Annotated in this window: 108 protein-coding genes and 1 riboswitch (1 of these 109 only partly in view); of the genes, 82 read left to right on the forward strand and 26 right to left on the reverse strand. The window is 74.3% G+C overall.

Annotated elements, in window-relative coordinates; translation table 11 throughout:
* Positions 1–78: 78 nt before the first annotated feature.
* On the reverse strand, positions 79–480 hold the full coding sequence (locus ASG49_RS00595; RefSeq protein WP_056535722.1) for a VOC family protein: 402 nt from the start codon (positions 478–480) through the stop codon (positions 79–81).
* A gap of 145 nt (positions 481–625) precedes the next feature.
* Between ASG49_RS00595 and ASG49_RS00600 the strand changes: the two genes are divergently transcribed.
* The 3 genes from ASG49_RS00600 to ASG49_RS00610 all read left to right on the forward strand — a co-directional run bounded on the left by ASG49_RS00600 (position 626) and on the right by ASG49_RS00610 (position 3,526).
* Complete coding sequence (locus tag ASG49_RS00600) at positions 626–2,101, forward strand: amidase (protein ID WP_056535725.1); 1,476 nt, start codon at positions 626–628, stop codon at positions 2,099–2,101.
* Between the two features lie 13 nt (positions 2,102–2,114).
* A complete protein-coding gene (locus ASG49_RS00605; protein WP_056535728.1) occupies positions 2,115–2,756 on the forward strand; it encodes a hypothetical protein in 642 nt (213 codons plus the stop codon).
* Between the two features lie 116 nt (positions 2,757–2,872).
* On the forward strand, positions 2,873–3,526 hold the full coding sequence (locus tag ASG49_RS00610) for a hypothetical protein (protein WP_056535731.1): 654 nt from the start codon (positions 2,873–2,875) through the stop codon (positions 3,524–3,526).
* Positions 3,527–3,597: 71 nt separating this feature from the next.
* Here the strand turns inward: ASG49_RS00610 and ASG49_RS00615 are convergent, their stop codons facing one another.
* Positions 3,598–4,740, reverse strand: coding sequence for an FAD-dependent oxidoreductase (locus ASG49_RS00615; protein ID WP_056535734.1), 1,143 nt, complete (start codon positions 4,738–4,740; stop codon positions 3,598–3,600).
* Positions 4,741–4,789: 49 nt separating this feature from the next.
* On the opposite strand from ASG49_RS00615, the gene ASG49_RS00620 reads away from it, so the two are divergent.
* The 10 genes from ASG49_RS00620 to ASG49_RS18450 all read left to right on the forward strand — a co-directional run bounded on the left by ASG49_RS00620 (position 4,790) and on the right by ASG49_RS18450 (position 13,068).
* Positions 4,790–6,148: a sodium:proton antiporter gene (locus ASG49_RS00620; RefSeq protein ID WP_056535737.1), complete on the forward strand. Its 1,359-nt coding sequence runs from the start codon at positions 4,790–4,792 to the stop codon at positions 6,146–6,148.
* Positions 6,149–6,200: 52 nt separating this feature from the next.
* Complete coding sequence (gene paaK / locus ASG49_RS00625) at positions 6,201–7,511, forward strand: phenylacetate--CoA ligase PaaK (RefSeq protein WP_056535740.1); 1,311 nt, start codon at positions 6,201–6,203, stop codon at positions 7,509–7,511.
* Between the two features lie 61 nt (positions 7,512–7,572).
* Positions 7,573–8,559, forward strand: a complete 987-nt coding sequence (gene paaA, locus ASG49_RS00630; RefSeq protein ID WP_056535743.1) for a 1,2-phenylacetyl-CoA epoxidase subunit PaaA — start codon at positions 7,573–7,575, stop codon at positions 8,557–8,559.
* 92 nt (positions 8,560–8,651) lie between these two features.
* On the forward strand, positions 8,652–8,948 hold the full coding sequence (gene paaB / locus ASG49_RS00635; RefSeq protein ID WP_056539449.1) for a 1,2-phenylacetyl-CoA epoxidase subunit PaaB: 297 nt from the start codon (positions 8,652–8,654) through the stop codon (positions 8,946–8,948).
* Positions 8,949–8,961: 13 nt separating this feature from the next.
* Positions 8,962–9,879 carry a 1,2-phenylacetyl-CoA epoxidase subunit PaaC gene (gene paaC / locus ASG49_RS00640; RefSeq protein ID WP_056535746.1) on the forward strand — a complete coding sequence of 306 codons (918 nt, stop codon included), beginning with the start codon at positions 8,962–8,964 and terminating at the stop codon, positions 9,877–9,879.
* A complete protein-coding gene (gene paaD, locus ASG49_RS00645; RefSeq protein ID WP_235561844.1) occupies positions 9,876–10,445 on the forward strand; it encodes a 1,2-phenylacetyl-CoA epoxidase subunit PaaD in 570 nt (189 codons plus the stop codon). Before paaC ends, paaD begins: the two co-directional genes overlap by 4 nt.
* Before the next feature lies 1 nt (position 10,446).
* Positions 10,447–11,523, forward strand: a complete 1,077-nt coding sequence (gene paaE / locus ASG49_RS00650) for a 1,2-phenylacetyl-CoA epoxidase subunit PaaE (protein WP_056535749.1) — start codon at positions 10,447–10,449, stop codon at positions 11,521–11,523.
* Between the two features lie 7 nt (positions 11,524–11,530).
* Positions 11,531–12,010: a hydroxyphenylacetyl-CoA thioesterase PaaI gene (gene paaI / locus ASG49_RS00655; protein WP_200936169.1), complete on the forward strand. Its 480-nt coding sequence runs from the start codon at positions 11,531–11,533 to the stop codon at positions 12,008–12,010.
* A gap of 32 nt (positions 12,011–12,042) precedes the next feature.
* Entirely contained in the window at positions 12,043–12,810 is a 768-nt protein-coding gene (locus tag ASG49_RS00660; RefSeq protein ID WP_156384135.1) for a triacylglycerol lipase, read from the forward strand.
* Positions 12,811–12,891: 81 nt separating this feature from the next.
* Positions 12,892–13,068 (forward strand): hypothetical protein, encoded by a 177-nt coding sequence (locus ASG49_RS18450; RefSeq protein WP_156384136.1) that lies wholly within the window; start codon positions 12,892–12,894, stop codon positions 13,066–13,068.
* Here ASG49_RS18450 and ASG49_RS00665 read toward each other — a convergent pair.
* Positions 13,065–14,195 carry an ArsO family NAD(P)H-dependent flavin-containing monooxygenase gene (locus ASG49_RS00665; RefSeq protein WP_056535755.1) on the reverse strand — a complete coding sequence of 377 codons (1,131 nt, stop codon included), beginning with the start codon at positions 14,193–14,195 and terminating at the stop codon, positions 13,065–13,067. The genes ASG49_RS18450 and ASG49_RS00665 overlap by 4 nt on opposite strands.
* Between ASG49_RS00665 and ASG49_RS00670 the strand changes: the two genes are divergently transcribed.
* Genes ASG49_RS00670 through ASG49_RS00695 form a run of 6 tightly spaced genes read left to right on the forward strand, consistent with a single transcriptional unit; the run spans position 14,175 to position 19,706 of the window.
* Positions 14,175–14,690 carry an ArsR/SmtB family transcription factor gene (locus ASG49_RS00670; RefSeq protein WP_369814193.1) on the forward strand — a complete coding sequence of 172 codons (516 nt, stop codon included), beginning with the start codon at positions 14,175–14,177 and terminating at the stop codon, positions 14,688–14,690. The genes ASG49_RS00665 and ASG49_RS00670 overlap by 21 nt on opposite strands.
* On the forward strand, positions 14,687–15,781 hold the full coding sequence (gene arsB, locus ASG49_RS00675; RefSeq protein ID WP_056535758.1) for an ACR3 family arsenite efflux transporter: 1,095 nt from the start codon (positions 14,687–14,689) through the stop codon (positions 15,779–15,781). The genes ASG49_RS00670 and arsB overlap by 4 nt, the downstream gene beginning before the upstream one ends.
* Positions 15,778–16,224 (forward strand): low molecular weight phosphatase family protein, encoded by a 447-nt coding sequence (locus ASG49_RS00680; RefSeq protein WP_056535761.1) that lies wholly within the window; start codon positions 15,778–15,780, stop codon positions 16,222–16,224. Before arsB ends, ASG49_RS00680 begins: the two co-directional genes overlap by 4 nt.
* Before the next feature lie 28 nt (positions 16,225–16,252).
* Positions 16,253–17,158 carry an NAD(P)-dependent oxidoreductase gene (locus tag ASG49_RS19500; RefSeq protein ID WP_056535763.1) on the forward strand — a complete coding sequence of 302 codons (906 nt, stop codon included), beginning with the start codon at positions 16,253–16,255 and terminating at the stop codon, positions 17,156–17,158.
* Positions 17,159–17,205: 47 nt separating this feature from the next.
* Complete coding sequence (locus tag ASG49_RS00690; protein WP_056535766.1) at positions 17,206–18,117, forward strand: ABC transporter ATP-binding protein; 912 nt, start codon at positions 17,206–17,208, stop codon at positions 18,115–18,117.
* Positions 18,114–19,706: an ABC transporter permease gene (locus ASG49_RS00695; protein ID WP_056535769.1), complete on the forward strand. Its 1,593-nt coding sequence runs from the start codon at positions 18,114–18,116 to the stop codon at positions 19,704–19,706. The genes ASG49_RS00690 and ASG49_RS00695 overlap by 4 nt, the downstream gene beginning before the upstream one ends.
* Before the next feature lie 10 nt (positions 19,707–19,716).
* Here ASG49_RS00695 and ASG49_RS00700 read toward each other — a convergent pair whose 3' ends face one another.
* Positions 19,717–20,436 carry a GAF and ANTAR domain-containing protein gene (locus ASG49_RS00700; protein ID WP_056535772.1) on the reverse strand — a complete coding sequence of 240 codons (720 nt, stop codon included), beginning with the start codon at positions 20,434–20,436 and terminating at the stop codon, positions 19,717–19,719.
* A gap of 186 nt (positions 20,437–20,622) precedes the next feature.
* A complete protein-coding gene (locus tag ASG49_RS00705) occupies positions 20,623–21,978 on the reverse strand; it encodes a cytochrome P450 (RefSeq protein WP_056535775.1) in 1,356 nt (451 codons plus the stop codon).
* Positions 21,979–22,044: 66 nt separating this feature from the next.
* Here ASG49_RS00705 and ASG49_RS00710 point away from each other — a divergent pair, with 66 nt between their 5' ends.
* Positions 22,045–22,659: a TetR/AcrR family transcriptional regulator gene (locus ASG49_RS00710; protein ID WP_056535779.1), complete on the forward strand. Its 615-nt coding sequence runs from the start codon at positions 22,045–22,047 to the stop codon at positions 22,657–22,659.
* Positions 22,660–22,702: 43 nt separating this feature from the next.
* Entirely contained in the window at positions 22,703–23,188 is a 486-nt protein-coding gene (locus ASG49_RS00715) for a MarR family winged helix-turn-helix transcriptional regulator (RefSeq protein WP_056535782.1), read from the forward strand.
* A 10-nt stretch (positions 23,189–23,198) separates the two neighbouring features.
* On the opposite strand, the gene ASG49_RS00720 is transcribed toward ASG49_RS00715, so the two are convergent.
* Both ASG49_RS00720 and ASG49_RS00725 read right to left on the reverse strand, forming a co-directional pair.
* Positions 23,199–23,510 carry an AzlD domain-containing protein gene (locus ASG49_RS00720; RefSeq protein WP_056535784.1) on the reverse strand — a complete coding sequence of 104 codons (312 nt, stop codon included), beginning with the start codon at positions 23,508–23,510 and terminating at the stop codon, positions 23,199–23,201.
* Positions 23,507–24,199: an AzlC family ABC transporter permease gene (locus ASG49_RS00725; protein ID WP_056535787.1), complete on the reverse strand. Its 693-nt coding sequence runs from the start codon at positions 24,197–24,199 to the stop codon at positions 23,507–23,509. Before ASG49_RS00725 ends, ASG49_RS00720 begins: the two co-directional genes overlap by 4 nt.
* An 80-nt stretch (positions 24,200–24,279) precedes the next feature.
* Here ASG49_RS00725 and ASG49_RS00730 point away from each other — a divergent pair, with 80 nt between their 5' ends.
* Complete coding sequence (locus ASG49_RS00730; protein ID WP_082533686.1) at positions 24,280–25,323, forward strand: YihY/virulence factor BrkB family protein; 1,044 nt, start codon at positions 24,280–24,282, stop codon at positions 25,321–25,323.
* A gap of 117 nt (positions 25,324–25,440) precedes the next feature.
* On the opposite strand, the gene ASG49_RS00735 is transcribed toward ASG49_RS00730, so the two are convergent.
* Positions 25,441–26,451, reverse strand: a complete 1,011-nt coding sequence (locus tag ASG49_RS00735) for a LacI family DNA-binding transcriptional regulator (RefSeq protein ID WP_056535790.1) — start codon at positions 26,449–26,451, stop codon at positions 25,441–25,443.
* Positions 26,452–26,593: 142 nt separating this feature from the next.
* Between ASG49_RS00735 and ASG49_RS00740 the strand changes: the two genes are divergently transcribed.
* The 13 genes from ASG49_RS00740 (at position 26,594) to ASG49_RS00800 (ending at position 42,940) form a co-directional block, all read left to right on the forward strand.
* On the forward strand, positions 26,594–27,964 hold the full coding sequence (locus ASG49_RS00740; protein WP_056535793.1) for an MFS transporter: 1,371 nt from the start codon (positions 26,594–26,596) through the stop codon (positions 27,962–27,964).
* Positions 27,961–28,821, forward strand: a complete 861-nt coding sequence (locus ASG49_RS00745; protein WP_056535796.1) for a shikimate dehydrogenase — start codon at positions 27,961–27,963, stop codon at positions 28,819–28,821. Before ASG49_RS00740 ends, ASG49_RS00745 begins: the two co-directional genes overlap by 4 nt.
* Positions 28,821–30,647 (forward strand): bifunctional sugar phosphate isomerase/epimerase/4-hydroxyphenylpyruvate dioxygenase family protein, encoded by a 1,827-nt coding sequence (locus tag ASG49_RS19505; protein WP_056535799.1) that lies wholly within the window; start codon positions 28,821–28,823, stop codon positions 30,645–30,647. Before ASG49_RS00745 ends, ASG49_RS19505 begins: the two co-directional genes overlap by 1 nt.
* A gap of 123 nt (positions 30,648–30,770) precedes the next feature.
* A complete protein-coding gene (locus ASG49_RS00755; RefSeq protein WP_056535802.1) occupies positions 30,771–31,802 on the forward strand; it encodes a B12-binding domain-containing protein in 1,032 nt (343 codons plus the stop codon).
* Entirely contained in the window at positions 31,792–32,559 is a 768-nt protein-coding gene (locus ASG49_RS00760; RefSeq protein WP_056535806.1) for a sensor histidine kinase KdpD, read from the forward strand. Before ASG49_RS00755 ends, ASG49_RS00760 begins: the two co-directional genes overlap by 11 nt.
* Positions 32,552–33,622, forward strand: coding sequence for an MBL fold metallo-hydrolase (locus ASG49_RS00765; protein WP_235561845.1), 1,071 nt, complete (start codon positions 32,552–32,554; stop codon positions 33,620–33,622). The genes ASG49_RS00760 and ASG49_RS00765 overlap by 8 nt, the downstream gene beginning before the upstream one ends.
* Positions 33,623–33,629: 7 nt before the next feature.
* A riboswitch (TPP riboswitch) is annotated at positions 33,630–33,747 on the forward strand.
* The gene (locus ASG49_RS00770) at positions 33,748–34,806 is read left to right on the forward strand and encodes a thiamine ABC transporter substrate binding subunit (protein ID WP_056535808.1); all 1,059 of its coding nucleotides are present in this window, start codon (positions 33,748–33,750) and stop codon (positions 34,804–34,806) included.
* The gene (locus ASG49_RS00775; protein ID WP_056535811.1) at positions 34,782–36,407 is read left to right on the forward strand and encodes an iron ABC transporter permease; all 1,626 of its coding nucleotides are present in this window, start codon (positions 34,782–34,784) and stop codon (positions 36,405–36,407) included. The genes ASG49_RS00770 and ASG49_RS00775 overlap by 25 nt, the downstream gene beginning before the upstream one ends.
* A complete protein-coding gene (locus ASG49_RS00780) occupies positions 36,404–37,420 on the forward strand; it encodes an ABC transporter ATP-binding protein (protein WP_235561846.1) in 1,017 nt (338 codons plus the stop codon). The genes ASG49_RS00775 and ASG49_RS00780 overlap by 4 nt, the downstream gene beginning before the upstream one ends.
* Positions 37,421–37,430: 10 nt before the next feature.
* Complete coding sequence (locus ASG49_RS00785; protein ID WP_235561847.1) at positions 37,431–38,483, forward strand: phosphatase PAP2 family protein; 1,053 nt, start codon at positions 37,431–37,433, stop codon at positions 38,481–38,483.
* Between the two features lie 309 nt (positions 38,484–38,792).
* A complete protein-coding gene (locus tag ASG49_RS00790) occupies positions 38,793–40,235 on the forward strand; it encodes a C40 family peptidase (protein ID WP_156384137.1) in 1,443 nt (480 codons plus the stop codon).
* Between the two features lie 69 nt (positions 40,236–40,304).
* Entirely contained in the window at positions 40,305–42,245 is a 1,941-nt protein-coding gene (locus ASG49_RS00795) for an acyl-CoA dehydrogenase (RefSeq protein WP_056535817.1), read from the forward strand.
* Entirely contained in the window at positions 42,245–42,940 is a 696-nt protein-coding gene (locus tag ASG49_RS00800) for a class I SAM-dependent methyltransferase (RefSeq protein WP_056535820.1), read from the forward strand. The genes ASG49_RS00795 and ASG49_RS00800 overlap by 1 nt, the downstream gene beginning before the upstream one ends.
* A 12-nt stretch (positions 42,941–42,952) precedes the next feature.
* Here the strand turns inward: ASG49_RS00800 and ASG49_RS00805 are convergent, their stop codons facing one another.
* Complete coding sequence (locus tag ASG49_RS00805) at positions 42,953–43,495, reverse strand: inorganic diphosphatase (RefSeq protein WP_056535823.1); 543 nt, start codon at positions 43,493–43,495, stop codon at positions 42,953–42,955.
* Positions 43,496–43,597: 102 nt separating this feature from the next.
* On the opposite strand from ASG49_RS00805, the gene dacB reads away from it, so the two are divergent.
* From dacB to ASG49_RS00825, 4 genes are all read left to right on the forward strand, one after another.
* A complete protein-coding gene (gene dacB / locus ASG49_RS00810; RefSeq protein ID WP_056535828.1) occupies positions 43,598–45,064 on the forward strand; it encodes a D-alanyl-D-alanine carboxypeptidase/D-alanyl-D-alanine-endopeptidase in 1,467 nt (488 codons plus the stop codon).
* Positions 45,061–46,125, forward strand: a complete 1,065-nt coding sequence (locus ASG49_RS00815; protein ID WP_235561848.1) for a zinc-dependent metalloprotease — start codon at positions 45,061–45,063, stop codon at positions 46,123–46,125. The genes dacB and ASG49_RS00815 overlap by 4 nt, the downstream gene beginning before the upstream one ends.
* Positions 46,126–46,134: 9 nt before the next feature.
* Entirely contained in the window at positions 46,135–47,115 is a 981-nt protein-coding gene (gene tilS, locus ASG49_RS00820; protein WP_056535834.1) for a tRNA lysidine(34) synthetase TilS, read from the forward strand.
* Between the two features lie 166 nt (positions 47,116–47,281).
* Positions 47,282–48,250, forward strand: a complete 969-nt coding sequence (locus ASG49_RS00825) for a hypothetical protein (RefSeq protein WP_056535837.1) — start codon at positions 47,282–47,284, stop codon at positions 48,248–48,250.
* 80 nt (positions 48,251–48,330) lie between these two features.
* On the opposite strand, the gene ASG49_RS00830 is transcribed toward ASG49_RS00825, so the two are convergent.
* Positions 48,331–49,368 (reverse strand): LLM class flavin-dependent oxidoreductase, encoded by a 1,038-nt coding sequence (locus ASG49_RS00830; protein ID WP_056535839.1) that lies wholly within the window; start codon positions 49,366–49,368, stop codon positions 48,331–48,333.
* Positions 49,369–49,446: 78 nt separating this feature from the next.
* On the opposite strand from ASG49_RS00830, the gene hpt reads away from it, so the two are divergent.
* The 9 genes from hpt to ASG49_RS00875 all read left to right on the forward strand — a co-directional run bounded on the left by hpt (position 49,447) and on the right by ASG49_RS00875 (position 56,833).
* Positions 49,447–49,998 carry a hypoxanthine phosphoribosyltransferase gene (hpt, locus tag ASG49_RS00835; protein WP_056539472.1) on the forward strand — a complete coding sequence of 184 codons (552 nt, stop codon included), beginning with the start codon at positions 49,447–49,449 and terminating at the stop codon, positions 49,996–49,998.
* 54 nt (positions 49,999–50,052) lie between these two features.
* Positions 50,053–52,098, forward strand: coding sequence for an ATP-dependent zinc metalloprotease FtsH (gene ftsH / locus ASG49_RS00840; RefSeq protein ID WP_056535842.1), 2,046 nt, complete (start codon positions 50,053–50,055; stop codon positions 52,096–52,098).
* A 4-nt stretch (positions 52,099–52,102) separates the two neighbouring features.
* A complete protein-coding gene (gene folE / locus ASG49_RS00845; protein ID WP_056535844.1) occupies positions 52,103–52,711 on the forward strand; it encodes a GTP cyclohydrolase I FolE in 609 nt (202 codons plus the stop codon).
* Between the two features lie 82 nt (positions 52,712–52,793).
* Positions 52,794–53,609 carry a dihydropteroate synthase gene (folP, locus tag ASG49_RS00850; RefSeq protein WP_056539474.1) on the forward strand — a complete coding sequence of 272 codons (816 nt, stop codon included), beginning with the start codon at positions 52,794–52,796 and terminating at the stop codon, positions 53,607–53,609.
* Positions 53,606–54,043 carry a dihydroneopterin aldolase gene (gene folB, locus ASG49_RS00855; RefSeq protein WP_082533688.1) on the forward strand — a complete coding sequence of 146 codons (438 nt, stop codon included), beginning with the start codon at positions 53,606–53,608 and terminating at the stop codon, positions 54,041–54,043. The genes folP and folB overlap by 4 nt, the downstream gene beginning before the upstream one ends.
* Complete coding sequence (folK, locus tag ASG49_RS00860; RefSeq protein ID WP_056535847.1) at positions 54,040–54,609, forward strand: 2-amino-4-hydroxy-6-hydroxymethyldihydropteridine diphosphokinase; 570 nt, start codon at positions 54,040–54,042, stop codon at positions 54,607–54,609. Before folB ends, folK begins: the two co-directional genes overlap by 4 nt.
* Before the next feature lie 3 nt (positions 54,610–54,612).
* Complete coding sequence (locus ASG49_RS00865; RefSeq protein ID WP_056535851.1) at positions 54,613–55,122, forward strand: DUF3180 domain-containing protein; 510 nt, start codon at positions 54,613–54,615, stop codon at positions 55,120–55,122.
* Positions 55,123–55,217: 95 nt separating this feature from the next.
* The gene (locus tag ASG49_RS00870; RefSeq protein WP_056535854.1) at positions 55,218–55,811 is read left to right on the forward strand and encodes a hypothetical protein; all 594 of its coding nucleotides are present in this window, start codon (positions 55,218–55,220) and stop codon (positions 55,809–55,811) included.
* A gap of 41 nt (positions 55,812–55,852) precedes the next feature.
* Positions 55,853–56,833, forward strand: a complete 981-nt coding sequence (locus tag ASG49_RS00875; protein ID WP_056535857.1) for a glycine betaine ABC transporter substrate-binding protein — start codon at positions 55,853–55,855, stop codon at positions 56,831–56,833.
* A gap of 14 nt (positions 56,834–56,847) precedes the next feature.
* Here ASG49_RS00875 and ASG49_RS00880 read toward each other — a convergent pair whose 3' ends face one another.
* Positions 56,848–58,290, reverse strand: a complete 1,443-nt coding sequence (locus tag ASG49_RS00880; protein WP_056535860.1) for an aromatic amino acid lyase — start codon at positions 58,288–58,290, stop codon at positions 56,848–56,850.
* Between the two features lie 236 nt (positions 58,291–58,526).
* Between ASG49_RS00880 and ASG49_RS00885 the strand changes: the two genes are divergently transcribed.
* The 8 genes from ASG49_RS00885 to ASG49_RS00920 all read left to right on the forward strand — a co-directional run bounded on the left by ASG49_RS00885 (position 58,527) and on the right by ASG49_RS00920 (position 69,430).
* Positions 58,527–59,606, forward strand: a complete 1,080-nt coding sequence (locus tag ASG49_RS00885; RefSeq protein ID WP_056535863.1) for an ABC transporter ATP-binding protein — start codon at positions 58,527–58,529, stop codon at positions 59,604–59,606.
* On the forward strand, positions 59,603–60,337 hold the full coding sequence (locus ASG49_RS00890; protein ID WP_235561849.1) for an ABC transporter permease: 735 nt from the start codon (positions 59,603–59,605) through the stop codon (positions 60,335–60,337). Before ASG49_RS00885 ends, ASG49_RS00890 begins: the two co-directional genes overlap by 4 nt.
* The gene (locus ASG49_RS00895) at positions 60,334–61,113 is read left to right on the forward strand and encodes an ABC transporter permease (protein ID WP_056535866.1); all 780 of its coding nucleotides are present in this window, start codon (positions 60,334–60,336) and stop codon (positions 61,111–61,113) included. The genes ASG49_RS00890 and ASG49_RS00895 overlap by 4 nt, the downstream gene beginning before the upstream one ends.
* Positions 61,114–61,174: 61 nt before the next feature.
* Positions 61,175–62,125 carry a glycine betaine ABC transporter substrate-binding protein gene (locus tag ASG49_RS19015; protein ID WP_056535868.1) on the forward strand — a complete coding sequence of 317 codons (951 nt, stop codon included), beginning with the start codon at positions 61,175–61,177 and terminating at the stop codon, positions 62,123–62,125.
* 43 nt (positions 62,126–62,168) lie between these two features.
* Positions 62,169–64,811: a CDP-glycerol glycerophosphotransferase family protein gene (locus ASG49_RS00905; protein ID WP_056535870.1), complete on the forward strand. Its 2,643-nt coding sequence runs from the start codon at positions 62,169–62,171 to the stop codon at positions 64,809–64,811.
* Positions 64,812–64,859: 48 nt separating this feature from the next.
* Complete coding sequence (locus tag ASG49_RS00910) at positions 64,860–66,587, forward strand: DUF563 domain-containing protein (RefSeq protein ID WP_156384139.1); 1,728 nt, start codon at positions 64,860–64,862, stop codon at positions 66,585–66,587.
* Positions 66,584–67,891 carry a hypothetical protein gene (locus ASG49_RS00915; protein ID WP_056535876.1) on the forward strand — a complete coding sequence of 436 codons (1,308 nt, stop codon included), beginning with the start codon at positions 66,584–66,586 and terminating at the stop codon, positions 67,889–67,891. The genes ASG49_RS00910 and ASG49_RS00915 overlap by 4 nt, the downstream gene beginning before the upstream one ends.
* Positions 67,892–68,023: 132 nt before the next feature.
* Positions 68,024–69,430 carry a hypothetical protein gene (locus ASG49_RS00920; RefSeq protein WP_056535880.1) on the forward strand — a complete coding sequence of 469 codons (1,407 nt, stop codon included), beginning with the start codon at positions 68,024–68,026 and terminating at the stop codon, positions 69,428–69,430.
* A 54-nt stretch (positions 69,431–69,484) separates the two neighbouring features.
* Here the strand turns inward: ASG49_RS00920 and ASG49_RS00925 are convergent, their stop codons facing one another.
* Positions 69,485–70,234, reverse strand: coding sequence for a class I SAM-dependent methyltransferase (locus tag ASG49_RS00925; RefSeq protein WP_056535883.1), 750 nt, complete (start codon positions 70,232–70,234; stop codon positions 69,485–69,487).
* A 10-nt stretch (positions 70,235–70,244) separates the two neighbouring features.
* Positions 70,245–73,757 carry a bifunctional glycosyltransferase family 2 protein/CDP-glycerol:glycerophosphate glycerophosphotransferase gene (locus ASG49_RS00930; protein ID WP_056535886.1) on the reverse strand — a complete coding sequence of 1,171 codons (3,513 nt, stop codon included), beginning with the start codon at positions 73,755–73,757 and terminating at the stop codon, positions 70,245–70,247.
* A gap of 157 nt (positions 73,758–73,914) precedes the next feature.
* On the opposite strand from ASG49_RS00930, the gene ASG49_RS00935 reads away from it, so the two are divergent.
* Positions 73,915–75,078, forward strand: a complete 1,164-nt coding sequence (locus ASG49_RS00935) for a glycosyltransferase (protein WP_082533873.1) — start codon at positions 73,915–73,917, stop codon at positions 75,076–75,078.
* Here the strand turns inward: ASG49_RS00935 and galE are convergent.
* Together galE and ASG49_RS00945 are read right to left on the reverse strand one after the other, a co-directional pair.
* A complete protein-coding gene (gene galE / locus ASG49_RS00940) occupies positions 75,069–76,070 on the reverse strand; it encodes a UDP-glucose 4-epimerase GalE (RefSeq protein WP_056535892.1) in 1,002 nt (333 codons plus the stop codon). The genes ASG49_RS00935 and galE overlap by 10 nt on opposite strands.
* Before the next feature lie 50 nt (positions 76,071–76,120).
* A complete protein-coding gene (locus ASG49_RS00945; RefSeq protein ID WP_056535895.1) occupies positions 76,121–77,593 on the reverse strand; it encodes an endonuclease/exonuclease/phosphatase family protein in 1,473 nt (490 codons plus the stop codon).
* A 251-nt stretch (positions 77,594–77,844) separates the two neighbouring features.
* On the opposite strand from ASG49_RS00945, the gene ASG49_RS00950 reads away from it, so the two are divergent.
* Genes ASG49_RS00950 through ASG49_RS00965 form a run of 4 tightly spaced genes read left to right on the forward strand, consistent with a single transcriptional unit; the run spans position 77,845 to position 80,843 of the window.
* Positions 77,845–78,747, forward strand: a complete 903-nt coding sequence (locus ASG49_RS00950) for a Rossmann-like and DUF2520 domain-containing protein (protein WP_056535898.1) — start codon at positions 77,845–77,847, stop codon at positions 78,745–78,747.
* Complete coding sequence (gene panC, locus ASG49_RS00955; protein ID WP_235561850.1) at positions 78,744–79,628, forward strand: pantoate--beta-alanine ligase; 885 nt, start codon at positions 78,744–78,746, stop codon at positions 79,626–79,628. Before ASG49_RS00950 ends, panC begins: the two co-directional genes overlap by 4 nt.
* Entirely contained in the window at positions 79,628–80,047 is a 420-nt protein-coding gene (gene panD / locus ASG49_RS00960; RefSeq protein WP_056535902.1) for an aspartate 1-decarboxylase, read from the forward strand. Before panC ends, panD begins: the two co-directional genes overlap by 1 nt.
* Positions 80,048–80,051: 4 nt before the next feature.
* A complete protein-coding gene (locus tag ASG49_RS00965) occupies positions 80,052–80,843 on the forward strand; it encodes a type III pantothenate kinase (protein ID WP_056535905.1) in 792 nt (263 codons plus the stop codon).
* A gap of 112 nt (positions 80,844–80,955) precedes the next feature.
* Here ASG49_RS00965 and ASG49_RS00970 read toward each other — a convergent pair whose 3' ends face one another.
* Positions 80,956–81,903, reverse strand: coding sequence for a DUF808 domain-containing protein (locus ASG49_RS00970; RefSeq protein ID WP_056535906.1), 948 nt, complete (start codon positions 81,901–81,903; stop codon positions 80,956–80,958).
* 108 nt (positions 81,904–82,011) lie between these two features.
* Between ASG49_RS00970 and lysS the strand changes: the two genes are divergently transcribed.
* The 5 genes from lysS (at position 82,012) to ASG49_RS00995 (ending at position 88,151) form a co-directional block, all read left to right on the forward strand.
* Entirely contained in the window at positions 82,012–83,538 is a 1,527-nt protein-coding gene (lysS, locus tag ASG49_RS00975) for a lysine--tRNA ligase (RefSeq protein ID WP_056535909.1), read from the forward strand.
* Between the two features lie 86 nt (positions 83,539–83,624).
* Entirely contained in the window at positions 83,625–83,966 is a 342-nt protein-coding gene (locus ASG49_RS00980; RefSeq protein ID WP_056535913.1) for an Lsr2 family protein, read from the forward strand.
* Between the two features lie 113 nt (positions 83,967–84,079).
* Positions 84,080–84,691 (forward strand): flavin reductase family protein, encoded by a 612-nt coding sequence (locus ASG49_RS00985; RefSeq protein WP_056535916.1) that lies wholly within the window; start codon positions 84,080–84,082, stop codon positions 84,689–84,691.
* A gap of 89 nt (positions 84,692–84,780) precedes the next feature.
* Positions 84,781–85,461, forward strand: a complete 681-nt coding sequence (locus ASG49_RS00990) for a YqjF family protein (RefSeq protein ID WP_056535919.1) — start codon at positions 84,781–84,783, stop codon at positions 85,459–85,461.
* 143 nt (positions 85,462–85,604) lie between these two features.
* A complete protein-coding gene (locus ASG49_RS00995) occupies positions 85,605–88,151 on the forward strand; it encodes an ATP-dependent Clp protease ATP-binding subunit (protein ID WP_056535922.1) in 2,547 nt (848 codons plus the stop codon).
* Positions 88,152–88,226: 75 nt separating this feature from the next.
* Here ASG49_RS00995 and ASG49_RS01000 read toward each other — a convergent pair whose 3' ends face one another.
* Positions 88,227–89,090, reverse strand: coding sequence for an A/G-specific adenine glycosylase (locus ASG49_RS01000; RefSeq protein ID WP_056535925.1), 864 nt, complete (start codon positions 89,088–89,090; stop codon positions 88,227–88,229).
* A 109-nt stretch (positions 89,091–89,199) separates the two neighbouring features.
* On the opposite strand from ASG49_RS01000, the gene ASG49_RS01005 reads away from it, so the two are divergent.
* Positions 89,200–89,973, forward strand: coding sequence for a hypothetical protein (locus tag ASG49_RS01005; protein WP_156384140.1), 774 nt, complete (start codon positions 89,200–89,202; stop codon positions 89,971–89,973).
* Between the two features lie 35 nt (positions 89,974–90,008).
* On the opposite strand, the gene disA is transcribed toward ASG49_RS01005, so the two are convergent.
* Positions 90,009–91,103 carry a DNA integrity scanning diadenylate cyclase DisA gene (disA, locus tag ASG49_RS01010; protein WP_056535931.1) on the reverse strand — a complete coding sequence of 365 codons (1,095 nt, stop codon included), beginning with the start codon at positions 91,101–91,103 and terminating at the stop codon, positions 90,009–90,011.
* Between the two features lie 10 nt (positions 91,104–91,113).
* Positions 91,114–92,595 (reverse strand): DNA repair protein RadA, encoded by a 1,482-nt coding sequence (radA, locus tag ASG49_RS01015; RefSeq protein WP_056535934.1) that lies wholly within the window; start codon positions 92,593–92,595, stop codon positions 91,114–91,116.
* A gap of 109 nt (positions 92,596–92,704) precedes the next feature.
* Here radA and ASG49_RS01020 point away from each other — a divergent pair, with 109 nt between their 5' ends.
* On the forward strand, positions 92,705–93,781 hold the full coding sequence (locus ASG49_RS01020; RefSeq protein WP_056535937.1) for a LacI family DNA-binding transcriptional regulator: 1,077 nt from the start codon (positions 92,705–92,707) through the stop codon (positions 93,779–93,781).
* Between the two features lie 3 nt (positions 93,782–93,784).
* On the opposite strand, the gene ASG49_RS01025 is transcribed toward ASG49_RS01020, so the two are convergent.
* The 3 genes from ASG49_RS01025 to ASG49_RS01035 all read right to left on the reverse strand — a co-directional run bounded on the left by ASG49_RS01025 (position 93,785) and on the right by ASG49_RS01035 (position 96,033).
* Complete coding sequence (locus tag ASG49_RS01025) at positions 93,785–94,489, reverse strand: class I SAM-dependent methyltransferase (RefSeq protein WP_056535940.1); 705 nt, start codon at positions 94,487–94,489, stop codon at positions 93,785–93,787.
* 14 nt (positions 94,490–94,503) lie between these two features.
* Positions 94,504–95,142, reverse strand: coding sequence for a VOC family protein (locus ASG49_RS01030; RefSeq protein ID WP_056535943.1), 639 nt, complete (start codon positions 95,140–95,142; stop codon positions 94,504–94,506).
* Positions 95,143–95,265: 123 nt separating this feature from the next.
* Positions 95,266–96,033: a hypothetical protein gene (locus ASG49_RS01035; protein ID WP_056535946.1), complete on the reverse strand. Its 768-nt coding sequence runs from the start codon at positions 96,031–96,033 to the stop codon at positions 95,266–95,268.
* A gap of 67 nt (positions 96,034–96,100) precedes the next feature.
* On the opposite strand from ASG49_RS01035, the gene ASG49_RS01040 reads away from it, so the two are divergent.
* Genes ASG49_RS01040 through ASG49_RS01050 form a run of 3 tightly spaced genes read left to right on the forward strand, consistent with a single transcriptional unit; the run spans position 96,101 to position 99,580 of the window.
* The gene (locus ASG49_RS01040) at positions 96,101–97,036 is read left to right on the forward strand and encodes a Ppx/GppA phosphatase family protein (protein ID WP_056535950.1); all 936 of its coding nucleotides are present in this window, start codon (positions 96,101–96,103) and stop codon (positions 97,034–97,036) included.
* A 6-nt stretch (positions 97,037–97,042) separates the two neighbouring features.
* On the forward strand, positions 97,043–97,846 hold the full coding sequence (locus ASG49_RS01045) for a sugar phosphate isomerase/epimerase (protein WP_056535952.1): 804 nt from the start codon (positions 97,043–97,045) through the stop codon (positions 97,844–97,846).
* Positions 97,847–97,855: 9 nt separating this feature from the next.
* Positions 97,856–99,580, forward strand: coding sequence for a dihydroxyacetone kinase family protein (locus tag ASG49_RS01050; RefSeq protein ID WP_056535955.1), 1,725 nt, complete (start codon positions 97,856–97,858; stop codon positions 99,578–99,580).
* Positions 99,581–99,599: 19 nt separating this feature from the next.
* On the opposite strand, the gene ASG49_RS01055 is transcribed toward ASG49_RS01050, so the two are convergent.
* Positions 99,600–100,532, reverse strand: a complete 933-nt coding sequence (locus tag ASG49_RS01055) for an aldo/keto reductase (protein ID WP_056535957.1) — start codon at positions 100,530–100,532, stop codon at positions 99,600–99,602.
* Between the two features lie 116 nt (positions 100,533–100,648).
* On the opposite strand from ASG49_RS01055, the gene ASG49_RS01060 reads away from it, so the two are divergent.
* The 7 genes from ASG49_RS01060 to ASG49_RS01085 all read left to right on the forward strand — a co-directional run bounded on the left by ASG49_RS01060 (position 100,649) and on the right by ASG49_RS01085 (position 106,541).
* Positions 100,649–101,578 (forward strand): proline dehydrogenase family protein, encoded by a 930-nt coding sequence (locus ASG49_RS01060; RefSeq protein WP_056535961.1) that lies wholly within the window; start codon positions 100,649–100,651, stop codon positions 101,576–101,578.
* Positions 101,575–102,429, forward strand: a complete 855-nt coding sequence (proC, locus tag ASG49_RS01065) for a pyrroline-5-carboxylate reductase (protein ID WP_255355067.1) — start codon at positions 101,575–101,577, stop codon at positions 102,427–102,429. Before ASG49_RS01060 ends, proC begins: the two co-directional genes overlap by 4 nt.
* Before the next feature lie 7 nt (positions 102,430–102,436).
* The gene (locus tag ASG49_RS01070) at positions 102,437–103,624 is read left to right on the forward strand and encodes an acetoin utilization protein AcuC (RefSeq protein WP_056535963.1); all 1,188 of its coding nucleotides are present in this window, start codon (positions 102,437–102,439) and stop codon (positions 103,622–103,624) included.
* Positions 103,625–103,807: 183 nt separating this feature from the next.
* Positions 103,808–104,014 (forward strand): helix-turn-helix domain-containing protein, encoded by a 207-nt coding sequence (locus ASG49_RS01075; RefSeq protein ID WP_056539489.1) that lies wholly within the window; start codon positions 103,808–103,810, stop codon positions 104,012–104,014.
* Positions 104,015–104,155: 141 nt separating this feature from the next.
* Complete coding sequence (locus ASG49_RS18105) at positions 104,156–104,257, forward strand: 30S ribosomal protein bS22 (protein WP_081683056.1); 102 nt, start codon at positions 104,156–104,158, stop codon at positions 104,255–104,257.
* A 15-nt stretch (positions 104,258–104,272) separates the two neighbouring features.
* Positions 104,273–105,361, forward strand: coding sequence for an NAD-dependent epimerase/dehydratase family protein (locus ASG49_RS01080; protein WP_056535966.1), 1,089 nt, complete (start codon positions 104,273–104,275; stop codon positions 105,359–105,361).
* Positions 105,354–106,541, forward strand: a complete 1,188-nt coding sequence (locus ASG49_RS01085) for a lysophospholipid acyltransferase family protein (RefSeq protein ID WP_056535969.1) — start codon at positions 105,354–105,356, stop codon at positions 106,539–106,541. Before ASG49_RS01080 ends, ASG49_RS01085 begins: the two co-directional genes overlap by 8 nt.
* 43 nt (positions 106,542–106,584) lie before the next feature.
* Here ASG49_RS01085 and ASG49_RS01090 read toward each other — a convergent pair whose 3' ends face one another.
* The 3 genes from ASG49_RS01090 to ASG49_RS01100 all read right to left on the reverse strand — a co-directional run bounded on the left by ASG49_RS01090 (position 106,585) and on the right by ASG49_RS01100 (position 109,706).
* Entirely contained in the window at positions 106,585–107,778 is a 1,194-nt protein-coding gene (locus tag ASG49_RS01090) for a DUF5667 domain-containing protein (protein ID WP_156384141.1), read from the reverse strand.
* 193 nt (positions 107,779–107,971) lie between these two features.
* Positions 107,972–108,754 (reverse strand): sigma-70 family RNA polymerase sigma factor, encoded by a 783-nt coding sequence (locus ASG49_RS01095; protein WP_056535975.1) that lies wholly within the window; start codon positions 108,752–108,754, stop codon positions 107,972–107,974.
* 103 nt (positions 108,755–108,857) lie between these two features.
* Positions 108,858–109,706, reverse strand: a complete 849-nt coding sequence (locus ASG49_RS01100; protein ID WP_056539492.1) for an HAD family phosphatase — start codon at positions 109,704–109,706, stop codon at positions 108,858–108,860.
* A gap of 134 nt (positions 109,707–109,840) precedes the next feature.
* On the opposite strand from ASG49_RS01100, the gene ASG49_RS01105 reads away from it, so the two are divergent.
* From ASG49_RS01105 to ASG49_RS01120, 4 genes are all read left to right on the forward strand, one after another.
* Positions 109,841–111,421, forward strand: coding sequence for an AMP-binding protein (locus ASG49_RS01105; RefSeq protein WP_056535978.1), 1,581 nt, complete (start codon positions 109,841–109,843; stop codon positions 111,419–111,421).
* The gene (locus ASG49_RS01110) at positions 111,418–111,666 is read left to right on the forward strand and encodes a glutaredoxin family protein (RefSeq protein ID WP_056535982.1); all 249 of its coding nucleotides are present in this window, start codon (positions 111,418–111,420) and stop codon (positions 111,664–111,666) included. The genes ASG49_RS01105 and ASG49_RS01110 overlap by 4 nt, the downstream gene beginning before the upstream one ends.
* Before the next feature lie 209 nt (positions 111,667–111,875).
* Positions 111,876–112,571: a redox-sensing transcriptional repressor Rex gene (locus ASG49_RS01115; protein WP_235561851.1), complete on the forward strand. Its 696-nt coding sequence runs from the start codon at positions 111,876–111,878 to the stop codon at positions 112,569–112,571.
* Positions 112,568–113,622, forward strand: the 5' portion of a protein-coding gene (locus tag ASG49_RS01120) for a glutamyl-tRNA reductase (protein WP_056535989.1). It continues 244 nt past the right edge of the window; 1,055 of the gene's 1,299 nt are visible here — the first part of the coding sequence; the start codon lies at positions 112,568–112,570; its stop codon lies beyond the right edge, outside the window. The genes ASG49_RS01115 and ASG49_RS01120 overlap by 4 nt, the downstream gene beginning before the upstream one ends.

The raw sequence follows: 113,622 nt of genomic DNA on the forward strand, positions 1-113,622 counted from the left end.
CCGGCTCGACCAGCGACCGGCTCGACCGACGACCGGCTCGACCGACGACCGCCTCGACCGACGACCGCCTCGAGCGGGTCAGGACGGAGGGGCGAACAGCTCCAGGGCGATGCCGTCGGGGTCGCGGAAGGACAGCCCCGAGCCGTACGCCGCGTCCACGACGCCGCCGTGCGCGATGCCGAGGTCGTCGAGGCGGGTGACCCACTGCTCGAGCTCGGCGCGGTCGGCACAGCCGAAGGCGACGTGATCGAGGCCGGTACGCCGCTCGTCGAAGTCGCTCGCGGCCGGGTGGTCGACGTGGGCGTGCAGGCCGAAGAGCTGGCCGGAGGCGAGCGCGAACACCGCGTGGTGGAAGGTGCCCTGCTGCTCGAGCTCGTCGAGGACCGGGTCGGCGCCGAAGAGGGCGGCGTACCAGCGGCGGCTGGCCTCCAGGTCGGAGACCGTCACGGCGACGTGGGCCAGGGCGGGGAACTCGGACATGCGCACTCCTGCTCGACTGCTCGGCGGTGGCCGACGCGGTCGCCGGCCCGGTCCTCGTCACGCTAGGTGCCGCCCCGCCGCGGCGGACCTGCCCGATCGGGCTGCATCGGTCCCCTCCGCGGAGCGACGTGGCTACAGTCCGGAGGTGCAGACCTACCGTGACCACGACGCCGTCGGACTCGCCGCCCTGGTGCGGTCGGGCGAGACGACTCCTGCGGATTTGCTCGCCGCCGCCCGCGCCCGCGCCGCCGAGGTGAACCCCCGGATCAACGCGATCGTCCGAGACGTCGTCCCGCCCGCGCCGGAGGGTCCGGAGCCCGAGGGGGGCCGCCCCTTCGCCGGGGTGCCGTTCCTGCTCAAGGACCTCCACCAGGACCTCGCCGGGATCCCCACCAGCGGCGGGAGCCGGGCGCGGGAGCAGGTGCCCGCGGCCGAGACCGCCGAGGTCGTACGCCGCTGGGTCGAGGCCGGCCTGGTCGTGTTCGGCAAGACCAACAGCCCGGAGTTCGGCGCCAAGGGCGTCACCGAGCCCCACGTCTTCGGACCGACCCGCAACCCGTGGGACACCGACCACACCCCGGGCGGCTCGTCCGGTGGGTCCGCGGCGGCGGTCGCGGCCGGCATCGTGCCCTGCGCCGCGGCGAGCGACGGCGGCGGCTCGATCCGGATCCCCGCCTCGGCGTGCGGGCTGTTCGGCCTCAAGGCCAGCCGTGGGCTGCTGCCCTCCGGGCCGGTGTCCGGCGAGCCGCTGGGCGGCACCGCCACCGACGGCGTGGTCTCGCGCAGCGTCCGCGACAGCGCCGCGATGCTCGACGTGCTGGCCGGGCCGACCGAGGTCTCGGCGTACCTCCCCGGCGGGCTGCCGGCCGACGGCTTCGCCGCCGAGGTCGGCCGTGACCCGGGGCGGCTGCGGATCGGCGTGACCACCGCCAGCAGCATCGCGGGCGAGCCCCACCCCGAGGCCGCCGCTGCCGTACGCCGGGCCGCGGACCTGCTCGCCGAGCTCGGTCACGAGGTCGTCGAGGTGCCGATGCCGGTCGACGACGCGCAGCTGGCGCGCGACTTCCTCACCACCTGGTTCGTCCACTGCGCGGTCTCGCTGGAGCAGGCCCGCGCGGCCGGCGGCGTCGGTGAGGACGCCTTCGAGCCCGACACCCGGGTGATGGCCGCCCTGGGCCGGGCGACCAGCGCGACCGACTACGTCAAGGCCGTCGAGAGCCGGCACACGCACGTGCGACGGCTCGCGGCCTTCCACGCCGACCACGACCTGCTGCTCACCCCCACGACCGCCACCCCGCCGCCGCGGGTCGGGGCCTTCGACCTCCCGGCGCCGCTGGTGCTGGCGCAGAAGGCGCTGCTGCGCGCCCGGTCCAGCGGCCTGCTGCGGTTCACCCCGCTGGTCGAGCAGATGATCGACGACAACCTCGGCTGGGTGCCCTACACCCAGCTGGCCAACCTGACCGGCCGCCCGGCGATGAGCGTGCCGCTGCACTGGACGCCCGAGGGCCTGCCGATCGGCGCGCAGCTCGTCGGCCGCCTCGGTGCCGACGGCACGCTGCTGCGGGTCGCGGCCCAGCTCGAGCAGGCCGCGCCGTGGTGGGACCGGGTGGCCCCGCTGTGACCGCCCAGCGCTGATGGCCCTGGTCGACCGCGGATCCGGGCTCGTCCTCACCGCCGCGCCGGGGACGGGCAGCACCGCGCTGCGCGAGGCGTTCCTGACCCGTCCCGGGGTGGTCGAGGTGCCCGCGAAGGGGGCCGAGCTCCGCACCGCTCGCGAGGCCGGGGTCGACGCCAAGCACGGCACGGTCCGCGAGCTGGTCGGGTGTGGCCTGCTGACCGCCGACCACGGGCTCCGGGTGGTCACGACGACCCGCAACCCCTTCGACTTCTACGTCGCGGAGTACGAGCGCACCCGCACGCGCTGGGTGCTCGAGCTGCGTGACCCCGACTCGTGGGTGCACACCACCCCGGGCGCGCTGGACGGCATCGTCGCCGCACTCACCCTCGACTTCCCGGTCTGGCTGGCCCGGGCGGTCGGCGACCCCGACGGGTCGCGCCGGATCAACCGCGGCCACGTCGAGGAGGCCGACGTGGTGCTGCGGATGGAGCACCTCGAGGACGACGTACGCCGCCTGCTCGGCCTCGACCTCCCGGTGCCCGCGACCAACGTGACCGAGCGCGAGCGTGCCTACTGGCGGCTCTACACCGTCGAGGGCCGGCGCCTGGTCGAGCGAACCCACGCCGCCGACCTGGAGCGCTTCGGCTACCGCTTCTGACCGGTGCCTGAGCCAGCGGCGCGGCCAGAAGTCGTTTCACTCTCAACTTTCCGGGGAACTCCCTGGTCAGACCGCCGGACGACGACGTCCGCGGCGCCACTTCCCCGAGGAGAACCATGAGCACGCACGAGCAGGCCCCCGCGGGCCGCCCCACCGACCCCGCCACCAGCCACGCCGCCGACCACGCGACGGACCGGCCGCTGGGCCGCAAGGACGTCGTCGCCCGCGAGAAGCAGCGCTACGGCGGCGTCAAGGTCGTCTGCGCGTTCTTCGGCTGGCTGACCGCCACGGGCATGACCGTGCTGCTGACGGCCCTCCTCGCCGCGATCGGCGCCGGCGTCGGACTGGTCTCCAGCGCCTCCGACGTGGCGGGTGCCGCCTCCGACCGCGGCATCTCGACCGAGGAGATCGGCTGGGCCGGGGTCGTCCTGGTGCTCGTCGTCGTCTTCGTCTCCTACTACAGCGGCGGCTACGTCGCCGGTCGGATGGCGCGCTTCGACGGCGCCCGCCAGGGTGCGGCCGTCTTCGCCTGGGCCGTGGTCGCGGCGATCGTGGTGGCCGTGCTCGGCGCCATCGGCGGCGCGCAGTTCGACGTGCTCGACCAGCTCAACAGCTTCCCCCGCATCCCCGGCAGCCTCTCCGACCTGAGCCTGGCGGCCGTGGTCGCCCTCGTCGGCGTCGTCGTGGCCAGCCTCGTCGGCGCGGTCCTCGGCGGGCTCGCGGGCATGCACTTCCACCGCAAGGTCGACCGCACCGGCCTGGGTCGCTGACCCGGCTCACCACTGCAGCACCACGAGGGCGTCCCCGGTCGGGGGCGCCCTCGTCGCGCGTCCGGACCGGGTCAGCCCACGTGGAAGCGGGCGGGCACGAGGCGTCGGGCGGCGTCGGGGTCCGTGGCGGCGGCGGCGTCGGCGACCATCGCGCCCAGGAGCGGGGCGAACTTGGCGCCGTGCCCCGAGCACGCCGAGACCAGGGTCAGGCCCTCGCAGCGGTCGAGCACGAAGTCCTCGGTGGGGGTGCTGGTGAACAGGCAGGTGGTCTCGGCGTACGGCTCCGGCACGAGGCCCGGGAGCGTACGACGCACGTGCTCGACGATCCGCTCGCGGTGCGCCGGGTCGACCTGCCCGTCCTGGTGCTCCGCCGTGCCGATCGCCCGGCCGCCGCAGAACTGCGCCACCTTCTGGCCGCGGTGCCCGGCGTCGCGCCCGCCCGGAAGGCTGTAGGTCAGCATCTCCCCGGTGCCGTGGATGGTGGTCGGCCACGGGTCGTGGCCGTCGCGGTGGGGGAAGTGGAACGCCTCCTCCTGCCAGACCTCGAGGTGCGGCACGGCGTCGCGGAAGCCGGACGGGAGCCCGAGCCGGTCCAGCAGGCCGGGCAACCAGCCGCCTGCCGCCACCACGACGTGGCCCGCGTCGAGACCACGACCGTCGGTGGCGGTGACGCGGTGGCCACTCCCGGTGGCCGCGACCTCCTGGACGGCCCAGCCGGTGAGGACCCGGGCGCCGTGGGACCGGGCCAGGTCGAGCATCGCGTGGACCGCGCGCTCGGCGTCGATGACGCCGGCACCGGGGTGCCACAGCACCTCGCTGTCGACGTCGATCCCCTCGAACCGCGCCCGCGCCTCGGAGGCACCGAGCAGCTCGTGCTCCACCCCGACCGCCTCCAGCGCCCTCGCCAGCCCCGCCGGGTCGCGTTCGGCGCCGTGGTCCAGGGCTCCGGTCGGTCGCACCAGCTCGCTGCCGTGGGCGGTCTCGAGGTCGTCCCAGGCCAGCCGGGCCTGCCGCACGAGGTCGACGTAGAACGGGTCGGCGTAGGCGTAGCGGAAGATCCGCGCCGAGCCGTGCGAGCTGCCGCCGGGGTCCGCCGGGACCCCGCGCTCGAGGACGACGACGTCGTGGCCCCGGGCCGCCAGCTGCCAGGCCGTGGCCGCGCCCACCAGGCCGGCGCCCACCACCGCGTACGCCGCGGTCCCGTTCGTCGTCATGGCTCCATGATCGCCGACCGCGCGGGCGCGGGTTGGGTACCGGTGGCGGGTGACCGCCGACCTCGTCTACCTCGTCGCGGGCGGTGCCCTCCTGCTGGCCGTCGTCCTGCCCCAGCTGCTGCGCCACTGGGCGATCTCCGCCCCGATGGTGCTGGTGGTGGTCGGGATGCTGATCGGGCTCACCCCGCTGCCCGACGGCATGCCGCTGGACCCGCAGGACAACCGCGCCACGATCGAGCACGTCACCGAGCTGACCGTGCTGATCGCGCTGATGGGCGTGGGGCTGGCCATCGACCGACCGCTCAACCTGCTGCGCCGGTCGTCGTGGGGCGGGTGGTCGCCGACCTGGCGGCTGCTCGTGGTCGCGATGCCGCTCACCGTCGGTGCGGTCGCGCTGCTGGGCTGGTGGGTCGCCGGGCTCGCGCCCGCCGTGGCGCTGCTGCTCGGCGCCGTGCTGTCGCCCACCGACCCGGTGCTGGCCTCCGACGTGCAGGTGGCCGGGCCCCGCACCGGTGACGACCACGAGGTCGACGGCGACGACGAGGTGCGGTTCGGCCTGACCTCGGAGGCCGGGCTCAACGACGGCCTGGCGTTCCCGTTCGTCTACGCCGCGATCCTGCTCGCGACCGAGGGCGCCGTCGGCGGGTGGGCCTGGGAGTGGGTCGGCTTCTACCTCGTCGGCAAGGTGGTGATCGGGGTCCTCGTCGGGCTCGCCGTCGGCTGGGCACTGGCCCGGGTGGCCTTCCGTGGCCGGCGCACGACCGAGGCGCCGAGCGTGGCCGAGCGGGGCGAGTCGCTGCTCGTGCTGGCGGCCCTGGTCTCGGCGTACGGCGTGGGGGAGGTGGTGGGCGGCTACGGCTTCCTCTCGGTCTTCGTCTGCGCCATGACGCTGCGCTCGGCCGAGCGCGGCCACGAGTACCACAAGGCGATGCACGAGGTCGTGGAGCGGCTGGAGCGGCTGTTCACGCTGTTCGTGCTGCTCGTCCTCGGCATCGCGCTCACCCGCGGGCTGCTCGCGACCCTCGACTGGCGGGGCGTGCTGGTGGGCGTCTCGCTGGTCCTCGTCGTCCGGCCCCTGGCGGGGTACGTCGCCCTGGCGCCGTGGGCGCGCCACCCCGACGAGGTCGGCGGGATGACCACGCCCGAGCGCTGGGCGGTGTCGTTCTTCGGCGTCCGCGGCGTCGGCTCCCTGTTCTACCTGGCGTACGCCGCGGGCGAGTCCGGCGACCTGGGCGCCGACTGGCTGTGGTCGACGGTCGCCTTCACCATCGTGCTCTCGGTGATGCTCCACGGGGTGCTGGCCACCCCGGTGATGAAGCGCCTCGACCACGCCCGTGGCCGCGCGGCCGACTCCGACCGGGACGTGGGCGACGCCCCGGGACGGTCGGCCTCACCCCTCGCTTCCTGACCGATCGGTCCGTAACCTCGCGGGCACGCCGAAGCGAGCCGAGGAGTGCACCGTGGACGACCTGAGCCCCCGACCGGGTGACCTGGAGCCGATCGAGACCGCGTCGCTCGACGAGCTGCGCGCGCTGCAGACCGAGCGGCTGGTCTGGTCGGTGCGCCACGCCTACGACCACGTGCCGCACTACCGGGCCGCCCTCGACGCGGCCGGGGTCCACCCCGACGACGTGACCGGCCTCGACGACCTGGCGCGGCTGCCGTTCACCACCAAGGCCGACCTGCGCGAGAACTACCCGTTCGGGATGTTCGCGGTGCCGCGCGAGCAGGTGGTGCGGATCCACGCGTCGTCCGGCACGACCGGCAAGCCGACCGTCGTGGGCTACACCCGCGAGGACGTCGAGACCTGGGCGACGGTGGTGGCGCGCAGCATCCGCGCCGCCGGCGGCCGGGCCGGCCACGTGCTGCACAACGCCTACGGCTACGGCCTGTTCACCGGCGGCCTCGGGGCGCACTACGGCGCCGAGAAGCTGGGCTGCACCGTGGTGCCGGTCAGCGGCGGCATGACCGAGCGGCAGGTGCAGCTGATCCAGGACTTCCGTCCCGACGTGATCATGGTGACGCCGTCCTACATGCTCGCGCTGGTCGACGAGATGGAGCGGCAGGGGGTCGACCCGCGCTCGACCTCGCTCAAGGTCGGCATCTTCGGCGCCGAGCCGTGGACCAACGACATGCGCCGCGAGGTCGAGGGCCGGCTCGACATGCACGCCGTCGACATCTACGGGCTCTCGGAGGTGATCGGCCCCGGCGTCGCCAGCGAGTGTGTGGAGACCAAGGACGGGCTGCACGTGTGGGAGGACCACTTCTACCCCGAGGTGATCGACCCGGTCACCGGCGAGGTGCTGCCCGACGGCGAGGAGGGCGAGCTGGTGCTGACCTCGCTGACCAAGCAGGCCATGCCGGTGCTGCGCTACCGCACCCGCGACCTGACCCGGCTGCTGCCCGGCACCGCGCGGACGATGCGGCGGATGGAGAAGATCACCGGTCGCACCGACGACATGATCATCCTGCGCGGGGTCAACCTGTTCCCGACCCAGGTCGAGGAGCTGATCCTCTCGGCCACCACCGAGCTGTCGCCGCACTTCCAGTGCGTGCTCGAGCGCGAGGGCCACCTCGACTCCATGACCGTGGTGGTGGAGCGGCGCGAGACCGCCGGCGACGAGGCGGCGCAGGCGGCCGGCGTACGCCTGCAGCAGCTGGTGAAGAGCTCGATCGGCGTCTCGGTCGGGGTCCACGTCGTCGACCCCGGGACGATCGAGCGCTCGGTCGGCAAGATGAAGCGCATCGTCGACGCCCGCGCGCCACGCTGAGACCCTTTACTGACCGACCGGTCAGGAATACACTCGGTCCCGTCACCGCCTGGAGGTCCGCATGAGCACCACCGCACCCGACGAGATCGCGCCCGACGAGGCGGCGCTCCTCGCACAGTTCGAGCAGGTCCTCGCCCGTCACGACCGCATCGAGCCGCGCGACTGGATGCCGGAGAAGTACCGCGCCACCCTGGTGCGCCAGATCGCCCAGCACGCGCACTCCGAGATCATCGGGATGCAGCCCGAGGGCAACTGGATCACCCGGGCGCCCTCGCTGCGGCGCAAGGCGATCCTGCTGGCCAAGGTGCAGGACGAGGCCGGCCACGGGCTCTACCTCTACTCGGCGTGCGAGACGCTCGGCGTCTCTCGCCAGGAGCTGACCGAGAAGCTGATCTCGGGGAGGCAGAAGTACTCCTCGATCTTCAACTACCCGACCCTGTCGTACGCCGACGTCGGCACCATCGGCTGGCTCGTCGACGGCGCGGCCATCGCCAACCAGGTGCCGCTGTGCCGCACGTCCTACGGCCCCTACGGCCGGTCGATGATCCGGATCTGCAAGGAGGAGTCCTTCCACCAGCGGCAGGGCTACGAGCTGCTGATGACGATGATGCGCGGCACCGACGCCCAGCGCGCGATGGTGCAGGAGTCGGTCGACCGGTTCTGGTGGCCGGCGCTGATGATGTTCGGCCCGCCCGACGACGACTCGCCCAACACCGCCCAGTCGATGGCGTGGGGGATCAAGCGCGACACCAACGACGAGCTGCGCCAGAAGTTCGTCGACATGAGCGTCCCGCAGGCCGAGCGCCTCGGCGTCACCCTGCCCGACCCCGACCTGGTCTGGAACGCCGAGCGCGGCCACCACGACTTCGGCCAGCCCGACTGGGAGGAGTTCCACGCCGTGGTGAAGGGCTCCGGTCCCTGCAACGCCCAGCGGGTCGCCCACCGCCGCCGCGCCCACGAGGACGGCGCCTGGGTCCGCGATGCCGCCACCGCGTTCGCCGCCCGTTCGTCGGTCGAATCCGTCGAGACCCAGGAGGCCCGCGCATGACCGGCCCGCGCACGACCGGCCCGGGCGAGGGGGGCGACTTCGCCGCCGACGGCGGCCACGGCGCGGTGCCGCTCGAGGGAGTGCCGACCGCGCTGGGGGAGACCCCGCGCGGCGAGTGGCCGCTGTACGAGGTGTTCGTGCGCGGCAAGCGCGGCCTCAACCACGTCCACGTCGGGTCGCTGCACGCCGCCGACGACGAGATGGCGCTGCGGCACGCGCGCGACGTCTACACCCGCCGCAACGAGGGCGTCAGCATCTGGGCGGTCCGCGCCGACCTGGTCGCGGCGTCGAGCCCGGACGAGAAGGACCCGCTCTTCGCTCCTGCCGGCGACAAGGTCTACCGGCACCCGACCTTCTACGCCATCCCCGACGACGTCCCCCACATGTGAGCGGGCGGCGACGATGAGCGACGACCACGAGAGCGTGTACGACGGCCTGCTGGGCGGCGACGACACGCAGTGGGCCTTCGGCACCTCCTTCGAGGACCCCCTCGCCGGGGTCGACACCACCGTCCCCGAAGGCGTCGACGCGGGCGCGCTCGCGGCGTACTGCCTGATGCTCGGCGACGACGCCCTGGTGCACTCGCACCGGCTCTCGCAGTGGGCCAGCAACGCGCCCGACCTCGAGGAGGACATCGCGCTGGCCAACGTCGCGCTCGACCTGCTGGGCCAGGCGCGGCTGCTGCTGGCCCGTGCCGCCGCGGCCGACCCCGGCCTGGTGCCCGCCCTGCCGGAGGGATCGCCGGTGCCGTCCGAGGACGCCCTGGCGTTCTTCCGCGACGAGGCAGCGTTCCGCAACGTGCGGCTGGCCGAGCAGGAGAACGGCGACTTCGCGGCGACCGTGGTGCGGCTGCTGCTGCTCTCCACCCACCGGCTCGCGCTGCTGCAGCGGCTTGCGGCCAGCACCGACCAAGTGCTCGCGGCGATCGCGGCCAAGGGCGTCAAGGAGCTCACCTACCACCGCGACCACGCCGCGCGCTGGTTCCTCACCCTGGCGCAGGGGACCGAGGAGTCGCGTCGCCGGCTGCTCGCCGGGCTCGCACTGGTGTGGCCGCTGCGGGCCGAGCTGGCGCGCACCCACCCCGTCGAGCGCCTCGTCGCCGAGCAGGGCGTCGGCGTCGACCCGGCGACCGTGACCGACGAGGTCGACGTGCTGCTCGAGCAGGTGTTCTCGGTCAGCGGCGTCGAGCGGCCCGGGCTGCCGGCCACCGGCACCGTCGCCGGCGGCGCCGGCCGGGAGGGCCGCCACAGCGAGGCCATGGGGCGGCTGCTCGCCGAGATGCAGGTCGTCGCCCGCGCCCACCCGACGGGGCTGTGGTGAGCGCGCCGACGGCGACCGGGTCCGACGTCCGGGCCCTGGCCGCGTCCGTGACCGACCCTTCGACGGGCTCAGGACAGGCCCGGGTCCGTGCCCTCGCGAGCTCGGTCACGGACCCGGAGATGCCGATGCTCACCCTGGAGGACCTCGGGGTGCTCCGCGACGTCGCCGTCGAGGACGACGGGCGGGTGGTCGTCACCATCACGCCGACGTACTCCGGGTGCCCGGCCATGGCCACGATGCGCGACGACCTCGTGCACGCGCTCCACGACGCCGGCCACGCCCGCGTCGAGGTGCGGGTCAGCCTGCACCCGGCGTGGTCGAGCGACTGGATCACCGAGCGCGGCCGGCAGGCGCTGCGCGACCACGGCCTCTCGGTGCCCGGCCCCGCGCCGCGCCACGACGGACCGGTGCCGCTCACGCTGCTGCCGGTGCGCCGGGACCTGACCTGCCCGCGCTGCGGCTCCGACGCGGTCGCGCTGACCTCGGAGTTCGGCGCCACGGCCTGCAAGGCGATGTATCGCTGCACCGCCTGCGCGGAGCCCTTCGAGCACGTCAAGGAGATCTGAGGTGACCTCCACCGAGCCCCGCGTCCGGGCCCAGTTCCACGAGCTCCGCGTGGCCGCCGTCGAGCACCTCACCGACGACGCGGCCGCGATCACCTTCGACGTGCCGGAGGACCTGCGCGCGGCGTACTCCTTCCAGGCCGGCCAGTCGCTCACGCTGCGGCGCACGGTCGACGGCCAGGAGCACCGACGGTCCTACTCCATCTGCGCCCCCGCGGGCGCCCGGCCGCGCGTGGGGGTGCGCGAGATCCCCGGCGGGCTGTTCTCCAGGTGGCTGGTCCGCGACCTCCGGGTCGGCGACGTGGTCGAGGTGCAGACGCCGACGGGGAGCTTCCGGGCCGACCCCGCCACCCCCGGTCGCCACCTGTGCATCGCCGCGGGCTCGGGCATCACGCCGATGCTGTCGATCGCCAGCTCGGTGCTGGCGCACCCCGAGAGCCGGGTGACCCTGCTCTACGGCAACCGCACCACCGGCTCGGTGATGTTCGCCGAGGAGCTGGCCGACCTGAAGGACCGCCACGGCGCCCGGCTCGACCTCGTCCACGTCCTCTCCCGCGAGCCCCGCGACGTGGAGCTGTTCTCGGGCCGGCTCGACGCCGAGCGGCTGCGCGCGCTGCTGACCGTGCTGGTGCCCGTCGACGGCCTCGACCACGTCTGGCTGTGCGGACCGTTCGGGATGATCGCCGACGCGCGGGCCGTGCTGGACGAGCTCGGCGTGCCTGCCGACCGGGTGCACTTCGAGCTCTTCTTCGTCGACGAGCCGCCCCCCGAGCTGGAGCGCCCCGACGCCGTCGTGGAGGGGGAGACCAGCGAGGTCACCGTCGTGCTCGACGGCCGCTCGACGACCGCCCCGATGAGCACGGGCGCGAGCGTGCTCGACGGCGCCGCCGCCAGCCGCCACGACCTGCCCTTCGCCTGCAAGGGGGGCGTCTGCGGCACCTGCCGCGCGCGCGTCACCGCAGGCGAGGTCGACATGCGCCGCAACTACGCCCTCGACGACGACGAGGTCGAGCGGGGGTTCGTGCTGACCTGCCAGTCCTTCCCGGTCGGCGACGCCGTCACCGTCGACTTCGACGCGTGAGCCCGCGGTGACCCCCGACGAGGTCGCCCGGCTCGGCGCCGAGGAGATGTGGCGCGGCGACGCCGCCAGCCGGATGCTCGGCATGGAGCTGGTCTCGGTGGCGCCCGGCACGGCCGTGGTCTCGATGCGGGTGCGCGAGGACATGGTCAACGGCTGGGACCTGTGCCACGGCGGGCTGGTCGCCTCGCTGGCCGACTCCGCCTTCGCGGCCGCCTGCAACTCCCGCGGCACGGTCACCGTCGCGGCGGGCTTCGACGTGACCTTCCTCGAGCCGGGCCGGCTGGGCGACCTGCTCGTGGCCACGGCCACCGAGACCGCGCTCCGCGGCCGCTCGGGGGTGTACGACGTGACGGTGGCCCGTGCAGCCGACGACGCCGACGAGGAGCCCGCCGACGGGGTCGTCGTCGCGGTGTTCCGCGGGCGCAGCCGCAGCCTGGGTCGACCCAACCCGGCCGTCCGCGCCGTGGACGGCGACGGACCGTGCTGAGCACCCCGCGCCCGCGTGGGTACGTCGGGACGGTGACCACCTCGACGAAGGCCCGCCCGGCCACCGGCACCCCCGACGCCGACCGCGCCCACGCGCCCCGCCCCCACCTGTGGCTCCGCGAGGGGCTGACCGGGCTCGAGCTGGCCCACTCCGCGGCCTCGCGGCGCTACCTCGCCGGCCTGCCGAGCGGCGACGGCCACCCCGTGCTCGTGCTGCCGGGCTTCCTCGCCGGCGCCAGCTCGACCGGCTTCCTGCGCGGGTTCCTGCGCAGCAAGGGCTACCGCGTCTACGACTGGGGCCAGGGCCGCAACATGGGCGTCCGGCAGGGTCTGCGCGGCCGGCTCAGCGAGCGCCTCGACCACATCTCGCAGCGCACCGGCCAGCCGATGAGCATCGTCGGCTGGAGCGCGGGCGGCATCTACGCCCGCGAGATCGCCCGCGAGAACCCCGACCGGGTCCGCTCGGTGATCACGATGGGCACCCCGATGCGCGGCAACCTCCGGGCGACGTCGGCCTGGCCGGCGTACACGCTGCTCAACCGGGGGCGCAACGCCGTCGACCTCACCCCCGAGGTGCTGGGCAGCCGGGCGGCGCCGCTGAGCGTGCCCACCACCTGCATCTACAGCCGCTACGACGGCATCGTCGCCTGGGAGCTGTGCACCAGCCTGCCCGCGCCGACCACCGAGAACGTCGAGGTGCGCTCGACCCACCTCGGCTTCGGGCACCACCGTGCCACCCTCGCCGTCGTGGCCGACCGGCTCGCGCAGCCGGTGGGCACGTGGCGGCCCTGGGCGGGATAGTCCGCCCACCAGGACCCGTGACGTGACCTCGGGACGCTCGTAGCATCGAGGGGCGCCGAGCCCGCCGACCCGGGAGGACCCATGGACAACCTCAAGCGGTTCACCGTCTGCAAGGTGATCAACCACCGGTGGGTCAAGGTCGCCTACCCCGTCGGGTCCGACGGGGAGGGCGGAGGCACCTTCCTGCGCTGCGAGCGGTGCGGCAAGGAGGACCACGACGCCGGGACGGTCGCCCGCGGTGTCGGCGGGGCCTTCTAGGCGTCCTGGGTCGACCCGACCCGCCCGACGACCTCCGCCACCGTCGCCCGGGCGGTGCGCCCGACGCCGATGAGCGTCGCGGAGGCGGGTCCGGTCCAGTCGCCGTACCCCACGAGGTGGACGCGGTGGTCACGCTCGGCGCGGGTGCCCGACGTGCCGCCCACGGCGACGTGGCCGTCCGCGTCGCGCAGCCGCAGCGGTGCGAGGTGGCGCAGGGCGGGCCGGAACCCGGTGCACCACAGCACCACGTCGGCCTGCTGGGCGGTGCCGTCGGCCCAGGCGACCCCGTCACGGGTGAGCCGCGCGAACATCGGCCGCGCGTGGAGCACCCCGCGAGCGCGGGCCTCGCGCACCTCGGGGACGACCACGACGTCGCCCAGCCCGCCGACCCCGGCGTGCGGCGTACCCCTCTCGCGGGCGCGGACCCGCGCGGTGGCCGCGTCGAAGAGGACGCGCCCGTCCACGTCGTCGGGCAGGAAACGCGGCGGCCGCGTCGCGACCCAGGTGGTCTCGGCGACGCGTGAGACCAGGGCCAGCAGCTGGGCCGCGGAGTTGCCGCCGCCGACCACCACGACCCGCTGCCCCGCGAGCTCGGCGGCCGAGCGCAGGTCGGCGGCGTGCAGCTGGCGCCCGGCGTACTGCCCGCTCCCGGGGTACGCCGGCCGGAACGGGCGGTCCCACGTGCCGGTCGCGGACACCACCACGCGGGTCTCCACCTCCAGCCCCGGGGCGCGCACGAGCAGCGGCCCGTCGGGGGCGTCGTCGGCCGGGACCACCTCGGTCACCCGGTGGGGGCGCAGCGGCGCCAGGCCGTAGCGCTGCTCGTACGCCGCCAGGTAGGCCACCACGTGCTCGCGCGGCGGGAAGCCGTCGTGGACGCCGGTCGGGTCCCGCCACGGCGGCATCATCCACCCGGGCAACGAGGAGTACGCCGGGGGCGAGAACAGGTGGAGGCCGTCCCACGTCCGCGGCCAGGCGCCACCCGGACGGTCGGCGGCGTCGACGAGGACGAAGTCCTGCTGAGGCACCCGGCCGAGCCGCTGCAGGTGGTAGCCCACGGCCAGGCCCGCCTGCCCGGCCCCGACGACCACGACGGGGACCTCGAGGTGCTGCGTCCGCCCCGTCACCGGGCCAGGCTACGGCGCTCCGACGTCCTCGATGCGGCGACGCGAGCCGTAGACATCGAGACGTGTCAATATAGGCGGGGGTCGAACTCCTGCGAGCCCCCGGACGACCTGAGCGACCTCGACGACCTCGGCGACCTCGACGACCTGGACGGGACGCTCGCCTACTGCTCCCCGCTGGCCCGCGAGCCCCTGGGGGCCGAGGCGGCCGACCGGGTGGTGCCGATGCTGAAGGCGGTCGCCGACCCGACCCGGCTGCGGCTGCTCTCCCTGGTGCTCTCGCACGAGGGCGCCGAGGCGTGCGTCTGCGACCTGCTGCCCCACTTCGAGCTCTCGCAGCCCACGATCAGCCACCACCTCAAGGTGCTCCACGAGGCGGGGCTGCTGGAGCGCGAGAAGCGCGGCACCTGGGTCTTCTACCTCGCCCGGCCGGCGGCCGTCGCCGCGCTGGCCCAGCTGTTCGTCCCGGCCGACGCGACCGCGGGAGCACCGGCATGAGCGACACCGTGCACGAGACCCGGCGTACGGGCGCGCCCGAGGGCGAGGTGCTGCAGCAGCTCTCGACCCTCGACCGGTTCCTGCCGGTGTGGATCGGCGTCGCGATGGTCGCCGGCCTGCTGCTGGGCCGCCTCGTGCCCGGTCTGGACGACGCCCTGGCGGCGGTCGAGGTGGGGTCGGTCTCGCTGCCGATAGCGGTCGGGCTGCTGGTGATGATGTACCCCGTCCTGGCCAGGGTGAGGTACGACGAGCTGGGCCACGTCACCCGCGACACCCGGCTCCTCGCCACCTCGGTGCTGCTCAACTGGGTGCTCGGGCCGGCGCTGATGTTCGCCCTGGCCTGGCTGCTGCTGCCCGACCTGCCGGAGTACCGCACCGGCCTGATCATCGTCGGGCTGGCCCGCTGCATCGCCATGGTGCTGATCTGGAACGACCTCGCCTGCGGCGACCGCGAGGCCGCGGCGATCCTGGTCGCGATCAACGCGGTCTTCCAGATCCTCGCCTTCGCCGTCCTGGGCTGGTTCTACCTGCAGGTGCTCCCGGGCTGGCTCGGTCTGGAGCAGGCCGCGCTCGACGTGTCGGTCTGGGCCATCGCCAAGGCCGTGCTGGTCTTCCTCGGGGTCCCGCTGCTCGCCGGCTACCTCACCCGCACGCTGGGCGAGCGCGCGAGGGGCCGTGACTGGTACGAGTCCCGGTTCCTGCCGCGGATCGGTCCGGCCGCCCTCCACGGCCTGCTGTTCACGATCGTGGTGCTGTTCGCGCTGCAGGGCGGCACGATCACCAGCGAACCGCTCGACGTCGCGCGCATCGCGCTCCCGCTGCTCGTCTACTTCCTGCTGATGTGGGGCGGCTCGATGCTGCTGACGCGGGCGCTCGGCTTCGACTACCGGCGTGCCACCGCGGTCTCGTTCACCGCCGCGGGCAACAACTTCGAGCTCGCGATCGCCGTGGCCATCGGCGTCTTCGGGGTCACCTCGGGCCAGGCCCTGGCCGGCGTCGTGGGGCCGCTCATCGAGGTCCCGGTGCTCGTCGGCCTGGTCTACGTCAGCCTCTGGGCGCGCCGCTTCTTCCCCGGGGCGGCGGCCCGGTGAGCGGCGCGAGCGGCGTGCCCCAGGTCGTCTTCGCGTGCGTCCGCAACGGCGGCCGCTCGGTGATCAGCCGGGTGCTTTCCGAGCACTACGCGCAGGGCCGGGTCGTGGCGCTCTCGGCCGGCACCCAGCCCGGGGAGCGGATCCATCCCGAGGTCGCCGAGGTGCTCGAGCGGCTCGGCCTGGACACCTCCGCCGAGCGGCCCGAGCTGCTCACCCGCGAGACCGTCGCCGCCAGCACGGTGGCGATCACCCTGGGCTGCGGCGAGGAGTGCCCCTGGGTCCCCGGGGTGCGCTACGTCGACTGGCCGGTCGCCGACCCGGGCGGCCAGGACGAGGCCGGCGTACGCGCCGTGGTGGCCGACCTCGACGTCCGCGTCCGCGCCCTGCTCGTCGAGCTGGTGCCCGACCTGGTGCTGCCGCCGTCGGTGCTGGACCGCGCCTGAGCCCCCTCCACCTGGGTACGACGGGCCCATGCGCATCTTCTTCACCGGCGGCAGCGGCAAGGCCGGCCGGCACGTGGCCCCGTTCCTCGCCGACCAGGGCCACCAGGTCACCAACGCCGACCTCGTCCCGCTCGACCACCCCGGGGTCGCCGACCTGCGGGTCGACCTGACCGACGCGGGGGAGACCTGGTCGGCCCTCGCCGGCATGGCGACCTTCGAGGAGCTCGAGCACACCGAGGAGCTGCGCTACGACGCGGTCGTGCACTTCGCCGCGGTGCCGCGGATCCTGCTCACCAGCGACGCAGCGACGTACGCCGCCAACGTGCTCAGCACCTACCACGTCCTCGAGGCCGCCACCCGGCTCGGCATCCCCAAGATCGTCTTCGCCTCCTCCGAGACGACCTACGGCATCTGCTTCGCCCGCGGCGAGCGCAAGCCGCTCTACGTGCCCGTCGACGAGGAGCACCCGACGGTGCCCGAGGACGCCTACGCGATGTCCAAGGTCGCCGGCGAGGTCACCGCGCGGTCCTTCCAGGCCCGCACCGGCACCGACGTCTACGGCCTGCGGATCAACAACGTCATCGAGCCCCACGAGTACGCCGAGATGTTCCCGCCCTTCCTCACCGACCCCGGCCGCCGGCGCCGCAACGTCTTCGCCTACATCGACACCCGCGACCTGGGCCAGATGGTGCAGCGCTGCCTGGAGACCGACGGCCTCGGCTACCAGGTCTTCAACGTCGCCAACGCCGACATGTCCACCGCCGCCACCACCGACCAGGTCCGCGAGCAGTTCTACGACGGCGTCGAGCTGCGCCGCGAGCTGGGCCGCGACGAGACCTTCTACGCCATCGACAAGGCCCGTGAGCTGCTCGGCTTCGAGCCACAGCACTCCTGGCGCGACGTGCTGGACGACCCGGGCGCGCGCGAGGGCTGACCGGATCGCCCGGCGGGCGTAGCGTGCCCGGCAGAGGGGGACGACCGATGCCGGGGACCCACGCGATCCGCACCCACGGGCTGGTCAAGCGGTTCGGCCGCGCGACCGCCCTCGACGGGCTCGACCTCGAGGTCGCGCACGGGGAGGTGCACGGCTTCCTGGGCCCCAACGGCGCCGGCAAGTCGACCGCGCTCAGGGTCCTGCTCGGGCTGCTCCGCGCCGACGCCGGCACCGCCGAGCTCCTGGGCGGCGACCCGTGGCGCGACGTGGTCGAGCTGCACCGTCGGCTCGCCTACGTGCCCGGCGACGTGGTGCTGTGGCCCTCGCTGACCGGCGGCGAGGCGATCGACCTGATCGGCAACCTGCGCGGCGGGCTGGACCGGACGCGTCGCGACGCCCTGGTCGAGCGCTTCGAGCTCGACCCGACCAAGCGGGGCCGGCAGTACTCCAAGGGCAACCGCCAGAAGGTCGCGATCGTCGCGGCGCTGGCCGCCGACGTCGAGCTGCTCGTGCTCGACGAGCCCACCTCCGGCCTGGACCCGCTGATGGAGGCGGCCTTCCAGGACGAGGTGACCCGGATGCGCGACGAGGGCCGCACCGTGCTGCTGTCCAGCCACATCCTCAGCGAGGTGCAGGCGCTCGCCGACCGGGTGAGCATCATCCGGCGCGGCCGGGTCGTGCAGACCGGCACGCTCGACGACCTGCGCGGTCAGACCCGGCTGGGCGTCGAGGCGGTGCTCGCCCGGCCGCCGGCCGACCCGCGGAGCCTGCCCGCGCTGGAGGACGTGGTGGTCGACGACCGCGGCCGGCTGCGCGCCACCGTCGCCCCCGGCGAGGTCGACCGAGCCATGACCGCGCTGGTGGCGTGCGGCCTGCTCTCGCTCACCGTCTCGCCGGCCTCGCTGGAGGACCTCTTCCTCCGGCAGTACGGCGACGCGCAGGCCGGCGCCGGGGCGTGAGCGCCCGCCTGGCCGGGGTGGGCCCGCTGCTGCGGGTCTCGCTGCGCCAGGACGCCCTCCGCACGGTGCCCTGGGTGCTGCTGGTCTGCCTGCTGCCGGTCTCCTCGGTGGTGGCCTACGACCTGCTCTTCCCCGGGGCGGGCGACCGGGCCGCCCTGGCCGCCAGCATGGGCAGCAACCCGGCGCTGTCGCTGCTGCTCGGTCCGGCCCGCGACCTGTCCACGCCCGACGGCTTCGCCGGCTGGCGCTCGGGCCAGCTGGGTGCCCTGGTCGCGGGGCTGATGACGGTCCTGGTCGTGGTGCGCCACACCCGCGCGCAGGAGGACTCCGGGCAGGCCGAGCTGCTGGCGTCCGGCGCGGTGGCGCGCGGGGCACGGCTCGCCACCGCCCTCCTCGTCGCGGGGCTCGCCGCCGGCGTGGTGGGCGTGACCTGCGCGGTGGCGACCGTCGCCGCCGGGGGCGACGCGGCGTCGTCGTGGCTGCTCGCCGCGACCTTCACCGCGTCCGGGCTGGTGTTCGCCGGCGTCGCCGCCGTCACGGCCCAGGTGGCCTCCGACGCCCGCACCGCCACCGGTCTCGCGGTCGCCGTCCTGGGGCTGTCCTACGTGCTGCGCGGCTACCTCGACTCCTCGGGCGCCCCCGCCTGGACCACCTGGGTGACGCCGCTGGGCTGGCTGGAGGCGACGCGGCCGGGGGCCGGCGACCGCCCGGCGCCGCTGCTGGTCGCCCTGGCCGCCGCGGCGGTGCTGGCCGGTGCCGCCTTCGCGCTGCAGGGCCGCCGCGACTTCGGGCAGGGGTTGCTCGCCGCGCGCACCGGGCCGGCCGAGGCCGGGCTGGTGGGCTCGCCCTGGGGCCTGGCCGTCCGGCTGCACCGCGGCCCGGTGCTGGCGTGGGTGCTCGCCGTGGCCGGGCTCGGGCTCCTCTTCGGCAGCCTCACCGGGTCGGTGGGGGACCTCGTCGCCGAGAACCCCGCCATGGCGGCGCTGCTGGCCTCGGGAGCCGTCAGCGCCGGCGGGCTCGCCTTCGCCTTCGTGGTCACGATCCTGCAGGTGCTCGCGCTGCTGGCGGCCGTGGTCGGTGTCCAGGTCGCCCTGCGCGCGCACGCAGAGGAGGCCGCCCACCGGCTGGAGCCGCTGCTGGCGGCCGGCCTGCGCCGGCGTACGCACCTGGCCACGCACGCCGTGGTCGCCCTCGGCGCCCCCACGCTCGCCCTGCTGCTCGGGAGCGCGACGCTGGGGCTGGTCGCCCACCGCCAGGAGCCGGGTGTCGCGACGGGTGACGTGGTGCGGCAGGCCGCGGCGATGCTGCCGGCGGTGTGGCTGCTCGTCGGGCTCGCCCTCGCGGCGGTCGGCGCCGCCCCGCGACTGCGCCCGGTCGGCTGGCTGGGGGTGGTGGGGACCTTCGTCCTCACCGTCCTGGGCCCGACGCTCGACCTGCCCGGGTGGGTCCTCGACCTGAGCCCGCTGCGCCACGTGCCCGACGTGTCCGCGGCGAGCACCGCGTGGGGCGGGCCGGCATCCCTCGCCGCGGTCGCGGCGGTGCTCGTCGTGACGGCGTTCGTCGGGCTCGAGCGGCGCGACGTCGGCTGAGGGGGCGGCCTCAGGCGGGTGGGGCGATCCCCTGGCGGTGCTGCTCGATGACGTCGGCGGCGAGCTGGGAGAGCTTGACGTTCATCTGCTGGGAGAGCCGCGAGAGCACCCCGAACGCCTCGGCGTCGTCGAGGTCGTGGGTCTGCATCAGCAGGCCCAGCGCGGTGCCGATGGTGCGGTTGCTCTGCAGCCCGGCGCGCATCGTCTCGGCCTCCTCGCCCCGCTGCGCGGCCGTGACCGCGACCGACGCGAACGCCGCCAGCACCGCGGCCTGGGCCATCGCCTCCCCGTCGAGCGCGCCCGGGGTGCTGCTGAAGAGGTTGAGCGCCCCCACGTGCCGTCCACCCGTGCGGAGCCGGAAGCCGCCCATCCCGCGCACGGGCGTCTCGGCCACCAGGCGGCTCGCCAGGGCCGGCCACCGGTTGGGCGCCGTGAGGTCGGCGCACAGGTGCAGGTCGGGCTCGTCGTCACGCAGCACGTCGAGGCACGGCCCGTCGCCGAGCTCGAGCTCGATGGCGTCGCCGCGACGGGCGACGTCGTCGGAGGCGGCGGCGGTGCGGCCGCGCCCGTCGGAGAGCAGCATCAGCGACGCGTGGTCGCAGCCGTCGACGACCTCGACGGCACCGCGGCAGAGCACCTCGTAGGTGTCGGCGACCGTGGCGGCCCGACCGACGGCCTCGGCGAGGCGCGTGAAGGAGTCGACCAGCTCCGGGGGGTAGTCGACGGTCACGCGCACTCCTCTCGCGTCGCCCGGGCACCCCGGGCGACACCGGATCTTGTCACACCACGGCGTGGCGGACCGTCCGACCGGGTGTGAACGTGCCTGGAGTGGGCACCCGCTAGGTGGGCACAGATCGAGGTCTTCCTCGTCCCGAACCCCGACGCCTCCGTGGTGAAGCAGTCCGCCGCGGAGGCGTCACCCCGCCGTGACGTGCTGCGTCTGCAGCCGCGCGGGCAAGGCGCCCCACCCGCGCAGGATCCGGGTCGGCCGCCGCCGGGCCCCGGGCTCGAGCGCCAGGTCGGGGAAGCGGTCGAAGACCGCGCGCAGCCCGACCTCGCCCTCCATCCGCGCCAGCGCCGCCCCGAGGCAGTAGTGGCGGCCCGACGAGAACGACACGTGGTCGCCCGCGTTGGGCCGTGCGACGTCGAACACGTCGGGGTCGGTGAAGACCTCCGGGTCGCGGTTGGCCCCGGCCAGCAACGTGGTCACGACCGCGCCGCGGGGCACCCTCGTCCCGGCCAGCTCGGTGTCGCGCACGACCGTCCGGCCGGTCAGCAGCACCGGGGGGTCGTGCCGCAGCACCTCGTCGACGGCGTTGGACCACAGCGCGGGGTCGTCGCGGAGGGCCTGGAGCTGCTCGGGGTGCTCGTGCAGCAGCCAGATGCCGTTGCCGAGCAGGTTGACCGTGGTCTCGAAGCCGGCCGCCAGGACCAGCCCAGCGGTGGCCTTGAGCTCCGCGTCGTCGAGCCCCCGGCCCTCCTCGTCCCGCGCGGTGACGAGCTGGCTGAGGAGGTCGGCGCCGGGCGAGCGGCGTACGTCCTCGAGGTGGGTGTGCAGCCACCGCTCGAACTCTGTCAGCGAGGCCTCGACCTCGCGGAAGTGTCGCCACCCCAGGCCCAGGTCGAGGCTGGGGGCGGCGCCCTCGCCGAAGCGCAGCACCCGGTCGCGGTCGGCCGCCGGCACCCCGAGGATCTCGGCGATGACCGTCACCGGCAGCAGCGCGCAGTAGCGCTGCACCAGGTCGACGTGGTGGCCGGCGCGGGCGTCGGCCTCGAGCTCGTCGAGCAGCTCGGTGGCGATCTGCTCGGTGCGCTCGCGCAGCTGCTGCACCGCGCGGGCGCTGAAGACCCGGGTGACCAGCTTGCGGTAGCGGGTGTGGTCGGGCGGCTCGGTCACCAGCAGCGACGGCGGGGTCAGCGGGCCGATGGGCGCCCGACGGCCGGCCCACGTCGACAGCCGGCCGAGCGGGCCGGGGGCGGAGCCGATGTCGACGCCGGCGCGGACGTCGTTGCTGGTGAGCACCTCCTTCACCGTGGGCAGCGAGGCGGTGACGTAGGCGAACTGCGAGCGGTGCAGCGGGCCGTCGGCGCGCACCTCCTCGAACAGCTCGAGCGGAGCGGCGTCGCTGGAGGCCGTCGCCTCGATGAGCCGGCCGTGCAGGTCGCCCCGCCTGGCCGACCCGCGGATCGCCCAGCGGGGGAGCGCGTGGCCCAGGCCCCACCGCAGCGTGGAGGCGACCTGTCCCTCGAGTCCTGCTCGTACGCCGCTCATGTCGGGTCCCGTCCTCGTCTGCTCGATACCGCTCGGTATCCAATACCTTCCGGTATCGTGCCGCCCGTGTCAACCGTCGGTCCAGGTCGTCGCCCTCCCCGGGAGGAGGTACGCCGCGCGCTGCTCGACGCCGCCGCGCAGGTCTTCGCCCGGCAGGGGGTCGACGGGGCCAGCGTCGGCGACGTCGCCGCCGCCGCGGGCTTCACCAAGGGCGCCGTCTACTCCAACTTCGGCAGCAAGGACGACCTGGTCGCCGCGCTCGTCGAGGACAAGGTCTCGGCCTACCTCGAGCTCGGCCTGGCTGCGGTCAGCGACACCGACGCCTCGCTCGGCGACAAGGCCCGCGCGCTCGGCGACCGCCTCACCCGCGCCGCCGACGAGCAGCGCGACTGGCAGCTGCTCTTCCTCGAGCTGTGGCAGCGGGCGGTGCGCAGCGGGGCGACCGGCGGTGCCTTCGTCGACCGTCGCCGCGAGCTGCACGCCGCGGTCACCGACGCCGTGACCGCCCACCTCGACCGGGCCGGGGTGGCTCCGCCGCTCCCGGCGGCCGAGCTGGCCACGCTGCTGATGGCGCTGTCCAACGGGTTGGCGCTGGAGCGGCAGATCGACCCTGCCGGCGTCCCCGACGACCTGTTCGGGCGGGTGCTCGCGCTCGTGGTGGGCGACCCGGGCGCCTCGTGAGCCTTCACATTTGAAGTTTCAACCGATGCGTTAGGATGGCGCCATGGCTGGACCGCGGTGGCTCGACGACGAGCAGCAGGCCGCCTGGCGCGCCTACCTGTTCGCGACCCAGGCGATGCAGTCGTCCTTCGATCGCCAGCTGACGCGCGACGCCGGCATGCCGCACAGCGTCTACCTCGTGCTGGCGATGCTGAGCGAGGCGCCCGACCGCACCCTGTCGATGGGCGTGCTGGCCGAGATGGTGCGGTCCTCGCCGAGCCGCCTCTCCCACGCCGTGGCCAAGCTGGAGTCGCAGGGCTGGGTGACCCGGGCCCGGCGCCCCGACAACGCCCGCGTCGTCGTCGCCACGCTCACCGACGCCGGCTTCGCCCGGGTCGAGGAGGTCGCCCCGCTGCACGTCGAGCACGTCCAGCAGGTCCTCTTCGACCGGCTGAGCCGCGAGCAGGTCACCCAGCTGCGCGAGATCTTCGAGACGGTGGGCGGACCGCTCGCCGAGGAGACCTCGGTCCCGCCGCCGGTGTGCGACTGAGCGGGTCCGCTCAGGTCACCAGCCGCAGCAGTGCCGTCACGGCGACGGCCACCGCGAAGACGACCAGGACACCCTGCCGCAGCAGCAGCGCGACCAGGGCGGCGGCCATCCCGGCCAGGGCCCGCCAGTCCGCGCCGTAGCGGCCTCCGTCGTCGAGCAGCTCCACCACGACCAGCCCCGCGAGCATCGCCACCGGGAGCAGGCCCGCCACCCGGCGTACGACGGGGTGGTCGAGGACCGACTCCGGCAGCGCCACCCCGGCCAGCTTGAGCAGGTAGCAGCCGAGCGCGGCCACGACGACGCCGACCCAGAGCCCCGTCACGTCCGTGCTCCCGGTCGGGCCAGGCCCAGCACCAGCGCGACCGCGGCGGCCGCCAGCACCGGGACGCCCGGCGGGGCGACGGGGACCAGCGCCAGCGCGACCGCGGCGCCGAGCAGCGCGGTCACCGGGGCGGTGCGCTCGCGCAGCTGCGGCCAGAGCAGGGCGAGGAAGACCGCCGGCGCCGCGACGTCGAGGCCGAGCGCCTGCAGGTCGACGCCCTGGCCGAGCAGCGCCCCGGCGAGGGTGCCGGCGTTCCACAGCGCGCACAGCAGCACGCCGGTCACCCAGAACGCCCGGCGGCCCAGCGCCGGGTCGCGCTCGGCCACGGCCATCGCGGTGGTCTCGTCGATGACGAGGTGCGCGGTCAGCGGCCGTCGTACGCCGCGGGGCCGGACCAGCCGGCTCACCGGGATCCCGTAGAACGCGTTGCGGATCCCCAGCAGCAGCGCCGCCGACACCGCGGCGACGGCCGTCCCGCCCGCGGCGACCACGCCGACGAAGGCGAACTGCGAGGCGCCGGTGAACATCAGCAGGCTCAGCAGCATCGTCTGGCCGAGGTCGACGCCGGACCCCGTGGACACGGCACCGAAGGTCGCGCCGAACGCCCCGGCGTACAGCGCGATGCCGGCGGCCGCCCGGTCGACCCGACGCCGGTCGGCGGCGCTGGGGCCGGGGGTCGGGTCGGGCACGGGACCAGCCTCTCAGCGCGGCGCCGCCCGGCGGCACGGTCCCCGGGGTGCCCGCCGGTAGCGTTCGGCCCGTGGCGGGGATGGTGAGGGCGGCCGACGACGCCCAGCGCAGGTTTCCAGGGCTCGGCTTCCCCCTGGCGGTGGTCTACAAGTACTTCGACGACCAGGGCCCCTACCTGGCGGCGATCATCACCTACTACACCTTCGTCGCGGTCTTCCCGCTGCTGCTGCTCGGCACCTCGATCCTGGGCTTCGTGCTGCAGGGGGACCCCGAGCTCCAGCAGGCGGCGCTCGACTCCACGCTGCGGCAGTTCCCGATCGTGGGCGACCAGCTCGGTCGACCCGAGGGGCTGCAGGGGTCGGTGGCCGCGGTGGTCACCGGTGGGCTGATCGCGCTGTACGGATCGCTCGGTCTCGGCACCGCCATCCAGAACGCGATGAACGTCGCCTGGTCGGTGCCGCGCAACAGCCGTCCCAACCCGTTCCTGCTGCGGCTCAAGAGCCTGTTCCTGCTGCTGATCGCCGGCGGGGCGGTGCTGGCCGTCACCGGCATCTCGGTCACCGGCCAGAAGCTGCTCTCCGACGCCGGTGTCGGCGGCGGCCGCACGCTGGTCTCGGTCGCCACGGTGCTGCTGGTCGGCGGCATCCTCACGGTGCTGTTCCGGCTCGCCACCGCCCGCGAGCACCCGTGGTACTACGCCGCGCCCGGTGGCTTCTTCGTCGCGGTGCTGTGGCAGGGGCTGCAGCTGCTGTCCACGGCGTACGTCAACCGGGTGCTGACCGAGACCTCCTCGATGAACCAGACCTTCGGCCTGGTCCTCGGCCTGATCGGCCTGATCTTCCTCGCCGCCGTCATCGCCGTCCTCGGCATGGAGCTCAACGTCGTGCTCGTGCGCCACCTGTGGCCCCGCGCCCTGCTCACCCCGTTCACCGACTCCGTCGAGCTCACCGAGGCCGACCGCAAGGCCTACACCAGCTACGCCCGCGCCCAGCGCCACAAGGGCTTCGAGCAGGTCAAGGTCTCCTTCGGCGAGCCCCCCAGCGTCCTCGGCTCCGGCTCCGACCACCACGACGACCCCACCCCCGACCCCGAGCGCTCCGACCCCGACCCCGGCCGCTCCTAGGCGCCCGCCGGCGCGCAGACGCGCGGACACAAGTTCGGTACGGCGTCCGGGTTCGTCCGGGTATGACGGGTCGTCGGCAGGACTTGTGTCCGCGCGTCTCCGTGTTCTCGGCCGACCTCAGGTGGGGGCGGGGCCCGACGAGGCGCGTACGACGAGCTGGGTGGGCAGCACCCGGACGGGGGCGTCGTCGCCGGTGGGGGTGGCGCCGGGGCGGGTGAGCGCGGCGAGGGCCTCGACCGCGCGGGCGCCGGCCTCGGTGGTGCGCTCGGCGAGGGTGGTCAGCGGGGGGTGGCAGAAGTCGGCGCCGAAGACGTCGTCGAAGCCCACGACGCTGAGCTGCTCCGGCACGCGTACGCCGCGCTCGGCGAGGCGCTGGAGCACCCCGATCGCCAGCACGTCGTTGTGCGCGACCACCGCGGTCGCCCGGGTGGTGAGCACGGCATCAGCGGCGGCCGGGCCGGAGGCGGTGGTGGGGGTGTAGGGCCCGAAGCGCGTGGCCTCGAGGCCGTGCTCGTCGGCGGCTGCGCGCAGCCCCGCCCAGCGCCGCGCGCCCGACCACGACTCGGCCGGACCGCCGAGGAAGACGAAGGAGCGGTGGCCGTGGGAGGCCAGGTGGGCGACGATCTGCCGGGTGCCGGAGGCGAAGTCGGCGACCACGCTGGTCAGCCCCGGCGAGGCCCGGTTGACCAGCACGATCCGGTTGAGCTCGCTCGCCCGCTGCAGCGCCTCGTCGGGCATCCGGGAGGCGGTCAGCACGAACCCGTCGACGGCCGCGCCCAGCCGCCTGACCAGGCGTTCCTCGTGCACGGGGTTCTCCTGGGCGTCGCCGATCACGAGGGTCAGCCGGGCCTCCGCGGCGGCGCGCTCGGCGCCCTTGACCACCCCCGAGAAGTAGGGGTTGGTGATGTCGGGGACGACCAGCGCGACGGTGTTCGTGCGGCCGGACTCCAGCGCCTGCGCGGTGGGGTTGGGGGAGTAGCCGAGCCGCTCGGCGACGGCGAGCACGTGCTCGCGCGTGACGTGGTTGACCCGGCCGGGGTTGCTGAACGCGCGCGAGACCGTCGAGGTCGCGACCCCGGCCGCCTCGGCGACCGAGGTGATGGTGGCGCGACGGCGGGGGGCGGGCACAGGGCAATGCTGGCACGCGTCTGGCAAATTTTGGCAAACGATTGCCATGTGACGGCGGCCACACCTACGTTCGCCCGGACCGCGAGGAGCGAGGACCTCGGGCCGGGAGACAAGTCGGCGAGACCGACGGAGAGGCACCACCATGAGCACCATCGACACCCCCGCCACGGGGCACCACGACGAGTCCCGTCGTACGCCGCGGCGCGCGGCGCTCGCCGCCTGGAGCGGCAGCGCCCTGGAGTACTACGACCTGGCGATCTACGGCACCGCCGCCGCCCTGGTCTTCCCCAAGATCTTCTTCCCCGAGGGCAACGACTCGGCCGCGACGATCGCGGCGTTCGCGACCTTCGGCGTCGCCTACGTCGCCCGGCCGTTCGGGTCCTTCCTGATGGGCCACATCGGCGACCGGCTGGGCCGAAAGACGATCCTGATCGGCACGCTGCTGCTGATGGGCGTCTCGACCTTCCTCATCGGCTGCCTCCCGACGTACAGCCAGATCGGGCTGTGGGCCCCGGCCCTGCTGGTGCTGCTGCGGCTGCTCCAGGGCCTCTCGGCCGCGGGCGAGCAGGCCGGCGCCAACTCGATGTCCTTCGAGCACGCACCCGACGACCGTCGCGGCTTCTTCACCAGCTGGACGCTGAGCGGCACCCAGGGGGGCCAGGTCCTGGCGCCCGCGATCTTCCTGCCGCTGGCCGCCGTGCTGCCCGAGGACGCGCTGCTCAGCTGGGGCTGGCGGGTGCCGTTCTGGCTCAGCGCCGTCATCGTCGTGCTGGGCTTCGTGATCCGGGCCCGCCTCGACGAGACGCCCGCCTTCCAGGACGACGTCGCCGACAGCGACGAGCCCAAGCGCGCGCCGCTCAAGGAGCTCTTCGCCGACCACTCGCCGGCCGTGCTGCGCGTCTTCTTCGCCGCCTTCATCGCCATGGTCAACACGATGTTCCAGGTCTTCGCGCTCAACTTCGCGACGTCCGAGGACTACGGCATCGGCTTCGACTCCTCCTTCATGCTGTGGCTGGCCATCGTGGCCAACCTGGTCGCCATCGCGGTGATCCCGTTCTGGGCGATGCTCTCGGACAAGGTCGGGCGCAAGCCGGTCTTCCTCACCGGGCTGGTCGGCAGCGCGGTGCTGGTCACCGCCTTCCTCGGCGCGATCCGCGCCGGCGACGAGCCGCTCACCTTCGTGCTCGGCGTGGCCCTGGCCGGCGTCGTCTACTCGATGCCCAACGCGGTGTGGCCCGCCACCTACGCGGAGTACTTCCCCACCAGCGTGCGGCTGTCCGGCATGGCCATCGGCACCCAGTTCGGCTTCGCGCTGGCCGGGTTCACCCCGACCATCGCCGGCGCCCTGATGGGCGGCGAGGCCGACAACTGGTGGCGCGTGGCGGCCTTCGCCGTCGGTGCCTGCGTGATCTCCGCGATCGCGGTGCTCAGCGGCCCGGGCAAGACGCACACGGTGCCGACGCACCTGGTCGGCGTGCGTGGGGCCCGCACCCCCTCCGCGGCCACGGCATGAACAGCGGCTCGGTCTCGCTCGGCCTCGTCGGCGGCGGCATCGCCCGCTCGCTCACCCCGGCGATGCAGGAGCGGGAGGGCCGCGAGCAGGGCCTGGCGCTGACCTACCGGCTCGTCGACGCCGAGCGCCCCGGCGGGCGTGGCTTCGGCGTCGACGACCTCGGCGAGGTGCTGGCCTGGGCCGAGCGGTTCGGGCTCGACGGGCTCAACGTCACCCACCCGTTCAAGCAGGCCGTGGTGCCGCTGCTCGACGACCTGTCCGAGGCGGCGGCCGACCTCGGTGCGGTCAACACCGTGGTGCTGCGCAACGGCCGGCGGGTCGGCCACAACACCGACACCACGGGGTACGCCGCGGCCCTCGCCGCCGGCCTGCCCGACGCGCCCCGGGACCGCGTGGTGCTGGTCGGGGCGGGCGGCGCCGGCGTCGCCGTCGGCTACGGCCTGCTCGCCGAAGGGGTGGGCCGGCTCGGCGTCCACGACGTCGACGCGGACCGGGCCCACGCCTGCGCCGTACGGCTCTCGAAGCGGTTCGGCGACGACGCCGTGGAGGTCGTCACCGACCTGCCCGGCGCGCTGGCCGCGGCCGACGGGCTGGTCAACGCGACGCCGGTCGGGATGCACGGCCACGACGGCCTGCCGGTCCCGGCCGAGCTGGTGCGCGAGGGCCTGTGGGTCTCCGACGTCGTCTACTTCCCGCTCGAGACCGAGCTGGTCGCGCTGGCCCGCTCACGCGGGTGCCGGGTGCTGCCCGGTGGCGCGATGGCCGTGCAGCAGGCCGTCGGCGCGTTCGAGCTGTTCACCGGTCGACCGGCCGACGCGGAGCGGATGCAGCGCCACTTCCGGGAGCTGACCGCCTGATGCGCACCGGCGTCGCCACGCTGTCTCTCAGCGGTCGCCTCGTGGACAAGCTCCACGCGGCGGCCGCGGCCGGGTTCGACGGGGTCGAGGTCTTCGACAACGACCTCATCGGGTGCCCGCTGTCCCCGACCGAGGTGGCCCGGCTCGCGGCCGACCTCGGCCTGACGATCGACCTCTTCCAGCCGGTGCGGGACGCCGCCGGCGTCGCCCCGGAGGCCTGGCCCGCCACCCGGCGACGCGTGGTGGCCAAGCTCGACGTCGCCCGGGAGCTCGGCGCGCCCGTCGTGCTGCTGTGCTCCCACGTCGGCGGCGGCTCGGTCGACGACCCCGACCTGACCGCCTCCCAGCTGGCCGAGCTCGGCGACGAGGCCGCCAGGCGCGGGCTGGTGCTCGCCTACGAGGCGCTGGCCTGGGGACGCCACGTCAACCGGCTGGCCCACGCCTGGGACGTCGTACGCCGCGCCGACCACCGGAGCGTCACCCTGGCGGTCGACACCTTCCACGTGCTGGCCCGGGGCGACGACGCGACCGCGCTCGACGGCGTGCCGGGTGAGCGGATCGGCTTCCTCCAGGTGGCCGACGCGCCGCTGAAGCAGATGGACGTCCTGGAGTGGAGCCGCCACTTCCGCTGCTTCCCCGGCCAGGGGATGCTCGACGTCACCGGCGTCGTGGCGGCCACCCTGGAGGCGGGCTACCGCGGACCGGTCTCGCTCGAGGTGTTCAGCGACGTGGTCCGCGAGTCCGACCAGGCCGTCACCGCGCGCGACGCCTACCGCTCCCTGGTCTTCCTGGCCGACGAGCTCGCCGCCCGGCTGACCGGCCCCGCGGCCGCGCTGGTCGAGCCGGCGCCGCCCGCCCCCGAGCGGGTCGGCCTGGCCTTCCTCGAGGTCGCCGACCCCACCCGCGACCCCGCCCTCGAGGCGCTGCTGCGCGGGCTCGGCTTCGCCCGGGTCGGCCGGCACCGCAGCAAGCCGGTGCAGTGGTGGCGCCAGGGGGAGGCCCACGTCGTGCTCAACCAGACCCCCGGCACCGATCCGCGGGCCCATGCCGTCGGGCTGGCCACGCCCCGGGTCGACACCGTCGCCGCCCGGGCCGAGGCGCTGCTGTGGCCCGAGGTCGACCGGACCCGCGGGGCGGGGGAGGCGCTGCTGCCCGGCATCACCACGCCCGGCGAGACCCACCTGTTCCTCTCCGCCGACCCCGGCGCCCCCGACCACTGGCAGGACGACTTCGTCCTCGACGACGAGCCCGCCCCCACCGGGCGCTGGACCGGCCTCGACCACGTCGGCCTCGCCGTGCCGCCGCGCCGGCTCGACGAGGAGATCGGCTTCCTGCGCACCGTGCTGGGCCTGGAGGCCGCGCCCGTGGAGGAGTTCTGGGAGCCGCAGGGGCGGCTGCGCAGCCGTGCCCTCGAGCCCCGTCACGGCGGTGCGCGGATCGTCGTCAACGTGGCGGAGGGGGCCGGCTGCGGCGCCGACGGCCCGGGCACGGGGGTGACCCAGGTGGCCTTCGCCTGCACCGACCTGCTGGCCGAGGTGCGCTCCCTCCGCGAGCGGGGGGTGCGCCTGATGCAGGTGCCCGACAACTACTACGTCGACCTCGCCGCCCGCACCGACCTGGACCCGGACCGGATCGCCGAGCTGCGCGAGCACCAGGTGCTCCTGGACCGCGCGGGCCCGGGCGAGCGGGGGAGGGGCGAGCTGCTCCACGTCTACACCGACGTGCTGGCCCCGGGGTTCTACGTCGAGCTGCTGGAGCGTCGGGACGGCTACGCGGGGTACGGCAGCGTCAACACCCAGCTCCGGCTCGCCGTCCAGCGGCGGTGAGGGTAGTCATTTCTGGCCATCTTCCGGGCGTTTGGGGGTGTTTGTGCGGTTTTGTGAGCGGAGTCGACGCACTTTCTGCTCCGGACCGTCGATAACACTCGTGCACCGACCTATCCTCGACCCATGACCGCAACGTGGGAGTCGCCTGCCCTCGGCGGCATCCCCCTCGACCCGCGCGTCATGGCCGAAGAGGTCGCGGCCGACCTGGGTCTGCTCTCCGGCTCGGTGATCGAGGTCGTGCGGCTCCACCTCGAGGCGCTCGACAGCGCGCTCTCGCTGGGCGTCCCCGAGCTGCTGGCCGACCAGCTGCGGTGGCAGGCGGTGCGGCTGGAGAGCGCCGGCGCCCCGTTCGGCCCCGAGGACGTCGACAAGGCGGTCCGCGAGGCGCTCGGTCCGCACCTGACCCCGCGTCAGCTCGCGCAGGTCGAGGAGCTGCAGAACAGCGCGGCCGTGCTCGGTGCGAGCGGCGCCCACGCCGACTCGCTCGTCGCCCTGCCCGAGGGGCCGGCCCACGACTACCTCGCGGCGGCGCTGGCCGGTCACCGCGACGACGCCATCGCCGTGGTGCGCGAGGCGATGCTCTCCGACGTCAGCGTCGCCGACATCATGCTCGGCATCCTGCAGCCCGCCCAGGTCGAGCTCGGCCGGCTGTGGGAGGCCGGGGAGATCTCGATCGCCCACGAGCACTACACCACCGCCATCACCCAGCTCGCCCTGTCGCTGCTCTACCCCCGGCTGCTGCTCAACCGCACCCTGCTGGGCCGCAGCATCGTGGCGACCAGCGTCGGCTCGGAGGCCCACGAGGTGGGCATCCGGATGATCTCCGACCTCATGGAGCAGGCCGGCTGGCGCACCGCCTACCTCGGCGCCGACGTCCCGCACGCCGACGTCATCGAGCGGGTCGCCCAGCACCGCGCCGACGTGCTCGCCGTCTCGGCGACCATGGCCGGTCACATCCGCGGCGTCCGCGAGCTCATCACGATGCTCCGCGCCGACCCGCGCTGCGCCGGCGTCCGGGTCCTGGTGGGCGGTCGCCCCTTCACCATCAACCCACAGCTGGCCGACCTGGTCGGTGCCGACGGCTGGGCCCCCGGGGCCTCCGAGGCGCTCGAGATCTGCCGGACGTGGACGGAGGACAGGTCCCGTGCCCGTTGAGGAGCCCGGCCACGAGCTGCTCCTGAGGGAGCTGGGTCGCATCAACAGCGAGCTGGCCTCCCAGCGACGCCTGAGCGCCATGACGGTGCACGACCTCGGCAACCCGGCGCAGGTGATCATGGGGCTGAGCGAGCTGCTGCTGGACCACCCCACGCTCGACCCGTTCGTGCGCACCCGCGTGGAGCAGCTGCACCGCTCCGCGCTGACGATGTCGGCGCTGATCTCCGACCTCAACAACGGCTTCTCGATCGACGACCAGAACCACCTCGACGTGCAGCGCATCGACCTCGTCGAGCTGGTCACCTCGCTGGTGGAGCGCCAGCGGGTCCTGGCCAACGCCAAGGACATGACGATCCTGCTGCTGGTCGACCAGCCGCGCGACGCCGGCTGCTGGGTCGACGGCGACCCGGTCAAGCTCGAGCGCGCGCTGGGCAACCTGCTCGGCAACGCCATCAAGTTCTCCCCGCCGCGCAGCACCGTCTCGGTGGCCCTCGACCGCGGTCTCGACAACGCCAAGATCGCCGTCCACGACGAGGGCCCCGGCATCAGCCCGCTCGGCCTGCAGCGCATCTTCGAGGTCTTCCACCGCGAGCGCGGCACCGACCACGTGCCGGGCCTCGGCCTCGGGCTGTTCATCACCAAGCAGATCGCCGAGAGCCACGGCGGCTCGGTCGACGCCCGCTCCGAGCCCGGCCGCGGGTCGACCTTCCTGCTCGAGATCCCGCTGGCCGTCGAGGCCTACGCCGACCTTGCCTGACCAGGTCGCCCCCCGCGACCTGCCGAGCACGGGACGCGGTGCGTGGGCCGACCCCGGGGTCGAGGAGGTCGCTCCCGGCGTCCACCGGATGCCGCTCCCGCTGCCGATGGACGGGTTGCGCGCGGTCAACGTCTACGTCGTCGAGGGCGAGGACGGACTGACCCTGGTCGACGGCGGCTGGGCGATCCCCGACTCCCGGACCGTGTTCGAGGACGGGCTGCGCCGGCTCGGGCACGCGCCGTCCGACGTACGCCGGTTCCTGGTCACCCACATGCACCGCGACCACTACACCCAGGCCCGCGTGCTCGGCACCGAGCTGGGCTGCCCCGTGGTGCTGGGGTCGGGCGAGCGACCCAACCTCGCGAGCGTGCACGCCGACGCCGAGGCCGACGACACGCGGCAGGAGGGCACGCGGGCGCGGCTGCGCTCCGCCGGGGCCGAGCACCTCCACGCGGCCTGGCTGGAGCTGGCCCCGCGCCGCCCCGACGCCCTCGACGCCTACGCCCTGCCCGACACCTGGCTCGAGCGCGACCAGGACCTCGACGTGGCCGGCCGACGGCTGCGGGCCGTGGCCACCCCGGGGCACACCCGCGGCCACTACGTCTTCGCCGACGAGGCCGCCTCGCTGCTCTTCGCCGGCGACCACGTGCTGTCGACGATCACCCCCTCGATCGGCTTCGAGCCGGCGTACGTCCAGCAGCCGCTGCGCGACTACCTCTCCTCGCTGGCCAAGGTCCTGGCGCTGCCCGACCTGACGCTGCTGCCCGCCCACGGGCCGGTCACGGCGTCGTCCCACGCCCGCGTCCACGAGCTGCTCGAGCACCACGACGTGCGGCTCGCCCAGTCGCTCGAGGCCGTCCGCGGCGGAGCCCGCACCGCCTGGGAGGTCGCCTGCGCGCTGCCGTGGACCCGGCGCGAGCGGCGCATCGACGAGCTGGGCCCCTTCGACCAGGCGCTGGCCGCCTTCGAGACGCTCGCCCACCTCGAGCTGCTCGCGCTGCGGGCCGACCTCGCCCGGCGCCCGGGCGAGACCGTGGAGTTCGCGCCCCCGCACCGCCGCTAGGGTGGGGAGCGTCCGACAGGGGAGCGCCGGGGGCCAGAGCCGGAGGCGCTGAGAGTGCGGGAGAGCCGCAGACCCTCGAACCTGCTCCGGTTAGTACCGGCGAAGGAAGTCGAAGGAGACTCCCGATGCGCATCCGCGTGCGATCCCTGACCCTGCTCACCGTCGGTGCCCTCACCGCGACCCTGGCCGCGTGCGGCTCGTCGGGCTCCTCCGACGACGGCGCGGCCGACCCGAGGACGCTCACCGTCGTCACCCACGACAGCTGGGCCGTGCCCGACGACGTCCTCGCCGCGTTCACCGAGCAGAGCGGCATCACGGTGAAGGTGCAGCCGCAGGGCGACGCCGGCCAGCTGACCAACAAGCTGGTGCTGACCAAGGACTCCCCGCTCGCCGACGGGGTCTACGGCATCGACAACACCTTCGGGTCGCGCGCCGTCGACGAGGGCGTGCTCGCGGCGTACGACGCGGACCTGCCCGCCTCGGCCGAGCAGCTCCGCCTCCCCGGCGGCGAGGACCGGCTGACCCCGGTCGACTACAGCGACGTGTGCGTCAACGTCGACGACAGCTGGTTCGAGGAGGAGGGGAAGCAGCCGCCGCAGGACCTCGACGACCTCACCGACCCGGCCTACGAGGACCTGTTCGTCACGCCCGGCGCCACCACCTCCTCGCCGGGCCTGGCCTTCCTGCTCACCACGGTGGCCGCCAAGGGTGCCGACTGGCCCGACTACTGGCAGGCGCTGGTCGACAACGGCGCCAAGGTGACCTCGGGCTGGTCCGACGCCTACGAGGTCGACTTCACCGCCGGGGGCGGCGACGGAGACCGGCCGATCGTGCTCTCCTACTCCTCCTCGCCGCCGTTCACCGTGCCCGAGGGCGGCACCGAGCCGACCACGAGCGCGCTGCTCGACACCTGCTTCCGCCAGGTGGAGTACGCCGGGGTGCTGGCCGGCGCGGAGAACCCCGAGGGCATGCAGGAGTTCATCGACTTCATGCTCGGCCGCGAGTTCCAGCAGGCGCTGCCCGACAACATGTACGTCTACCCCGTCGACGCCGACGTCGCCCTGCCGCAGGCCTGGGAGCAGTTCGCCCCGGCGGCCGAGAAGCCCTTCGCCGTCGAGCCGGCCGAGCTCGACGCCGACCGCGAGAAGTGGCTGCGCGAGTGGCGCGACATCGTCACGCAGTAGCCACCGCGCTGCTGGCGGCGCTGCCGCTCGCGGCCCTCGCCCTGTTCTTCGTCTACCCGGTCGCCGGGATGGTGGGGCGCGGGTTCGTGCCCGACGGGCGGTTCGAGCCGGGCGCGGTGCTCGAGGTGCTGGCCCGGCCGCGGGTGCACCGGGTGCTGTGGTTCACGCTCTGGTCGGCCGCGGCGGGGACGCTCCTGTCGCTGGTGCTGGGCCTGCCCACGGCGTACGCCCTGCACCGGCTGCGCTTCCCCGGCCGTGACCTGCTCCGCGCCGTGGTGGTGGTGCCGTTCGTGCTGCCGACCGTGGTGGTGGGGGTGGCGTTCCGCCAGCTGATCGCGCCCTCGGGGCCGCTGGGCGGGCTCGGGCTCGACGGCAGCGCGGTGGCGATCGTCGCGGCGCTGGCGTTCTTCAACGTCAGCGTCGTGGTGCGCACCGTCGGCACCTTCTGGGAGTCGATGGACCCGCGGCGCGAGGAGGCGGCCGCCGCGCTGGGCGCCACCCCGTGGCAGGTGCTGCGCACGGTGACGCTGCCCGCACTGCGCCCGGGCATCGTCTCGGCGGCGAGCGTGGTGTTCCTGTTCTGCTCGACCGCTTTCGGCGTGGTGCTGACGATGGGCGGGCTGCGCTACGCCAACGTCGAGACCGAGATCTACCTGCTCACCACCCAGGAGCTCGACCTGACCGCGGCGGCGGCGCTGTCGGTGCTGCAGCTGCTCGTGGTCACCGGGCTGCTCGTCCTGGCCGCGCGCGTACGCCGCTCCCCGCCCGCCGCCCGCACCGCCCGACTGCTGCCCCGGCCGCGCTGGACCCACGCCCCGGTGCTGCTGTGGACCGCGCTCACCCTCGTGCTGCTGCTCGCCCCCCTCGCCTCGCTCGTGGCGGCCTCGCTGCGCCGTGGCGAGGACTGGGGGCTGGAGAACTACCGCGCGCTCGCCACGACCGGCGCCGACAACGCCCTGCTGGTGCCGGTGACCGAGGCGCTGGTGACCTCGCTCGAGGTCGCCCTGGTCGCGGCCTCGCTGGCGCTGCTGCTCGGCACCGTCGTGGCCTACCTCGTCTCGCGACCCGGTGGCGGCCGCCCGCGGCAGCTGCTCGACGGCGTCTTCATGCTGCCGCTGGGCGTCTCCGCGGTCACGGTGGGCTTCGGGTTCCTGGTCACGCTCGACCGCCCGCCGCTGGACCTGCGCAGCTCCTCGCTGCTCGTGCCCGTGGCCCAGGCCATGGTGGCGCTGCCGCTGGTGGTGCGCACGGTCGCGCCGGTGCTGCGCTCGGTCGACGACCGGCAGCGGCAGGCGGCCGCCTCGCTGGGCGCCGGGCCGCTGCGGGTGCTGGCGACCGTCGACGTGCCCGCCGCCTGGCGGGCGCTGCTGGCCGCGGCGGGCTTCGGCTTCGCGGTGTCGCTGGGCGAGTTCGGGGCGACCAGCTTCCTGGCCCGCGACGACGACCCGACGCTCCCGGTGGTGATCTACCGGCTGATCGGGCGGCCGGGCGCGGAGAACTTCGGGATGGCCATGGCCGCCTCGGTCGTGCTCGCCGCCACCACGACCGCGGTGATGCTCGCGGTGCAGCGGCTGCGCGGCGGGTCGGTGGGGGTGCTGTGAGCGCGGACGCCATGGCCCTGCGCGTCGAGGGCCTCTCGGTGCGGTTCGAGGGCACCGCGGTCGTCGACGACGTCGACCTCGGGCTGGCCGCCGGGTCCGTGCTCGCCGTCCTCGGTCCCTCCGGCTGCGGCAAGTCCACGCTGCTGCGCACCATCGCCGGGCTCGAGCGGCCGGCCGCCGGCCGGGTGCTGCTGGAGGGTCGCGACCTCGCCCGGGTGCCCACGCACCGACGCGGGTTCGCGCTGATGTTCCAGGACGGCCAGCTCTTCGAGCACCTCGACGTCGCGGGCAACGTCGGCTACCCGCTCCGGCTGCGCCGGCGGGGACGCCAGGAGCGCCGTCGCCGCGTCGCCGAGCTGCTCGACCTCGTCGGCCTGGGCGGGTACGACGCCCGCCTGCCCACCACGCTGAGCGGCGGCGAGCGGCAGCGGGTCGCGCTGGCCCGCGCGCTGGCCGTCGAGCCGCGGCTGCTGCTGCTCGACGAGCCGCTCAGCGCGCTCGACCGCGGGCTGCGCGAGCGGCTGGCCGCCGACCTCCACGACATCCTGCGCGCCGCCGGGGTGACCGCGGTGCTGGTGACCCACGACCAGGAGGAGGCGTTCGCCGTCGCCGACACCATGGCGGTGATGCGCGAGGGTCGGCTGGTCCAGCAGGGCAGCCTCGCCGACGTCTGGGCGCACCCGGTCGACGGCTGGACCGCCCGCTTCCTCGGGTACGCCGAGGTGCTGGACGGCGACCGGGCCCGGACCTTCCGCCGGCTGGTCGCCCCCGACGCCTCCTGGGAGGCGGTGGCGCTGCGCCGCTCGGCGCTGCGCCTGGACCCGCGGGGCTCGTTGGAGGCGACCGTCGAGGAGGCCCGGCTGACCCCCGAGCTGGTCCGGCTGCGGCTCGACGTCGACGGGCTGGGCGTGCTGCCCGGCGTGGCGTCCCCGGCGGCCGTCGTACGGGCGGGGGAGCGGGTGCGCGTCAGCCTGGATCCGGCCCGGACCGCGCCGCTGCCGGGTCCCGCCTAGACTGCCGCTCGTGAGGCGCGCGTACACCACCATGGTCACCATCGCGGTGGTCATGGGGCTGCTGGCCTACTTCACCGGCCAGGCGCTCGGCCTCCCGATGCGCGACCCCGACGGCTTCCTCGGCCCCGCCTGGGTGCGCGCGCCGATGCTGGTCCTGGGGGCGTTCGTGGCCGACATCGTGCCGCGCACGCTGTGGCGGGCCCGCTTCAAGCCACGCGAGTTCCGCACCGAGGCCCGGCTGCTGATCCGAGAGCACTGGACGCGCGAGCGGATCCAGCTGGTGGTGCTCGGGGTGATCTGCTTCTACGTCACCTACGTCAGCTACCGCAACCTGAAGAACTTCCTGCCGTTCGTGCGCGACGTCGGCGTGCAGCCGGGCGACTACGAGCTGCACAAGTTCGACCAGTGGCTGTTCTTCGGCAACGACCTCGCCGTGGTGCTGCACAACGCGCTCGGCACCACGGTCACCGCGCAGGTGCTCTCGTGGGTCTACCTGATCTTCCTGCCGATCGTGCCGATCTCGGTGACCATCTGGGTGGTCTGGTCGCGCAACGTCAGCTTCGGCTACTGGTACGTCACCGCCCAGTGCATCTGCTGGACCCTCGGCACCGCCAGCTACTACATGATCCCCACGCTCGGCCCCAACTTCGCGTTCCCGTGGCTCTACTTCGACCTCGACACCACCGGGGTGACGGCGCTGCAGGAAGCGCTCTACTACGGCCGCGTCGACGTGAAGTCCGGGGTGTCGGAGGGCGTGCAGTCGATCGCCGGCTTCGCCTCCCTCCACGTCGGCGTCACCCTGCTGATGGCCCTGGTCGCGCAGTACACCGTCCGCCACCGCCCCATCCGGATCGTGCTGTGGGTCTACATGGGCATCACGGTGCTCGCCACGACGTACTTCGGCTGGCACTACATCGCCGACGACATCTTCGGCGCCCTGATCGCCTTCACGTCCTTCTACCTCGGCGGCCTCGCCACCGGCCAGAAGTTCGACGAGCACGGCCGCCACTCCCACCCCACGACCACCACCTCCAGCGTGCCGGTGGAGTCCGAGGCTCGGTAGGGCGGCGGGCAGTTTCACCGGCTGACCGGTGAAACTGCCCCGCAAGCCCGGCAAACCGGGCGCTGGTGGGCAGTTTCCCCCGGTCGCCCGCCCGCTTCGCCCGTTCCGTCGTACGACGCTCCGGTCACCCGACCGACGAACTACATCGGTGTGACTCGGGGACGCGTGGGGCCAGGTTGTCAAGACGACACGCGAGTTACACATCTGTTCTTCTGGGATTGATGTTCCCAATGTGACGCGTGGGACCTAGCCTCGGCGACGTCCCGTGCCGTGGGGAAGAGGCGCGGGACCCCCGACGAAAGGTCTCGCGTGCTGTTCGCACGAGCCACCCGACGCTCCACCGCCGTCTCGGCCACCCGTTCTGCGACGTACGCCGCGGCGGGCGCGCTGGTAGGTGCCCTCGTGCTGGGGCTGGTGCCGCCGGCCGGTGCCGCGCCCGTGCCGCAGCGGCCCCACGCCCCCGACCCGGTGCCGAGCCGCGCCGACGTCGACCGGGCCGCGGCCGCCGTGACCACGGGCCGGGCGGCGGTGGCCGACATCGAGGCCGCCATGCTCGCCGCGAGCGCGCGGCTGCAGCAGGCCGAGGTCGAGGCGCAGCAGGCGGCCGAGGCCTACAACGGGGCCCGGTGGCAGCTCGAGCAGGCGCAGGGGGAGGCCGAGGCGGCCGCCGACCGTGAGGCCGAGGCACGCCAGGACGTCGCCGACCAGCGCGTCGGGATCGTCGCGCTCGTGACCGACAGCTACCAGAACGGCACCGAGCTCGGCACCGCAACCGCCCTGCTCGGCGACGAGGGCCCGGCCGGGCTGATGAACCGCGCCGCGGTCGTCGAGAGCGCCGGAGAGTCCATGGACGCGCGCTACCGCGACTTCCGGCGTACGTCGGCCCGCGCCGACCGTGCCGCGCAGCGCGCCGACGCGGCCGAGGACCGTCAGCAGGAGCTCGCCGACTCGGCCGCCGCCGCCGCGGCCGGTGCCTCCACCGCCGCTGCGGCCGCAGCCGGTGCGGCCTCCGCGACCGCCGCCGAGCAGCAGCGGCTGGTGCGCTCCCTGGCCCGCGCGCAAGGCGTCTCGGTGGCGCTCGCCACCCAGCGCCGCGACGCGCTGGAGGAGCGCAGCCGCGCCCGGGCCGCCGCAGCCGCCCGCGCCGCCGCGGCGAAGGCGCCCGTCGCCACCCCCGCCACCCCTGCCCCCGCAGCCGCTGCCACCGCCCCCCGCCCGGACCCCGCGCCGGCCCCGCGCCCGGACCCCGCGCCGGCGCCCCGTCCGGACCCTGCGCCGGCACCCCGCCCCGACCCCGAGCCCGCCCCGGCCCCCGCCCCGGCCCCGGCCCCGGCTCCGGCGCCGGCGCCGGCTCCCGCTCCCGCTCCGGCCCCGGCCCCTGCCCCCAGCGGCTCCGCCGTGCAGCGCGCCATCGCCTACGCCGCGGCGCAGGTCGGCAAGCCCTACCAGTGGGGCGCCGACGGCCCGTCGTCGTTCGACTGCTCGGGCCTGACGATGCGGGCCTGGGAGCGCGGCGGGATCTCGCTGCCGCACTACTCCGTCGCGCAGTACTACGCCAGCACGCCCGTCCCGATCTCGCAGGCCCGCCCCGGCGACCTGCTGTTCTGGAGCAGCAACGGCAGCCCCAGCGGCATCCACCACGTCGCGCTCTACCTGGGTGGCGGCCGGCTGATCGAGGCGCCGCGGACCGGCGTCCCCGTCCGCTACAGCACGCTGTCGTACTGGTACCCCACCTTCGCCGCCCGCCCCTGACCCAGCCGGGTGCACGACTGTGCTCGGTTCCACACCCGATCGGCGCGCGATTCGGGCACAGTGGGAGGCATGGCCGAAGCCTCCCTCTCCGTCGACGTCCCCGCCCTGACCTCCCTGCTGGACGGTCGCTACGCCGAGGTCCGCAACCTCGTGCGCAAGAACCTCGCGGAGTACGCCGACGTCATCCAGGACCAGGTCGAGATGACCGACACCGACTTCCGCGAGCGCGTCCGGGAGGTCATCAAGCACATGGCCGACACCGGCGCGACCGGGCTCGGCTTCCCCACGGAGTACGGCGGCGGCGGTGACGTCGGCGCCTCCATCGCAGCCTTCGAGACCCTGGCCTTCGGCGACCTCTCGGTGCTGGTCAAGGCGGGGGTGCAGTTCGGGCTCTTCGGCGGCGCGGTGCTCCAGCTCGGCACGAAGCGGCACCACGACGCCTACCTGCGCGACCTGATCAACGCCGACCTGCTCGGCTGCTTCGCGATGACCGAGTCGGGCCACGGGTCCAACGTGCAGCACCTCGGCACCGTCGCGACGTACGACGTGGCCACCCGTGAGTTCGTCATCACCACCACCACCGAGTCGGCGCGCAAGGACTACATCGGCAACGCCGCCGCCCACGCCTCCCACGCCGCGGTGTTCGCGGTGCTCGAGATCGGCGGCGAGTCGCAGGGCGTGCACGCCTTCGTGGTGCCGATCCGCGGCGAGGACGGCGAGGCGCTGCCCGGCGTGCGGATCGGCGACGACGGCCCCAAGATGGGCCTCGGCGGCGTCGACAACGGCCGGCTGTGGTTCGACGAGGTCCGGGTGCCGCGTGAGAACCTGCTGAACCGGTACGCCGACGTCAGCGAGGCCGGCGTCTACAGCTCCGACATCGACAACCCCGACCGCCGCTTCTTCACCATGCTCGGCACCCTGGTCCAGGGCCGGGTGAGCGTCGGCGGCGCGGGCATCTCGGCCAGCAAGGTGGCCATCACGATCGCGGTGAAGTACGCGCTCAAGCGCCGCCAGTTCGGCGCCCCCGGCACCGACGAGGAGGAGCTGCTCCTCGACTACGGCCTGCACCAGCGCCGGCTGCTGCCGCGGCTGGCGAAGAGCTACGCCCTGCACTTCGCGCAGGAGGTGCTGGTCGAGCAGCTGCACACCGCGAGCAACGACCCCGACTACCCCGAGCGCGACCGCCGGGCGCTGGAGTCCCGCGCCGCCGGCACCAAGGCCCTCGGCACCTGGCACGCCACCGACACCATCCAGGAGGGCCGCGAGGCCTGCGGCGGCGCCGGCTACCTGGCCGTCAACCGGTTCGCGGCGCTCAAGGCCGACACCGACGTCTTCACCACCTTCGAGGGCGACAACCACGTGCTGCTCCAGCTCGTGGCCAAGGGCCTGCTGACCGACTACAGCACCAACTTCGAGGAGCTCGACCAGTTTGGGGTGGCGCGGTTCGTGGCCGACCTCGCGGTCGAGACCGTGATCGAGCGGACCGCGGTGCACAAGATCCTGGAGCGGCTGCGCGACGTGCTGCCGTCGTCCGACGACGGCCAGGACGAGTCGACCCTGCTCGACGCCGACTACCAGCTCGCGATGCTGCGCTGGCGCGAGGAGCACGTGCTCTCCGGCGTCGCCCGTCGCCTCAAGCGCGGCATCGACGGAGGCACCGACCCGGTGCAGGTCTTCAGCCAGGTCCAGGACCACGTCATCCACGCCGCCCGCTCCCACATGGAGCGGCTGGTGCTCGAGGCGTTCACCGAGAAGCTCGAGGCCCACCCGGACGACCCCAACGCCGAGACGCTGGCCGCGGTGCGCGACCTGTTCGGGCTCAGCACCATCGAGGCCGACCGCGCCTGGTGGATGGAGCACGGCCGGCTCTCCAGCGCCCGCAGCAAGTCGATCACCCGCGAGGTCAACCTGCTGTGCCGCCGGCTGCGACCGGTCGCCGACGACCTGGTCGACGGGTTCGGCGTACCCGTGGAGATGATCCGGGCGGAGATGCTCGAGCAGGGCTACTGATGTCGGCCCTGCGCCGCCTCGCGGGCCAGGTGCCCGGCGTCGGGGGCTGGGACGAGGACCCGCTGTGGGGCTCGGTCTACGACTGGAGCGTCGAGCACCCCGTCGCGGGCGGCGCGCTGTGGCGGCTCGGCATCGGCAGCGACCTGCGACTGCTGTACGCCGCGGCCGGCGAGACCGGTCGGCTCCCCGCCGGGTCGGTCGTCCTCGACGTGCCCAGCGGCGGCGGGGTGGCGCTGCGCGGGCTGCGGCCCGGCCAGGGCGTGCGCTACGTCGCGGTCGACATCTCGCAGCGGATGCTCGACCGCACCACCGCGGCCGCGCGACGGCTCGGGGTGGAGGACCAGCTGGAGACGGTGCTCGCCGACGTCGTCGACCTGCCGTTCGCGGACGGCTCCGTCGACCACGTCGTCAGCCTGACCGGGCTGCACTGCTTCCCCGACCCCCGCGGCGCGGTGCGCGAGCTGGCGCGGGTGCTGCGTCCCGGCGGCGTGCTCACCGGGAGCGCGCTGCTCAACGACTCCGGGCTCCGCTTCGAGGGCGTACGCCGCGGCGGGCGCCTGGCGGGCCTGCTCGGCCCGGGCGCCACCCGGACCGACGTACGCCGCTGGCTCGCCGCCGACGGGTTCGAGCAGGTCACCGTGCGGCTCTCCGGCGCCATCGGCTACTTCCGGGGCGTGCGGACGGGCGGGGCCTGAGGCCCCGAGCCGTCAGTTGTCGGTGTCGCGGCCCGCGGAGGGAGTGCCGTCGCCCTTGACGCCGGACTCGTGCGGGTCCTCCTTGAACCGCTCGAACGAGGCGTTGACCTCGGCCTCGGCCTCGCGGCGCCCGGTCCACTCGGCGCCCTCGACGGACTTGCCGGGCTCGAGGTCCTTGTAGACCTCGAAGAAGTGCTGGATCTCGAGCCGGTCGAACTTCGAGACGTGGTTGATGTCGCGCAGGTGCTCCAGGCGCGGGTCGGTCGCCGGGACGCAGAGGACCTTGTCGTCGCCGCCGGCCTCGTCGGTCATCCGGAACATGCCGATCGCGCGGCACTTGATGAGGCAGCCGGGGAAGGTGGGCTCCTGGAGGATCACCAGCGCGTCCAGCGGGTCGCCGTCCAGGCCGAGGGTGTTCTCGATGTAGCCGTAGTCGGCGGGATACTGCGTGGAGGTGAACAGCGTCCGGTCCAGTCGGATGCGACCGCTCTCGTGGTCCACCTCGTACTTGTTGCGCTGTCCCTTGGGGATCTCCACGAGCACGTCGAACTCCACGGCACTTCCTTCTCTGCTGGCCCACGACGCGCCCTGGGCGGACGCGCCGGGCTAGTGTCGCGCACATCCTGCCGGTCCGCACATCGAGGAGGCACCCCGCCCATGGGGCGTGAGCGACGCCACAGCCACCCGGTGCTGCGCCACCTCGCCGAGCTGACCGTGCTCGTGCTGCTGGCCGCCGCGGTGGCCAGCTACCGCTACGACCTCGGCGAGCGGTGGTTCGGCTGGGGTCCCGTCGACCCGGCGACCGAGCCGGCCGCGGTGCTGCCGCCGGAGGGCCTGCGGCTGCCGGCCTCGCGCGTGGCCCCCCGCGTGGCCGTGCCGGGACCGCACGTCGACGTCGACCCGGCCAAGGTCTCGGCGGTGGTCGCGCCGCTGCTCCAGCGCCGTGTCCTCGGCCCCCACTACGCGGTGCTGGTCACCGACCTCGGGACCGGCGAGGAGGTCTACCGCGCCGGCGCCCGCAGCGTGGTGCCCGCCTCCACGACCAAGCTGCTCACCTCGGTGGCGGCCCTGGAGTCCCTCGGCGGCACCAGCCGCTTCACCACCTCCACCCGCTGGCAGCCGCAGGCCGGCCGGCTGGTGCTGGTCGGCGGCGGCGACCCGTTGCTGGCCTCGGGCCCCAGCGAGGACGACGACACCTACCCCCGCCGGGCCGACCTGCAGACGCTGGCGAAGCGGTCCGCGGAGGCGCTGCGCGCCGAGGGCGTACGCCGGGTGCGGCTCGGCTTCGACGACAGCCTGTTCACCGGGCCGCGCGTCAACCCCACCTGGGAGCCCGGCTACCTCGACGACATCACCTCCCCGATCAGCGCGCTGTGGGTCGACCACGCCGAGGACCCCGACGGCTTCGGCTTCGTCGCCGACCCGGCCGCCGACGCCGCGCGGGTCTTCGCCGCGGCGCTGCGCCAGGCCGGCGTCCAGGTGCGCGGCCCGGTCGCGCGCACGCCCGCCGTCGCCGACGCGACCACGACCGACCCGCCGCCCACGCTGGCCTCGGTCCGCAGTGCCACCGTCGGCGAGATCGTCGAGCGCCTCCTGGCCGTCAGCGACAACCAGGCCGCCGACGTGCTCGCCCACCACGTCGGGCTGGCCGAGTCGGGGCAGGGCTCGTTCGTGGGCGGTGCGGCCGGCGTCCTCGGGGTCGTCCAGCGCCTCGGCGTACCCGTGGACGGGGACCGGTTGTTCGACGGCAGCGGCCTCTCCCGGGACAACCGGCTCAGCCCGGACACCCTCGTCGGCGTGCTGCGCCTGGTCGAGGAGCAGGACCGGCCCGAGCTGCGGCAGGTGCTGACCGGGCTGCCGGTGGCGGGCTTCACCGGGTCGCTGGCGCTCCGCTTCGACGAGGGTCCGCAGGCCGCGCGGGGCCGGGTGCGGGCCAAGACCGGGACGCTGACCGGGGTGCACGGCCTGGCCGGGGTCGCCGACGACCCCAGCGGCGGCCGGATGGCCTTCGTCGTGGTGACCGACCGCGCGCCGGCGGACGGCGAGCTCGACGCCCGGGTGCGCGTGGACCGGATCGCGGCCGCCCTGGGGGCGTGCAGGTGCGGCGTAGGGTCGCCGTCATGAGCGAGGGAGCGGCAGGCAGCGCCCGGATGGTCGACTGGGACCTGGCGGTGCGGGTCGGCTCCCGCCTCGTCGGCGAGGGGCCCCGGGTGTCGCGGCGCGAGGCCGCGGACGCGGTGGCCGAGCTGCGGGCCGGCGCCGACCGCTCGACGCAGCTGGTCCGCGACTACACCGGCCTGGTCGCCACCGAGCGCTCCGCGCCGGTGCTCGTCGTCGACCGGCCGGGCTGGATCCAGGCCAACGCCGACGGCTTCGCCACCATCATGGGTCCGCTGCTCGACAGGCTGACCGAGAAGAAGGGCCCGCCGGGCGGCCTCACCCAGGCCATCGGCTCGCGGGTCACCGGCGTCGAGGTCGGCACCATGCTGGGCTTCCTCGGGTCCAAGGTGCTCGGCCAGTTCGACCCGTTCCACGACCAGCCCGGCGAGCAGGGGCGGCTGCTGCTCGTCGCGCCCAACATCGTCCACGTCGAGCGCGAGCTGGGCGCCGACCCGCACGACTTCCGGCTCTGGGTGTGCCTGCACGAGGAGACCCACCGGGTGCAGTTCACGGCCGTGCCGTGGATGACCGAGCACCTCCGGTCACTGATGGGCGAGATCCTCTCCTCGGTGCAGACCGACCCGGCCGAGCTCGTGGGCGACCTGGTCCGCAAGCTCGGCGACGTGCGCGGCGGCCGCTCCGACGGGAGCCTGCTCGACCTGTTCGCCAGCCCCGAGCAGAAGGCCGTGATCGACCGGGTGACCGGCGTGATGAGCCTGCTCGAGGGCCACGCCGACGTCGTGATGGACGGGGTCGGGCCCGAGGTGATCCCCTCGGTCGCGCAGATCCGCCGCAAGTTCACCGAGCGCCGCAAGGGCGTCGGTGCGCTCGACCGGCTGCTGCGCCGGCTGCTCGGCCTCGACCAGAAGATGGCGCAGTACCGCGACGGCGCGGTCTTCGTCCGGGCCGCCGTCGACAAGGTCGGCATGGACGGCTTCAACGCCGTCTGGGCCGGGCCGGACAACCTGCCCAGCAAGGCCGAGATCCTCGACCCCGCGCTGTGGGTCGCCCGCGTCCACGGCTAGTCCGACCGCGTGGCTCCCCAGCACCCCGCCGTCGCCGCGGTGCGCCTCGGCGTACGCCGTGCGCTGGCCGACCTCGACCCCGGCGCCACCGTCCTGGTGGCCTGCAGCGGCGGTGCCGACTCGCTCGCCCTGGCGGCGGCCACCGTCGCCGAGGCCGCCCCCGCCTCGCTGCGCGTCGTCGGCGCGACCGTCGACCACGGCCTCCAGGACGGCTCGGCCGAGCAGGCCGCGCGCGTGGTCCAGCAACTCGCCGACCTCGGCGTCGACGAGACCGTGGGCGCGCGGGTCGCGGTGTCGGCCGACGGGTCGGGGCCCGAGGCGGCGGCCCGGGAGGCGAGGTACGCCGTGCTCGGCGAGATGGCGCGCCACTTCTCCGCCGCCGCCGTGCTGCTCGGCCACACCCTCGACGACCAGGCCGAGACCGTGCTGCTCGGCCTGGCCCGCGGCGCCGGCGCCCGCTCGCTGGCCGGCATGCGGCGCTCCTTCGAGGTCTTCCGCCGCCCGCTGCTCGACGTCACCCGCGCCCAGACCGAGACCGCCTGCGTCGTGCTCGGGCTCGAGCCGTGGTCGGACCCCCACAACGACGACGACCGCTTCACCCGGGTGCGCGTGCGCACGCGGGTGCTGCCGCTGCTGGAGGACGAGCTCGGCCCCGGCGTCGCCGCCACCCTGGCCCGCACCGCCGACCAGCTGCGCCGCGACACGGCGTACCTCGACGAGGTGACCAGCGCCGCCCTCGCCGCCGCCACCGGCCCCGACGGCCTCTCCGTGGCGGCGCTCGCCGACCTCCACGAGGCCGTCCGCCTCCGCGTCCTCCGCGCCGCGGCCCTGGCCGCCGGCGCGCTGCCCGCCGAGCTGGCGACCGTCCACCTCGACGACCTCGACCGCCTCGTCACCGCCTGGCACGGCCAGAAGTGGGTCGACCTCCCCGGCCACCTCCGCGCCTCCCGCTCCGGCGGGGTGCTGGTGTTCGCCCGGGTGGGGGGCTGATTCCCCGGACGTCCGGGGAATCTGGTGCTCGGCAGGCGTCGCGACGCCCGCCAAGGTGACGAAAAGGCTGCCAAGTAGTGCATCAGTGAGTACGCCGGTGGGCGGTCGTCCACAGGTGGCGAAGTCACGGGTGCGCGATCCCGTCCGCTGTCGCAGGGTCGTGCGCATGCATCCCGGACTGATCAGGGCCACCGACGACCGCGGCCTGCTGATGAGGTCGGCCGCCCTGGCTGCCGGCTGCGACGACGTCGACCTGCGCAGGGCTGTCCGAGGCGGTCAGCTGCGGCGCCTGCGGGCCGGCACCTACGTCGTGACCTCGCGATGGGAGGGACTGGGGGCGCGCGAGCAACACGTGCTGCTTGCTCGCGGCGTCGTCCTGAAGGCGGGTACCGAGGTGGTCCTGTCCCACGTCAGCGCCGTGGCCCTGCACGGCGGTCCGCTGTGGCAGCTGCCGCTGGACGACGTCCACCTGACGCGCACCGACCAGCGGGGTGGACGGCACGAGGCCGGGGTAGTGCAGCACCGGGGCGCCCTGGCCCCCGGCCACGTGGAGGAGCGGGACGGAGTCACGGTCACGTCGCCCGCCCGTACGGCGATGGACCTCGTCGGGCTGGTCGGCGTCGAGCGGTCGCTGCCCGTGCTGGACGACTTCCTGCGGCGACGGCTCACGACACGCACCGAGCTGGATGCCTGCCGGCGCTGGATGGAGACGTGGCCCCACAGCCTGGTCGCGGACCTGTCGGTGCGACTGGCCGACGGTCTGCGCGAGTCGGTGGGCGAGTCGCGAACGGCGTACTGCTTCTACCTCGGCGGGGTGCCTCGCCCGCAGCTCCAGTGGCCGGTGCTCGACGAGTCCGGCGCGGTCGTCGCCCGATTGGACTTCGCCTGGCCGTGGCTCGGGGTCTGGGTCGAGTTCGACGGCAAGGAGAAGTACCTCAAGCACCGGCGGCCGGGTGAGTCCGTCGTTGATGCCGTGCTGCGGGAGAAGCGCCGCAAGGAACGCATCAGTCGTCTCACCGGGTGGCGGTGCATCCGCCTGACCTGGGCCGACCTCTTCCACCCCGAGGCGACCGCGGCGTACGTCCTGAGCGTCCTGTCCGGAGGCCCCGTGCACGCGGCCAAGCGCACCGCTTGACGTGCTTCTCTGGTGCTTGGCAGGTATCGCGACGCCTGCCAAGCACCAGATTCCCCGGACGTCCGGGGAATCAGCAGCCCTCAGACGGCCTGGGCGAGGAGGCGCAGGGTGGCCTCGCGGGTGGGGGCGGTGGTGGGGTCGGTGTCGGTGAGGGCGCCGGCGACGGGGTGGATCATCACCTCGTCGACGTCGAAGGTGTCGGCGAGCTCGCGGACCTGCTTGGCGGCGTCGGCGGGGGTGCCGACGACCCAGCGGGTCAGCATCGACTCGGCCAGGGCGCGGTGGGCGTCGGGCAGCGGGTCGGCCTCGGCCTGCTCGACGGTGCGCTGGGGGGCGAGGTTGCCTCCGGTGCGCAGCGCGACCATCGAGTGCAGGTTGGGCAGCACCAGGCGCTGGGCCTCCTCGGTCGTGTCGGCGACGACCGCGTTGACGGTGAGGAAGGTGCGCGGGCGGTCGAGCTGCTCGGAGGGGCGGAACTGCGAGCGGTAGAGGTCCAGCGCCTCGGCGGTGCCGTGGCCGGAGAAGTGGTGGGCGAAGACGTACGGCAGGCCCTTGTCGGCCGCCAGCCGCGCGGAGTAGTCCGACGACCCGAGCAGCCACACCGGGGCCACCGAGGTGGCGACGGGGGTGGCGCTCAGCGGGTGGGAGCGTCCCTGCACCTGCAGGCCGACCCCGCCGGGGCTCATCATGGCGATCACGTTGTCGACGTACGACGGGAAGCGGGCCACCGCGTCCTCCTCGACCCCACCGGCCCCGTGGCGCAGCGCCCACGAGGTGACGGGGTCCGAGCCGGGGGCCCGGCCGATGCCGAGGTCGATGCGACCGGGGAAGGCGGCCTCGAGCAGCGCGAACTGCTCGGCCACCACCAGCGGGGCGTGGTTGGGCAGCATCACGCCGCCCGACCCGACCCGGATCCGCGACGTGGCGGCGGCCAGCATCGCGATGACGACGGGCGGGTTCGTGGCCGCGACGGCCGGCATGTTGTGGTGCTCGGCCACCCAGTAGCGGGTGTAGCCGGCCTCGTCGGCCACCTGCGCGAGGCGGCGGGCGGCGGCGAGCGCGTCGCCGGTGGTCTGGTCGGAGCGCACGGGCACGAGGTCGAGCACGGAGAGCTGCATGTCTGGCCCAACGAACCGGCGGGGACCGGCATTCCGACCGGTATGTCGGACGGCGCCCGGCCGTGGGAGGGTGGCTCCATGGACGCAGCCGACCTCGAGGGCGATCTGGTCAACATCCTGTTCACCGAGGAGGACATCCAGCGTCGCCTCGCCGAGATGGCCCGCCAGATCGAGCAGGACTACGAGGGCGAGGACCTCCTCATCGTCGGCGTGCTGCGCGGCGCGGTGATGGTGATGGCCGACATGGCGCGGTCCTTCAACCGCCACCTCGAGATGGACTGGATGGCGGTGTCCTCCTACGGCTCGGGCACCAAGAGCTCGGGCGTCGTGCGGATCCTCAAGGACCTCGACACCGACATCAGCGGCCGCCACGTGCTGATCGTCGACGAGATCATCGACACCGGCCTCACGCTGAGCTGGCTCACCGCCAACCTCGCCTCGCGCAACGCCGCCTCGGTGGAGATCTGCACCCTGCTGCGCAAGCCCGAGGCGCTGACCATGCAGGTCGACGTGAAGTACGTCGGGTGGGACATCCCCAACGAGTTCGTCGTCGGCTACGGCCTGGACTACAACGAGCGCTACCGCAACCTGCGCGACATCGGCACGCTCGCCCCGCACGTCTACAGCTGAGCCCGTTCCCACGTCCCGTCGCCGCCGGTTGGCTGACCTGAGAGGATTGCGCGCGTGAAGCGATACGTGCGCAGCCCATGGCTCTGGATCCCCATCGCGGTGGTCGGAGTCCTGCTGGCCCTCCAGTACCTCGTGCCCAACGGCGGCTACACGGAGATCAAGACCTCCACGATGGTCTCGCGGATCACCGACGGCGACGTCAAGGAGATCACCTTCGTCGACGGCGGCGACCAGCAGCTGCGCGCCACCATGGACAACGGCGACCAGGAGATGGCCACCTGGGTGGCCGGCCAGCAGCAGCGCCTCGTGCGCCTGGTGCAGGAGCAGGTCTCCGAGGGCACCATCGAGGACTACAACGTCGAGAACCCCCAGCCGAGCATCCTCGGCTCGCTGTTCTCCCTGCTGCTGCCGTTCGCGCTGATCATCCTGCTGTTCCTGTTCCTGATGAACCAGGTCCAGGGCGGCGGCGGCCGCGGCGTGATGCAGTTCGCCAAGTCCAAGGCCAAGCTGATCAGCAAGGACATGCCCAAGACGACGTTCGCCGACGTCGCGGGCTGCCAGGAGGCCATCGAGGAGCTCGGCGAGATCAAGGAGTTCCTCCAGGAGCCGGCCAAGTTCCAGGCCGTCGGCGCCAAGATCCCCAAGGGCGTGCTGCTCTACGGCCAGCCCGGCACCGGCAAGACCCTGCTGGCCCGCGCGGTCGCGGGCGAGGCCGGCGTGCCGTTCTACTCCATCTCCGGGTCCGACTTCGTCGAGATGTTCGTCGGCGTCGGCGCCTCCCGGGTGCGCGACCTGTTCGAGCAGGCCAAGGAGAACGCCCCCGCCATCGTCTTCATCGACGAGATCGACGCCGTGGGCCGGCACCGCGGCGCCGGCATGGGCGGCGGCCACGACGAGCGCGAGCAGACCCTCAACCAGCTGCTGGTGGAGATGGACGGCTTCGACGTGCGTGCGTCGGTCATCCTGATCGCGGCCACCAACCGCCCCGACATCCTCGACCCCGCGCTGCTGCGCCCGGGCCGCTTCGACCGCCAGATCGCCGTGGACGCCCCCGACCTCGCCGGGCGCGAGCAGATCCTCAAGGTCCACGCCCGCGGCAAGCCGATGGCGACCGACGTCGACCTGCGCTCGGTGGCGCGTCGTACGCCGGGCTTCTCCGGCGCCGACCTGGCCAACGTCCTCAACGAGGCGGCGCTGCTGACCGCCCGCGAGGGCAAGGTGCAGATCTTCAAGGAGGCGCTGGACGAGGCCATCGACCGCGTCATCGCCGGCCCGCAGAAGCGCACCCGCCTGATGAGCGAGAAGGAGAAGCTCATCACGGCCTACCACGAGGGCGGCCACGCGCTCGTCGCCGCGGCCCTGCCCGGCACCGACCCGGTGCACAAGATCACGATCCTGCCGCGCGGTCGCGCGCTGGGCTACACGATGGTGCTGCCCGACGAGGACAAGTACTCCCAGACCCGCTCGGAGATGCTCGACAAGCTGGCCTACATGCTGGGCGGTCGGGCGGCCGAGGAGATGGTCTTCCACGACCCGACCACCGGCGCCGGCAACGACATCGAGAAGGCCACCTCGCTGGCCCGCGCGATGGTCACCCAGTACGGCATGACCGAGCGCCTCGGCGCGATCAAGCTCGGCGACAGCCAGGGCGAGCCGTTCCTGGGCCGCGACATGGGCCACAGCCGCAACTACTCCGAGGACGTCGCCGCCGTGGTCGACGAGGAGACCAAGCGCCTGCTCGCCACCGCCCACCAGGAGGCCTTCGACATCCTCGAGGAGAACCGCGACGTCCTCGACTCGCTGGTGCTCGCGCTGATGGAGAAGGAGACCCTCGACAAGGAGCAGGTCGCCGAGGTCTTCGTGCCGCTGCGCCGCCGCCCGGTCCGTCCTGCGTGGACCGGCTCGGCGACCCGCAACCCCTCGGAGATCCCGCCCGTGGAGATCCCCGAGCGGATCCGTCGCGCCGCGGCGGAGGGCGCCGTCGCCCCCGAGGAGGAGGGCGCCGTCGTGCTGACGCCCCCCGGCGCGGAGGGCGACACCCACGGCGACGCCACCCCGGGGCCGGCCGCCCCCACCCCGCCCGGACCGGGAACGGCCTGAGCCGGTGGGGATCGACCCCGTCGGGGCGGGCCAGGGCGCGATCGCGCCGTTCGACCACGAGCGCGCCGCCGCGGCGGTCCGCGAGCTGCTGATCGCGGTGGGGGAGGACCCCGACCGCGAGGGGCTGCAGGACACCCCGGCGCGCGTGGCCCGGGCGTACGCCGAGCTGACCGTCGGCCTGCACCAGCAGCCCGAGGACGTGCTGACGACGACCTTCGACATCGGCCACGACGAGATGGTCCTGGTGCGCGACATCGAGCTGTGGTCGATGTGCGAGCACCACCTCGTGCCGTTCACGGGGGTGGCGCACGTCGGCTACATCCCCAACGCCAACGGCAAGATCACCGGCCTGTCCAAGCTGGCCCGCCTGGTCGACGTCTACGCCAAGCGGCCGCAGGTGCAGGAGCGGCTCACCACCCAGGTCGCCGACGCGCTGGTGCGGATCCTCGAGCCGCGCGGCGTGATCGTGGTGATCGAGGCCGAGCACCTGTGCATGACGATGCGCGGGGTCCGCAAGGCCGGGGCGCGCACGCTCACCTCGGCGGTGCGCGGCCAGATGCACCAGCCGGCCACCCGCGCCGAGGCCATGTCGCTGATCCTGGCCGCCCGCTAGCCCGGCGGCCGCTGTGAGCGTCGTACGCCTGGACCGCGGCTCGTGGGAGCAGGGTCTGCCCCGGCTCCCGCGTCCCCTGGTGATGGGGATCGTCAACGTCACCCCCGACTCCTTCTCCGACGGCGGCGAGCACGCCACCACCGAGGCGGCGGTGCGCCACGGGCTGCAGCTGCACGCCGACGGCGCCGACCTGCTCGACGTCGGCGGCGAGTCGACCCGGCCCGGGGCCACCCGGCCCCTGGTCGCCGAGGAGCTCGACCGCGTCGTGCCGGTCATCGCGGCGCTCGCCGATCGCGGCGTCGCGGTCTCGGTCGACACGATGCGCCACGAGGTGGCCCGGGCGGCCCTGGACGCCGGGGCGGTGCTGGTCAACGACGTCTCCGGCGGGCTGGCCGACCCCGACGTGCTGCGGGTGGTGGCCGAGCGCGGTGCGTCGTACGTCGCGATGCACTGGCGCGCCCACGCCACCGAGATGCAGCGCCACGCCCACTACGACGACGTCGTCGCCGAGGTCGCCGCGGAGCTGCGCGACCGTCTCGACGCCGCCGTCGCCGCCGGGGTGGACCCCGACCGGCTGGTGCTCGACCCCGGGCTGGGGTTCGCCAAGACCGCCGAGCACAACTGGGAGCTGCTCGCCCGGCTGCCCGAGCTGGGCGACCTGGGGGCGCCGCTGCTGGTGGGATCCTCGCGCAAGTCCTTCCTCGGCTCCCTGCTCGCGGCGCCCGATGGCACGGCCCGGGCGGTCGACGACCGCGAGGACGCAGGAGTGGCGCTCACCACGATCGCGGCCATCCAGGGCGTGTGGGGCGTGCGGGTGCACCAGGTGCGGGGCAGCCTCGACGCCATCCGGGTGGTCGAGCGGTGGTCGCAGGCCGCCGGTAGGGTCGCCGCACCATGACCAGGCCCCCGTCCGGCAGCGCGCCCTCCAGCAGCCCGCTGACCAGCCCCGTCGAGACCGCACGGCGACCCGTCGCCGACCGGCTCGCGGTGCGTGGGCTGCGCTTCCGCGGCCACCACGGCGTCCTCGAGCACGAGAAGCGCGACGGCCAGGACTTCCTCGTCGACCTCGAGCTGCGGCTCGACACCCGGCCGGCGGCGCAGACCGACGACTTGCAGGACACGGTCGACTACGGAAGTCTCGTGGACCAGGTGCGCGCCGTGGTGGAGGGAGATCCCGTCGACCTCATCGAGACCCTCGCCCAGCGCATCGCCGACGTCTGCCTGACCAGGTCGGCGGTCGTCGAGGTCGACGTCACCGTGCACAAGCCCCACGCCCCGATCCAGGCGACGTTCGACGACGTCGCCCTGACCATCAACCGGAGCCTTGAGTGAGCGAGTCCCCCAACCCGAACATCATCGACACCGACAGCATCACCGGTGAGATGCACCCGATCCGCCGCGGCGTGATCTCCATCGGGTCCAACCTCGGTGAGCGTCGCTCCAACCTGCAAGGCGCGGTCGACGCGCTGGCCGACACCCCCGAGGTGTGGGTCACCGAGGTCTCCGGCGTCTACGAGACCGACCCGGTCGAGGCCCCGGAGGGCTCGCGAGAGTTCCTCAACGCGGTCGTGCTCTTCGACACCACGCTGCCGGCCCGCACCCTGCTCGAGCGCGCGCTGGCCGTGGAGTCGGCCTACGGCCGGGAGCGCTCCGGCGTGGTCAACGAGCCCCGCACCCTCGACGTCGACCTCGTCGTCCTCGGCGACCGCCGGGCCGACGAGCCCGACCTGCAGCTGCCCCACCCGCGCGCCGCCGAGCGCGCCTTCGTGCTGGTGCCGTGGCTGGAGCTGGAGCCCGACGCCGAGATCCCGGGGGTCGGTCCCGTGGCCGAGCTGGTCGAGAAGACCGGCCGCGACGGCGTCCGCCTGCGCGAGGACATCGAGCTCGAGGTCCACTGAGCCGTGCCGTCGCGCGGCGACCCGGGGGATCCCCGCGGGAGCGAGCAGCAGCCCGAGCAGGAGCCCGGCACCGTCGGCACCACCGGTCCGGCGCCGCTGGTGCTGCTGGGCGTCGTGGGGCTGGTGGCCGGCTGGTCGCTGCGGCTCGCCGCGCTGCGCCTGGGGTACGCCGAGCCCGACGTCACCTCCACCTCGCTGGCCCTGCTCGTCTTCGTGGCGGCCATCCTCGGCGGGTCGGCCTGGCTGACCCGCCGCGCCGTACGCCGTGACCGGTCCCGCCTCGCGCACCACGCGGCCGTCAACCGGCTGGTGCTCGGCAAGGCCTGCGCGCTGGTCGGGGCGCTGCTGCTCGGGGGGTACGCCGGCTACGGGCTGGCGCAGCTGGGCGTCGGCGACCCGGCCGCCTTCACCCGGCTGTGGCGGTCGGGGCTGGGCGCCCTGGCCGCCGGCGCGGTGCTGGTGACGGCGCTGCTCCTGGAGCACGCGTGTCGCGTGCCGGGGGACCCCGAGTAGTTCCCTAGTCTGCCGACATGGCTCCCCGCCGCCCGCGCAGGCACGTCCCGACCGGTCCCCGATCGGCCCCCCGCCGCCGCCAGCGCAGCGTCCGGGTGAGCGTCGCCGTCGCGCTGCTCGGCACCGCGACGGCCCTGGTGCTGCTGAGCCTGCCGACCCGGTCGGTGCTCTGGCTCAGCCTGGCCTCGGTGAGCAGCCTGGTGCTGTCGTGGGCCGCGCTGCGGATCGTGTGGACCGAGGTGCTGCAGTCGCGGCGCGAGAACGCCGCCGACCGCGCCGCCGCGGCCCGGGCCTACCGCGAGCTGTTCACCGTCCGCGCCGCCGAGCACGCCGAGTTCACCACCGCGATGACCGAGCGCCTCGCCGAGGCGCGGCTCTCGCAGCGCGAGCTCGAGGGTCTGCTCGCCCTGCAGCAGGGGCGCACGACCGCCGCCGAGTCGGTCGCGGCGCAGCGCCAGGCCGAGCAGGAGGAGCGGCTGCAGCAGCTCCGGGGGCGGGTCGCCGAGCTCGAGGAGGCCGCCGCTGCGATCGCCGCCACGGAGGCCGCCGCGGCCGCCCGTCCGGTCGACGAGGACGCCCTCCGCGCCTGGGAGACCCGCAGCCCCGACTCCGTCGTGGAGCTCGCCGCGTGGGAGGAGAACCTCCGTGACACCATGCGGGCCGCCGGACGCTCCCGCCGCCAGGCCTGAGCGCCCCCGCGGTCGCCGCGGCCCGCGCTAGGGTCGCCGCGATGCCGACCCCGCGACGCACCGTGCACCACCCCGCCCGCCCGGTGGTGCTCGCGGTGGCGCTGCTGACGGTCGTGCTGCTGGCCGGCTGCGGCGGCGACACCGAGGCGGCCGCGCCCGCCGAGCGGCGCAGCGTGACGCTGGTGGCGCAGAGCACCACCGAGGGCGACGTGCTGACCGCGCTCTACGGGCTGCTGCTCGAGCAGGCGGGCTACCGGGTCGAGGTGGCCGGTCCCGCGCCGCGCGAGGACTACCTGGAGGCGCTGTCGGAGGGGCGGGCCCAGCTGGCCCCCGACTACGTCTCCGCGCTGGCCGAGACGCTGCGGGGCGAGGGCACGGCCGGCACCGCCCCGGGAGCCGGCCCGGCGGCCGCCGTACCCGCTCCGGCGCCCGACGTGGCCCTCGACGAGCTCGAGGCGCTGGCGCGCGAGGTCGGCCTGGCGCCGCTCCAGCCGGCCCGGGCCGAGGACGTGCGCTCGTTCGCGGTCACCCGCGCCTTCGCCGAGGAGCACCGGCTGCGGACGCTGAGCGACCTCGCCCGGTCGGGGCAGCGGGTCGCGCTCGCCGCGGACACCGAGTGCGCCACCCGCGCCGACTGCGCCCCCGGGCTGCGCGAGATCTACGGCATCCGGTTGCGCCGCACCGTGCCGGTGGGCATCGACGGCGGCGACACCCTGGGGCAGCTGCGCGGCGGCGCGGTGCAGCTCGCGCAGGTCGCCTCGACCGACGGTCGCCTCGCCGCGCCGGGCGCCGACGTGGTGGTGCTGGCCGACGACCGCGACCTGCAGCCCTCCCAGCAGGTCGTGCCGGTCGCGAACGCCGCCTGGGTCGCCGAGCAGCCGGTCGTGCGCACCGTGATGGCCGACCTGGCCCGGGTGCTCACCACCGGGGCGCTGCGCGGGCTCAACGCCGAGGTCGACGGCGGCGAGGCCTCGGCCCGCGAGGCCGCGCAGGTCTGGCTCGGCGAGCAGGGCCTGCTCTAGCGACCGGGCCGGCCTCAGACCGGCAGCCGGGCGGCGGGCACGAGCGCGGCCAGGCCCCCGACGAGCTCCTCGGCGAGCAGCAGGTCGGAGGTCAGGTCGCGGTCGGCGGTGTCGGCCACCCCGCCGTCCTGCTCGTCGAGCCACGCCATCGCCCGGGCCAGCGCCGGTGGGTGGGAGTCCTGCATCCGCAGGCACCGCAGCGAGGCGACCAGCTCGGCGGCGATGACGGCTCGGAACCGCGAGACGGCGTCGAGCGCCTGCCGGGCGGCCAGCGTCGCGAAGCTGGCGTCCTCCTCGACGCCGCGCGAGAGCGTCACCACCTGGGTGCCGGCGGGGGTGGCCAGGGCCCGGAGCTCGGCCAGCGCCGAGGCCGCGGAGTACTCCACGATCATCACGCCCGAGGCCGCCGGGGTGCCGTCGCCGAGGAACGGGTGCAGCCCGGTGTACGCCGGCTCGGCCAGCATCGTGAGCCGGGCCAGGCTCAGCTGCGCCGCCTGGGCGAGCGCGAGCACCAGCGCGTCCAGCGACTGCACGAGGTACGCCGCGTGGAAGCCGCCGTGGTGGGCCACCCCGTGCGCGGCGGAGACGACCGGGTTCTCCGACGGGGCGTTGGCCATGGCGGTCACCACCGTCTCGGCGAACGCCAGCCGGTCCATCAGCGCGCCGTGCACCTGCGGCAGCGTGCGCAGCCCGAACGGGTCCTGGATCCGGCTCGGCGCGACGCCGGGGTCGACCAGCTCGCGCACCGTGCGGCACACCCAGCGCGCGCCGGGGAAGGGCGTGGCGACCTCGACGGCCGGGCTGAAGGCCTCGGGGTTGCCGCGCACCGCCGCGAGGTCCATGGCCGCGACGACCAGCGAGGAGCGCGCCAGCCGGTCGAGGTCGGCGACCGCGAGCGCCGCGTCGGCGAGCACGGCGGCGTTGCTCGACATGAAGGTGAGGGCGTCGCCGGGCCCGAAGGTGGCCGTGCGGGGCGGCACCGGGACGCTGCGGACCTCGCCCGCGATCACCAGCGCCGTGGTGGCCAGGGCCGCGAGGTCGGCGGTGCCGACGCTGCCGCCCTCGCGCACCGGGGGGAGCGCGTCGGCGGCGATCATCTCCGCGAGGGCGTCGAGCACCTCGGGCCGGATGCCGTTGCCGTCGGCGGCGAGCTGGTTGAGCCGGATGGTCAGCATCGCCCTGACCCGCGACGCCGACCGGCGCTCGCCCGAGCTGGTGGCGTGGGAGCGCAGCAGCCGCAGCGACTGGGCGTCGGGGTCCGGCACGACGACGTCTCGGTTGGCCCCGACCCCCGTCGAGCGGCCGTAGACGGGCCGGGTGGCGGCCACCTCCTCGGCGTACGCGTGGGAGCGGGCGACCCGCTCGCGGGCGGCCGGGTCCAGCCGCACCGGGTCCGTGCGCCGCGCCGCCGCGACGACGTCCGCCAGGCTCAGGTGCTCCCCGTCGACGACCGGCACGCGTGCTCCCCTCCCGGGCCGGGGGAGGGGCCCGGCCTGCCACTGACCCCGGCTCGGTGCGCCGGCGGTCCCCCGCCATCGTCCACCCGACGTCCGTCCTGCGGGCGCCGCCCACCCCGGGCTGGGCGGCGTGTCCTAGCGTGGAGGAGCGATTGTGCACAACTGGTGTGTGGAATGCTCGACAGCAACGCCCGGCCGCCGGCCGGGCCCGGACCGTCCGCGGAGGACTCCTCAAGATGATCCGGTTCGACCGAGCGACCAAGAAGTACCCCGACGGCACCGTGGCGGTGGACGAGCTCGAGCTCGAGGCGCCGACGGGCCAGATCACCGTGCTCGTGGGCCCGTCGGGCTGCGGCAAGACCACCTCGCTGCGGATGGTCAACCGGATGATCGAGCCCACCTCCGGCACCATCTGGCTCGACGACACCGACACCGCCTCGATGCCGGCCCACGAGCTGCGCCGCAAGATCGGCTACGTCATCCAGCACGCCGGGCTGTTCCCGCACCGCACCATCGTCGACAACGTCGCGACCGTGCCCTACCTGCTCGGCACCGGCAAGCGCGAGGCGCGGAGCCGGGCCATGGAGCTGCTGGAGCGGGTCGGGCTCGACCCGGCCTTCGCCAAGCGCTACCCCGCCCAGCTCTCCGGGGGCCAGCAGCAGCGCGTCGGCGTCGCCCGGGCGCTGGCGGCGGACCCGCCCGTGATGCTCATGGACGAGCCGTTCAGCGCGGTCGACCCCGTCGTGCGCGACCAGCTCCAGGACGAGTTCCTGCGGCTGCAGGGCGAGCTGGGCAAGACCATCGTGTTCGTCACCCACGACATCGACGAGGCGATCAAGCTCGGCGACCGCGTGGCGGTGCTGCGCGTCGGCGGCACCCTGGCTCAGGTGGCGCCCCCGGCCGAGCTGCTCTCGCGGCCCGTCGACTCCTTCGTCGCCGGCTTCGTGGGCCGTGACCGCGGCTACCGCGCCCTGGGCTTCACCGAGTCCGGTGCGCTGCCCACCCACGACGAGCCCACGGCGCGGCTCGGTGAGGCCGTCCCGCAGGGTCACGACCTGGTCCTGGTGGTCGACGGCGAGCAGCGACCGCAGGGCTGGCTCGACCCGGCCTCGGCCCGCGGCACCGTCGAGGAGTCCGACCTGCTGCGCGGCGGCACCCTCGCCACCCAGGGCGGCACGCTGCGCGCGGCGCTCGACGCCTGCCTGTCCTCGCCCTCGCGGCGCGGGGTCGTCGTCGACGAGCAGGGCCGCCTGCTGGGCTCGCTGACCGCGCGCGAGGTGCTCGACCTGATCGAGCGCGACGAGGAGCCCGCGTGAGCACCGCCGCGGCGTACGCCGTGCCGGACCTGGCCGCCCACGTGGTGCAGGCGGCGAGCTCCTCGCCGGGAGCGTTCTTCTCCTACTTCCTCGACAACCGCGCCCGCACCCTCGACTGGCTGTGGGCCCACACCTGGCTCTCGGTCGTGCCCGTGCTCGTCGGCCTGCTGCTCGCGCTGCCGCTCGGGTGGCTGGCGCGCCGCTACTCCTTCGTCTACCCGCCGATGATGTCGATCACCGGCGTGCTCTACACGGTGCCCTCGATCGCGCTGTTCGTGCTGATCCCGCCGCTGGTCGGGCTCGACCCGCTCTCGCCCCTCCAGGTCCCGATCGCGCTCAGCCTCTACTCCACCGCGCTGCTCGTGCGCGTGGTCGCCGACGGCCTCGCGGCGGTGCCCCAGGACACCATCGCCGCGGCCACCGCGATCGGGTTCCGGCCGGTCAACCGGTTCTTCAAGGTCGAGCTGCCGATCGCCGTGCCCGTGATCACCGCCGGGCTGCGCGTCGCGATCGTGGCCAACGTCAGCATCGTGGCCGTCGCCGGCACCATCGGCATGACCAACCTCGGGCTGCTCTTCGACGAGGGCTTCAAGCTGTCGACCGACACGCCCTACTACCCGCCGATCGTGCTCGGCATCGTGCTCTGCGTCCTGCTCGCGCTGGTCCTCGACGCCCTCGTGGTCGCCCTCGACCGGTCGCTCACCCCCTGGCGACGGGCGGTCCGACGATGATCGGCGACACCTTCGGCTGGCTGACCGACGCCGCCCACTGGCGCAGCACCAACTTCGACACCGGCATCTGGGACCAGCTGCTCGCCCACGTCGGGTTCAGCGCGATCGCGCTGGTGGTCGCGCTGCTGGTCGGGCTCCCGCTGGGGCTGTGGATCGGGCACACCGGCCGGGCCACCTGGCTGGTCACGGTCGTCAACGCCGTGCGGGCGCTGCCGACCGTCGGGGTGCTGGTGCTCCTGGTGGTCGTGATCGCCCCCAACTTCTACGGCCGCACCAACGCGGGCTACCTCATCCCCACCGAGATCGTGCTGGTGCTGCTCGCGGTGCCGCCGATCCTGTCCAACGCCTACGCCGGCGTGCAGAACGTCCCGCCGGCCGTGCGCGACGCCGCCTTCGGGATGGGCATGACCGGTCGCCAGGTGCTGGCCCGGGTGGAGCTGCCCAACGCGCTGCCGCTGATCTTCTCCGGCTTCCGCTCGGCCACGCTCCAGGTGATCGCCACGGCGACCATCGCCTCCTACGTCACGCTCGGCGGGCTCGGCCGGTTCATCTACGACGGCCTCGCCCAGCAGGACTACCCCCAGATGATCAGCGGCGGCCTGCTCGTCGCGGCGCTGGCGCTGAGCGTCGACCTGCTGCTCGCCCTCGTGCAGCGCTACACCGTCTCCCGCGGCCTCACCGGCCGGCTGCCCCGCGCGGGCCGCGTCCGCCGCGAGGGCGCCGACTCCCGGTCCGCGGTCCTCACCGAGGAGCTCGCCTCGCAGGGCGCGCGCTGAGCGGCGTACGCCCCCCCATGACCCACCACGACACCCGTCACCCGACACAACGGAGAACCCCATGAAGAACACGCTCGTCGCCATCGCCACGGCGGCCACCCTCAGCCTCGTCGTCGCGGGCTGCGGCTCGGACTCGGGCTCCGGCAGCTCCGGCTCCGGCTCGTCCGGCGGCGGCACCATCGCCGAGAACATGGTCTTCGGCGGCCCGCCGGAGTTCAAGACCCGCGCCGACGGCATCCCCGGCCTGGAGGAGAACTACGGGGTGAAGTTCGGCAAGTACACCGTGACCGACGTCGGCGGCCCCGTGACCGTCAACGCCCTCAAGCGCGGCCAGGTCGACGCGGCCGACCTGTTCACCACCGACCCGTCGATCGAGGCCAACGACTTCGTCATCCTCGAGGACCCCAAGAGCAACTTCGCGGCCCAGAACATCGTGCCGATCATCAACAAGGACAAGGCCTCGGACGGGGTCCAGGAGGTGCTCAACGGCATCTCCGAGGAGCTCGACACCGACGGCCTCGGCGAGCTCGTCGGCCAGGTGGTCAACGACAAGGAGAAGCCCGAGGACGTGGCCAAGGCCTGGCTCGCCGACGAGGACCTCGACGGCTCCGGCGACTCCGCCTCCGGCGAGAGCATCACCGTGGGCTCGGCCAACTTCCCGGAGAACGTCATCCTCGCCGAGATCTACGCCCAGGCCCTCGAGGCGCAGGGTGCGCAGGTCGCCACCAAGCTCAACATCGGCAGCCGCGAGAAGTACTACCCGGCGCTCGAGCAGGGCTCGCTCGACCTGTTCCCGGAGTACACCGGCACGATCCTGACCTACCTCGACAAGGAGGCCACGGCCACCAGCCCCGAGGACGTCTACACCGCCCTCGGCGAGGCCCTGCCGGAGAACCTCGTCGCGCTGGACTACTCCGAGGCCCAGGACAGCGACGCCGTCGTGGTGACCAAGGAGACGGCCGAGAAGTTCGACCTCGAGACGATCGCCGACCTGGCCAAGAGCGCCGGCTGATCACCCACGTCGCCGCCGTCGGCGGTGCGGCAGGATGCGGGGCATGAGCCCCGAGTCCACCCTGCCGCGCCGCTGGCTCGGCAAGGTGCAGCGGCGCGGGCTCGTCGCCCGTCGTGCCCTGCGGGCGGCGCACCCCGAGGTCACCGTCGTGGTGGTCCTCGACGGCGAGGTCAGGGCGGCTCGGCGTGCGCTCGAGTCCGCCCGGGCGCAGACCCACGCCCGTGTCGAGGTGCTCGCCGTGGCGGCCGACGCCCGGCTGCTCGCCCTGGCCCGCACCGCGGCCTCCGACGACGGGCGGGTCCACGTCGTCGAGGCGCCCGGCTGCGACCGGGCCCGCGCCCGGGCCTTCGGCGCGGTCGCGGCGCAGGGCCCGTGGCTGCTCTTCGTCTCTCCGGGCCAGGTCCTCCACCGCGAGGCCGTCGCCCGGCTGCTCGCCGGGCGCCAGCACGGCCCCCACGACGCGGGGGTGGTGCTCGGCGGCCTCGCCGGGGCCGACCCGGCCGACTCCTGGGCACGTACGCCGCTCCTCGCCCGCCTCCTCGTGGAGCAGGAGCGCTGGGCGCGCACCCTCGACGACGCCGAGCCGGCCGGCCGGACGGCGGCCACCGCGCTCCTCGCGCTGGGCCACGTGGTGGCCGAGGGCGTCGTGGTCGACGACGTCCGCGACCAGCCCGACTGGTGGAGCAGCAGCAGCGACCCGGCCGCCGAGCTGTCGGCGCGGGTCGCGCAGGACCGTGCCTCGCTGGCGCTGCTCGAGCGCGACGACCAGCTCCGCCACCGGCGCGAGCGTGCTTCCGGGGCGCTGACCGACGACCTGCCCCCCGTGCTGGCGGCCGCCGAGCTGCTCGACGACGCGGGCTGGCGGCTGCTGCGCTCGCACGCCGCCGAGCTGCTCGCCGGGGCCGACCTGGCGACCGTCCCCGCCACGCCCCGATCCGCGGCCTGGCTGGCCGCCCAGGACCGTCGCGAGGACCTCGTCGCCCTGGTGGCGGACCGTCGCGCCGCTGCGGGTCACCTCGCCACCGAGGTGGTCGACGGCCGCGTGCTGGCGCTGCTCCCCGAGGCGGGCTCGCTGCCCGCCGACGCGCGGGAACTGACGGTCGCCGAGTCGGGGGTCGGTGCCCGCGTCGTGGGCCACCACGTCGACGGCCAGGACCTGGTGGTCGACCTGCAGGCCGGGCTGCGGCGGGTCGACGAGCAGGCTCCCGTCGTACGGCTGGAGGCGGTGGGGGCCGGCTCGGTCGTGATCGGCGACCTGCCGGTCGAGGTGGTCGAGGACCCGGACGTGACCTCCTGGCTCGGCGAGGCCCACCAGCGTCACGACCTCGGGGCCGTGCGCACCCGGCTGCCGCTCGCGGCGCTGGGGGAGGCGCCGTGGGAGCTGCGGGTCGAGGTGAGCGACCGCGGCGTCACCCGCACCGCGCTGGCGCAGGGCTCGGTCTCGGCCGACGCCAGGCCCTCGGCCGCGTCCCCCGTCCCGGCCCTGTCCGCCCACGAGCAGCGACGGCTGCAGGACGGCTTCGCGGCCGCGACGGCGTCGCCCGACCCCGGGCTGCTGCTGGCCGTCCCCGCCCGGTCGGGGCTCACCTCCGACGCGGCGGCGCTGGCCGCCCGGTGGACCGACCACGCCGGTCCGGGCGCCCGGGTGCTCGTCGTGGTCGACGACCCCGCCTCCCCGGTCGTGGCGGGGGCGGAGGCGGTGCTGCGACGCAGCCCCCGGTGGTACGCCGCCCTGGCCGAGGCCGGCTGGGTGGTGACCGACCACGACGACGTCCTCGGCACGGTCGACACGGCCGCCGGCGAGACGGGCGACGGGTGGTACGCCCCGCGCGCCGGCCAGCGCGTCGTACGCACCACGACCGGAGGTCCTGGGCCTGCCCGCGGCCTGGCGCGCTGGCGTCGGCTCGGGCTGGTGCCCTCGCACGTCGAGCAGCTGCTGGACCGCACCTCGCGACGGTGGACCGACGCGCTGGCCTCCTCACCGGGCGTGGTGCGCCACCTCGTCGAGGACTGGGCGTACGACGGGCCGGTGCTCGCCCTCGGACAGCCCCGCACCGACGCCCTCGTCGGCCCCGACGCCACCCGCCGCCGTGACCGGACCCGGGCCGCGCTCGACCTCGCCGACGGCGACACCGCGGTCCTGTGGGCCACCACCTGCCGCGACGACGTCACCGGCACCTGCCTGGCCGCCGCCGGTGGCCCCGGCCCCGACGCCGCCCGCGTGGCCGGGCTGCTTGGCCCGGGGCACGTGCTGCTCCGCCTGCACGACCACTGCGGCCACCACGACCCGCCCCGCGACGGCGCCCGCGTCCTCGACCCGGACGACGTCGCCGGCCACCCGGTGGCCGACCTGGTGCTCGCCGCCGACGTCGCCGTCCTCGACTTCTCCCCCCTGCGCCACGACCTTGCCGTCGCCGGACGCCCGGTCGTCGTGTGGGCCCCCGACCTGGCCGACCACGTCGACCGGCAGGGCGAGCTGTTCGACCTCCCCGCCTCGGCCGCCGGCCCCACGGTCGACTCCACCGGGGCGGTCGTCGCCGCGCTGGCCGACGTGCCCGCCCTCCGGTCGAGCTGGGAGCGGCGCCGTCGCGACCTGGTGGACCACCTGGCCCCCCGCGACGACGGCGGGGCCGCCGACCGGGTGCTGCGGGCGCTGCTGACGGACGACGGAGGGTCGTCGGCCTGAATAGGATGACGCCCGTCGGTCCGACGCCTACGCCATGGGAGATCCCGCGTGAGACGAGTCCTGAGAGCTGTCCGGGCAGGACTACCGGGCGGGGGCGAGGAGACGATCTACGCCCGTCACGCCGGCCACCTCCCGCAGCACCCGGGTCGGCGCGTCGTGGTCGTCGCCGGGGCCCAGGCTCCCGAGCGGGTGCGTGAGGCCCTGCGTGCCTTCCGTGGCGGTGAGCTGCACGTCCTGGCGCCCCACCGTCACGCGGACTGGGAGCTGGAGTCGGTCGGTGGGCAGCACCACACGACCCGGCAGCTGTGGGACATGGACCGCGAGCTCAGGCTGATGGGGCCGGTCGACGTGCTCGTCGACCTCGAGCAGGCCGCGGCGTCGGTCCACCAGGACCGGTGGTCGCACCTGTTCTTCCACCTCGCGCACGGCGGGGCCTGGATCCTGCCCCGGACGGCCATCGGGGGCGGCGGCGCCGGTCTCGACAGCCTGGCCCGGGTCGCCCAGCTCGTCGCGGGCGACGGCGCGGTGCCGGCGACCCACCGCGAGCGCAGTCTCGGCCAGGCGACCTCGGAGGTGCTGATGACCTCCGACGTGGTGCTGGTGCGCAAGCGTGACCACCACCTGGCCGCCCTCGGCGAGCGCGAGGCCGTGCGCGTCCTGTCCACGCGCGAGCCGGAGCTGGACGTCTCGGTGCTGGGCCGCCTCCCCGCGCGCACCTTCGACAGCGGCATCGAGGTGGTCTCCCACGAGGCGGACGTCCCGGCGGACGGTCTCGAGACGACGTTCGCGGTGCCCGAGATGCGGGTGCGCCGCTACCAGGGCCGCGTGGCCGTGTCGTCGAACTCGTTGGTCTACAGCGGGTCCTCGGTCCTCCCGGAGTCCTTCCGTCACCCCTTCGAGCGCAACCTGCGCACCACCCGCCTGGTGCCGAGCCGCGCCGGCTTCGGTCGCGTCGAGGACGAGTTCCGGCCGCGGCGGCAGCTCCGTGGCTCCTACTTCCACGTCGACTCCTCCAACTCCGGTCACTTCGGGCACGTGCTCACCGAGGTGCTGTCGCGGATGTGGGCCTGGCAGCTCGCCAAGGCCGAGATCCCCGACCTCAAGGCCGTCCTGCGGATCCGCTTCGCCGGGGAGCGCGACCCCGACCTCGAGCGGCGCCTGTTCGCCGGCCTGGGCGTCGCGCCCTCGGACGTGGTCGCGATCGACCAGCCGGTGTGGGTCGACGAGCTCGTCGGCGCGACGCCGATGATGCAGAACAAGGTGCCCTACTACGTGCACCCCGACATCGTCGAACGGGTCTGGCGGCCCGTGACCGCGGCGCTGCGCGAGGGGCGCACCGGGGTGGGGGAGCGGGTGTTCGTCTCCCGCCGGTCCGCCGGGGGGAGCCGGTCGTGCCACAACACGGCCCAGGTGGAGGCGCTCTTCCAGGACCACGGCTTCGTCGTGGTCTATCCCGAGGACCACGACCTCGCCGAGCAGGCGGCCGTCTTCCACGACGCCCGGGTCCTGGCCGGGTTCGGTGGGTCCGCGCTGTTCAACGCGATGCACTGCCGCGACCTGGAGCACCTGGTCGTCCTCAACAGCGACGCCTACACCGCGCGCAACGAGCAGCTGTACGCCGCCGCCCTCGGCGCCAAGGTGACGTACTTCTGGAACACCCCCGACACCCGGGTGGTCCCGGGCACGTGGTCGAACGACGCCTACACGTCGTCGTGGACCTTCGACCTCGACCGTCACCGCGAGGCCCTGCGCGCGCTGTTCGGGGAGCTGGGGTGAGCCTCCAGGTCGTCGTCCTCCTCGACGGCGGTCACGGGCTGGCGCCCACGGTCCGCAGCCTGCACGCCCTGCCGCACGGCCTCGTCGACGAGGTGTGCTTCCTCGTCACGGGGCCGGGACCCAAGCTCCTCGAGCGTCTGCAGGAGGTCGTCGACGGCTCCGCGGGCTGGCGGGTCGCGAGCGTCCCGCGGCGGGGTCGTGCAGCCGGCGCGAGAGAGGTGCTGCGCCGCACGACCTCCACCCACGTGGTCGTCGTGCCCGTGGGGGGAGAGCTGCTCGCCGAGGGGTTGCGCCGGATGGCGCTCCTGCACGAGACGTCGGGGGCGCAGGCGGTGGTCGGGCGTCACTCCGGGGCCTCGCTGCGGGGGTTGCTCCGCGACGCGGTCGAGCTGGAGGAGGTCCCCGTCGCTCCCGTCCCCGTGCTGTCGGCCGCGGTCGACGTCGCGCGTGCGGCAGCCGTGACGGAGGTGGAGCCCGAGGACGAGGCGTGGCTGGGCACCTGGCAGGGCCAGGCGCTCGCCGCCGCCGCGACCGTCGGTGCGGTGGTGGAGCGGCCGGCCCTCGCCGGTCTCCGGCTGCCGTCGCCGGAGTGGCTGCACCCCCTCCGCAGCCGGGCGACGTGGGACGGAGGGGTCCTGCAGCTCGAGGTGAGCTGCCCCAGCGCCCCCTCGACCGGCCAACCGAGCCTGGCCACGTGGCGGATGCTCGCGGTGCGCGCGTCCGACGGCGACGAGATCCTGCTCGACTCCTCCGTCGCGGCCCACGAGGGGTGGCGCGACGTCAGCGCCCGCCTGGACGTGGCCTCGCTGCCGGACGGTGCCTGGCGCCCCGCCGTGGAGATGGTGCACGGCGCGGTCCACGGCCGGGGCCCGATGCGCTGCCAGGACGGCCCCGACCTGGTGGTGGGCGGTCGCCCCGTCGTCACCACCCGCCTCGGGGACTACCTGGAGGTGCAGGTGGGCGAGGTACGCCGCCCCGTGGTCCGCGTGGACCCCGGCTCCCGGCCCGTCGTCCTCGACGACGGGCGTCTCTCCCTCGGCCTGCTCGACCTGGAGGTGGTGGGGGAGACGCCCGGTCGCGCTCGGGTCACCTGGGCGGGCGAGCACCTCGAGGCCGTCGTACGGGCCCGCGCCGGCGAGGTCCGCCTGGAGCTCGACCCGCCCACCGGCGTCGACAGCGCCCCCGTCACCGTGCTCTTCGGCGGCCGGGAGGCCGCCGGCGCGGGCGTGGTGATGACCAGGTCGGAGCGGGGCGAGGTCAGCCTGGCCCCGCTCGCGGCGGGGACGTCCACGACCGTCACCTGAGGCGGGCACCGCCTCGCCGAGGCGGTCGTCGGTGCGTCCCGACCGGCGGGCGAGGTGGTTAGGGTGGGGCCCCGCCGTCGGGGCTCGGCCGCAGCCGCCGACGAGACCTGCTGCAACCCCCTGAGGAGCACGATGCTGACCGTATTCGTCTTGGTCGAGGACGACCACGGGCTGGTCGAGACCATCCGGGCGCTGGACCTGCAGACGCTCGGACGCGCCGACCACCGCGTCGTCCTCGTCCCGACCTCGACGGACGACACGCTCCTGGCACGGTTGCAGCTCCTGGAGCGACGGCGCCCCCACGTGACCCTCGCCGGGCGGTCGTCCACCGTCGGAGGAGCCATGTTGGAGGCGATGCAGGCGCACGCCGCCGACGTCGTCGTCCCGGTCCGACTGGGCACGCGGCTGATGCCGGAAGCGCTCGCCCGTCTCGCTGCGGCCCCCACGGGGCACGCCGTCGTCGGGCGACGGTCCGGGACCGACTCGTTCCTCCCCGCCCCGGGCCCGCTGACCGACCTCGTCCCGTGGGCCGTCGTGGCCGTCTCCGGAGCGCGAGCGGTCGCGGCCGCCGAGGCAGCCGCGGACGCCGCTGACGCCGGCGCGTGGGTCGCCCGGTGGCAACGGGCCGTGCTGGACGCAGACGCAGACGCCGACGCCCAGCAGCTGGTGGACCGTCCGATGGCGCGCGGGGAGCAGCTGGCCCGGGAGTCGCTGGTCGAGGTGCCCGACAGCCGGCTCGCCTGGGACGGTGCGCGCATCACCCTCGAGGTGCACCTCGGCGGCCTCACCGACCTCGACGAGGCCACCTTCTTCGTGCACGCGGCCGACTCCGGGGAGGAGCACCCGTTCCCGGCGGCCGTCACGCAGCGCGACCAGCACGTCGTGCTGGAGGGTGCGCTGGACCTGTCGTCGGTGTCCGGGGTCGAGCTCCCCGACGGTGAGTGGCTCGTCGGGTTCGACGTCCGGTCCGGTGGGTGGCGCGGACGCGGTCGGGTCCCCAACACCGAGATCGAGCCCGGCCTGGTGCGCGGGAGGCCGGTGCTCCGGTCGCTGCGGCGTCGCTACCTCGCCCTCCAGGTCGGGGCCGTGAAGCGCAACTTCATCGACGCCGACCCGCGGTCGGCGGAGATCGTCGAGTCGGTCCGGGGCACGCGCCTGCGTCTGCCCCTGCGCCACCTGCACGTGGCCGAGACCGAGGCGGTGTCGGGACAGCTCCTGCTGGGCGGTCTGGCGGTCGCCGCCGAGATCGTGTCGACCCCGGGCGGCGCCCGGCTCGAGGCCTGGCTGTCGGGTCTGGCCGGGACCTACGACCTCGGCGCCCGGTTCGGGCACCGGCGACCGGTGCCGACCGGACTGACCCTCGAGGTCGACGGAGTCGGACGGATGCGGCTGGTCGCGACCCCGCCCCCGTCAGCGTCTGCCCCCGCTGCGGTCCTGTCCCGGGCGCAGCAGGTGCGTGCCAGGCTCCGCTCCGCGCTGCCCGGCCCGGTGAAGCGCGCGGTCAGGCACGCGGTGGGGGCGCGACGCGCCAGGGCGTGACGGGCCTGGGCGTGACGGGCCGGGCCGACCTGCCGGTCCGGGGAGTGACCTGGGTCAGGCGAGTCGGGCGAAGTCGCGTCCCAGCGTCGTCCGCAAGGACTCGGCGAGCTCGGCGTGCATGCGGTCGGGTCCGCCGCGCTGCGTCCGCAGGATCTCCCAGAACTCCGCCTCCAGGACCGCCTCCGGCTGCAGCACCGTCAGTCGGTCCATCAGGTCCGCGGGCACGTGCTGGGGGTCGGGTCGGCGGAACCGCGCGACGATGTCGTCGTAGTGGTCGGCCAGCGTGGTGTCGGTGGGGTCGAGACCGGTGACCAGCAGCAGCCCGGTGGGCTGCGTGTCGACCGGCAGCACCGAGAGCCCGGGGCGGTACTCGGCGAGGACCTCCAGGATCGGGAAGACGTCACCCGTCCATGCCTTGGTGACGCGCTGGCGGGCGGCCTCGTCGACGGTGCGCGGCAGGACGTCGTCGAAGACGATGAGCCCGTGCCGGCTGCAGCTGCGCTCGGTGTTGATGAAGTCACGCAGCGCGAACTCGAAGAGGTGGAGCCCGTCGATGAAGGCGAGGTCGAACGGCACGCCGCCGGTGGCGGCCAGCGGGTCCGGTGAGCTGAAGTACTCGTCGCTCGTGGTGCGGAACAGTGCCACGTCCCCGTCGAGCGGCACGGTGATGGCGTACCCCGGATCGACCCCGACGCTGCGGCACGAGGCCAGCCGCAGGCTCTTGCCGGACGCGACCCCGACCTCGAGGTAGGCCTGCGGCTGCAACCGCGCGTGCATCTGGGCGAAGAAGTCCAGGTAGTACATGGCCGGCAGCCTAGTGCGCGGCGGGCCCGAAGACCGCGTCCACGACCCGGGCGGCGGCGTGCCCGTCGTCGAGCGGAGCGAAACGCTCGCGGAACCGGGCCCGGCGCTCCCGGTAGCGCGGGTCCTCCGCCGGGAGGGCGGCCAGCTTGACGAGCAGCTCCTCCTCGGTGGAGCACAGGGGTCCCGGGGCCTCGGCCTCGAAGTCGAAGTAGAAGCCCCGGATGGCGTCGCGGTAGTGCACGAGGTCGGGGACCAGGAACAGCAGCGGCCGGTCGAGGACGGCGAAGTCGAACATCACCGAGGAGTAGTCGGTCACCAGGGCGTCGGAGACCAGGAAGAGGTCGTTGACGTCGGGGTAGAGGGTCACGTCGAGGACGCGGGAGTCCCGGGAGCCGTGGATGCTCGGCGCCGACGCCGAGTTGGAGTGGCCCCGGACCAGCACGACGCTGCCCGGCAGCTGCGCGGCCAGACGGTCGGGGTCGAGGTGGAGGACCTTGGCGTGGCCCGAGTCCGACGGGACGCTGTCGCGCCACGTCGGCGCGTAGAGGACGACGTGCTGGTCCGGGTCGATCCCGAGCAGCGCCCGGACCTCCGCCGCACGCTCAGCACCCTCGGGACGGACCAGGATGTCGTTGCGGGGGTAGCCGGTCTCGAGGACCCGGCCCGAGTAGCCGAAGGCACGCGGGAAGATCTCGGAGCAGTAGGGGCTGGGCGAGACGAGCGCGTCCCACGCCCGGGCCTCCTCGTCCATCGTCCGCAGGTAGCTCAGCGTCAGGTAGCGACGGTCGGTGATGTCGTTGCCGATGCGCTTGAGCGGCGTCCCGTGCCAGGCCTGGAGGTAGGTCTGGCCCTCCGCGGCCCGGAAGAAGTGGGGGAAGTTGTTGTTGTTGACGAGGTACGCCGCGCGGCCGAGCAGGTCGTACCACTCCGGGGTGAAGCGGTGCACGGCACGCGTGCCCTCGGGCACCGGCACCGAGCCGTCCACGACGCTCCACACCAGGTCGAGGTCGCTCCCACGGCGCAGCAGCTCGGTGGCCACCGCGGCCGGGGAGTCGCCCGTGGACTTGCCCCCGAACGACTCCAGCAGCACCACGGGGGCCCTCTCGGCGACCCGCGCGGCGGCGTACGCCTCCTCGCGCAGGCGCTGCTGCTCGCGGCTGGCGGCCACCGGGGCGGCCAGGGCGTTCGACCGCAGCACGAGGTTCCAGTCGTTGCCGACCCCCGCTCGGACCCGCTGTCCCGGAGCCGCGTGCTCGGGAGGGAGCTCGGCACGCAGCTCGGAGGTGGTGAGGTGACGCGGAGCAGCGTCCTCCGTGGTCGGGGCGCCGTCCGGTCCCGCCGACGCGAGCTCGTAGGGGCCCTCGGGCAGGGCTCGGGCCCCTGATCCCCAGGGGTCGGCCTCCAGGGGCACCCGGACCCGGAAGTCGCCGGCCGGCAGCGGCTCGGACCGGTCGCCGTGGGCGCGGGGGCCCGAGAAGTGCAGACGTCGTCCGGCCGCCCCCAGGCTGGTCCCGCTCAGCACGGCGTCGGCGCCGTCGAACCCGACGGAGGAGACGACGACGGTGGGCGCCCAGGTGTCGACGGTGACCAGCTGCGCGGCGCCCCGGTGCACGAAGGCCCCGCGGTCGGCGGCCCCGAGGGCGTTCGGACCACCGCCCCACAGCACCCGGGTCCGTCGTCCCGACCGGTGGAGCGTGCGCAGCACGAGCGGGGCCTCGGCGGCGCGGACGACGACGTGCAGCTCGTCGGGCGCGGGCGTGCCGTGGTCGAGCTCGGTGTGGGGCACCCCGGTCTCCGGGTCCACCAGCTCGACGAGGACGACGGGGTCGCCCGCCGGGACCCGCAGGGTCAGCTCGAGGGCGTCGTCGGGCGCGCTGGTGCTGCCCTCGAGCACGGCGTAGGTGTCGTGCACGAGGACCCGGAACCCACCGCCCACGAAGCCGGCCAGGCGCACCATGCGGCCCTCGGCGCAGCGGGGTGACCGGTCGCCGCCGGACTCGGTGGCCAGCACGTGGGTGATGGGGCTGGTGCGCTCGAAGGAGCCCTGTCGGTGCCGGAACTCCAGGTCGAGGGAGTGCTGGCCGGGGGGGAGCGCGCGTGCCAGGTGAGCGGCGTCGACGACGGCCTCGAAACCGCTGTCGCTCCGGTCCTCGTGGGAGCGCAGCGCCAGCTCGTCCAGACGCGGGTCGGTGTGGCGGGTGACGGTGACGGGTGCCTGGAAGCCCTGCGGCCCGTGGAGCACCAGGTCGAGCCGGTGGGGGGCGTAGGAGGTGTCCAGCGGCGTCAGCATGGCCGACCCGCGGAGCACCAGCTGCGTGCCCCGCCAGACGACCTCGGTGAGCCGCACGACGGGCCGTACGTCGACGTCGCGCACGACCCTGAGGTGCGTCGGCAGCTCCGCGGTGGTGACCTCGTCGGGCACGTCGTAGCGGGCCTCGCCGCCCACGACCGTGACGGGCAGGCCGTGCGGGTTGCGTTGCTGCCAGACCCGCAGCGTCGTGCCGGCGTCGCGACCCCCGTGGCTGAGGACCCACGCGAGGCTGCGGCTGGGGAACGACACCTCCTGCCAGGTGTGGGCCGGTGCCTCGCGTCGGATCTTCTCCAGCTGCCGGGACAGTGCCTCGACGTAGGGCTGGCCGCTGCTCAGGGCGGCCGTGAGGTAGGCGGGCATGTCGAAGTCGAGGAGCTTGAGGTACCAGACCTCCTTGAGGTCCTTGGGTGCCCCGTCGAAGAGCGACGCGGCTTCGTCCTGCGAGCGGATGCGGTCCCGGAGGTCGAGCGGGTCCGCCTTCTGCTGGGAGATGGAGGTGCCGTCCATCCGCGAGCGCCACAGGTAGACCGGCCGGCGCACGATGTCGAAGCAGTCGGCGTGCATCAGGGCTGTGACCATCGGCACCTGGTCCTCGTAGCGCACGCCGACCGGGAAGCGCAGGCCCTCGGCCCGCCAGAACGCGCGCCGGAAGACCTTGTTGGGCGCGGTGATGTCGAGGAGCATCCACGGGTGGTCCTGGATGCGCAGGCAGTCGCGATCGCGGTCCAGGTGGCGCGAGACCCACCCCGGACGCACGGCGCTGGCCTCGTCGGGACCCCGCACGATGGCACCGGTGACGAACTCCGAGCCGGTGTGCTGCAGTCGCCCCACCATGGCCTCGTAGGCGCCGGGCAGCACGAGGTCGTCGGAGTCGCAGAAGGCCAGGAACGCGCCCCGGGCGTGCTCGGCCCCCACGTTGCGGGCCGCCCCGAGACCGGCGTTGGCCTGCCGCACGACGCGGACCCGCGGGTCGCGGGCGGCGATGCTGCTCGCGATGTCGCCGGAGCCGTCGGTCGACCCGTCGTCGACGACGACGACCTCGAGGTCGGTCAACGACTGGGTCAGCACGCTCTCCAGCGCGGCCGCGATGAAGGCCCTGGTGTTGTAGGCCGGCATCACCACCGAGAGGGTGGGCGCGCGGCGTACGCGTGCGGCGTCCACCCGGCGTCGGGTCTCACGACGCAGCTTGCGCGGCGCCCGGGAGGTGCGCACCGCCAGGGTGTGGACCGACTGACGTAGACGTCGCGTCGCTGGCAAAGTACCTCCAAGGCAGACCGGCTGGAACCGCCGCGATCATAGTCAGGGAGCGCCCTGCCCCTTGGCCGGCGCGACCGGGGCGGGACGAGCGGGAGGACAGGCAGTGGTGCGGATGCTGGGGGAGCGGTTCTCGGCCCGACGGCGCACACGTGCGCGGCTCTCGGTCGTGGTGCCGGTCTACGACGTGGCCGGCTACCTCGACGAGTGCCTGCGCAGCGTCCTCGCCCAGGACCTGCCGCGCAGCGTCTCGCTCGAGGTGGTGTGCGTCGACGACGGGTCCACGGACGGCTCCGGCGACCTCGTGGCGGCGTGGTCGCGGTCCGACCCGCGCGTGGTCGCCGTCCACCAGGAGAACGCCGGGCTCGGGGCGGCCCGCAACCGTGGGGTGCAGCACGCCACTGGCGACCTGCTGACCTTCGCCGACTCCGACGACGTCGTGCCGGCCGGGGCCTACGCCGCCCTGGTGGGCTCGCTGCTGTCCAGCCGGTCGGACCTCGCGGTCGGCGCCCTGGAACGGTTCACCGACCAGCGCACCTCCATGGGCCCGTTGATGCGCGAGAACCACCGCCACCCACGGACCGGCACCTCCGTGCTCGAGCAGCCGCTCCTGCTGGCGGACGTCTTCGCCGTCAACAAGGTCTACCGACGCGCCTTCTGGGACGACGCGGGAGCCCGGTTCCCGGTCGGCACCCGCTACGAGGACCAGCCGACGCTGACTCGCGTGCTGCTCGCCGCACGGGCCGTCGACGTGCTGGGCGAGGTGGTCTACCGCTGGCGCACCAGGTCCGACGGGTCGTCCATCACCCAGGGGCGCGGTGACGTCGCCGACCTGACGGACCGGATGGCCACCAAGCAGGACAGCACGGAGGTGGTCCTGGCGGCCGGGGCGGACCAGCTGGTCGACGACTGGTTCGGACGCATCCTGCCGGTCGACATGTGGGAGTACTTCCGGGCGGCGCCGGAGGCGTCCGAGGAGTACTGGCGGCTCCTCGTGGAGGGGGTGCGTGCGCTCTGGCCCCCCGGGGTCCGGGGCTTCGAGACGACCCAGGTCCCGGTGCAGCAGCGGCTGATGGGGGTGCTGGTCGCCCAGGACCGACGTGCCGACCTCGTGCGTCTCCTCGCGGCCGTCGACGAGCGCGGGGTGCGCGCCGCCGGGGACGGCGAGCGCGTGGTCGACCTCCCCTTCGCGGGCGACGCGGACGTGCCCGCAGCGGCCTGGACGCTGTCCGACCGCGACCTGGCCCGGCTCGGTCCGGCGGGTCCGCCTCAGCGGTAGCCCAGCACATCGGGGCGGCGACGGTCCCACTCCAGCGCGGAGGCGATCGCCTCCGTCAGGGTGGTCTCGCACCTCCACCCCAGCAGTTGGTGGGCCAGGGAGGGGTCGGCACAGGCTCCGGCGGAGTCGCCGGGGCGACGCGGTGCCTCCTCGACCGGGACCGTGAGGCCCGTGACCTCCTCGACCGCCGCGACGAGCTCCCTGACCGTGGTGCCGGTGCCGGTGCCCAGGTTGAGGACCCGCGTGGTCGCTCCGTCGTCCAGGACCTCGTCGAACCTCTCGACCGCGTGCACGTGGGCGACGGCGAGGTCGCCCACGGGGATGTAGTCACGCAGACCGGTGCCGTCGCGGGTCTCGAAGTCGGTCCCGGTGAGGCGGAAGCGGGGCCGGGTGCCGTTGGCCGCCATCACCAGCTGCCCGAGCACGTGGCTGGGCTCGGCGGCGTGGACGCCGCTCGACAGGTCGGGGTTGGCGCCGACCGGGTTGAAGTAGCGCAGGACCACGCCGCGCAGGGTCGTGGCCGCGGTGAGGTCGGCCAGGACCTCCTCCATCATCAGCTTGGTGCGCGCGTAGGGCGACTGGGGGCCGGTGGGTGAGGTCTCGGTCACCACGGGCTCGGGACCCGTCGCGTAGACCGACGCGGACGAGGAGAACACGACGCGGTCGACGCCCGACCGCGACAGCTCGTCGAAGAGCACCAACGACTTGGCGACGTTGTTGTCGTAGTAGAGCGCCGGCTGCTCCATCGACTCCGGGACGCTGACGTAGGCGCCCATGTGGATCGCGGTGGTGAGGTCGGGGTGGTCCTCGACCACCCGCCGGAGCAGTGCCCGGTCGGCCAGGTCGCCCTCGTAGAAGACCCGGTCGCGGACGAACGCGCGCGGTCCGCGCTCGAGGGAGTCCAGGACGATCGGGGTGTGGCCGGCCCGTTCCAGGGCGGAGGCGGTGACGGAGCCGATGTAGCCGGCCCCTCCGGTGACGAGAACCTTCACGTGGGAAGGCTAGTGGGGGCCGTCGGGCCCGGCGGGACGCGCACCACGTCTCAGCAGCACGGAGGGACGTTGACCACCGCGGTGATCGGGTAGTGGTCGGACCCCGTCAGCGTCGGTGCTGCGGCGTTGACCTTGAAGCTCACGGCGCCGCCGGTGCCCCGGCTCAGGATGTAGTCGATCTGGGTGCCGCCGGTCAGGTGCCAGGCCTCGACCGTGCCCGGTCCGCTCCACCTCGTGTTGTGGCGGCGGCCGGCGTTCGCGGTGTCGGCGAACCCGGCGCCGGTCAGGGTGGCCTGGGGCTGGTTGCCGTACGGCGCGTGCCCCTGGGCGGCGTTGAGGTCACCGGCCACCACCGTGGGGACGCCGTCGCAGGCGGCGCCCACCCGCGTGCCCACCCGACGCAGGTCGCTGCCCGGGTCGCGCAGCTCCCCCAGCACCTGGGCCACCTCACGGTCCCGGTGGTCGGCCGAGGCCCGGTCGTAGGTGCCGAGGTTGGTCAGCAGGTGGACGTTGACGACGCACACCTGGGTGGCGGGATCGGCCAGCTGGGCCAGGCGGACCCACGAGACCCACCGGTCGACGTTGACGCCGCCGGTCTGGCCCGCGATCGGGGTGTGGGTGAGCATCGCGCCACGGTCCACCCGTCGCCAGACGTCGTCGCGGTAGTAGGTGCGCGTCGCCTGGGAGGACGCGGAGGACGCCTGACGCGGGTCGGAGGCGCGGTCCCAGTTGCGGTCGTCGGCCAGGGCCCACCCCCGGGGCTGGAGCCGCGCGGCCAGGTCGGCGTACTGCGAGGAGCCGCTGCCCACGCCCGTCGGGGAGTTGGACGCCTCCTGGGTGGCCACGATGCTGCTGCCCGTGGCGTCGATCTGCGCGGAGACGCGTGGGCCGCGGGTCTGCCACGGGAGCTGGCCCGGCGTGTTGGCCGACAGCACGTTGAAGGAGGTCAGGGCGACGGGGCGTCCGGCGGCGGGGGGCAGCGGGAGGGGCAGCTGCGCGTTGCGCGACGGCAGCCAGTCGACCGACGTGGTCGCGGACGGGGCCACCCAGCTCGCGAGCCCCGAGGAGCTCAGCGCGCGTCCGTTGTGCGAGAAGACCTTGAGCCGCACCGTGTTGCCCGAGGCGGAGGAGACCCGGCGTCCGAAGGAGGTCAGGTCGGCAGCCGAGAGGTTCACCGTCGTGCCACGGGTGAACCGGAGCTTGCACGGGTAGGCACAGGTCGCGGGCGAGGTGGGCAGGGTCCGGGTGGTGGGGGCCCACGCGACGGTGTACCCCGTGGCGCGGAGCCGGCTGGGCCAGGAGATGGTCAGGCCGTCGGGGCGCCGGACGGCTCGGATGCTGCTCGCCGCGAAGCCCTGGGGGCGGGTCGACCGCGCCGTGGAGACCGCGCTCACCGGCTCGGCCTCGAGCGCGACGGCACCCCCGCCCGGTGCCGATCCGGCGGGAGCCACCCCGGGGTGGCCCGCGACCAGGAGAGCCGCCGAGAGGACGAGCAGGGAGGCGGCGTGGCGCCAGGGTCGCATCGTGGCTCCGAGAAGAAGAGGGACGGTACGAGAACTATGTCAATGGAAGTCACGATCCGTGGGACAAGTCCGATTTCAGGATCCGTCCGTTCCCTGGCTGTGGCCGCCCCGGGGCCCGTGGGGTGTGAGCCGCGTCATGCAGCGTTCCCGTATCGGGCGCCGCGGGTGCGGCGTACATTCTGGAGTGCTCCTGCGACATCCGAAGTAGTCCGGTACCCCTGGTGGACTGGAACGAAAGGCGATGATCACCGATGGCCCGAATCGGGGTTGTCGGCGCCGGCCGTGTCGGCGCCGTCCTGTCCGCTGCGCTGCGCGCCGCCGGCCACGAGGTCGTGGCGGCTGCGGGCCAGTCGCCCGCCACGTTGCAGCGGGCCGCTGACCTGCTGCCCGGCGTCCCGGTGGCCAAGCCCACCGACGTCGCCCGTGCGTGCGACCTGCTGCTGCTCACCGTGCCCGACGACATGCTGGAGAACGTCGCGACCACGCTGGTGGGTGCCGGCGCGATCCGCGAGGGCCAGCTCGTCGTGCACACCTCGGGCCGCCACGGTCTCGCCGTGCTGCACGCGGCGACCGCCGTCGGCGCCCGCGCGGTGGCGCTCCACCCGGCGATGACCTTCACCGGCACCGCCGTCGACCTCGACCGGCTGGCCGGGTGCGTGTTCGGCGTGACCGCCGGGGGCGCCGAGCGCGACGTCGTCGAGGGCCTCGTGGCCGACCTGCGCGGCGTGGCGATGTGGGTGCCCGAGGACAAGCGGACGCTCTACCACGCGGGTCTGGCCCACGGCGCCAACCACCTGGTCACATTGGTCAGCCAGGCGATGGACCTGCTCGCCGCCTCCGGCGCGGAGGACCCCGCCGCGACGCTGCGGCCGCTGCTCACCGCCGCCCTCGACAACGCCCTGGCCTCCGGCGACGCCGCCCTGACCGGGCCGATCGTGCGCGGTGACGTCCGCACGGTGCGCGACCACCTGGTCGAGATCACGCGGACCGCGCCGGCCACCGTCCCGTCGTACGTCGCGATGGCCCGGGCCACGGTCGAGCGGGCCATGCGCGACGGCCGGCTGCTGCCGATCCGCGCCCACGCCGTCGTCCGCGTGCTCGACGCCGCGCTCGCCCGGGTCGAGGGCACGCCGCAGCACCAGCCGGTCCGGTGACCGTGACGGCCGCCCCGCGGCTCGTCGGGTCGCGGGAGGAGCTGCGCGCGGCGCTCGGCGCGGACGCCGGCCCGGTCGCGCTGGTGCCCACGATGGGGGCGCTGCACGCCGGTCACGCCGCGCTGATGGCGCACGCCCGGGGCGTCGGGGGCCCCGACGCGCCGCTCGTCGTCTCGGTCTTCGTCAACCCGCTCCAGTTCGCGCCGGGGGAGGACCTCGACCGCTACCCCCGTACGCTCGACGCCGACCTCGAGGTGTGCGCCCGCGAGGGCGTCGACGTGGTGTTCGCCCCGTCCGCCGACGAGGTCTACCCGGGGGGCGAGCCCGAGGTGACCGTCGCCCCGGGGCCGCTGGGCGCCGAGCTCGAGGGCGCCTCCCGCCCCACCCACTTCCGGGGCGTGCTCACCGTGGTGGCCAAGCTGTTCGGGCTGGTCCGCCCCGACGTCGCGGTGTTCGGCGAGAAGGACTACCAGCAGCTCGCGCTCGTACGCCGGATGGCGGCCGACCTGTGCCTGGGCGTGGACGTGCTCGGCGCCCCGACCGTGCGCGAGGACGACGGGCTGGCCCTGTCGAGCCGCAACCGGTTCCTCGACGCCGCGCAGCGGCAGCAGGCGGTGGCGCTCTCCCGGGCGCTGCGGGCGGCGGCCGCGGCGGGTGACCGGGGCCCGGACGCCGCGCTGGCGGCGGCCCAGGGCGTCCTCGACGCCGCCACGGGCGTGGACCTCGACTACCTCGCGCTGCGGGCGCCCGACCTCGGCCCGGCGCCGGCCACCGGACCCGCCCGGCTGCTGGTGGCGGCGCGACTGGGCGCCACCCGGCTCATCGACAACGCCGGCCTCGAGCTGGGCGCCGGCCCGACCGCGACCCCGGGGAGCCCCTGATGCTGCGGACCATGATGACCAGCAAGATCCACCGGGCCACGGTGACCCAGGCCGACCTGCACTACGTCGGCTCGGTCACGGTCGACGAGGACCTCCTGGACGCCGCCGACCTGCTGCCCGGGGAGCTGGTGCACGTCGTGGACATCACCAACGGTGCCCGGCTGGAGACCTACACGATCGCGGGCGAGCGCGGCTCCGGCGTGCTCGGCATCAACGGTGCGGCCGCGCACCTCGTCCACCCGGGCGACCTCGTCATCCTCATCGCCTACGGCCAGATGGACACCGCCGAGGCCCGCACCCACCGCCCGCACGTCGTGTTCGTGGACGAGCGCAACCGGGTCGTCGACCTCGGCGACGACCCCGCACGGGTCCCCGACTCCGCCGACGGGCTCGTGCGCGGCGACCTGGTCGACCGGTAGCCCCGTGCTGCTCTGCGCCGACATCGGCAACTCCCACACCGTCCTCGGGCTGCTCGAGGACGGCCCCGACGGGGTGGAGGTGCTCGACCACTGGCGCGTGGCCACCGACGAGCGGCGCACGGCCGACGAGTGGGCGGTGCTGCTCGGCGGCCTGCTCCGCGACAGCACGGTCGGCGACCGGGTGACCGGCGTCGCCGTCTGTGCCACCGTCCCGGCCGTGCTGCACGAGTGGCGCGAGATGCTGACGCGCCACTGGGGCACGGTCCCGTCGGTGATCGTGGAGGCGGGCGTGCGGACCGGCGTGCCCGTGCTGATGGACAACCCGCGCGAGGTCGGCGCCGACCGCGTCGTCAACGCCCTCGCGGCCGCCCGGCTGTACGACGGGCCGGCGGTGGTCGTCGACTTCGGCACCGCCACCACCTTCGACGTCGTCACCGCCCGGGGGGAGTACGTCGGCGGCGCGATCGCCCCCGGCATCGACATCTCGCTGGAGGCGCTCGGCCGCCGGGGCGCCCAGCTGCGCAAGGTCGAGCTGCTCCCGCCGCGGTCGGTGATCGCCAAGAACACCGTCGAGGCGCTGCAGTCGGGGATGGTGCACGGCTTCGCCGGCCTGGTCGACGGCATCGTCACCAAGATGGTCGCCGAGCTCGGCGTACGCCCGGAGGAGGTGCACGTCGTCGCCACCGGCGGCCTCGCCCCGGTCGTGGTCGCCGAGTGCCGCACCCTGACCGACCACCAGCCCTGGCTCACCCTGCTCGGCCTCGCCCTGGTCTTCGAGCGCAACCGCCCCGCCTGACCCCGACCCCGGAGGCGCCGGCCGACCCCCAGGGGTAGTCCGAGACGAGAAGCACCGTCAACGAGCCCTCGACGGTGCTCTTCGTCTCGGACTACCGCACCGGAGGGCGCCCTCAGTGCGCGGCGGCGGTCTTCTTCCTGCGCGGCACGACGTGCATGACGGTGACCACGACGGCGCCGACGACGACCCCGATCAGGGCCGAGAAGAAGGTGTTGGTCAGCCAGGCCAGCGCGCCCTCGATCGACGGGGCGAGGTGGGCGACGGCCTCCTCGGCGTGGTGCACCAGGTCGTACGGCGCGTGCCAGCCGAGCTCGTCGACCCCGACGAGCAGGATGTGGCCGCCGACCCAGAGCATCGCCACGATGCCGACGGCCGAGAGCCCGCGCAGCAGCCAGGGCATCCCCTTGACCAGCCCGCGACCGAGCTTCTGGGCGGCGGGGGAGTCGCGCTGGGCGAGGTGCAGGCCGACGTCGTCCATCTTCACGATGACCGCGACCACGCCGTAGACGAGCGCGGTGATGGCCACGGCGACGATGGCCAGGATGATCGCCCGGCTCACGAAGGCCTCGCTGGCGACCTCGTTGAGCGAGATCACCATGATCTCGGCCGAGAGGATGAAGTCGGTGCGGACCGCCCCGGAGACCACGGCGTCCTCCTGGTCCTGGCCCTGCGCGCTCGCCGGCTCGGCGGCCGCCTCGTGGTGGCCGGAGAACTTCTCCCAGAGCTTCTCGGCGCCCTCGTAGCACAGGTAGGTGCCGCCGACCATGAGGATCGGGGTCAGCAGCCAGGGCAGGAACTGGCTCAGCAGCAGGGCCGCGGGGAGGATGAAGAGCAGCTTGTTGCGCAGCGACCCCTTCGCGATCCGGGCGATGATCGAGAGCTCGCGCTTGGGGTCGAGGCCCTGGACGTAGCGCGGCGTGACGGCCGCGTCGTCGACGATGACCCCGGCCGCCTTGGTGCTCGCGCGGCCGGCCGCGGCGCTGACGTCGTCGACCGACGCCGCCGCGAGCCGCGTCAGCGCCGCCACGTCGTCCAGCAGGGCGGCGAGGCCGCCGCTCACCGGCGGGTCCGGGGGGCGGGAACGACGCAGGAGGAGCGGGTCATGGGCGCAAGCCTAGGGGCTCGCCCGCCCGGGGGAGGGGCCTCGCGGTCTTCTACGCTTGCGCGCATGAGCGACGCCGCCGCCCCCTCGCCGGGCGCCACCCCCGACGACCTGCCCGAGCAGCTGCAGGTGAGGCGTGAGAAGCGGCAGCGGCTCCTGGACTCCGGGCGGCAGCCCTACCCCACGACCGTCGAGCGCACCCACACCATCCGGCAGCTGCGCGAGACCCACGACCCCCGCCTGGAGGCCGGCGAGCTCGAGCCGGACACCCGCACCGGCGAGCAGGTCGCGATCGCCGGGCGCGTGATCTTCCAGCGCAACACCGGCAAGCTCTGCTTCGCCCGGCTGCGCGAGGGCGACGGGTCGGAGATCCAGGTGATGCTGAGCCTCGCCGAGGTCGGCGAGGAGTCGCTGGGCGAGTTCAAGCAGCTCGTCGACATCGGTGACCTGCTCGCGGTGCGCGGCGAGGTCATCACCAGCCGCCGCGGCGAGCTCAGCGTCGCCGCCACCTCCTGGGAGCTGGCGGCCAAGACGCTGCGGCCGCTGCCCAACGAGCACCGCCCGCTGTCCGACGAGGCGCGCATCCGGCTGCGCTACGTCGACATGATGATCCGCCCCGAGGCGCGCGAGATGGTGCGCACCAAGGCCACCGTCCTCAAGAGCCTGCGCCGCACCCTCGACGAGCGCGGCTACACCGAGGTCGAGACCCCGATCCTGCAGCTCACCAACGGCGGCGCCGCAGCCCGGCCGTTCCGCACCCACCTCAACGCCCTCGACCAGGACATGCTGCTGCGCATCGCGCTCGAGCTCGACCTCAAGCGGGCCATGATCGGCGGCGTCGACCGCGTCTACGAGATCGGTCGCACGTTCCGCAACGAGGGCCTCGACTCCACGCACGCAGCCGAGTTCTCGATGCTGGAGGCCTACGAGGCCTACGGCGACCAGTTCACGATGATGGAGCTCACCCGCGCCCTCGTCATCGACGCCGCCCGCGCGGTCGGGCGCACGGTGGTCCCCGGTCGCGACGGCTCCGAGATCGACCTCGAGGGCGAGTGGCGGCAGGCCTCCATCCTCGATCTCGTCTCCGAGGCGATAAACGAGGAAGTCACTGTCAAGACTCCGGTGGAAATGCTGCGGCAGCACGCGGCGGCGCACGACGTCGAGCTGCAGCCGAAATGGGGCCACGCCGAGATCGTGGTCGAGCTCTACGAGCAGCTCGTCGAGGACCACCTGATCAACCCGACGTTCGTCATGGATTATCCGGCGGCGGTGAAGCCGCTCGCCAAGGCGCACCGCAGCGAGGCCGGGATCAACGAGGCGTGGGACCTGATCATCAACGGCGTCGAGCTCGCCCCGGCGTACACCGAGCTCAACGACCCCGTCGTGCAGCGCGAGCGGCTTGAGGCGCAGTCGCTGCTCGCGGCGGCCGGCGACCCCGAGGCGATGGAGCTCGACGAGGTGTTCCTCAAGGCCATGGAGTACGGCATGCCGCCCGCCGGCGGCATGGGAATGGGCGTCGACCGGCTCGTCATGCTGCTCACCGGTGCCGGTATTCGGGAGACAATTCTTTTCCCGTTGCTGCGACCCGAGTAGGCCCGGGATTTCTCGCCATGTGGTCTGTTAGTGTCCGGTTCTGTTAATGGCCGGGAAATACCACGGCCCTGGATAGGTGGAACACCATGGCGCAAAAGGTCAACATCGTGCTCGTCGACGACATCGACGAGACCGAGGCGGACGAGACCGTCTCCTTCGGGCTCGACGGCAAGGAGTACGCCATCGACCTGAACACCGACAACGCGACCAAGCTGCGCGAGGCCCTCGCGCCGTACGTCGCCCACGCCCGCCCGGTGAGCGGCCGCGGCGGCCGGCGCAGCAACGGCGGCTCCTCGCGCACCGCCTCGACCTCGAGCGGCCCCGCGCCCGCCGAGATCCGGGCCTGGGCCCGCGAGAACGGCTTCGACGTGCCCGAGCGAGGCCGCGTCTCGGCCGAGGTCCGCGACGCGTACGCCGCGGCGCACTGACCCCACAGCGCGACCAGCACGAGCCGGGTCCGGACCTCCGGGCCCGGCTCGTCGCGCGTCCGGGGCCGCCCGGTCCTGCGACTCCCCGAGGTGCCCGCCCCTACCCTGGCGCCATGAGCGCCGACCGGACCGTCTTCGACCCCACCGACGCCGACGTCAACGCCTACAAGCTGCTGAACTCGCTGGTCGTCCCGCGGGCCATCGCCTGGGTCTCGACGCTCGACGAGCACGGCCGGGGCAACCTGGCCCCGCACTCGTTCTTCACCGTCGCCAGCGGCCGGCCGCCGGTGGTGCTGTTCAGCTCGCTGGGCCACAAGGACACCGTCACCAACATCGAGCAGACCGGCGAGTTCGTGGTCAGCCTGACCTCGGAGGAGCTGGCCGACCAGGTCAACGCCAGCAGCGCGCCGTTCGAGCACGGCGAGGACGAGGCCCGGGCGCTCGGGATCGCCACCGAGCCCTCGCAGACGGTGGCGCCCGAGCGGGTCGCCGCCTCCCCGGCCTCGATCGAGTGCCGTCTCGAGCGGATCGTCGAGGTCGGGCACGCCTACGTCGTCTTCGGCCTGGTCACCACCATCACGGTGCGCAGCGACGCGCTCGAGGACGGCGTCCACCCCGCGATGGAGGCGCTGCGGCCCGTCTCCCGGCTCGGGCGCGACGAGTGGGGACGCCCGCCGGAGGTGTTCCGGCTGACCCGGCCCGAGAAGCCCGAGGACGTGCTCTGAGCCGGACCGGGGGCACGACCGGCGGCACGCCAGGCGGTCTGCCCGACGGGCTGACCGACCGTGCCCCGGCCCTGCCCGGCCGCGCCGTCATGGACCAGGTCTGGGGCGACCTGTTGTTCCTGCACTGGCGGGTCGACCCGGCACGGGTGGAGCGCTGGATGCCGCCGGGCGCCCGGCCCGACGTCCATGACGGCTCGAGCTGGGTGGGCCTGATCGGGTTCGAGATGCGCCGCGCCGGCTTCGGCCTGGGCCACCCGGTGCCCTACCTCGGCGACTTCTCCGAGATCAACGTCCGGCTCTACTCCACCGACGACCAGGGGCGTCGCGGCGTGGTGTTCCGGTCGCTGGAGACCGAGCGGCTGGCCCTGGTGGCCGCGACCAACCCGGTGGGGGTGCACTACCGCTGGGCGCGGATCCGGATGGAGCGCTCGGCCGAGGGCACCGGGCGGATCGGCTACACCTCCCGCCGTCGTACGCCGCCCGGCGTCGGTGCCGCGACCGACTTCGCGGCCCGGACCACCGACGAGGTCGTGCGCGACCCGCTGTCGGTCTTCCTCACCGCCCGCTTCGGGATGCACCACCGCGTCGGCTCCCGCCCGCTGTGGGTGCCCAACACCCACGAGCCGTGGCCGCTGCGGCGCGCCGAGCTGCTGCACTGCCGCGACGGCCTCGTCGCCGCCGCCGGCCTGCCAGGAGTGACCGACGACCCGCCGGAGTCGGTGCTGTGGTCGCCCGGCGTGCGCACCCAGTTCGGCCGCCCCCGGCTGTGAACCCGCGGCGTGCCACGTGCAGCCGCGCCGTTGTTCGCTGACAGCGATAACCGGCTTACCCCGGAACACGTAGGCTGAGCCAAGGGTTGAACCGGCCGTGCGGGTCGCACTGGCCGACCCCGCAGAGTCCCGAGGAGATACGCATGTTCGAGCGGTTCACCGACCGAGCCCGACGAGTCGTCGTGCTGGCCCAGGAAGAGGCCCGCATGCTCTCGCACAACTACATCGGCACCGAGCACATCCTGCTCGGCCTGATCCACGAGGGCGACGGCATCGCCGCCAAGGCCCTCGAGAGCCTGGGGGTCTCCCTGGAGGCCGTGCGCGCCCAGGTCGAGGAGATCATCGGCCAGGGCCAGCAGGCCCCCAGCGGCCACATCCCCTTCACCCCGCGCGCCAAGAAGGTGCTCGAGCTGTCCCTGCGCGAGGCGCTGCAGCTCGGCCACAACTACATCGGCACCGAGCACATCCTGCTCGGGCTGATCCGCGAGGGCGAGGGCGTCGCCGCCCAGGTGCTGCACAAGCTGGGCGCCGACCTCAACCGGGTCCGCCAGCAGGTCATCCAGCTGCTCTCGGGCTACCAGGGCAAGGAGCAGCAGACCGCGGGCACCGCCCCCGAGGCCGCTCCGTCGTCGTCGCTGGTGCTCGACCAGTTCGGCCGCAACCTCACCCAGGCGGCCAAGGAGGGCAAGCTCGACCCGGTCATCGGTCGTTCGCAGGAGATCGAGCGGGTCATGCAGATCCTGTCCCGCCGCACGAAGAACAACCCCGTGCTGATCGGCGAGCCCGGCGTGGGCAAGACCACGATCGTCGAGGGCCTGGCCCAGGACATCGTCAAGGGCGACGTCCCGGAGACGCTCAAGGACAAGCAGATCTACACCCTCGACCTGGGCGCCCTGGTCGCCGGCTCGCGCTACCGCGGTGACTTCGAGGAGCGGCTGAAGAAGGTCCTCAAGGAGATCCGCACCCGCGGCGACATCGTGCTGTTCATCGACGAGATCCACACCCTCGTCGGGGCTGGTGCGGCCGAGGGCGCGATCGACGCCGCCAGCATCCTCAAGCCGATGCTGGCCCGCGGCGAGCTCCAGACCATCGGGGCCACCACGCTCGACGAGTACCGCAAGCACCTCGAGAAGGACGCCGCGCTCGAGCGCCGCTTCCAGCCGATCCAGGTCAACGAGCCCTCGATCGCGCACACCATCGAGATGCTCAAGGGCCTGCGCGACCGCTACGAGGCCCACCACCGCGTCACCATCACCGACGAGGCCCTGGTCTCGGCGGCGACGCTGGCCGACCGCTACATCTCCGACCGCTTCCTGCCCGACAAGGCGATCGACCTCATCGACGAGGCGGGCTCGCGACTGCGCATCCGCCGGATGACCGCGCCGCCGGACCTGCGCGAGTTCGACGACAAGATCGCCGAGGTGCGCAAGCGCAAGGAGGGTGCGATCGACGGCCAGGACTTCGAGGCCGCGGCCCGCCTGCGCGACGAGGAGAAGCAGCTCATCCTGGCCAAGGGCGAGCGCGAGAAGCAGTGGCGCGCCGGTGACATGGACGTCGTGGCCGAGGTCGACGAGGAGCTCATCGCCGAGGTCCTCGCCGTCGCGACCGGCATCCCGATCGTGAAGCTCTCCGAGGAGGAGTCCTCGCGGCTGCTCAAGATGGAGGACGAGCTGCACAAGCGGGTCATCGGCCAGGAGGAGGCCGTCAAGGCGCTCAGCCGCGCCATCCGGCGTACTCGCGCGGGTCTGAAGGACCCCAAGCGTCCCGGCGGGTCGTTCATCTTCGCCGGGCCCTCGGGCGTCGGCAAGACGTGGCTGTCCAAGACGCTGGCGGAGTTCCTCTTCGGCGACGAGGACGCGCTCATCCAGCTCGACATGTCGGAGTTCAGCGAGAAGCACACCGTCTCGCGGCTCTTCGGCTCGCCCCCCGGGTACGTCGGCTACGAGGAGGGCGGCCAGCTCACCGAGAAGGTGCGGCGCAAGCCGTTCTCGGTCGTGCTGTTCGACGAGGTCGAGAAGGCCCACCCCGACATCTTCAACAGCCTGCTGCAGATCCTGGAGGAAGGTCGCCTGACCGACTCCCAGGGCCGGGTCGTGGACTTCAAGAACACCGTCATCATCATGACGACCAACCTCGGCACCCGGGACATCTCCAAGGGCGTCAGCCTCGGCTTCAACCAGTCGGGCGACGAGGGCACCTACGACCGGATGAAGAACAAGGTCTCCGAGGAGCTCAAGCAGCACTTCCGGCCCGAGTTCCTCAACCGTGTCGACGAGATCATCGTCTTCCCGCCGCTGACCAAGGACCAGATCATCGCGATGGTCGACAACATGGTCGCCTCGGTGGAGCTGCGGATGAAGGACCGCGACATGTCGCTGGAGCTCACCCAGCCCGCCAAGGACCTGCTCGCCACGCGCGGGTTCGACCCGGTGTTGGGCGCGCGGCCGCTGCGTCGCACGATCCAGCGCGAGATCGAGGACGTGCTCGCCGAGAAGATGCTCTTCGGCGAGGTCGGCCCCGGCCAGATCGTGCTGGTGGGCGTCGAGGGCGAGGGCAAGGAGGCCGTCTTCACCTTCCAGGGCAACCAGAAGACCCAGCTCCCGGACTCCGTGCCGCTCGAGCCGGTCGGTGGTCCCGACGACAGCGACGGCCCCGTCGACATCCCCAAGGGCGAGGGCCTGGGCGACTGACCCACCCCGCTCCCGCTCCACCCCGACACCCCGCAGGCCTCGCCTGCGGGGTGTCGTGCGTCCGTGGGCGGGGCGCTAGCCGGGCAGGCCGTACCGCCCCTCCAGCCGTACGACGAGCCCGTCGGCCAGCAGGCTCGCCAGGGCGCGCTCGCGCTGGACCGGCTCGGGCCAGGCCTCGGCGAGGCGGTCAGGCGACACCGAGCCGGGGGCGTCGCGCAGCACCGCCATCAGCCGGCCGCGGACCTGGCGGTCGGTGCCGGCCCAGGCCTGGCCGCGCCGCGGTGGTCCGTCGTACGCCGGGCGGCCGGCCGCCAGCCACGCGCACCGGTCGGCGACCGGGCAGTCGCCGCACCGCGGGGAGGCGGCCGTGCAGACCAGCGCGCCGAGCTCCATCACGGCGATCGCCCAGGTGGGGGCCTCGTCCTCGCCGGGCACCAGCGCCTCGGCGCGGTCGCGCTCGGCTCGGGTGACCGAGGGGCCGGGGTGCTCGACCCCGCCGACCGCCCGGGCCAGCACCCGCCGGACGTTGGTGTCCAGGACGGCGTGACGCGCTCCGAAGCCGAACGACGCGATCGCGCTGGCGGTGTAGTCGCCGACGCCGGGCAGCGCGAGCAGGTCGTCGTAGGAGCCCGGCACCTCGCCGTCGTGGTGCTCCACCACCGCGACCGCCGCGGCGTGCAGCCGCAGCGCTCGGCGGGGGTACCCCAGCCGGCCCCAGGCCCGCACCGCCTCGCCGACCGGCGCCGCCGCCAGGTCCGCGGGGGTGGGCCAGCGCTCCAGCCACGCCTCGAAGACCGGCAGCACCCGCGCGACCGGGGTCTGCTGCAGCATCAGCTCGCTCACCATGACGCGCCACGGGGTCGCGCCCGGGCCGCGCCACGGCAGCTCGCGGGCGTGCGCGGCGTACCACGCCAGCAGGGGCTCGTGCAGGTCGCTCATCGCCGCCGATCCTCGCCCGCGGCCCCCGGGCCGCACCACCCGGGGTCGCTCCCGGTGCGCCCGGCGTTGCTCCCCCGACGGGGGCTCGGCGCTCGGTACGGTGCTCGGCATGGCTGCCGCTCCTCGACCTCGTGGACGGCTGCCCCGGCGCGTCTACTGGGTACGCCGCACCCTCGTGGTCGTCGTGGCCCTGGCCGTCGTGCTCGGGCTGGTGCAGCTCGTCCGCGGCCTCGCGCCCGACGACGCTCCCGCCGAGCAGGCCGCCACCACGAGCGGCGCCACCCGGCCGACCCCGCAGGCCCAGCCGTCCTACGGTCCCGTCGCCGTGCAGGGACTCACCCGCAAGCAGCGCCGCCAGGCCGTGCAGGCTGCCCCGACGGGCGAGTGCCGCCCCGACGAGATCAGCGTGCTGCCCGTCGTCGACAAGGCCGAGGCGGGTGGCCGGATCCAGATCCGCCTCGACCTCCAGGGCACCCAGCCGGCCTGCACCTTCGAGGTCTCCGCGGAGTCGCTGGTGGTCAAGGTCGCGACCGACGAGGGCGTCCGGTTCTGGTCGACCCAGGACTGCGCCCGGGCGGTGCCGACGAGCGACGTCGTGGTCCGCAGCTCCCAGCCGACCTCGGTCACCGTCACCTGGAGCGGCCGGGCCTCGGACACCGAGTGCACCGACCAGCCGGCCTGGGCGCTCCCCGGCTTCTACGAGGTGTACGCCGCCGCCGCCGGCTCCTCGCCCACGGACGTGCCGTTCGAGGTCACCCGGCCCGCGGTGCGCTACGTGACCGAGACGCCCAGCCCCACCGCGACACCGACCGAGAAGGCGTCCGGCACGGCCGAGCCCCGGCCCACGCCGTCACCCTCCCCGTCGGCCAGCCCCACCCGCTAGCCCACGCGGGGCCGGGCCAGGGCGGCTCGGACGGGTCAGACGTAGCGCTCGAGGATGCTGGACTCCGCGAGCCGCGACAGCCCCTCGCGGACGCTGCGGGCCCGCAGCTCGCCGACGCCGTCGACGGCCTGGAGGTCCTCGACCCCGGCCGAGAGCAGCTTCTGGAGCGTGCCGAAGTGCTCGACCAGGCGGTCGACCACGGTGGCGGGCAGCCGGGGCACCTTGGCCAGCAGCCGGTGACCGCGGGGGGTGACGGCGCCGTCGAGGTGCTCGCCCTGACCCAAGCCCAGGGCCCGGGCCACGCAGGAGATGTCGACCAGGTCGGCGGGGGAGAGGCCCTCGAGCTCGGCGAGCACCTCCTCGACGGTGTGGGTGCGACGGCCGCCGGCCTGGTAGTCGCGGACGACCAGGGCGCGCTCGGCGTCGACCCCGGTGACGAGCTCCTCGAGCTGCAGCGACAGCAGCCGGCCGTCGGTGCCGAGCTCGTTGACGTAGTCGTCGATCTCACGGGCGATCCGGCTGACCATCTCGAGGCGCTGGGCCACCACCGCGACGTCGCGGACGGTGACGAGGTCCTCGATCTCCAGCGCCGAGAGCGTGGAGGAGACCTCGTCGAGGCGGGTCTTGTAGCGCTCCAGGGTCGCCAGGGCCTGGTTGGCGCGGGCCAGGATCGACCCGGAGTCCTCCAGGACGTAGCGGATGTGGCCGACGTAGATCGCGATGATCTGCATCGACTGCGACACCGAGATGACCGGGGCGCCGGTCTGCTTGGCCACCCGGTCGGCGGTGCGGTGCCGGGTGCCGGTCTCCTCGGACGGGATGGTGTGGTCGGGCATCAGGTGCACGTTGCAGCGGTGGATGCGGCTGATGTCGCCGTCCACGACGATGGCGCCGTCCATCTTGGCCAGCTCGCGCAGCGCGGTGGGCGAGAACGGCACGTCGAGGGTGAACCCGCCGGTGAGGATGCCCTCGACCTCCTTGTCGTGGCCGAGCACGATCAGCGCGCCGGTGCGGCCGCGCAGGATGCGCTCGAGACCGTCGCGCAGCGAGGTGCCGGGGGCGATCACGGCGAGGGTGGCACGCAGTCGCGCGGCGTCGTCCGGGCGCTCGGGACGGTCGGAGGCTGCCACGGCCCGGAGTCTAGTGCAGCGTGAAGGGTCGACCCGTGTCGCCGCGGGACGACGGGTCCTCCCGCTGCAGGCCCAGCAGGTCGAGCGCCCGACGGACGTGGTCGACCTCCACCACCCGGAGCCCGTCGAGCACCTTGCTCTGGCCGGCGCTGCGCGGCGTCTCGGCGGGCATGAAGGCCTGGCGGAACCCCATCCGGCCGGCCTCGGCCAGCCGGGCGCCGAGGTCGCGGACGCGGCGCAGCTCACCGGACAGGCCGAGCTCGCCGATGGCGACGATGTCGCGCCCCAGCGGCCGGCCGAGGTAGGCCGAGACGATGGCGAGGGCGATCGCCGCGTCGTTGCTGGGCTCGGTGAGCCGGGCGCCGCCGACGCTGGAGACGAAGACGTCGTGGGCGTGCAGCCGGATGCCGGCGTGCTGCTGGAGCACGGCCAGGATCAGCGCCACTCGGGCGTTGTCGACGCCGGAGCAGGTGCGACGGGGGCGCTCGTTGGGGCTGTGCGTCACCAGCGCCTGCACCTCGCTGAGCAGGGGGCGACGCCCCTCCATGCTGACGGCGACGCAGGTGCCGGGCACGGGGCCGTGGCGGGCGTCGAGGAAGAGCCCGGTCGGGTCGGTGATGGCGACGATGCCGGTCGCGGAGAGGTCGAAGCAGCCGACCTCGTCGACGGGCCCGTAGCGGTTCTTCACCGCCCGCACCATCCGCAGCCGGCTGGTGCGCTCGCCCTCGAACTGCAGCACCACGTCGACGAGGTGCTCCAGCACCCGCGGGCCGGCGATGCTGCCGTCCTTGGTCACGTGGCCGATGATCACCAGGGTGATGTTGCGCAGCTTGGCCATCCGGATCAGCGCGGCCGAGACCTCCTTGACCTGCGTGACCCCGCCCGGGACGCCGTCGACGTCGCCGGCGCTGATGGTCTGCACCGAGTCGATGACCAGCAGGGTCGGCTTGACCTCCTCGACGTGGCCGAGCACCGCGCCGAGGTCGGTCTCGGCGGCGAGGTAGAGCTCGGGGAAGATGCCGCCGGTGCGGTCGGCGCGCATCCGCACCTGCGCCGCCGACTCCTCGCCGGTGACGTAGAGGACGCGGTGGCGCAGCCGGGCGGTCTGCGCGGCCACCTCGAGCAGCAGCGTCGACTTGCCGACGCCGGGCTCGCCGGCGAGCAGGATCGCCGCGCCGGGCACGAGCCCGCCGCCGAGCACCCGGTCGAGCTCGGGCACGCCGCTGCTGCGGGCCTGGGAGTCCTCGATCGGCACCTCGCCGATGGGGCGGGCCGGGGCCGTGACCGGGCCGGCCTGCACCCGGCTGCGCGGTGCCGAGCGCTCCACCACCGTGCCCCACGCCTGGCACTCGCCGCAGCGGCCCACCCACTTGCCGGTCTCCCAGCCGCAGTCGCTGCACTGGTAGGCCACCTTGGGGGCGCGACCGGAGGCCTTGGACGACGGCCGCGAGGAGGACTGGGCAGGGGTGCGGTCGGAGCTCGAGAAGGCCATGGCGGCACGCTAGGCCACGGCACCGACAGTCCGCGGGAGCCACCGACGGGCCCGCTGCAGCCGGGGCGTGTCGTACGGTTGGATCGTTCCAGACCCGCCCAGGAGACCCATGAGCCAGCCCATCGACCGGCGCGTGCCGCGCACCGAGGTGCGCGCGCGCCCCGCGGGCCCGCCGACGCTGGCCACGGTGGCCGACGAGGCGGGCGTCTCGCGCCAGACCGTCTCCAACGCGCTCAACAACCCCGACCTGCTGCGGCCCGAGACGCTGGAGCGGGTGCAGGAGGTCATCGAGCGGCTCGGCTACTCGCCCAACCGCGCCGCGCGGCAGCTGCGCACCCGGTCCTCCCACCTGGTCGGGCTGCGCTTCGAGCCCGCGCAGGAGGGCACCAGCAACGCGCTCATGGACCGCTTCCTGCACAGCCTCGTCGCCGCGGCCTCCCGCACCGGCCACCACGTGCTGCTGTTCTCCGGCGACCCCGACGACCCGCTGGACGGCTACGACGACCTGCTGCGCTCCACGGCGGTCGACGCGTTCGTGGTCACCGACACCTACGCCGGCACGCCTCAGGCGGGCTTCCTCAAGGACCGCGACGCCCCCTTCGTGACCTTCGGCCGCCCGTGGGAGGACCCCCACGCCGACCACGCCTGGGTCGACGTCGACGGGGCTGCCGGTGCTCGCGCCGCCACCCGGCACCTGCTCGAGCAGGGCCACCGGCGGATCGCCTGGCTGGGCTGGGAGCGCTCCTCGCGCATCGGGCAGGACCGCCGCAGCGGCTGGGAGGAGACCCTGCGCGCCGAGGGACTGGACCCCACCGGCCTCGGGGTCCGGGTCACCGACAACGTCGACGCCGCGCGGATGGCCACCCACCACGTGCTCGACGACCCGAGCGTGACCGGGTTCGTCTGCGCCAGCGACACCCTCGCGCTGGGGGTGCTGCACGCGCTGGCCGAGCGTCGGCTGCAGCCGGGGGCCGACGTGGGCGTCGTCGGCTTCGACGACTCCGCCGCCGCGCAGGTCGCCTGGCCCGGTCTCACCTCGGTGCGCCAGCCCCTCGAGGACGTCGCCGTGGCCCTGGTGCACACGCTGCACGACGTGCTGGCCCACCGTCCGGTCGCCGAGCAGGGCCGGATGCTCGAGCCCTCCCTGGTCGTGCGCCGCTCCAGCCTGCGGGGCTGGACGCCGTAGCGCTCAGAAGCCCCGGCTCCACACGTTGACGGCGTAGTCGACGCTCGTGCCCCGGTGGCCGGCCAGCGCCTGCTGCGCCACCTCGGGCGGGAGCTCGATGCGCACCACCGCCTCGAGGTCCTCGCGGGAGTCGAAGGTCCACGCGGTCCGGACCGGGTGACGCGACCACCCCTGGGCGTGCCAGAACTCCTCGACCTCGCGCGGGTCGACCATCGGGTAGCCGCGGCGGAACCACGCGCCGAAGGTCGAGCGGGTGGCGTCGTTGTCGATGACGAAGGCCCGACCACCCGGCCGTACGACGCGGTCGAGCTCGCGCAGGCCGGGCTCGCAGCCGGGGCCCAGGAAGTAGGCCCAGCGGGCGTGGACCACGTCGACCGACGCGCCGTCGAGCGGCAGGTCGGTGGCCGAGCCGTGCAGCACGGTGACACCGGGGAGCCGACGCGTGCGACGCCGCGCCACCGCCGCGAGGCCGGAGTGGGGCTCCACGCCGACGACCGAGCGGGCGGAGCCGGCCAGCAGCGGGAGGTGGAAGCCGGTGCCGCAGCCCACGTCGAGCACGTCACGCCCGGCCCAGCCGCCGAGGCGGCGCATCGTGGCCAGCAGCGCGCCGGCCCGGTCGAAGGCGCGGTTCTCGACCTCGTAGACGTCCGCGTGGTGCCAGATGTTGGGGCTGGGGATCGCCCCGGGAGCCAGGTCGGGCTCGGTCACCGGACGGTCGTGACCTAGAGGCGGACGAGGCCGTTCGGGGTCTGGAACTTGGCCGCGGTGATGCCGGGCGTGCCGTTGGGGGCGACCCACTCGACCTTGACGGCCTCGAGCGGCTGGTCGACGGACTGGCCGAGCCACTCCGAGACCCGGGCGGGGTCGCCGGCGATCTCCAGGCACTCCAGCGAGACCGCGCCCGAGGCGCCGCTGCCGGGGTGGTCGGCCGAGGCGATGTCCCACTCGATGAAGAAGGGCAGCTGCGGGTCGGCCTGGAGCCCCTTGACGCCGAGCTGCTTCCAGAGCAGCTCGGTCCCGTCGGGCCGGTGCCGGTTGCCCTTGACGGCCTCGCGGCCCAGGCGCTGCTCGTGCGGCGCGATGTCGTCGACCGCGACGACCCACCCGAGCCAGCCGCCGCCGAGCTCGGAGCGGGCACGCACGGCCTGGCCGAACGGCGCCTTGTCCGAGGCGGGGTGGTCGAGGACCTCGACGACCTCGAGGTAGGTGCCCTGGGTCAGCGGCAGGATGGCGTTGCGGGTGCCGAAGCGGGGGTGGATGCCACCGGAGCGGAACTCCTCGCCCAGCAGCTCCCCGAGACGTTCGGTCGTGCCCGCGAGTCCACCCGGGCCGGCTGCGAAGACGATGTGGTCGAGACGCATGCCTGATTCTGACCCGGGTATCGAAACCGGGTCACACCGGGGGTGCGGTGTCGCGCAGCGTGTGCGCGGGTGGCGGAAGGCCGCCACGGCGCGGCGGTGCGCCGGGGCGGGGCGCGGACGGCGTCAGCGACGCGGGTCGGCGGGGTGCAGGGCCAGGGCCGAGCGGGAGCGCAGGTGGCGTTCGCAGGCGGCCGCCAGGACGTCGTACGCCGGCTGGCCCATCAGCGTCACGAGCTCCACCGCGCTGGACAGGTAGACCGGCTCGGCGCCGACGTGCGCCTCGGTGTTGCCCGAGCAGTACCAGTCGAGGTCGTGGCCGCCCGCGCCCCAGCCGCGGCGGTCGTACTCCTCGATGCCGACCTCGAGGTAGGTGGTGCCGTCGGGCCGCTCGACGTCGCGGTAAGTGCGCCGGATCGGCAGCTGCCAGCACACGTCGGGCTTGGTCTCCACGAAGTGCACGTCGCGGTCCAGCGCCAGCCCGTGCAGCGCACAGCCGTAGCCGGCGGCCGAGCCCCGCGGGTTGTGGAAGATGCAGGCGCCGTCGACGACGCGGGTCTTGCGCGCCCCGTCGGCGTCGGTCTCCACCCAGCCCTTGCGGGTCAGCCGGCCCCGCTTGTCCAGCGCCCGGTCGCGGTGGTGCCAGTGCGCGTCGTCGAGCCGGTCGACCCAGACCTTGACGCGGTCCTCGTCGTCGCGGTCGGAGAAGTGCGCGCCGAGCGTGCAGCAGCCCGCGTCGGGCGCGGTGTCGTAGATGCCCTGGCAGCCCTCGCCGAAGATGCACGTCCAGCCCGACGTCAGCCAGGTGAGGTCGCAGCGGAACACCTGGTCGGCGTCCGCGGGGTCCTCGAACTCGATCCAGGCACGGGGGAACACCAGGTCGACCTCGGGCACCGGGTCAGCCTAGGCCAGCCCGGGTGAGCCGCCCGCGGCGCGCCGTGCACCCCGGTAGCCTCGGCACATGCGCCTCGGTGTGCTCGACATCGGCTCCAACACGGGGCACCTCCTCGTCGTCGACGCCTACCGCGGGGCGGCGCCGCTCCCGGCCTCCTCGGCCAAGGAGCCGCTGCGCCTGGCCGAGCACCTCGCCGACGACGGCACCATCACCACCGCGGGCGTCGACGCGCTGACCGCCTTCGTGGCCCGGGCGCTCGAGCTGGCCGAGGACAAGGGGTGCCAGCAGGTCTTCTCCTTCGCCACGTCGGCCATCCGCGAGGCCGGCAACGGCGAGGAGGTGCTCGCCCACGTCCAGGACCGCACCGGGCTCGAGGTCGTGGTGCTCCCCGGCGAGGACGAGGCGCGGCTGACGTTCCTCGCCGTGCGCCGGTGGTTCGGCTGGTCCTCGGGCCGGCTCGCGGTCTTCGACATCGGCGGCGGCTCGCTCGAGGTCGCCGGCGGTGACAGCGAGGTGCCCGACGTCGCCTGGAGCCTGCCGCTCGGGGCCGGCCGGCTGGCCCGGCGGCACTTCGCGGCCGGGCGTCCCGACGACGACGCGCTGCGCCAGCTGCGGCGCCGGATCCGGGCGGAGGTCGCCGAGGACGCCGGCTCGCTGCTGCGCGGCGGCGTGCCCGACCACGCCGTCGCCACCTCCAAGACGTTCCGCTCGCTCGCGCGCATCTGCGGCGCGGCGCCCTCCAGCGAGGGCCTGTTCGTACGCCGGGTCCTGCCGGCCGACGAGCTGCGCGACTGGGTCCCCAAGCTGGTCGCCATGGACGTCCGGGAGACGGCCGAGCTGCCGGGCGTGTCGGCGAGCCGGGCCCACCAGGTGGTGGCCGGGGCGCTGGTCGCCGAGGCCGTGATGGACGTCTTCGACCTGCCCGAGCTGGAGATCTGCCCCTGGGCGCTGCGCGAGGGCGTCATCCTCGACCGGCTGGACACGCTCGGCTCGGCGGGCTGAGCGCACGTGCCCCTCTTCGGCCTCTCCACCGCGTCGGTCTACCCCGAGCCGACCGCGCACGCCTTCGACTACGCCGAGCGGCTCGGCTACGACGCCGTCGAGGTGATGGTCAGCATCGACGTCGTCAGCCAGGAGACCGACCGCATCCTGGCGCTGCGCGACCAGCACGGCGTCCCCGTCTGCGCGGTCCACGCGCCCTGCCTGCTGATCACCCAGCGGGTGTGGGGCACCGACCCCTGGGTCAAGCTCGAGCGCAGCGCCGAGATGGCCGCGGCCCTGGACGCCGACGTCGTGGTCGTGCACCCGCCGTTCCGCTGGCAGCGCGACTACGCGGCCGGGTTCGTCGAGGGGGTCGCCGAGCTGGAGCGGCGTACGGGCATCGCCTTCGCGGTCGAGAACATGTATCCCTGGCGGGCCACCTCCAAGCGCGAGCTCAAGGTCTACCAACCCGGCTGGGACCCCTCGGAGGAGTCCTACGCCAACACCACGCTCGACCTCTCCCACGCGGCCACCGCGCAGTCCGACCCGCTGGCGATGGCGCAGCGGCTGGGCGACCGGCTGCGGCACGTCCACATGACCGACGGCAGCGGGTCGCCCAAGGACGAGCACCTCGTCCCGGGCCGCGGGGCGATGCCGACCGGTCCGCTGCTGGAGCACCTCGCCGGGCGCGGGTTCGAGGGCCACGTCGTGGCCGAGATCAACACCCGCAAGGCCGACGACCCCGAGGAGCGGGAGTCCGACCTGCTCGAGACGCTGGCCTACACGCGGCTGCACTTCGCGGCGCCCGACGCCGCACCACGTCGTGACTAGGGTCACACCATGAAGAAGCTGATCAACGAGGTGGGGGACGTCGTCCCGGAGATGCTCGAGGGCCTCGTCGCCGCGAACCCCGGGCTGGTGCTGCTGGACGGGCAGACGGTCGTGGTCAGGCGCGACCACGCCGACCTCGCCCGCGACGGCGTGGTGGCCGTCCTCTCCGGGGGTGGCGCCGGCCACGAGCCCGCGCACGGCGGGTACGTCGGCCCGGGGATGCTCACCGGCGCGGTGGTCGGCGACGTGTTCACCTCGCCCTCCACCGACGCCGTGCTCGCCGCGCTGCGCACCGTCGGAGACGCACCGGGTGCGCTGCTGGTGGTCAAGAACTACACCGGCGACCGGCTCAACTTCGGCCTCGCCGCCGAGATCGCCCGCACCGAGGGCCTCGACGTCGAGATGGTCGTGGTGGGCGACGACGTGGCCCTCGCGGCGGAGGGCGACCACGCCGGACGACGCGGCATCGCCGGCACCGTGCTGGTCCACAAGGCCGCCGGCGCCGCGGCGGCGCGCGGTGACGACCTCGCCGGGGTCCGCGACGTGGCGCAGCGGGTCGCCGACGGCGTCCGCTCGATGGGGGTCGCGCTGGGCGCCTGCACCGTGCCCGCCGTCGGCCGCCCCGGCTTCGAGCTGGGTGAGGACGAGGTCGAGTGGGGCCTGGGCATCCACGGCGAGGCCGGCGTCGAGCGGGGCGCGCTCGTGGGCGCCGACGCCGTGGCCGAGCGGCTGGTCGGCGCGGTGGCCGACGACGCCGGCCTGTCCGACGGCGACCGGGTCGTGCTGCTGGTCAACGACCTCGGCACCACCCCGCCCAGCGAGCTCGACGTGGTGGCCCGGGGGGCAGTGCGGGTGCTGCGCGGGCGCGGCGTACGCGTGGAGCGGCTGTGGGCCGGTGCCTTCCTCACCGCCCTGGACATGCCCGGGTGCTCGGTCTCGGTCCTGGCCGTCGACGACGACCTGCTGGAGCTGCTCGACGCGCCGTCGGAGACCTCCGCGTGGCCGGCCGCCCACCGCGGCCGGGTCACGCCGGAGGGGGAGGAGCGGCTCGCGGCCCCGGCGGACCCCGACACCGTCGACCGCACGTCGGGCACCCCGCCCGACGGCCCGCCCGACGGCCCGGTGCGACGTGCCCTGGAGGCGGCCTGCGCCGCGCTGCGCGACGCCGAGCCCGAGCTGACCCGGATGGACAGCGAGGTCGGCGACGGCGACCTCGGCACCGGCCTGGCCCGCGGTGCCACCGCGGTGCAGCAGGAGCTCGACGGCTACGCGGGCGACGCGGCCGGCACGCTGCGTGGCGCCTCGGCGACGTTGCGGAGGGCGATCGGCGGCACCTCGGGCCCGCTCTACGCCATCCTGCTGCTCCGTGCGGCCGCCGAGCTACACGAGCGCGGGGGAGCGGGCGACGACCCCCGCTCCTGGGCCCACGCCCTCCGCGCCGGCGCCGACGGCATCCGCGAGGTGGGCGGCGCCGAGGTGGGCGACCGCACCATGCTCGACGCCCTGGTCCCCCTCGCCGACACCCTGGCCGCCGCCCTCGAGGAGGGCGCCGACGCGACCGAGGCGCTGGCCCGGGCCGTCGAGGCGGCCCGCGAGGGCACCGCCGGCACGTCCGACCGGGTCGCCCGGGTCGGCCGCTCCAGCTATCTCGGCGAGCGCGTCCGCGGGACGCCCGACCCGGGAGCCCACGCCGTCGTGGTCTGGGCCGAGGCGGTGCAGCGCACCCTCGCCTGACGGCCTCGGCGGTGCGGTGTCAGGTCCAGGGCAGCGAGCGCCGGTGCTCCCAGTACGCCGCGGCCGGCTCGGCGACCCCCTCCCACCCGTCCGCCGGGACGGCGAGGTCGCGTGCGGCCAGGTTGGCGCGGAGCTGGGTGGTGGTGCTCGCGCCGGCCAGCACCACGTCGGCCCAGGGCTGCGCCGCGGCCACGGCGAGCGCGACCGCGTCGGGCGTGCTCGACAGCTCCGCGGCCGCCGGGGCCAGGACGCTGCGCGGCCCGGCCAGCCGGCCGTTGGCCATCGCCTCCTTGACCACCACCAGCCACCCGGCGTCGTGGGCCCGCGCCAGCGCGGCGCCGGCGGAGGGCTCGAGCGGGTTCCAGGTCGACTGCACGGTGGAGAACGGCGAGCCGGGCAGCGCGAGGGCCCGGAGCAGCACGTCGGCCTGGTCGGCGCCCGACGTCGAGAGCCCCACCCGGACCCCGTCGGCGGCGAGGTCCCGCAGCCGCCCCAGCACGGCGTCGTCGCCGAGCGCCGGGCTGTCCGAGGTCAGGCTGTGCACGAGGTAGAGGTCGGGCGGGCCACCGAGGGCGGCCAGCGTCTCGGGCCACTGCCGGTCCAGGGTGGTCGCGGTGTGGTCCTTGGTCTCGTGCTCGGCGGCGCCCGGGGCGAACCCGGCGACGTAGGTGTAGCCCCACTTCGACCCGAGCCGCACCTCGCGACGACGGCCCGGGGCGGCGGCCAACCAGTCGCCCAGGAACTCCTCGGCGGCGCCGTAGGACCGGGCGGCGTCGTAGTGGCGCACCCCGGCGTCCCAGGCGGCGTCGAGCACGGCCAGCGCGTGCGAGCGCAGCCGCGGCACGTCGTACCGCTCGGGGCCGGCGTGGGAGTCGAGGTCCTCGCCGTGGCCGAGGTTGAGGTACTCCGGGCGCCCGAGGGCGGCGGTGCCGAGGCCGATCTCGGCGCTCACGGGAGCGGGCGTCGCGGGTCGTGGACGAGCATGCGCGCCATGGTGCCAGCCCGTGGTGGGGTGGTCGGGCGTCCCGGGGATACCGTGGCCGCACGTCCGTCGAGGGGGGAACTCCCGTGCTCCGTCAGCTGCTCCTGCTGCTCTCCCGCAGCCCTGCGGTGAAGGGCCTGGTCACCAGGGTCCCGGTCAGCAGCGCCATCGTCACGCGCTACGTGCCGGGCGAGGCGACCGAGCAGGCCGTGGCTGCGACCACCGAGCTGGTCGCCGACGGCCTGCAGGTGACGCTCGACTTCCTCGGCGAGGACACCCTCGACCAGGCGCAGGCCGAGTCGACGGTCCAGGCCTACCTCGAGCTGCTGGAGGCCCTCGGTCGGGCCGGCCTGGCCCGGCACGCCGAGGTGAGCGTCAAGCTCTCCGCGGTGGGCCAGGCGCTGCCCGAGGTCGGGGAGCGCCTGTCCACCGACAACGCCCGACGCATCTGCGCCGCGGCCCACCAGCTCGGCACCACGGTGACCCTCGACATGGAGGACCACACCACCACCGACCGCACCCTCGCGACGCTGCGCGAGCTGCGTCGGGACTACCCCGAGACCGGTGCGGTGCTGCAGGCCTACCTGCACCGCACCGAGGCCGACTGCCGCGACCTCGCCCACGAGGGCAGCCGGGTGCGGCTGTGCAAGGGCGCCTACAACGAGCCGGAGTCGGTGGCCTTCACCGACCGCCACGAGGTCGACAAGTCCTACGTGCGCTGCCTGAAGGTGCTGATGGCCGGGTCGGGCTACCCGATGGTGGCCACCCACGACCCGCGGATGGTCAAGATCGCCGCGGCGCTGGCCACCCGCAACGGCCGGATGCCCGGCACCTACGAGTTCCAGATGCTCTACGGCATCCGCGCCGAGGAGCAGCAGCGTCTGGCCCGCGCCGGCGAGCAGGTGCGGGTCTACCTGCCCTACGGCGACGAATGGTACGGCTACCTGATGCGCCGCCTCGCCGAACGCCCCGCCAACCTGACCTTCTTCCTGCGCTCCCTGGTGTCGCAGAAGTGAGCGCCGACCAGCCCGCCGACCAGCCTGCCGCCTCGCTGTCCGCCGGCACGACGACCGCGGTGATCGGTGCCGGGGTGATGGGGGAGACCCTGATCTCCGGGCTGGTGCGCGGCGGCCACGACCCGTCGCTGCTGCTCGTGGTGGAGAAGCGGGTCGACCGGGCGCAGGTGCTCGCCGACCGCTACGGCGTCCGCGTGGTCGACGACCTCGCCGCGGTCGCCGTGGCCGACACCGTCGCCCTGGTGGTCAAGCCGCAGGACATGTCCGAGGTGCTGGCCGAGGTGCGCGACCACGTCGTGCCCGGCCAGCTGGTGGTCAGCCTGGCGGCCGGCATCACCACCGCCTTCGTCGAGGCGCGGCTGCAGCCGGGCGTCGCCGTGGTCCGGGTGATGCCCAACACCCCGGCGCTGGTCGACGAGGGGATGGCCGCGATCTCGGCGGGCAGCCACTGCGACGTCGAGCACCTGGCCCGCGCCGAGGCGATGCTGGCGGTCACCGGCAAGGTGCTGCGCGTCCCGGAGAAGCAGCAGGACGCGGTGACGGCGATCTCCGGCTCCGGTCCGGCCTACCTCTTCTTCGTCGTCGAGGCGATGATCGAGGCCGGTGTCCACCTCGGGCTCCCGCGGAGCACCGCCACCGAGCTGGTGGTGCAGACCGTGGTCGGCTCGGCGACGCTGCTGCGCGAGACCGGCGAGCACCCGACGGTGCTGCGCGAGCAGGTCACCTCGCCCGGCGGCACCACCGCGGCCGCCATCCGCGAGCTGGAGGACCACAAGGTCCGCGCCGCGTTCATCACCGCCATGGAGGCCGCCCGCAACCGCTCGGTCGCGCTGGCCCGCGACGAGGACTGAGCGGGCCGTGGACGAGCACCGCACCTGCCGCGCCTGCCTGGTGTACGACGAGTCGCTCACCGGCTACGACTTCGGCCCCGAGCACCCGATGAACCCCGTCCGGGTCGACCTCACCGTCGACCTCGCCCGGCACGTCGGCGTGCTCGACACCCTGACGGTCGTCGCCGCGCCGGACGCGACCGAGGACGACCTCGTCACCGTGCACGACCCGGCCATGATCGAGGCGGTGATGCGCTCGAGCCGCGACCCCTCGCTCACCGACCTGCCCCGCGGCCTGGGCGGCGACGACAACCCGACCTTCGCCCTGATGCACGAGGCCGCCCGCCACGTGGTCGGCGCCAGCGTCGAGGCGGCCCGCCAGGTCTGGACCGGGGAGGTCGACCACGCCGCCAACATCGCCGGCGGCCTGCACCACGCGATGCCCGACCGGGTCAGCGGCTTCTGCGTCTACAACGACGTCGCGGTGGCGATCCGGTGGCTGCTCGACCACGGCGCCGAGCGGGTGGCCTACGTCGACGTCGACGTCCACCACGGCGACGGCGTCGAGCGGATCTTCTACGACGACCCCCGGGTGCTGACCGTCTCGCTGCACGAGACCGGGCAGATGCTGTTCCCCGGGACCGGCTTCCCCGCGGAGTCCGGGGGTCCCGACGCGGTCGGCACGGCCGTCAACGTGGCGCTGCCGCCCGGCACGGCCGACGCCGGCTGGCTGCGCGCCTTCCACGCCGTGGTGCCGCCGCTGCTGCGCGAGTTCGCCCCCGACGTGCTGGTCACCCAGCAGGGCTGCGACAGCCACCGCGACGACCCGCTGGCCCACCTCGCGCTCAGCGTGGACGGCCAGCGGGCCAGCTACCTCGCGCTGCACGAGCTGGCCCACGAGACCGCGGGCGGGAAGTGGGTCGCCCTCGGCGGCGGCGGCTACGCCGTGGTCGACGTCGTGCCGCGCGCCTGGACCCACCTGCTCGGTGTGGTCGGCGGCGCCCCGCTGGAGGCCGACCTCGCCACCCCGGAGGCGTGGCGCGAGGGCGTGCTGGAGCGGCTCGGCGTGCGCGCCCCGTCGCGGATGACCGACGGGCGCTCCGCGGCGTACAAGGACTGGGGCGAGGGGTTCGACCCCGACACCTGGCTCGACCGGGCGGTGCAGGCCACCCGAGACGCGACCTTCCCCGAGCACGGCCTCGACCCGATGCACTGAGCCGCGGTCGCGGCTACGGTGAGAGTGGCCCGTGCGTCGAGCGCAAGTCGACACGCCGCAACCTCACGAGTCACTCCTGCGATTGTGTGGCACACGGGTCACACGAGCCCTATCCTTCTCACAGCGCACGTGGGGTCGTCGTGGGACTGCCGGGGGACGTGCAACAGAAAGCTTGGTGTGACCATGCCGACCAACAAGCCGGGAGACATCTCCGAGGTGAAGTTCCTGACGGTGGCCGAGGTCGCCGCCCTGATGCGGGTCTCGAAGATGACCGTCTACCGCCTCGTCCACAACGGCGAGCTGCCCGCCGTCCGCGTGGGCCGCTCCTTCCGGGTCAGCGAGGACGACGTCGACGAGTACCTCAAGACGAGCTTCTACGACGCCGGCTGACCCGCGGGCTCGGGCCGGGTCCCGCGCCCCGTCCGCCCTCCGGCCTGATTGGGAGGGCGCGGGGGTCGACGGCTAGGCTGTGGCTTCTGCGCCGCCGGGTCCCGGCGGCGTTCTCAACCAGCCTCAACGAATAGGTCCGACGTGGGTTCTGTCATCAAGAAGCGCCGCAAGCGCATGGCGAAGAAGAAGCACCGCAAGCTGCTGAAGAAGACGCGCGTGCAGCGTCGTCGTCTGGGCAAGTGAGGGCCTAGCCCCGACATGGGCCACGTCGTCCTCGTCACCGGCGTCGCCGGCGACCTCGGGCGCCGCTTCGCGGCGCAGCTGTCCGGGTCGCCGGGGATCGACCGCGTCGTCGCGGTCGACGTGCTGCCGCCCCGGGGCGACCTGGGCAAGGCCCACTTCGTGCGCGCCGACATCCGCAACCCGGTCATCGCCAAGGTGATCGTGCGCGAGCGTGTCGACACGGTGGTCCACGCCAGCGTCGCGGCGACGCCCGCGGCGGCCGGCGGGCGGTCCTCGACCAAGGAGCTCAACGTCATCGGGACGATGCAGCTCCTGGCGGCGTGCCAGCAGGCCCCCGACGTGCGCAAGCTGGTGCTGAAGTCCAACGCGGCGTTCTACGGCGCCTCGCACCGCGACCCGGCCAAGTTCACCGAGGGCATGACCGCCAAGCGGCTCGCCGGCGGCGGCTTCGCCAAGGACGTCAGCGAGGTCGAGTCCTACACGCGTGGCTTCGCCCGGCGCCGTCCCGACGTCGACGTCACCACGCTGCGGCTGGCCAACGTCATCGGGCCCCGCATCACCACCGCGATGTCGGGCTACTTCCGGCTGCCGGTCGTGCCCACCGTGCTCGGCCACAACCCGCGGCTGCAGCTGCTCCACGAGCAGGACGCCCTCGACGTGCTCGAGCACGCCACGCTGAGCGAGGTCACCGGCACCTACAACGTCGCCGGGGACGGCGTGCTCACGCTCGCCCAGGCCGTACGCCGCCTCGGCCGGCCCTCGATCCCGCTCCCCGGCTTCGCCGTGCCCTCCTTCGGGTCGGCGATCCGGCAGACCAAGGTCGCCGACTTCTCGCCCGAGCAGGTCGCCTTCCTGACCTACGGCCGCGGCATGGACACCACCCGGATGCGCACCATGCTCGGCTTCGAGCCGCGCTACACCACCGCCGAGGCGCTCGACGACTTCGCCACCTCGCTCACGCCCGGGCTGCTGGGTCCCGACCGGCTCCGTGCCGCCGAGCACGCCCTCGCCGGGGCGCTGCACGCCGTCGGGACGCCCGCCCGGTCGTCGGTGCCCGCGACGACCGGCCCCGCGCTGCTCGGTCGGGAGGGCCACGATGGGTGACGCCGAGATCATCCCGATCGGCACCCGCGGGCGCCCCGGTCGCGGCAACGGCGGCGAGCGTCCGTCCGCCGGCAGCCGCAGCCTGGCCGCGCGCACCCCGCGCCCCCGCGACGCCGACCCGGCCGACGGACCGGCCCCGGGCGGAGCCACGCCGTCGCCGGCTGCCGACGAGCGGTCCTCCGGCGCTGTCCCGCCCGTGCCGCCCGGGCAGCGCGCCCCGGCCGCGTCCGGCGCCCCCGACCCCGGTCGCAGCCCCGCCCGCACCGAGCACCGCCTCCCCGGCCCGGCCATCGCGCCCCGGGAGTGGCTGGCCGCGCTCACCCGCACCGCCCAGGAGATGTTCGGCGAGAGCTGGGAGCCGCGCCTGGCGCAGTTCCTCGCCGTGCTGCGGCGCCGCCTGACCGGTGAGTTCGTGGTCGACGACTTCGGCTTCGACGCCGAGTTCACCGACCGGTTCCTGCTGAGCGCGCTGCGCCCGGTGGCGCAGAAGTGGTTCCGCATCGAGGTGATCGGCGCCGAGAACATCCCCGACGTCGGCGGCGCCCTGGTGGTCTCCAACCACTCCGGCACCGTGCCCGTCGACGGCATGATGACCGCGGTCACCGTCTTCGACCACACCGGTCGCCACCTCCGCCCGCTCGGGGCCGACCTGGTCTTCAAGCTCCCGCTGGTGGGTGACCTCGCCCGGCGGGGCGGCGCCACGCTGGCCTGCAACGACGACGCCGAGCGGATGCTGCGGGAGGGCGAGCTGGTGGGTGTCTGGCCCGAGGGCTTCAAGGGCATCGGCAAGCCCTTCAGCGAGCGCTACAAGCTGCAGCGGTTCGGTCGGGGTGGCTTCGTGTCGGCGGCCATCCGGACCGGCGTACCCATCGTGCCGACGTCGGTCGTCGGCGCCGAGGAGATCTATCCCCTCGTCGGCAACGTGCCCTCGCTGGCACGGCTGCTGGGCGTGCCCTACCTGCCGATCACGCCGCTGTTCCCGCTGCTCGGCCCGCTGGGCCTGATCCCGCTTCCGTCGAAGTGGCTGATCGAGTTCGGCGAGCCGATCCGCACCGACGAGTACGACGCGGGCGCGGCCGACGACCCGATGCTGGTCTTCAACGTCACCGACCAGGTGCGCGAGTCGATCCAGCAGACGCTCTACACCCTGCTCATGAAGCGGCGCTCGGTCTTCTCCTGACCCCGGCGCCCGACACGGTCGACGGGTGGGCAGACGGCCCAGGTCAGGGCAGCAGCTCTCCGGTGACCCCGGTGACCGTGTCGTCGAGGTCCTCGGCGACCTGCTCCACGCCGTCGAGCGTCGGGCCGGTCGCGGGCACCGTGGTGCGGATCGTGCCGGTCACGCCGCTGACGGTGCCGGTGACGCCGTCCAGCAGGTCGCGGACAGGACGCTCGGGGAGCGTCGGGGTCGTGGGGGTGCCCGCGGTGACGGTGCTGGCGACGGGTCCGTGCTGGTCGACCCTGACCGGGGGCACCGATCGCTGCAGCCGGTCGGACTCCCACACGTCGCCGGCGCTGCGCTGGGCGCGGTCGCGCAGCTGTCCGAGCTCGAGCGCCTCCATGGCCTGACGGTCGACACGGGCCTGGGCGACCGGACGCGCGAGGAGCGCGTCGACCGTGGCGCCGCCGGCGCCCGCGGCCACCGAGGTCGGCACCGCGAGCGTCTCGCCGGGACAGCCGGGGCAGACGTCCTGCGCCCTCAGGTCGAGGTCGGCCAAGGTGTCCGCGGCGTCGACGAGTGCTGCGGCCACGACCGGGTCGGCGTCCTGGGACAGCGCATCGAGCGCCTCCATCTGCCGGGTGGCGAAGCTGCGGACGGCGACGACGTCGGCCTGGTCCTGCTCGGCGGCGTAGGCGGCGAACAGCCGCGAGGAGCCGTCGACGGCGGAGGCGCGGAACGAGCGCAGCGCCCCGGTCACGAGCCGGTCGTCGGCGCCCTCGTCCTGCAGGGCCTGCGCCTCCTGGAGACGGGTGGCGGCCTGGTCGAGCACGGAGCGGCCCTTGCTGGACTCGCCGAGGCTCAGCGAGGTGCCGACCTGCTCGGTGCCGCGCTTGACGGGGTAGAGGGTCTCGCCCGGGAGGGCGTCGCTCGACGCGGCTGCCAGGCCGGCCGTGCTGCCGACGATGACGAGGGAGGCGGCGACCGCCCCGACCCGGCGGCGGGCCGGCGCGACGGGGCGCAGCGTGCGGACGACGGCGGTGCGGTCGGGGACGAGCTCGGTCTCCGCGGCGGCCATCAGCCGGTCGCGGAGGTCGGCGGAGAACGCGGCGCGGGGTTGCACGGCCGGGTGGTCGGTCAGCACGGCCACGGTGCGGACGAGGCGGGCGTGGCGCGCGGCCTCCTCGGCCGTGGCGTCACCGTCGAGGACGCGTTGCAGCTCCTCGGCGGTGCCTCGGGGCGAGGAGGAGGGGCTCATGCGGATCGTCCTGAACTGCCGGTGGCGGCGTCCGGGCCACGGGTCCGACCCGGGCTCGGCGTACATCCTGTCGAGCCCCACAACGACGCGTCGCGCGGCGAAGTTATGGCGGTGGACAAGTTACCGTCCGGCAACATCCACCCCTCGGACAGTCCGGCATTCCGGACACCGCGGCGAGGGCTCGTGAGGGGCCTCATCGGAGGTCCTCCGGCAGCGCCTTGGCGAGGTTGCGGACCCCGCGCAGCTGCAGCTGCTTGACCGCCCCGGAGCTGCGGCCGAGGACCTCGGCCGTCTCGGCGATCGAGAGGCCCTGCAGGAACCGCATCACCAGGCAGTCGCGCTGCTCGGTGGGCAGCTCGCCCAGGGCCGCCATCAGCGCCTCGTTGGTCAGCGAGGCCAGCACGGCGCTCTCGGGACCCTCGGTGGCGCTGTCGAGGGTGCCCATGTCCTCGGTGGTCTGCTCCAGGCGGGTGCGGCCGGCCTTGTAGTGGTCGGTCGTGAGGTTGCGGGCGATCGTGGTCAGCCAGGCGCCGAAGTCCTTGCCCTGCCAGCGGAAGGTGCTCATCGCGCGCAGCGCGCGGAAGAAGGTGTCCGAGGTGAGGTCCTCGGCCAGCTGCACCGACCCCACGCGGTAGTAGAGGAACCGGAACACCCCGGCGTGGTAGTGGTCGTAGAGCTGGCCGAACGCCTCGGCGTCGCCGCCGCGGGCCAGCTCGACGAGCGCGATCAGCCGGGCCTGCTCGGCCTCGTCCTCGGCCGAGGAGGCCGCCTGGTCGGCGTCGCCGTGCTCGCCGGGTCCGCCGGTCCCACGCCCGGAGCCCGTGGTGCCGGCCGCGGCACCGGACTGCGACATGAGCAGCCGACCGGTCGTGGTGGGGACGTCGGCACCGGCGGCCACGGGGGCGGGTCCGAGCAGTACCTCGAGGACGGCGCGCCTGAGCGCGTCGAGACCGCGCAGGACCTCGTCTCGCTGCATGGCACGCTCCCACCGGCGCGACGCCGGTCTCCCTTGGCTGACCAGTTGGTGAGACTACGCGTCCGGTGAACGCCTGTGAACCGAATCGGCTCGCCAGATCTGCCTAGAGCACGCGCCGCCGCAACGCGTTGCCCGCGGCGGCGGTGCCGGCGACCGCGCCGGCCACCGCGGCGGTGAAGACGCCGGCCCGTGCGGCCTTGCGTCCGGTGCGGTAGTCGCGCACCCGCCAGCCCTGCGCCTTGGCGTGGTCGCGCAGCCGGGCGTCGGGGTTGATGGCGCACGGGTCGCCCACCAGGGTCAGCAGCGGGAGGTCGTTGTAGGAGTCGGAGTACGCCGAGCAGAGGGCCAGGTCGAGGCCGAACCGGTCCGCCAGCTCGCGCACCGCCACCGCCTTGGCCGAGCCGTGCAGCATTTCGCCGACCAGCTCGCCGGTGTAGACGCCGTCGACGTGCTCGGCCACCGTGCCGAGCGCGCCGGTGAGGCCGAGCCGCCGGGCGATGATGGTCGCGATCTCGATGGGTGCCGCCGTCACCAGCCACACCCGCTGGCCCTCGTCGAGGTGCAGCTGCGCCAGCGCCCGGGTGCCGGGCCAGATCCGGTGCGCCATCCGCTCGTCGAAGATCTCCTCGCCGAGCGACTCCAGCTCCTCGACGGTGTGGCCGGCGATGAAGGACAGCGCCGAGGCGCGGGCGTCGGCGACGTGCTCGGGGTCCTCGACCCCGACGACGCGGAAGTAGGCCTGCTTCCAGGCGGCGCCCAGGATGTCCTTGGTGGTGAAGAACTCCCGACGGTGCAGCCCCCGGGCGAGGTGGAAGATCGAGGCGCCCTGCATCACGGTGTTGTCGACGTCGAAGAACGCCGCCGTCGTCTGGTCGGCCTCGACGCTGAGCGCGCTCTCGACCTCCGCGATCGCGGCGGCGGCCTCGCCGGCGAGCTGGGAGCGGCGCTGCAGGTTGGGCGGTCGCGGCGGGGCCTTGCGGGAGGGACGCGAGGGGCGTGAGGGCCGCTTGTCGCCGGAGCGGCCGGGCGGCGGAGGGGTCACGCGGCACAGCCTAGGGGCACCTCGCCGTGTGGGAGACTCCTCCGATGGAGTCCAACGTCGCCGACCTCCTGACCCGGGCGTGCGTCGAGGAACCCGGCAAGACGGCGCTCTCCGAGGCGGTCACCGGTCGCAGCGTGACGTGGGCCGGGCTCGACGACCTGGTGGAGCGCGTGGTGCAGGGGCTGGCCGACGCCGGCATGGTCGCCGGCTACCGCGTGATGATCGCCGCGGGCAACAGCATCGAGTTCGTCGCGGCCTACCTCGGCGTGCTGCGGGCCGGGATGGTCGCGGTGCCGGTCAACCCGCGCAGCGTGACCGGCGAGCTGGTGCGCGTCCTGGTCGACTCCGGCACCCGGATGGTGGTGGCCGACGCCGCCACCGTCACCACCGTGCGCGCCGCAGTCCGCGGGCTGGGCGAGGCCATGGTGGCCGCCGGTCAGGAGGCCTCGGCCCGGCCCCGCATCGTCACCGTCGGCACCACCCTGGAGCCGGGGGAGCGCGGGTGGGACCAGCTGGTCTCCCGGGGAGGTCGTCCCACGCCGGTGCGCCCCGACCCCGAGGGCCTGGCGGTGCTGCTCTACACGAGCGGCACCTCCGGGCGTCCCCGCGCGGCGATGCTGTCGCACCGGGCACTGCTGGCCAACGTCGAGCAGGTGGCGACCGCCGACCCGCCGATGGTGACCGGGCGCGACGTCGTCCTCGGGGTGCTGCCGCTCTACCACGTCTACGGCCTCAACGCGGTGCTCGGCCAGGTGCTGCGCCAGCACGCCCGGCTGGTGCTCGTCGACGGCTTCGACCCCGAGGGCTCGCTCGACCTGATCGAGGACGAGGCGGTCTCGGTCGTCCCCGTGGCGCCGCCGGTCTTCTCGGCCTGGCTGGGGGTCCCCGGCCTGGAGGAGCGGCTCGGTCCGGTGCGGCTGGTGCTGAGCGGCTCCGCGCCGCTCGCGCCCGAGCTCACCGAGGCCTTCACCGAGCGCACCACCGTCGAGGTGCACCAGGGCTACGGCCTGACCGAGGCCGCCCCCGTGGTCACCTCGACCCTCGGGCAGCCGCTGCGACCGCGCTCGGTGGGCCGTCCGCTCACCGGCATCGAGGTGCGGCTGGTCGACGAGGCGGGCCGCACGCCCGAGCCCGCCGACGCGGGCCAGATCGAGCTGCGCGGCGCCAACCTGTTCTCCGGCTACTGGCCCGACGGGGCGGGCGGTCCCGACGCCGAGGGCTGGTGGGCCACCGGCGACGTCGGCTACCTCGACGCCGACGGCCACCTCTACCTCGTCGACCGCGTCAAGGACCTCGTCATCGTCTCGGGCTTCAACGTCTTCCCCGTCGAGGTCGAGGAGGTCGTCGGCGAGCTCGCCGAGGTGGCCCAGGTCGCGGTCGTGGGCGTGCCCGACGAGGCGACCGGCGAGGCCGTCGTGGCCTACGTCGTGCCGTCCGGCTCGCGGCTGTCCGCCGACGAGCTCCAGGACGTCGTACGCCGCCACTGCGCCGACCGGCTGGCCCGCTTCAAGCAGCCGACCGTGGTCGAGGTGGTCGACCAGCTGCCCTACACCGCGACCGGCAAGGTGCAGAAGGGCCGGCTGCGTGCCGAGGCCCGCCGCCGCGACCCCGGGCTGCTGCGGTGACCGCCCGCGTCACGCTCTACACCCGGGTCGGGTGCCACCTGTGCGAGGAGGCCCGCACGGTCGTCCAGTCGGTGTGCGAGGACCTCGGGGAGGGCTTCGAGGAGGTCGACGTCGACTCCTCGGCCGAGCTCCAGGAGGCCTACACCGAGCAGGTGCCGGTGACGCTGGTCGACGGCCGCCGCCACGACTTCTGGCGGGTCGACGAGCGTCGGCTGCGGGCGGCGCTGGCCCGTCCCGCGGGCTGAGCCGACACCCCTCCCGGCCAGGTCAGCGGCCCGGCCGGAGCTCGCACGACGCGACGGACCCGGGGGTAGGCCCCCGGTGGAGGTGAGCATTCTCACCTGTGCTAGCCCTGGGCCGTCGCTGGTTTGTTCGCGAGTTCACAAACTCCTAGAGTGATCGAGGCCCTCCAGTCCAGGAGGGTGCTCCGACCGGTCTGGAGAGTGTCACCAGCGTGAGTGCGACCAGGATCCCCGAGGCGACGGTGGCCCGTCTCCCGGTCTACCTCCGGGCGCTCAACGCGATGAGCGAGGCCGGCACCACGACCTGCTCGAGCCTCGAGCTCGCGACCGCCGCCGGCGTCAACAGCGCCAAGTTGCGCAAGGACCTCTCCCACCTCGGCTCCTACGGCACCCGTGGGGTCGGCTACGACGTCGACTACCTGCGCTACCAGATCTCGCGCGAGATCGGCCTGACCCAGGACTGGCCCGTCGTCGTCGTCGGCATCGGCAACCTGGGCCACGCGCTCGCCAACTACTCCGGCTTCTCCTCCCGCGGCTTCCGCACCGTCGCCCTGCTCGACGCCGACGGCTCCCGCCAGGGAGAGGTGGTCGCCGGGCTGGAGATCCGCTCCTTCGACGACCTCGAGGAGGTCGTGGCCGAGCACGGCGTCGGCATCGGCGTCATCGCCACCCCGGCCGTGGCCGCCCAGGACGTCGCCGACCGCATGGTCGCCGTCGGCATCCGCAGCATCCTCAACTTCGCGCCGACGATCCTGACCCTGCCCGAGGGCGTCGACGTGCGCCGCGTCGACCTCTCCAGCGAGCTGCAGATCCTCGCCTACCACGAGCAGCGCAAGGCCTCGGCCGCCTCGGCGCCCGCGATCGTCGTCGAGCAGGTCGCCCGGACCGCCGCCGGAGGTGCCCGATGAGCGTCCTGGTGGTGGGCCTGTCCCACAAGACCGCCCCCGTGCCCGTGCTGGAGCAGGTGGCGCTGGACGCCGACGGCGTGCAGAAGCTGATCCGCGAGGTCACCGACGTCGAGCACGTCCTGGAGGCCACGGTCATCTCGACGTGCAACCGCACCGAGGTCTACGCCGACGTCGACCGCTTCCACGGCAGCGTCGAGGCGATCTCGCGGATGCTCGGGGAGCGCACCGGTCGCCCGGCCGAGGAGATGCTCGAGCACCTCTACGTCCACTACGACGACGGCGCCGTCAGCCATCTCTTCCACGTCGCCGCGGGCCTCGACTCGATGGTGCTCGGCGAGAGCCAGATCCTCGGCCAGACCCGTGAGGCGCTGCGCGTGGGCCAGGAGGTCGGCACCGTCGGCCCCTCGCTCAACGTGCTGTTCCAGCAGGCGCTGCGCGTCGGCAAGCGCTCGCACGCCGAGACCGACATCGACCGCGTCGCGCCCAGCCTGGTCGCCACCGCGCTCGACCGGGCCGTGGCCCACGTCGGCCCGCTGGCCGGCAAGCGCGTGCTCGTCGTCGGTGCCGGCTCGATGGCCGGCCTCACCGTCGCCACCGTCACCCGTGCCGGTGCCGGCGCGGTCACCGTGGCCAACCGCTCGCCCGAGGGCGCGGCCCGCCTCGCCCGGCAGTACGACGCCACGCCGATCTCGCTGGCCGACCTCGGCGCCTGGACCGCCCCGGTCGACATCGTCGTCTCGTGCACCGGCGCGGCCGGGCAGGTGCTCTCCGCCGAGGCGGTCGCCGCGCGACGCGCCGACCCGACCCGGCCGCTGGCCGTCGTCGACCTGGCGCTGCCCCGCGACGTCGACCCGGCCGTGGCCGACCTGCCCGGCGTCCGCCTGGTCGCCCTCGACACCCTGGCCGCCGAGCTCGAGGCCAGCCCCGAGGGCGCCGACGTCGACGGCGTGCGCACCATCGTCAGCCAGGAGCTGGCCGCCTTCCTCACCGCCCGCCGGAGCCAGAGCGTCACCCCCACCGTGGTGGCACTGCGCACCATGGCCACGGGCGT

The sequence above is a fragment of the Marmoricola sp. Leaf446 genome (assembly GCF_001424755.1).
Classification (GTDB): Bacteria; Actinomycetota; Actinomycetes; order Propionibacteriales; family Nocardioidaceae; genus Marmoricola.

What these genes read in the sequence shown, in the direction of transcription:
- ASG49_RS00595 (WP_056535722.1), bottom strand. Translation starts at nt 480, where the DNA reads ATGTCCGAGTTCCCCGCCCTGGCCCACGTCGCCGTGACGGTCTCCGAC.
- ASG49_RS00605 (WP_056535728.1), top strand. Translation starts at nt 2,115, where the DNA reads ATGGCCCTGGTCGACCGCGGATCCGGGCTCGTCCTCACCGCCGCGCCG.
- ASG49_RS00610 (WP_056535731.1), top strand. Translation starts at nt 2,873, where the DNA reads ATGAGCACGCACGAGCAGGCCCCCGCGGGCCGCCCCACCGACCCCGCC.
- ASG49_RS00615 (WP_056535734.1), bottom strand. Translation starts at nt 4,740, where the DNA reads ATGACGACGAACGGGACCGCGGCGTACGCGGTGGTGGGCGCCGGCCTG.
- paaA (WP_056535743.1), top strand. Translation starts at nt 7,573, where the DNA reads ATGAGCACCACCGCACCCGACGAGATCGCGCCCGACGAGGCGGCGCTC.
- paaC (WP_056535746.1), top strand. Translation starts at nt 8,962, where the DNA reads ATGAGCGACGACCACGAGAGCGTGTACGACGGCCTGCTGGGCGGCGAC.
- ASG49_RS18450 (WP_156384136.1), top strand. Translation starts at nt 12,892, where the DNA reads ATGGACAACCTCAAGCGGTTCACCGTCTGCAAGGTGATCAACCACCGG.
- arsB (WP_056535758.1), top strand. Translation starts at nt 14,687, where the DNA reads ATGAGCGACACCGTGCACGAGACCCGGCGTACGGGCGCGCCCGAGGGC.
- ASG49_RS19500 (WP_056535763.1), top strand. Translation starts at nt 16,253, where the DNA reads ATGCGCATCTTCTTCACCGGCGGCAGCGGCAAGGCCGGCCGGCACGTG.
- ASG49_RS00690 (WP_056535766.1), top strand. Translation starts at nt 17,206, where the DNA reads ATGCCGGGGACCCACGCGATCCGCACCCACGGGCTGGTCAAGCGGTTC.
- ASG49_RS00705 (WP_056535775.1), bottom strand. Translation starts at nt 21,978, where the DNA reads ATGAGCGGCGTACGAGCAGGACTCGAGGGACAGGTCGCCTCCACGCTG.
- ASG49_RS00715 (WP_056535782.1), top strand. Translation starts at nt 22,703, where the DNA reads ATGGCTGGACCGCGGTGGCTCGACGACGAGCAGCAGGCCGCCTGGCGC.
- ASG49_RS00730 (WP_082533686.1), top strand. Translation starts at nt 24,280, where the DNA reads ATGGTGAGGGCGGCCGACGACGCCCAGCGCAGGTTTCCAGGGCTCGGC.
- ASG49_RS00740 (WP_056535793.1), top strand. Translation starts at nt 26,594, where the DNA reads ATGAGCACCATCGACACCCCCGCCACGGGGCACCACGACGAGTCCCGT.
- ASG49_RS00745 (WP_056535796.1), top strand. Translation starts at nt 27,961, where the DNA reads ATGAACAGCGGCTCGGTCTCGCTCGGCCTCGTCGGCGGCGGCATCGCC.
- ASG49_RS19505 (WP_056535799.1), top strand. Translation starts at nt 28,821, where the DNA reads ATGCGCACCGGCGTCGCCACGCTGTCTCTCAGCGGTCGCCTCGTGGAC.
- ASG49_RS00755 (WP_056535802.1), top strand. Translation starts at nt 30,771, where the DNA reads ATGACCGCAACGTGGGAGTCGCCTGCCCTCGGCGGCATCCCCCTCGAC.
- ASG49_RS00770 (WP_056535808.1), top strand. Translation starts at nt 33,748, where the DNA reads ATGCGCATCCGCGTGCGATCCCTGACCCTGCTCACCGTCGGTGCCCTC.
- ASG49_RS00795 (WP_056535817.1), top strand. Translation starts at nt 40,305, where the DNA reads ATGGCCGAAGCCTCCCTCTCCGTCGACGTCCCCGCCCTGACCTCCCTG.
- ASG49_RS00800 (WP_056535820.1), top strand. Translation starts at nt 42,245, where the DNA reads ATGTCGGCCCTGCGCCGCCTCGCGGGCCAGGTGCCCGGCGTCGGGGGC.
- dacB (WP_056535828.1), top strand. Translation starts at nt 43,598, where the DNA reads ATGGGGCGTGAGCGACGCCACAGCCACCCGGTGCTGCGCCACCTCGCC.
- ASG49_RS00815 (WP_235561848.1), top strand. Translation starts at nt 45,061, where the DNA reads ATGAGCGAGGGAGCGGCAGGCAGCGCCCGGATGGTCGACTGGGACCTG.
- ASG49_RS00825 (WP_056535837.1), top strand. Translation starts at nt 47,282, where the DNA reads ATGCATCCCGGACTGATCAGGGCCACCGACGACCGCGGCCTGCTGATG.
- ASG49_RS00830 (WP_056535839.1), bottom strand. Translation starts at nt 49,368, where the DNA reads ATGCAGCTCTCCGTGCTCGACCTCGTGCCCGTGCGCTCCGACCAGACC.
- hpt (WP_056539472.1), top strand. Translation starts at nt 49,447, where the DNA reads ATGGACGCAGCCGACCTCGAGGGCGATCTGGTCAACATCCTGTTCACC.
- folP (WP_056539474.1), top strand. Translation starts at nt 52,794, where the DNA reads ATGGGGATCGTCAACGTCACCCCCGACTCCTTCTCCGACGGCGGCGAG.
- folB (WP_082533688.1), top strand. Translation starts at nt 53,606, where the DNA reads ATGACCAGGCCCCCGTCCGGCAGCGCGCCCTCCAGCAGCCCGCTGACC.
- ASG49_RS00875 (WP_056535857.1), top strand. Translation starts at nt 55,853, where the DNA reads ATGCCGACCCCGCGACGCACCGTGCACCACCCCGCCCGCCCGGTGGTG.
- ASG49_RS00885 (WP_056535863.1), top strand. Translation starts at nt 58,527, where the DNA reads ATGATCCGGTTCGACCGAGCGACCAAGAAGTACCCCGACGGCACCGTG.
- ASG49_RS00895 (WP_056535866.1), top strand. Translation starts at nt 60,334, where the DNA reads ATGATCGGCGACACCTTCGGCTGGCTGACCGACGCCGCCCACTGGCGC.
- ASG49_RS19015 (WP_056535868.1), top strand. Translation starts at nt 61,175, where the DNA reads ATGAAGAACACGCTCGTCGCCATCGCCACGGCGGCCACCCTCAGCCTC.
- ASG49_RS00905 (WP_056535870.1), top strand. Translation starts at nt 62,169, where the DNA reads ATGAGCCCCGAGTCCACCCTGCCGCGCCGCTGGCTCGGCAAGGTGCAG.
- ASG49_RS00920 (WP_056535880.1), top strand. Translation starts at nt 68,024, where the DNA reads ATGCTGACCGTATTCGTCTTGGTCGAGGACGACCACGGGCTGGTCGAG.
- ASG49_RS00925 (WP_056535883.1), bottom strand. Translation starts at nt 70,234, where the DNA reads ATGTACTACCTGGACTTCTTCGCCCAGATGCACGCGCGGTTGCAGCCG.
- ASG49_RS00935 (WP_082533873.1), top strand. Translation starts at nt 73,915, where the DNA reads ATGCTGGGGGAGCGGTTCTCGGCCCGACGGCGCACACGTGCGCGGCTC.
- ASG49_RS00945 (WP_056535895.1), bottom strand. Translation starts at nt 77,593, where the DNA reads ATGCGACCCTGGCGCCACGCCGCCTCCCTGCTCGTCCTCTCGGCGGCT.
- ASG49_RS00950 (WP_056535898.1), top strand. Translation starts at nt 77,845, where the DNA reads ATGGCCCGAATCGGGGTTGTCGGCGCCGGCCGTGTCGGCGCCGTCCTG.
- panD (WP_056535902.1), top strand. Translation starts at nt 79,628, where the DNA reads ATGCTGCGGACCATGATGACCAGCAAGATCCACCGGGCCACGGTGACC.
- lysS (WP_056535909.1), top strand. Translation starts at nt 82,012, where the DNA reads ATGAGCGACGCCGCCGCCCCCTCGCCGGGCGCCACCCCCGACGACCTG.
- ASG49_RS00980 (WP_056535913.1), top strand. Translation starts at nt 83,625, where the DNA reads ATGGCGCAAAAGGTCAACATCGTGCTCGTCGACGACATCGACGAGACC.
- ASG49_RS00985 (WP_056535916.1), top strand. Translation starts at nt 84,080, where the DNA reads ATGAGCGCCGACCGGACCGTCTTCGACCCCACCGACGCCGACGTCAAC.
- ASG49_RS00990 (WP_056535919.1), top strand. Translation starts at nt 84,781, where the DNA reads ATGGACCAGGTCTGGGGCGACCTGTTGTTCCTGCACTGGCGGGTCGAC.
- ASG49_RS00995 (WP_056535922.1), top strand. Translation starts at nt 85,605, where the DNA reads ATGTTCGAGCGGTTCACCGACCGAGCCCGACGAGTCGTCGTGCTGGCC.
- ASG49_RS01000 (WP_056535925.1), bottom strand. Translation starts at nt 89,090, where the DNA reads ATGAGCGACCTGCACGAGCCCCTGCTGGCGTGGTACGCCGCGCACGCC.
- ASG49_RS01005 (WP_156384140.1), top strand. Translation starts at nt 89,200, where the DNA reads ATGGCTGCCGCTCCTCGACCTCGTGGACGGCTGCCCCGGCGCGTCTAC.
- radA (WP_056535934.1), bottom strand. Translation starts at nt 92,595, where the DNA reads ATGGCCTTCTCGAGCTCCGACCGCACCCCTGCCCAGTCCTCCTCGCGG.
- ASG49_RS01020 (WP_056535937.1), top strand. Translation starts at nt 92,705, where the DNA reads ATGAGCCAGCCCATCGACCGGCGCGTGCCGCGCACCGAGGTGCGCGCG.
- ASG49_RS01030 (WP_056535943.1), bottom strand. Translation starts at nt 95,142, where the DNA reads ATGCGTCTCGACCACATCGTCTTCGCAGCCGGCCCGGGTGGACTCGCG.
- ASG49_RS01040 (WP_056535950.1), top strand. Translation starts at nt 96,101, where the DNA reads ATGCGCCTCGGTGTGCTCGACATCGGCTCCAACACGGGGCACCTCCTC.
- ASG49_RS01050 (WP_056535955.1), top strand. Translation starts at nt 97,856, where the DNA reads ATGAAGAAGCTGATCAACGAGGTGGGGGACGTCGTCCCGGAGATGCTC.
- ASG49_RS01075 (WP_056539489.1), top strand. Translation starts at nt 103,808, where the DNA reads ATGCCGACCAACAAGCCGGGAGACATCTCCGAGGTGAAGTTCCTGACG.
- ASG49_RS01080 (WP_056535966.1), top strand. Translation starts at nt 104,273, where the DNA reads ATGGGCCACGTCGTCCTCGTCACCGGCGTCGCCGGCGACCTCGGGCGC.
- ASG49_RS01085 (WP_056535969.1), top strand. Translation starts at nt 105,354, where the DNA reads ATGGGTGACGCCGAGATCATCCCGATCGGCACCCGCGGGCGCCCCGGT.
- ASG49_RS01090 (WP_156384141.1), bottom strand. Translation starts at nt 107,778, where the DNA reads ATGAGCCCCTCCTCCTCGCCCCGAGGCACCGCCGAGGAGCTGCAACGC.
- ASG49_RS01095 (WP_056535975.1), bottom strand. Translation starts at nt 108,754, where the DNA reads ATGCAGCGAGACGAGGTCCTGCGCGGTCTCGACGCGCTCAGGCGCGCC.
- ASG49_RS01105 (WP_056535978.1), top strand. Translation starts at nt 109,841, where the DNA reads ATGGAGTCCAACGTCGCCGACCTCCTGACCCGGGCGTGCGTCGAGGAA.